Origin of the sequence: Bradyrhizobium sp. NBAIM08 (assembly GCF_020193935.1) — a bacterium.
In the GTDB taxonomy this organism is placed as follows: domain Bacteria; phylum Pseudomonadota; class Alphaproteobacteria; order Rhizobiales; family Xanthobacteraceae; genus Bradyrhizobium; species Bradyrhizobium yuanmingense.
Map to the genome: position 1 here is coordinate 111,545 of NZ_JADYVR010000001.1, position 115,343 is coordinate 226,887.

The window sequence follows — 115,343 nt, forward strand, 5'->3', positions numbered from 1 at the left end:
CCCCAGCATCTTGCTCACGACCATGCGGTTGACCGCATCGTCCTCCGCGACCAGCACCTTCAGCGGCCGGTCGAGACCGGAGATCCGGGCCTGGAGCTCGTCGGCTTCGTCGCGGCCGCCAGCCTGATCGGACGCCTGCGCCTGGCTCCAGGGCAGGACCAGCGTAAAGCGGAAGGTCGAGCCCTCTCCCGGCGTCGAGATGACGCCGATCGTGCCGCCCATCTGCTCGATGATCCGCCTGCTGATGGCAAGGCCGAGGCCAGTGCCGCCGAAGCGGCGGCTGATCGAGGCATCAGCCTGGGCGAAGTCGCTGAACAGCAGGTCGAGCTTGTCGGGCGCGATACCGATGCCGCTGTCGGTCACCGTCCATTCGACGGTCGCCAGCAGGTCGCGCCGCGCCTGGCAGGTCGCCGATATCGTCACCTCGCCTTCGTCGGTGAACTTCACAGCGTTGGAGGCGAGATTGAGCAGCACCTGGCGGATGCGCGCGACGTCGCCGCGGAGCGTCGGCGGCAGGTTCGGATCGAGCTCGACCTTGACCGTGAGCCCCTTGCTCTTGGCGCTGGCGCGCACCACGGTCGCAACCGTCTCGACCAGCGCCTGCGGCGCGAAGTCGATCGCCTCGAACTGGAAGCGGCCTGCTTCCAGCTTGGAGAGGTCGAGAATGTCGTTGAGGATGCGCTGGAGGTTGTCGCCGGACTCGCGGATCGTGGTGACGGCCTCGCGCTGCTCCGGATCGAGCCTGGTTTCGAGGAGCATGCTGGCAAGACCGAGCACGCCGTTCATGGGCGTGCGGATCTCGTGGCTCATCACCGCCAGGAAGTCGGACTTGGCGCGGCTTTCGGCCTCGGCCTTTTCCGCGCGCCAGCGCTCGGTGACGTCGCGTCCGAAGCCGCGATAGCCCAGGAAATGACCGTCACGATCGTGGGCCGGCTTCGCCGTCAGCGACCACAGCCGGGCCTCGCCGCCGGCGACGACCTTGAGATTCATCTCATGCAGCGGCTCGGCCTGCTCCATCAGGCCGACGATGTTGTAGGCCGCTGACTTGTCCTCGGGGCAGAGCATGTCGAGCACGTCGGCGAACTGCGCGCCTTTCAGCAGCGGAAGCGGCAGCTGCGCGACGTCCGCGAAGCGCTCGGGCACGTCGACGAGGCGTCCCTCGGCATCGGTCTGCCAGAGCCAGTCGCTGGCGTTCTCCTGAAAATCCTTCAGCAGCAGCGAGATGATCTCGGTCTGGCGCTCGAGCTCGAGCTGGGCCTTGAGATTGCCGAGGAAGAGGTTGCCCTGGGAGACGATGTTGCGCGCCATGAAGAATGCGAACAGCAGCAGGAACACGGCGGTCACCAGATATGGGCCGGTGCCGCACAGGAGCAGCGCACTGGCGCAGGCGATCGTCATGGTCGCGAGATAGACGAGGCCCGCGCGCGGGAAGGTCGAGAGCGTGAAAGCGCCGCCGGACATCATGCCGACCATCAGGCAGGCCAGGAGCAATTGACTGGTCGGCTCGATGCGGCTGAACAGAGCGAGCGGCAGCGCGCCCCAGATCGCGGCGAGAAAAAACGCCTGCCGCAGCATCTGCCGCGCCGCGCGGGGCGAAGCCTCCTGCGGCGGGTTCTGATGCGACTTGTGCCACGCGCGCACCGCGAGCGAAGCGGTGGCGGCGAGCGTCAGGCCCCAGATGGCGAGGAAGTCGTTCCAGCCCCTGCCCCAGAACAGGATCAGCACGATGGCGACGTTCAGCATCGTCACGGCCATCGTCACGGGGATCAGCTGGGTCACCGCGTCGATCTGCTTGGCGCGGATGCGGCGGATCTCGCGCTCGCTGAGATCGGCGGTCAGACCGTCCTCGATCTCGAAGCCGCCGAGCCAATACAGGAACGCGCCGATCAGGCCGTCACGCGGCTGAGTTCGATTCATCGCCTTGTCCGGCCATCCATCCGAGGAACCTCTTGACGATCAATGGCCTGCGGCCTGCTTAAGCCGGGTTAATTTTGTGGGAGATTTTGCGGCCGGCTTGACGGGTGCGTTTGCATTTTGTTCTAACCAAGACCCCCGCCCGGAGCCCTGCCAATGCCCATCAGAGTAGCCACCTGGAACGTGAACTCGGTCCGGCAGCGGATCGATCTGCTCCTGACCTGGCTGAAAGAGTGCCAGCCGGACATCGTCTGCCTGCAGGAGATCAAGTGCGTCGACGAGGCCTTTCCGCGGCTGGAGATCGAGGCACTCGGCTACAACGTGGTGACGCACGGGCAGAAGACGTTCAACGGCGTCGCCCTGCTCTCCAAGCTCAGGTTCGACGAGACCAAGTCGGGCCTCGCCGGCGACGACGAGGATAGCCATGCCCGCTTCCTCGAAGGCGTGGTGACGCTGAAGCGAGGGGTGCTGCGCATCGCCTGCCTCTATCTGCCCAATGGCAATCCGGTCGGGACCGATAAATATCCCTACAAGCTCAAATGGATGTCGCGGCTTCTTGATTATTCGAAGGAGCGACTCAAGGAGGAGGTCCCGCTGATCCTGGCCGGCGACTTCAACGTCATCCCGCATGCCCGCGACGTGCACAATCCGGCCGCCTGGACCGAGGACGCGCTGTTCAAGACCGAGACGCGCGAGAGCTTCCAGTCCCTGCTCGGCCTCGGCCTCAGCGACGCCTTGCGCGCCGTCACCGACGAGGGCGGGCTCTACACGTTCTGGGACTACCAGGCCGGGGCCTGGCAGAAGAACCAGGGGCTGCGGATCGACCACCTGCTGCTGTCGCCGCAGGCCAGCGACAAGCTCGCCAATGTCGGCATCGACAGCTATGTGCGCGGCTGGGAGAAGCCGTCGGATCACGTGCCGGTGTGGGCGGATCTGGATCTCGAGGCGGCTTAAGGCCGCCTCAGCCGATCACTCCCGACGCCCCTGCACCCATTGCTCCAGCATTTGCAGGGCCATGGCGCGGTCGTCGTCGGAGGCCTTGGCGAAGGCGCGGTTGTAGCTTTCCTTGATCCAGACCTCGTCGGCACCGGCGCTGTCGCGCGCCAGCGTCAGCCACATCAGGCCGCGTGCGGCCTGCCGCGGCAGGCGGTCGCCGTTGAACAGCATCTGACCGAGCAAGGCCTGGGCCTGATGCTGGCCCTTCTGCGCGGCGAGGCCAAGCCAGCGCGCGCCATAGCGGTAGTCCTCGCGCGAGGCGTCCGGGGTCTTCAGGTACAGACGGGCGAGGTCGTACTGCGCGTCCGCGTTGCCGAAATAGGATGCGGCATAGGAGAACATCTCGCGGGCGCGGTCCGGGTCGGCCTTGACCTTCGAATTCGGGATGCCGGCCAGATAGTAGCGGCCGAGGGCGACGAAGGCGTTGGCCACGATCTGCGCCTGCGGCGCCGACGGGCTGTCCTCGGCATGCGCGTTGGCGATCCGGCTGAAATATTCGAAGGCACGCAAATCGTCCTGGGCGACGCCGTCGCCGTTGGCGTACATGCGGCCGAGCTTCCATTGCGCGATGGGGTGGCCGCCCTCGGCGGCATATTGCAAGGCGGTGAGCGAGGTTTCCTGGGTCGCGACCTGCGGCGGAACCTTGGTGCGCACCGCACCCGCAGCGCCGGGCAAGGTCGTCACGACCGGGATGGTGGCATCCTTCGGGTTGACCGGCGCACCGTCGAAGGCGAACGCCGGCGCGGCCAGCGCAGCCGCCCCCAACACAAACGCAACTGTGGCACGCCTAAATGTCCGCATAGCACTGTTTCTCGTGCGCGCCGCCCGGATGGGTCACTGCCCCCCCGACCGCCGGTCCAACCTGCTGAGCATATTTCCAGAGCGCACCCGACGTGTGGTTAGTCGCGCGGGCGCTCCATTTGGTTCTGCGCTGGGCGAGCTCGGCGTCGCTCAATTTTACGTTAAGAGTACCGGCCACCGCGTCGATCTCGATGACGTCGCCGTCCTCGAGCAGCCCGATCGGGCCGCCGACCGCCGCCTCCGGCCCGACATGGCCGATGCAGAAGCCGCGGGTGGCGCCGGAGAAGCGGCCGTCCGTGATGAGCGCGATCTTGCCGCCCATGCCCTGGCCGGTCAGCGCTGCCGTGGTCTGGAGCATTTCCCGCATGCCGGGACCGCCCTTCGGCCCCTCGTAGCGGATCACGATGACTTCGCCTTCGCGGTAGGTGCGGTTCTGGACCGCCTCGAACGCGTCCTCCTCACGGTCGAAGCACCTGGCCGGACCGGTAAACCTGAGGTTGGACATTCCCGCGACTTTCACGATCGCACCTTCTGGCGCCAAATTGCCCTTCAGGCCGACCACACCGCCTGTCACGGTGATGGGCTTGTCTGCCGGGTGCACCACGTCCTGGTGCGGATTCCATTTCACGCTCTTGAGGTTTTCGGCGATCGTGCGGCCTGTGACGGTAAGGCAATCACCGTGCAGGAAGCCGTTGTCGAGCAGCGTCTTCATCAGAAGCGGTATGCCACCTACTTCAAACATGTCTTTGGCGACATAACGGCCACCCGGCTTCAAATCCGCGACATATGGTGTCTTTTTGAAGATTTCAGCGACGTCGAACAGGTCGAACTTGATGCCGACCTCGTGCGCGATCGCAGGCAGGTGCAGCGCAGCATTGGTGGAGCCACCGGACGCCGCGACCACGGCGGCCGCATTCTCCAGCGCCTTGCGGGTAACGATGTCGCGCGGCCGGATGTTCTGGGCGATCAGGTCCATCACCTTCTCGCCCGCGGTCATGCAGAAGGCGTCACGGATTTCATACGGTGCGGGGGCACCGGCCGAGTAAGGTAGCGCGAGGCCGATCGCCTCAGACACGGTCGCCATGGTGTTGGCGGTGAACTGCGCGCCGCAGGCGCCGGCCGAGGGACAGGCGACGCGCTCGATCTCGTCGAGGTCCTCGTCCGACATGGCGCCGACCGAATGCTTGCCGACCGCCTCGAACATGTCCTGCACGGTGACCTGCTGCCCGCGGAAATTGCCGGGCAGGATCGAGCCGCCATAGATGAAGATCGAGGGCACGTTGAGGCGGACCATCGCCATCATCATGCCCGGCAGCGACTTGTCGCAGCCGGCGAGCCCGACGAGCGCGTCATAGGCATGGCCGCGCACGGTCAGCTCGACCGAATCGGCGATGCATTCGCGCGACGGCAGCGAGGAGCGCATGCCGTCATGGCCCATGGCGATGCCGTCGGTCACGGTGATGGTGCAGAATTCGCGCGGCGTGCCGCCGGCGGACGCGACGCCCTTCTTCACCGCCTGCGCCTGACGCATCAGCGCGATGTTGCAGGGAGCAGCTTCGTTCCAGCACGAGGCGACGCCGACGAAGGGCTGGTGGATCTGCTCGGTGGTCAGACCCATGGCGTAGAAATAGGACCGGTGCGGCGCGCGCGCAGGGCCTTCCGTCACGTGACGGCTCGGCAGCCTTTGCTTGTTGATCTTCGCGCCCATCGCAACCAGCTTCTCCGGCCAACCCTTTCAGACCCGAAAAATCAGAGCCAAGATTTGAATCGACCTTGGGATTTTCTCGTCGCCTTCGAAGACCGCCACTGCCCTTAAAACATTAGAGCGATTTTATTCATGTTCGGGTGTGGCCAAAAAGCGGCGGCGATGCGAACCGCCGGTGATAAGGGTTAAATCCGATGTGGGTGTTGCACAGACAGCACAATCGTTACCGGGAAGACACGGGTTTGCTTACGTCGATACCTCGCTAAAGTGACGATCCACAACCTGAGATCTTTGGGAAGGCACAGAACATCCGCTCTGGACGACAGGCGGGCATTCCCGAAGTGAGTCGGCGGCAGCCCCACGCGAAGCGATGCGGTTCGCTCGTGTCCCGGACAAGTTGCAACGCGCGGGGGCGTTGCGGCGCAGAGCCGGGACCCAGGGGCGACATGGTACGGCGCAGATGGATGGGCCCCGGCTCGGCAGCGCATCGTCGAACCGGATGCTTCGCATCGCCGGGGGGACGCTGCGCTGCGTCCGGGGCACGAGAGAGTTTAGCGCTCGCACTCTCCTCCTCGTTGCGAGGAGCCCTTGCGACGAAGCAATCCAGATTCCCGCCGCGGAAAGATTCTGGATTGCTTCCGCCTTCGCCAAAGGCTTCGGCGGACAAGTTGCTGCGCTCGTAATGACGGAGTGTGAGGCGACGCTGCGTTCTCCAAGTAACACTGTCATTCCCCGCCTTGTACGCAATCGCGCACTGGAGCGGGGAATCCAGTACGCCGCGGCCTCTCGATTCAATCACTGGTGTCTCGGAGTACTGGATCGCCCTGTCAAGCCGGGCGATGACACCGAATGTGTGACGCAGACGTGCGTATTCAGCCCCGCAGCGCATTTTCGCCCGAGCTTTGCTTCGTCTCGCCGCCCTCAGATGCAAGAGGGCGCAGGGAAGGCCGGGTGCCGGCGGCACCCGCGGTCCGCTGCGCGAAAAGCACACGCAGGAAGAACCGCACAGCAGCATACAGGTGAAGCCCAACACACGGCCTTCCCTGCGCGATGGTCGGACGGCTTATGCCGCGCTCTCCCGGGAGCCGAGTTCCCTTTGGCCTCCCTCGCTCCCGCGAAAGTCGCCGGCACCGCGCCGGTTGACGCCAATGCCGCATTCGCCAGAGCTTGACCGTAGCAACGACGGCCAGGACCACACGGTTTTGCCGTACGCGCGGTCCGTTGGCGCCGCAGGGTTCGACGGCGTTGTGCACGTTGCCATCGAAATGCCGGCGCGACGAACCTGACAGCGCCGCTCGTCCGTACGAAGCCTCGGGGCTCACGGAGAGCAATCCGCCCTGCCCTCAGCTCTCGTACACGACGCTGCCGCGTCCACCGCAAGCCCGGCTCGCGACAATGACGACCGCATGGTCGCCCCTCGAGATTGAGCCGGGATGGGCGACACATACGTCATTTCCGAATTTCGGTAAAGCGGAATATTTTTATGCGGGCAGATTGACAGAGAAGCGAAACACCGACGAGACGGCGACGCCGAACATCAGGACCGCCCGCGCGAGCGTTGCGCCTGGGCCCAGGCGACAGCGACATCGCGTGGCGGGGCATCCACGCGCTTGATGGGGGTCAATTCGCCGGAGGCCGAGACGATCGCCGTTTCTTCGCGGCGGCAACGCGTGCAGACGAAGCGGACCTCGTGCGGCGACGCCGACCAGCTCGACCGTTTCACATTGGCCGCCATCGGCCAGGCATCGCAATGCGAGCACGACACCAGAAATCGACCGGGATCGAGCATACCCATTCCATTGGACTCCGCGTCCTGCCGCCTCCTTCAATGATTAATGCATGTGAATCGTTCCGGTGCTCCAGCACCGCCGGCATTGGCTCGAGGGCCCTACCGGTTCCGCGCATCCGCAAAGTGCTCAGCGGGCGCCCTTGAGGGTGCAGGAGGTCGTGCAGGTGACCGTCGTGCCGCGGTCGCACGTTTTGCAGGCGCTGACGCACTGGTTCATGTCGCGTGGATTGTAGCTGTAGTTGCGCAACGGACAGGCCGGCGTCGTCGAGCCGGTGATGTCCTGCTCCTGATCGCAGGCCGCCGTCATGAGCGCGAATATGATCACTGCAACGAGGCGCATGGGATTGCCCTGTCAGACATGGCAAATCACACTCACGAGGCGCGCTGCATTGCAGCGAACCCCGGCCTTCCCACCAACGAGTGTCACCGACCGGCGATGCTCGCTTGCTCCAAGGATGCGCGCCAAACGTTAAGAACGGATTTCAGCCGGCTCAGGCCGCAGCCGTCGTCGCGATCGCCTGCCGGATATCGACGGCCAGCTGACGGTACTGTTCCCCGAGGTTCAAATAGAACTCGCGCTTGCTGCTGTCGGTGGCGAGCTTGGCGATCAGCTCGCATTCGGCGGTGAGCGTCTCGAACCGTTCCAGCCTGTCTTCGAGATGTGTCATCGGCGTGTCCCCATCAGACGCCTCATGGACATCCAACCTAAGCCCGGGAAATAGGTCACGGCGAACATCGTTATGGAGTAGCATCTTTTTTTCCGGCGCGGCGTGCCCGACCGCAAAGGCACGGCTATTTCTGCTCCAGCCGCCAGACGCCGTCCCAATCGGGATCCGGCGGATTGGCCACAAATTGAGCGATGCGGCCGAGCATCGTGCGCGAGGGGCCATCGCCGGGGACTGCCTCGAGCGCCGCGTTGAAGGCGGCGCGGGCCTCGTCGAAGCGCCGCGCACGATAGGCGGCGAGACCATCGGCATAATGCTTGCGCAAGCTCACTTGCGCATTGCTGAGCGCGCCTGGTCTCGCCATCAGCTCGAAGATCGCCTGCGGTGCGCTTTGGCCCGCGACCGCCAGACGATCGATCTCGCGCAATTCCAGGCGCGATCCGATCCCGTCTGCGGTCGCCTGCGAGATCAGGATGCGGGTGCCGTACACCTTGTTGACGGCCTCCAGCCGCGAGGCGAGATTCACGGCATCGCCCATCACGGTGAAGCTCATCATCAGCTCGGAACCGATACTGCCGGTCAGGACCTCGCCCGTGGCGATGCCGACGCGAAGATCGCACGGCGCCGGCATGGCGCGGATGCCGAGCAGGTCCGGCAGCTGCTTCTGCAGCGCGGGCACCTGATCGGTCATCTCGACGGCGGCGAGCCCTGCGAGCAGACCCTGCTCCTCCTCCTCGATGAAGGGCGGCCCCCAATAGGACATGATGGCGTCGCCGATATATTTGTCGATGATCCCGCGATTGTTCCTGATGGGAGCAGACATCACGGTGAAGTAGTGGTTCATCACCTTGACGAGGCCGCGCGGCGTCATGCCCTCGCTCATCGAGGTGAAGCCGCTCATGTCGCAGAACAAGATGGTCATCACCCGGCGCTCACCGTCGATGGCGACCTCCGGCCGGTCGATCAGGCCCTGCACCACCTTCGGGTCGATGTAACGGCCGAAGGTCTCGCGAATGCGCTCGTTGTGCCTGAGCTGCTCGATCATGCGGTTGAAGGCGGCAGCGAGCTCGCCGATCTCGTCCTGTGTCGAGACGGTGATGGGCTTGTCGAACCGGCCCGCCTCGACCTCGCGGGCGCCGGCCAGCAGCAGGCGCACCGGTCGCGTAATGCCGCTACTCACCAGCAGCGCAAACACGAAGCCGACGATCGCCGCGAGCAGGGTTACGACCCCCGAGACGATGATGGTCTGGTGCTGGCGGCCGATCACCTGAGACGTCGAGAAATAGACCTGCGCCAGCATGTCGGCGCGGATCGCATCGACCTTCCGGTTGAACGCATCGCGCAGCGTGTCGAGGTGTTCCAGCGTGCCGCGGGCCGCGGCCATATCCTTGGCGTCGACCTGCTTGAGCAGTTTCGCATTGCCCTCGTCCAGATCGCGCCGCAGCTCGGTGACGGAGCTTTCGATCCGGACGTCGAGCCGTGCCAGCGCGGCGTTGTCGGAATACGTCCTGGGGTCGTCGATGATCGCGTTGATGAGCTTGCGAGCGGCCTCGGCCTCCCGCTCGAAATTGCGGTCCAAGGCCTCGAAGTCGCGAAGCCGCGCCGCGTAGGCCTCCTCGTCCGACGGCGCCTCCATCCTGGTCATCACCATCCGCCGCTGCGCCAGCGCCCGTTCCAGCGAGCGGATGTTCGCGCGCGCCAGATGGCTATAGGCCGGGATGTAGCGGTTGGTCAGCTCGTCGAGCAAAATGCCGACCTGGCTGGACATCACCATCGACAGGATCGAGGTGACCAGCATCAGGACGATCAATCCGAGCGCGATGCCGACGATCTTGCGCCGGATCGACTGGTTGAAAATCGGCATAGGTACAGGGCAAAGGTTGAAAGGATGAAGAGAAGGAACTCATACACCGGATTTCGCCGAGGGAACACGCGCAATCTGGCCGTTCCGGCGTCCTGTACCGTGCGCAATCGTCGCGCGAGTCCAGATCGTTAACAAAGGTTAAAGCCACTGCCTCTTCCGTCCTTTCGGAAGTTCCCCAGTTCCAATCCGTATTTTGCCGCATTGTTGCGACAGCCTGAGGATGCGACACGATGCCGACGCATCGTTCGGTACTTTGATTCGCAAGCCGCATGTCGCGGACCTTGGTTTGTAGTGGTTTTCGCAGGGGGGACCATCCAATGAACCAGTGCCTACGCTCGCTCGCGTGTGTCGTTGCCGTGGCCGCGATGGCCCTCCTTCCCACCGAGCTTGCGGCGAAGAGCAGTCAAAAATCATCCGCACCGAAGAAGACGCATGAGGCGAAAGCGGGCAAGCACCGCCACGCCTCCGCCGGCAAAGCGCGGCACGGCAAGCACGCCGAGGCCAAGCGCAAATCGAAGAAGGCGGTCGAGGAGCCCGCGGCCAAGCCGCCGCTGACCGGCGATCTTGCCGCGCTCAAGGACGCCATCGACCTGACGCGCAAGGGCAAGACCGAAGACGCGAGCGCTGCGCGCGACCGCATCACGGACCCTGCCGGACAGAAGCTCGCCGACTGGTTCATGCTGCGCCATCCCGACAGCACCGCGAATTTCAAGCGCTACGCCGCCTTCCTCGCCGCCAATCCCGGTTGGCCGAGCAGCGCCCTGCTCCGCCGCCGTGCCGAGGCACGGCTGTGGCAGGAGAAGGCCGACGCGGCCATCGTGCACAAGTTCACGATGGATCGCCCGACCAGCGCCAAGGGCAAGTTCGCACTCGCGCGCGTCCTGCTCGCCGAAGGTGAGACCGACAGGGCTGCGCGGCTGGTCCGGGAAACCTGGCGCGCGGAGGAACTGTCCGAGCGGAGCGAAGAGGACTCCTATGCGGCGTTCGGCGACCTTCTGTCCGCCGACGATCACCGCGCGCGCATGGACAAGCGCCTCGGCGCCAAGGATTATGCAGGTGCGCGGCGCGCGGCGAAGCGGCTCGGCGAGGACGCGCTCGCGATCGTGAAGGCCTGCGCCGCCGTCACCGGCAAGGCGAGCAAGGCCAAGGATCTGCTCGAGGACGTCGCGGCCGAGGAGCGACGCGATCTCGGTTACGTGCTGTGCCGCGCGCAGTGGCATCTTCAGAACGACCGCATCGACGACGCGGCCGAGGTGATCCTCGCTGCCAAGCCCGACATGATGGCCGCGCAGGACACCGATGCCTGGTGGCGCGAGCGCCGCATGCTGGCGCGCAAGCTGCTCGATCAGGGCAAGGCCAGGATCGCCTATGACGTGGTGCACACGGCCGCGGTGCCGGAAAAGGAGGTCTACCGCGTCGACTATCACTTCATGTGCGGCTGGATCGCGCTACGCTATCTCGACGATCCCAAGACGGCGATGGTGCATTTCGCCTCGATCGACGCTGGCTCGTCCAATCCGATCGCGCTGTCGCGGGCGCATTACTGGCGCGGCCGCGCGGCCGAAGCCATGGGCGCGGCGGCCGACGCGCGCATGAGCTACCGGGCGGCGGCGCGCTATCACACCGCCTATTACGGCCAGCTCGCCCGCGCCAGGCTCGGCCTCGACGGCATCGAACTGCGTCCGCCCTCGCCGGTGCTGGCCTCGGCCGATGCGCAGCTTGCGGACGAGCGCGTGCGCGCCGCCGACATGCTCTACGGCATCGGCGAGCGCGACATGGTGTTCTATTACGCCGAGGATTTCGCCAAAGAGAGCACCGACGTCGCCGCGCTGGAAGCGCTCGGCGAGCTTGCGGGCCGGCGCAACGATGCGCGCGTGATGCTGGAGGTCGGCAAGACCGCGCTGGCGCGCGGGCTCGCGCTCGACCATTACGCCTTCCCGACCATCGGCATCCCCGAGCACAAGCAGGTCGCACCGGCGATCGAGACCAGCGTGATCTATTCGGTGGCACGCACCGAGAGCTCGTTCGAGCAGCGCGACAAGTCGCATGCCAACGCGGTCGGGCTGATGCAGGTGACGCCGGAAGCGGGACGCGACACCGCGAAGCGCTTCGGCCTGACTTACGACTGGGACAGGATGGTCTCCGACCCCGTCTACAACACGCAGATGGGCGCCGCCGAGCTCAGCGCGCTGTTCTCGGAATATCGCGGTAACCAGATCATGACCTTCGCCGGATACAATGCCGGCCGCGGCCGCGTGCGTGAATGGGTGCAGAAGCGCGGTGATCCCCGGGACCCCAACATCGATCCGGTCGACTGGGTCGAGCGCATCCCGCTGTCCGAGACGCGCAACTACGTCCAGCGCGTGATGGAGAACGTGCTGGTCTACCGGGCAAGGTTCGAGGGCAGCAGCATGATCGCCGGCAAGAGCGACCAGCGCGTGGTGACGCACGAGGCCAGCGCAACGGAGCCAGCGGCGGCCGCAGCACCCATTCCCTGATCAACGCCGCCGGGGCTGGACGCGGCGCCTGCAAGAATACGGTGCTGCGGCTTCTACGCGCGTGCAGCCGCGCAGCTAAAGCGCGATGCGATTAGGATGAATCGTCATCGCGCTTTAGGTTATTGTTTGAGCATGATCGTTTCGGAAAACCGCTTCACACTTTTCCGGATCATGCTCTAGGTGTCACCTCCTTCCATCGTGATCGGGTCGCGACTGTCCAAATAGGCGCCGGTCAAAGCTCTCGCGAAGGTCCAGGCAGTGATCGTGCAGCCCCAGCACCAGACGGCACTCATCACCGTCAACGTCTGGATCATGCTGCCAGCGGCGAGCTCGACCTTGCCGGCAATTGGTTCCGTCCGCCCAGGCACCGGCCAGTGCATGAACAGCGTGGAGAATTCGCCGCGCCGGTAACAATCGTCGTCACAGTAACGGCGCTGCGTCCGCGCATGGCGGACATAGCCGGAGCGGAGCGACCGCGAGCATGTGCTGCACGCGGCCGCGTGCAACGGCGGCTCGTGATTGACCACCACGAATTTCATGAAGCCGCTCTCACGCCATCTTTGGCGAGCGTCTCGCAGAACAGCGCGTAGCACTGATGATCGCAGTAAGGCAGACGGGTCGCGATCTCGCGCAAATAACTGCCGCTGATCGGCTCGCAGCACTGCATGCACGAGGTCTGCCGGAACGGGGTCCGGCCGTTGACCAGCACGAACGCGAATCTCATGTGGCACCTCCCAAAGCGAAGCAGTAAACGCTGTCGAGCGGAGACAGTGCGGGCGGTGGAGCGCACAGATGGTTCCGGCCGTCCGGATTATCCCTGTTTCGCTCCACCTTTTGCGGTGGGATCAGAATGTATCTCCCGTCCTCCCGGCGCCGCGCATAGATCTGGCCGTCGATGTACTTGATGTCGGTCGGATAACAGTCGGCGCTGTTGCAACAACTGAGGCTCGGGTTATCAGGCATGTGCCAGGTGGAATAGAACTTTTCGTGCAGCGCCTGGTCCTGGGGTGGGTGCTTGCGATGAACGGCACCGTGTCCCGTCTCCTGTGCCTGGCCGGCCGCGATGGGGGCGATGAGAACGATCCAGCAGAAGAGCTTGCATGAGCGGTTCAACGCACGGCCTCCCGGATCAACTCTCCAATCCAGCCTTATGCGACCTGGGCCCGAAACAACCACCGGCGGTCGCGTTCGCTTCGCGTGCGGAAACGATCAACGCACTTCTTGGAGCAGAGCGCCGTGCGCCAGGAATAGTAGCGGATCAGGCCAAACTTGCCGCCGCACACCGCACAGCCCTTGACTGAGGAGCAACTTTCGGACGCCGATGGGCGACGCTCAGGAAGTACCGACATATCGCACATTGCTGTCTCCCTCTGTTGCTTGCGCTTTTCTCGGCTGTTCGCTTCGACACTCCCGATGGTCGAGAGGCTAGTCCGCCGGGCACGAAACGCTCAATTGTACGGAGGTAAAATGGCCGACATGACTAGGCATGGAGGAGCTATACCTAAGTTTGTCCCGTATTCGCCCGGGCCCACGCGGCCCGAATTCAACGAGACGGCGCACGACGCACCGGCTGCACGGTCACCGTGAACCTCGGCCGGCACGGTGTCCTTGAGGCGCCGCAATGGACCTGGCGGTGAGCGGACGGTCCAAAGGCGAACGTCATGACGGCCGACCCGACTTTGGCTGGAATTGCTCCTCTGGCCGCAACGTGCTCTACTCCTGTTCACGCAGAGAGTGCCGGGAGCGTCAGCGATGAAGCCTGGCCGGGCAGCGACGTTCGGAAAGTCAGCCGCGCAATTCCTCGTCGGCTGCTTGAGGCAAACTGTTCCTGCCAAGCAGCGCACCGATTCCAATGCCGCCGACTTGCTTGAAGCGGTCAAGCAGTGGCAGCAGGTCTTCGAGCACACGCCGGTCATGTACTTCATGGTCGATCCGGCCGGTACCGTGATCAACGTGAACACATTCGGCGCCGAGCAGCTGGGCTACACGCCGGCGGAGTTGATCGGCCGATCCGTGCTGGATGTCTTCCTCGCGGAAGATCGCGCCACTGTCCGCGCCTGTGTCGCGTTGTGCCTCAAGACCCTTGATCAGTCACACACCTGGGAAATCCGGAAGGTTCGCAAGGACGGCTCGAAGTTATGGGTGCGCGAGAACGCCAAGGCCATGCTGCGGGCCAATGGCGGGCCGATCGTGCTGGTCGCCTGCGAGAACATCACCGAACGGAAGGAGGCCGAGAACGCGCTGCGACAGAGCGAGGCTTATCTCGCCCAGGCGCAGGAATTGAGCCACACTGGTAGTTTTGGCTGGAAGGCCGCAACCCGCGAGATCACCTGGTCCAAGGAGACCTATCGCATCTTCGAATGCGAGGAAGGGACGAAGCCCGCGATCCCCTTCATGCTCCAGCGGATCCATCCGGAGGACCGGCTCGCCGTGCAGCAGACGACGGGCCGGGCGGCGCGCGAGGGCAAGGACTATGATCACGAATACCGGCTGGTGATGCCCGACGGTTCCATCAAATACGTCCGAGCGGTGGCACGGGCAACGCGAGATGCTAGCGGTCGCGTTGAGTTCGTCGGATCGGTCACCGACATCACGGCGACCAAGGAGGCAGAACGCAGGCTTCGTGACAGCGAGCAGCGCTTTCGCGATTATGCCGAAACTGCGTCTGACTGGTTCTGGGAAACCGGGCCGGACCACCGGGTCACCCAGATATCCGAGCACTCCGATACCAACACCGCCCCCGCCGGCCTGATCGGGCTCACGCGTTGGGACATTGCGCCCGACGCCGCTCTCGAGCCCGAAAAATGGCGACAACATCGAGCGGCGCTCGACGCCCACGTCCCGTTCCGCGACTTGGTGTACCGCAGCAAAGACCGTAGTGGGCAGCCGATCTACGTCCGGACCAGCGGCAAGCCCTTCTTCGACGCGGACGGCACTTTCCTGGGCTACCGTGGCGTTTGCACGGACGTAACCGCCGCCATCCGGGCCAACCAAGCCGAAGACGCGCTGCGCAAGGCCCAGGCCGAGCTCGCCCATGTGACACGTGTCACGACACTGGGTGAGCTGACCGCTTCGATTGCGCACGAAATCAATCAGCCGCTCGCTGCAGTGATCGCAAACGCCGACGCCTGCCTCGCCTGGCTGCAGCGCAGTCCGCCGGATCTCAAAGCGGCCCGCCGCTCGGTCGAGTGGATCATCGAGGACGGCAGGCGTGCCGGCGACGTGATCCGTCACGTTCGGGCGCTCGCCAAGCGTTCTGACATCGAGATGGTTCCGCTCGACGCCAATGCGGTCGTGCGGGAGGCCGTCGCGCTGGTTCAACGCGAGATGGCCAGCCACGCCGTGTCCGTCCGCATGGAGCTGTCGTCGGCACTGCCGAGGATCTTTGGCGATCGCATCCAATTGCAGCAGGTCCTGATCAACCTGATCATGAACGGGATCGAGGCCATGGCAGACGTCCACGATCGCCCGCGCGAGCTGGCGATTCGCTCACAGGCGAGCGGCGATAGCGCGATGCAGGTGAGCGTTTCCGACTGCGGAACCGGCATCAGCGAACAGGCGATAGACCGCCTGTTCACGCCGTTCTTCACCACGAAGTCCTCCGGCATGGGCATGGGCCTGTCGATCTGTCGATCGATCATCGAGGCCCATGGCGGGCGACTTTCCGCCATATCAAACCAGGAGCGCGGCGCGACTTTTCAGATCACCTTGCCCCTCCACCGAGAGGAAGCATCGTGACCGAGCGCGCGGACTCTTCGCCGCCGCAGAAGGACGGCGATCAGCCCCTTGTCCTCATCGTCGACGACGACGCGTCCATGCGCCGTGCGCTCACCAATCTGTTCGAGTCGGTCGGTCTCAAGGTCGAAGCATTCGGCTCGGCGCCGCAGCTCCTGCAGGCCAAGCCGCCAGACGTCCCGAGCTGCCTGGTGCTCGACATCCGCCTGCCCGGAACGAGCGGCCTCGAGCTGCAGGCCGATCTTGCCAAGGCAAATATCCACACGCCTATCATCTTCATTACCGGTCATGGCGATATTCCCATGACGGTTCGGGCCATGAAGAGCGGGGCGATCGATTTTTTGACCAAGCCGGTCCGCGATCAGGACATTCTCGACGCAGTTCAGGCCGCGATCGAGCGAGACCGCAAGCGCCGCGACCTCAACAGGATGGTCTCGACGGTCAGATCACGCTTCGAGTCACTGTCCTCGCGGGAGCGAGACGTATTGTCACTGGTGACGTCCGGCCTGATGAACAAGCAGGTCGCCGCCCAGCTCGGATTGGCCGAAATCACCGTCAAGATCTACCGCGGCCAGATCATGCGGAAGATGGGCGCGAAGTCGCTGGCCGATCTGGTGAGAATGAGCGAGGCGCTCGGGATCGGCCCGAACAAGCCCGATGCACAAACCTAAGTATGAGTTTCCAATCGTGACCGGCAGGTCCACCTTGCGCCTTTATGTTCTAGCCGTGGCGACGGCAAGCGTAATTCCCGGCGAGGAGCGGACGTCTTGTCAGTGGCTTCGGTCATCTCGGTGCTTGACGACGACCCCTACGTTCGGGCCGCGATCAACAATCTGCTGGAATCGCGCGGATACAACGTCCACACATTCGCCTCGGCGGAAGAGTTCCTGAGCTCGACCGATTCGAGCGACACCTCGTGCGTGATCGCCGACGTGCAGATGCCGCTGATGAGCGGAATCGATCTGTTGACGCAAATGCGGGCGCAGGGGTCGGCTACGCCGTTCATATTCATCACAGCTTTCCCGGATGAGGGCGTGCGTGTGCGGGCGCTCGATGCGGGCGCAATCTGTTTTCTCGGTAAGCCGTTCGCCGCCACGGACCTGATGCAATGCCTGGACCGTGCGCTGGCACCAGGTCACCAAACCACGTCGTGAGCGCCCCGCCGCCAGCAAACGCGGCGGTGACGCCGCGAGGAGTGCGCCGCCCGGTTCAATCCACCTTGATGTTCGCCGCCTTGATGATCGGCCACCATTTGGCGATCTCGGCCCTTTGCCGCGTGCCGAGCGCTTCGGGCGTGAGCTGATCCTTGGGTGTCATCTCGAGACCCTGGCTTTCGAGCTGCTTGCGCACCGCAGGATCGTTCAGCGCCTCCACGGCCGCGGCGTTGAGCTTTGCGACGATCTCCTTCGGTGTGCCCTTCGGCACCCACATGCCCGACCACAGCGTCATGTTGAAGCCTTTCAAGCCCGCCTCCTCCGCGGTCGGGATCTCGGGTGCGGAGGCGAGGCGTTTGTCGTCGGTGACGGCATAGGCGCGGATGGTGCCGGCGCGGACCTGGCTGATGGAATTGGAGGTCTGATCGACGATGATGTCGATCTGGCCGGCGATGAGATCGTTCAATGCCGGTGCAGTGCCGCGATACGGCACGTATTGCAACTTGATGCCGGAGACGCTCTCGAAATAGACGCCGGCGATGTGGCTGCCGGAGCCCGCGCCGGCCGTGCCGGCGGTCGGCGGCGACGGTCGCGACTTCAGCCAGTCGATCAGCTCCTTCAGCGAGGTCGCCGGCACCGCATTCTTGCTGACCACGATCATCGGGTTGCTCGGCAGCAGCACCACCGGCTCGAGGTCGGTGACGAGGTCGAATTTGAGCTTGTAGACGGCGCCATTGGCGACATGGGTGCCGAGATGGCCAAACGAGATGGTGTAGCCGTCGGGCGGCGATTGCACGGCGCGGCCGACACCGATCGAGCCGCCGGCTCCGGTCACGTTCTCGACCACGACCGGCTGGCCGAGCGGCACCCGCATGCGCTCGGCGAGCACCCGCGCCATTGCGTCCGAAGGGCCCCCGGCCGCGAACGGCACGATGATGGTAATGGGACGCGAGGGAAAATCGTCGGCGCGCGCGGCGCCTGCAACAGCGAGAACAGCAATCAGCGCAGCCCAGAAGGCCTCCTTCATTGTCTTCTCCCCAGTGATGTCTTTTTCTTCACCTCGCCCCGCTTGCGGGGAGAGGTCGAATTGCGAAGCAATTCGGGTGAGGGGGAGTCTCCGCGAACTCAACTGTCACTGTGTTTGCGGAAGCAGCCCCTCACCCCGACCCTCTCCCCGTAAGAACGGGGAGAGGGAGAAGCAAGTTAGAACTTCGAATAGTCAATCGGCTTGTGGCGATCGAGCGTGCGGGTGACCGGCGGCAGCGGATATTTCAGGCCGGTCGCGCAGTTGAACAGCATGACGCGATCGGTCTTGCTGACCCGGCCGTCGGCGAGACTTTCCTTGTAGGCGGCGTAGGTCGCGGCACCCTCGGGGCAGAGCAAGAGCCCCTCCTCGCGCGCGACCTCGTTCAGCGCCGCCGAGATCTTGTCGTCATCGACGGCAATGGCAAAACCTTTGCTCTCGCGCACGGCACGCAGGATGAGGAAATCGCCGATTGCCTGCGGCACGCGGATGCCCGAGGCGATGGTGTGTGCGTCCTCCCAGCGCGTCGCATGCTCGGTCCCGGCCTCATAGGCGCGCACCATCGGCGCGCAGCCGGAGGCCTGCACCGCGACCATGCGCGGGCGCTTTGAGCCGATGAAACCGATCTTCTCCAGCTCGTCGAACGCCTTCCACATCCCGATCAGGCCGGTGCCGCCGCCGGTCGGATAGAAGATCACGTCAGGCACGTCCCAGCCGAGCTGCTCGGCGAGCTCGAGGCCCATCGTCTTCTTGCCCTCGATGCGGTACGGCTCCTTCAAGGTCGAGGTGTCGAACCAGCCGACTTTCGCCTTGCCCTCGCCGACGATCTTGCCGCAATCGTCGATATAGCCGTTGACGCGGTAGACGGTCGCGCCCTGCAGCTCGATCTCGCTGACGTTCACTTCGGGCGTATCGGCCGGGCAGAAGATCGTGGTCTTGATGCCGCAGGACGTGGCGTAGGCCGCCAGCGCCGCGCCGGCATTGCCGTTGGTCGGCATCGCCATGTGCTTGATGCCGAGCGCCTTGCCCATCGACACCGCCATCACGAGGCCGCGCGCCTTGAATGAGCCGGTCGGCAGCCGTCCCTCGTCCTTGACGATGATCTCGCCGCCGCCGAGTTTTGCGCCGAGCTTCGGCAGCCGGATCAGGGGCGTCGTGACTTCGCCGAGCGAGACGATGTCCTTGCATTTGCGCACCGGCAGCAGCTCGCGATAGCGCCACATGTCGCCGGGGCGCTGGGCGAGCGCATCCTTGGTCAGCGCCTTCTTCACGCCCGCGAGGTCGTAGCGGACCAGAAGCGGCTTGCCGGCCTTGGAGAGGTTGTGAACCTCGTCGGCCGCGTAATGATCGCCCTCCATCGCGCATTCGAGATGGGTGACGAAGGTCGGGCGTTCGATGGTGAGATTGTCGTTGTCGTTCATGGGATGATTTCCTTCTTGTTCTGCAAACAGCTCTCTCTGCTCGTCATTGCGAGCGAAGCGAAGCAATCCAGAATCTTTCCGCAGCAGCAGTCTGGATTGCTTCGCTTCGCTCGCAATGACGGCGGCGGGCGACGCGCTCGCCCCTCAAATGTTCAACACCCGTCCATACGCATCCAGCACGGCTTCCTTCATCATCTCCGATAGGGTCGGATGCGGGAAGACCGTGTGCATCAGCTCTTCTTCCGTCGTCTCCAGATTCATGGCGACGACGTAGCCCTGGATCAGCTCGGTGACCTCCGCGCCGACCATGTGGGCCCCGAGCAGTTGGCCGGTCTTCTTGTCAAAGATGACTTTGACCAGGCCCTGATCCTCGCCGAGCGCGATCGCCTTGCCGTTGCCGACGAAGGGAAAGCGGCCGACGCGGATCTCGCGGCCGTTCTCCTTGGCCTTGGCTTCCGTCAAGCCGACCGATGCAACCTGCGGGTGGCAATAGGTGCAGCCCGGGATCATGTTCTTGTCGAGGGGATGCGGATTGAGGCCCTTGATCGCTTCGACGCAGATCACGCCCTCATGCTCGGCCTTGTGCGCCAGCATCGGGGGGCCGGCAACGTCGCCGATCGCGTAGATGCCGGGGACGTTGGTCTTGCCGTAGCCGTCGACCACGATGATGCCGCGGTCGGTCTTCACGCCGACTTTTTCCAGGCCGAGATTCTCGATGTTGCCGACGACGCCGACCGCCGAGATCACGCGCTCGAACTCTGATGTGACAGGCTTGCCCTTGCCGTCGTCGATGGTGGCGAGGACGCTGTCGGCCTTCTTCTCCAGCTTGGTGACCTTGGTCGAGGACATGATCTTGATGCCCTGCTTCTCCAGCCGCTTGCGGGCGAGGCCCGCGATCTCGGCGTCCTCGACGGGCAGAATCTGCGGCAGCACCTCGACCACGGTGACGTCGCTTCCCATGGTGTGGAAGAACGAGGCGAACTCGATGCCGATCGCGCCGGAGCCGACCACCAGCAGCGACTTCGGCATCCGCTCCGGCACCATCGCCTCGAAATAGGTCCAGACCAGCTTCTTGTCCGGCTCGAGGCCGGGCAGCACGCGCGGCCGCGCGCCGGTGGCGACGATGATGTGCTTGGCCTGGTAGGTCCCCTCGCCTAGCGCGCCCTTCGGGCCCTCGACGTCGGACTTCTTCACCGTGACCTTGCCGGGCGCATCGATCGAGGCCGCGCCCCAGATCACGCTGACCTTGTTCTTCTTCATCAGGAAGCCGACGCCGTCGTTGAGGCGCTTGGAGACGCCGCGCGAACGCTGCACCACCGCCTTCGGATCGAACGAGACCTTCTCGGCGGAGAGCCCGTAGTCCTTCGCGTGCTGCATGTAATGGTAGATCTCGGCCGAACGCAGCAGCGCCTTGGTCGGAATGCAGCCCCAGTTGAGGCAGATGCCGCCGAGATAGGATTTTTCGACGATCGCGGTCTTGAAGCCGAGCTGCGCGGCGCGGATGGCGGTGACATAGCCGCCGGGGCCGGAGCCGATGATGATGACGTCGAAGGATGTGTCGGCCATAGCGGCTCCCGTTCAACTCAAGAAGCGCCGCGGGCGCGGCGCTTGACCAGAAAAGACCTCACCAGCCATTCGAGCAGCACCACCAGGACTATGATGGCAAGCGCAGTGAGCACGATCGGCTGGGCGATGTTCCGTGCCAGCTGCTCGCCGGCAAAGAACGCAGAGTGAAGAAAATCGAGCCCGACGGGGTGGAGCGCGACGATGACTCCGAGCAATAGCGATATCCATGGCCAGCGGGTCCGGACATTCAAGGTCGCCCCCTCTGCCGCCGCTTCAGACCATCATCATCACGGGGTTTTCGATCAGCTGCTTGAACGCGCCGATCAGCTCGGCGCCGAGCGCGCCGTCGATGGCGCGGTGATCGCAGGACAAGGTCACGCTCATCATGTGCGCGATCTCGATCTTGCCGCCGCGCACCACGGGACGCTCCTCGCTGGTGCCAACCGCAAGGATCGTGGCATGAGGCGGATTGATCACCGCAGTGAAGTGGCTGATGCCGTACATGCCGAGGTTGGAAACGGCCGTGGTGCCGCCCTGGTATTCCTCCGGCTTGAGCTTGCGCGAGCGGGCGCGCGCGGCAAAATCCTTCATCTCGTTGGAGATGGTCGAGAGCGTCTTGGTCTCCGCTTTCCGGATGATCGGCGTGATCAGGCCGCCGGGCATCGCGACGGCGACGCCGACGTCGGAATGGTGGTGCTTGACCATGCCGCTTTCGGTCCAGCTGACGTTGCAGTTCGGGATCTTCTGCAGCGCCACCGCCATCGCCTTGATGACGAAATCGTTGACCGAGATCTTGTAGAGCGGCTTCTTCTCCTTGTCCTTCGGCGCGGCGGTGTTGATCTCCTCGCGGGCAGTGAGCAGCTTGCCGATGTCGCAGTCGATGGTGAGGTAGAAGTGCGGGACGTTCTGGATCGATGCGGTCAGGCGCTGGGCGATGGTGCGGCGCATGCCGTCATGCGGGACGATGTCGTAGGAGCCGGGCTCGAACAGCGACAGGATCTGCTTGTCCGACATGGTCGGCGCGATCGCAGGCGCGCCTGACGGTGCCGCGGCGGGCGCTTTCAGACCCTTGCCGGACTTGGCCTGCTCGACGTCGCGGGCGACCACGCGGCCGTGCGGACCGGTGCCGGCGACCAGGGCGACATCGATGCCGGCCTCCTTGGCGAGACGGCGCGCCAGCGGCGACGAGAATACACGGCCGCCATGACCATTGGCTTGCGCTGCCGGAGCTGCAGCCTGCTGCGCGGGTGCCTCGGCGGGCGCAGCAGCTTTCGGTGCGGCAGGCGCAGGCGCGGGAGCCGGCGAAGCAGGAGCCTCAGCAGCCTTCGGCGGCGCGGCCGAAGCGCTGGGCTTGGCGCTCCCTGCAGCCTTCACGTCCTCACCCTCGCCGGCGAGTACCGCGATCACGTCGTTCACCGGAACGTCCTGCGTGCCCTCGGGCACCAGGATCTTGGCGATCGTGCCCTCGTCGATCGCCTCGACCTCCATGGTCGCCTTGTCGGTCTCGATCTCGGCGATGACGTCGCCGGACTTGACCTTGTCGCCCTCCTTCTTCAGCCACTTGGCGAGGTTGCCCTTCTCCATCGTCGGCGAGAGAGCGGGCATCAGGATGTTGATGGGCATGCTGACCTCAAGAAGAACTTTGCAAAACGTCGTCATCCGACAGCGGCGACGAACAGACCAGGTTTAGTTGCCGATGTCGCCCTGCCACAGGCGCTCATTGGCAGGGATGGAACGCCAATTCTTCATCATGGTGATGGAGCGGTCGTCGGCAAGGTCGATCCACGGAATCCCGAACTTGTCGAGAATGTCCTTGGAGCCTTCGAAGGTGACGGATTCCCCGATCACCACCAGCTTGACCTTGAACAGCGCGAGCGCGCCGGCGCACATCGAGCAAGGCGACAGCGTGGTGTACATGACGGTGTCGTGGAACGAGATCGCGCCGGCCTCGCGCAGGCAGCTCATCTCGCCATGCAGGATCGGATTGTTCTCCTGCACGCGGTTGTTGTGGCCGCGGGCGATGATCTTGTTGTCGCGCGTCAGCACCGCGCCGATCGGCAAGCCGCCCTGCGCGATCGAGGCTTCCGCCTCGCGGATCGCCTCCAGCATCAAATCGTAATGATAGGCTTCGATCGCCATGGTCAGTGCCCCTTGCCGCGCGGCGTGGTGGTGCCCGTGTCGGTGGGGCGCTCGATCTCGGCCTGGAACATGTCGAGGATCCGGTTCAGCGCGTCCTCCTCGGTATATTCGCTCTCGCGCGCATAGGCGCGCGCGGCATGACGTGCGAGATCGACGAGCAGGAGGCCCCACATGTCCGGCTCCTCGAAGGCGCGCTGGAACGCCATCGACAGCCCACCGTCCAGGACGAACACGCGCAGGATCTCGACCGCGTCGTCGCGGGTCATGACGTCTGGCGGCAGTGGCTGCTCCTTGGGGCCTGCCATGGTCTACCTGTAGCAGACGGCTTTAGCGGCCTCGACGACGTCCGCCGCCGAGGGCAGCGCGAGCTTCTCCAGGTTCGCGGCATAGGGCATCGGCACGTCCTTGCCAGACACGCGCGTCACCGGCGCATCAAGATAGTCGAAGGCGTTCTCCATGATGCGCGCGGCGATCTCGGCGCCGACGCCGCTCTGGGCCCAGCCCTCTTCCACGGTGACGGCCCGGCCCGTTTTCTTGACCGAGTTGATGATGGTCTCGGTGTCCATCGGGCGCAGCGTGCGCAGGTCGATCACCTCGGCCTCGATGCCGTCCTTGGCGAGCTCGTCGGCGGCCTTCAGCGCATAGGTCATGCCGTTCGACCAGGAAATGATGGTGACGTGGCTGCCGGCGCGGACGATGCGCGCCTTGCCGATCGGGATGATGAAATCGTCGAGCTTGGGCACTTCGCCGGTGTGACCGTACAGCACCTCGTTCTCGAGGAAGATCACCGGGTTGGGATCGCGGATCGCAGCCTTGAGCAGGCCCTTGGCGTCCGCGGCCGAATACGGCGCCACCACCTTGAGGCCCGGGACGTGCGAATACCACGCCGAATAGTCCTGGCTGTGCTGGGCGGCGACGCGCGCGGCCGCACCGTTCGGACCGCGGAACACGATGGAGCAGCCCATCTGGCCGCCCGACATGTAGAGCGTCTTGGCCGCGGAGTTGATGATCTGGTCGATCGCCTGCATGGCGAAGTTGAAGGTCATGAACTCGACGATCGGCTTGAGACCGGTCATCGCGGCACCGACGCCGACGCCCGCGAAGCCGTGCTCGGTGATCGGCGTGTCGATCACGCGCTTGGCACCGAACTCCTGGAGCAGGCCCTGGGTCACCTTGTAGGCGCCCTGATATTCGGCAACTTCTTCGCCCATCACGAACACGTCCGCGTCGCGGCGCATCTCTTCGGCCATGGCATCGCGCAGCGCTTCGCGGATGGTCTGCGTCACCATTTCGGTGCCAGCGGGGACTTCCGGATCCGGCTCGGCGACGGCCTGCGGAGCAGGAGCGGCTTTCGGCGTGGGCGCCTCGGCCTTTGCTGCGGCCGGCGGCGCGGACTCCGCAGCCTTCGCCGCCGCTGCGGGTGCCTTGGCGAGATCAGCCGCGCTCTCGCCGTCTGCGAGGATGGTCGCGATCGGGGTGTTCACCGCGACGTCGGCGGTGCCCTCGGGGATCAGGATCTTGCCGAGCGTGCCCTCGTCGGTCGCCTCGACCTCCATGGTCGCCTTGTCGGTCTCGATCTCGGCGATGACGTCGCCGGACTTGATCGTCTCGCCCTCTTTCTTCAGCCATTTGGCGAGGTTGCCCTTCTCCATCGTGGGCGACAACGCGGGCATCAGCACTTGAATTGGCATATCTTCTCCAAAGAAAGCTTGCGCGCGCGTTCAGCGGTACACGTCGGTCCAGAGCTCGGCGGCATCCGGCTCGGGATCATGCTGGGCGAAATCGGCGGAGGCGTTGACGATGTCGCGCACTTCGGCGTCGATCGCCTTGAGATCGGCCTCGCTGACCTTGGCGGCGAGCAACCGATTGCGAACCTGCTCGATCGGATCCTGGTCGTGGCGAACCTTCTCGACCTCCTCGCGCGTACGATATTTTGCGGGATCGGACATCGAGTGGCCGCGATAGCGGTAGGTCTGCATCTCCAGGATGAAAGGACCCTTGCCGCCACGGCACCAGGCCGCCGCCTCCTCGCCCGCCGCCTTCACGGCGCGGACGTCCATGCCGTCGACCTGCTTGCCCGGGATGTTGAAGGACGCACCGCGCTTGGAAAAATCCTGCTGTGCCGAGGCGCGCGAGACCGAGGTGCCCATGGCGTAGCGGTTGTTCTCGATGACGTAGATCACCGGCAGCTTCCAGAGCTCCGCCATGTTGAAGCTCTCATAGACCTGGCCCTGATTGGCCGCGCCGTCGCCGAAATAGGTGACGCTGACATTGTCGTTGCCGCGATAGTGGTTGGCAAAGGCAAGGCCGGTGCCGAGCGAGACCTGGGCGCCGACGATGCCGTGACCGCCGTAGAAGTGCTTCTCCTTGCTGAACATGTGCATGGAGCCGCCCTTGCCCTTGGAATAGCCGCCGCGGCGTCCCGTCAGCTCGGCCATGACACCGTTGGCATCCATGCCGGTCGCAAGCATGTGACCGTGGTCGCGATAACCGGTGATGACCTGATCGCCCTCTTTGAGGGCCATCTGCATGCCGACCACCACGGCCTCCTGGCCGATATAGAGGTGGCAGAAGCCGCCGATGGCACCCATGCCGTAGAGCTGGCCTGCCTTTTCCTCGAAGCGCCGGATCAGGAGCATGTCGCGGAGCGCCTTGAGTTCCTGCTCCTTCGTGAATTCCGGGGGCGAACCGCCGTCGGTCTTGTCCTGTGGAGCGCTTGCGGCGGCTTTCTTGGGTGCGGCCATGGGAATTCCGGGTCAGAGAAAACTTTCGCCCTCTCTAACCCAAGTCAAACGCCCTTGGAAAGCACCGCGGCGGCATGGCACGACTTTCATTATGCCGCACTGCAACGTGATCGAAATATTGCAAAATCTTTGGCGCTGATCGGGCAACAAATCTATGAGCGCCATCGCGCGCGCAGATTCGTGACCGGATCAAGAACAGTGCACGACGCCAATCCCGACATGCGGAGCGGACGGCGCCGAAGCGGCGCCGCCCTCTCCGATCCGATCAGAAGAAGCCGAGCTTCTTCGGGCTGTAGCTGACCAGGAGGTTCTTGGTCTGCTGGTAATGATCGAGCATCATCTTGTGGGTCTCGCGCCCGACGCCCGACTGCTTGTAGCCGCCGAACGCCGCATGGGCGGGATAGGCATGGTAGCAATTGGTCCAGACCCGGCCGGCCTGGATCTCCCGGCCGAAGCGGTAGCAGCGATTGGCGTCGCGGCTCCAAACGCCGGCACCTAGGCCGTAGAGCGTGTCGTTGGCGATCGCGAGCGCCTCTTCGTCGGTCTTGAAGGTCGTGACCGAGACGACGGGGCCGAAAATCTCCTCCTGGAAGATTCGCATCTTGTTGTGGCCCTCGAACACGGTCGGCTGCACGTAGAAGCCGCCGGTGAGATCGCCGCCGAGATCGGCGCGTCCGCCGCCGGCCAGCACCTTGGCGCCCTCCTGCTTGCCGATGTCGATATAGGAGAGGATCTTGCTGAGCTGCTCGCTGGAGGCCTGCGCGCCGATCATGGTCGTGGCATCGCGCGGATCGCCCTGCTTGATCGCGGCGACGCGCTTGAGCGCCCGCTCCATGAAGCGGTCATAGATGTCGGCGTGGACCAGCGCCCGGCTCGGACAGGTGCAGACCTCGCCCTGGTTCAGCGCGAACATGACGAAGCCCTCGATCGCCTTGTCGAAGAAATCGTCGTCCTCGGCGGTGACGTCCTTGAAGAAGATGTTGGGCGACTTGCCGCCGAGCTCTAGCGTGACCGGAATCAGATTCTGGCTGGCATATTGCATGATCAGCCGGCCCGTCGTGGTCTCGCCGGTGAAGGCGATCTTGGCAATGCGCGGGCTCGACGCCAGCGGCTTGCCGGCCTCGAGGCCAAAGCCGTTGACGATGTTGAGCACGCCTGCCGGCAGCAGGTCGGCGATGACCTCGGCGAAGACCATGATCGAGGCCGGGGTCTGCTCGGCGGGCTTGAGCACCACGCAATTGCCGGCGGCCAGCGCCGGCGCGAGCTTCCAGCAGGCCATCAGAAGCGGGAAGTTCCAGGGAATGATCTGGCCGACCACGCCGAGCGGCTCGTGGAAATGATAGGCGATGGTGTCGTGGTCGATCTCGCCGATCGAGCCTTCCTGGGCGCGGACGACACCGGCGAAATAGCGGAAATGGTCGATCGCGAGCGGCAGGTCGGCGGCGCGCGTCTCGCGGATCGGCTTGCCGTTGTCCCAGGTCTCGGCAATCGCGAGGCGCTCGAGGTTCTCTTCCATGCGGTCGGCGATCCGGTTCAGGACCGCGGCGCGCTCGGCGACGCTGGTGCGGCCCCAGGCGGACTTGGCGGCATGCGCCGCGTCGAGCGCTGCCTCGATGTCCTGCGCGTCGGACCGCGCGATCTTGCAGACCACCCGGCCGGTCAGGGGGGAGGCATTGTCGAAATATTTCCCGGAGATCGGCGCGACGAACTTGCCGCCGATGAAATTGTCGTAGCGTTCGGCAAAGGGCACTTTGGTGACGCTGAGGAATTCCACCTTGTTCATTGATCACTCCCGATGTTGCTGTTTGCGCTTGTCGTCGCCTGTTCGCGACTTGCGCCGACGATGATGCGGGAGGTGTTTTCTGTCAGCCCGGGCGGAAGCGATGGTGGGGCGGACCTGTCGCAGAACTGCGACAGTCGTGGACGAGGTAAGCGTGAGATGGAGCGCTCACGGCCACCGTCATTGCGAGCGCAGCGAAGCAATCCAGAGTCCCTCCGCGGAAAGATTCTGGATTGCTTCGCTGCGCTCGCAATGACGGATGAGCTCAGTGGTTCAGCTCGAACCGCTTCAGCTTCCGATGGAGCGTGGCGCGGCTGACGCCGAGGGCCTTGGCGGCGGCGGAGACATTGCCGCCGGCGCGGAGCAGCGCCCGCTGCAGCACCGCGCGCTGGCCGCCGGCAAGATGATCGCGCGCGGCATCGCCGCCGAGAAGATCGGCCGCGGGCACCGGCCGCAACGCACCGCCGGGCGCGATGCCGAGCGCCAGCCGGGCGGAGCGCGTTGCGCCGATCACGAGATCGTCCGCATCGACCGCAACGAGGCCGCCGCAGCTTCCATCCGCCGCCTGTGTCAGCACGATGCGGGCATGGGCGAAGACCTTGCGAAACAGGTCGGCCTCGATCCGCCTGGCCGCCTCGCCTGCCGCGAGCGCGATCAGGCTGGCAAAGGCGTCGGTGCGGTCGGCGCGGCAGGAGGAGACGTCGAGCACGCCCGCGAGCGCCGCCTCGTGATCGTAGATCGGAACGGCGGTGCAGCTCAGAAGCGTGTTGCGCGCAAAGAAGTGCTGGTCGCGATCGATCGTCAGCGGACGCTGCTCGACGAGACAGGTGCCGATACCGTTGGTGCCCTCGTGCTCCTCGCTCCAGAGTGCACCGGTCCAAAGGCCCCAGGACTGAAACGTCGCATCGTCCGCCACCGTGCCGCGGCGATCGACCGGCACGCCCTCGCGATCGGCGAGCAGCACGCAGCAGCCCGCAGCGCCGACAGCCTGATAAAGCCGGTCCATGGCGCCCTGGGCGGCCGCCAGAAGCGGCGCGATGCGCTCGCGCGCCTGCTGCAGCTCGGCCTCGGTCAGCCGCATCGGCGCGGCGTGGCCGCCGGGATCGAGATGGTGCAATCGGGAGGAACGGCGCCACGAAGCCACGAGCGCGGATCGGGCCGCCTGGCCTGACGCGATGGCGGCCTCGACGCGGGCCGCGTGATGCCGGGGCATTGTCCCATTCATCACAGTTTCCTCCGGATATCGATTGTAGGACGCGCCGGTGCTCCCCGGTTGATCTGCGTCAACTTCAGCGCGCGCCAGCAAAGGCATGAGCCCGCCGCGGCGCCGCCGTCAAGGGAAGCGCCCGGTTCGGGGGTTACGACCTTCGCAGGAGGAGGCAAAGGTGCGGGGGTCGGATGTCAGCAGCGACTTTCGCTTTCCGCTTCGAAAGCTGCGGATGCCGCTAGTTCGCCGGGATCATTCGAACGAGATCGCGCGGATGGACATAGTCGAGCTGGAAGCGCGCCCGCTCGTCCAGCATGTCCGGGTCGATCTTCTCGGACCGCAGCAGCGACACCCGTTGTTCGCTTCTGGCGCGCTCGCGCTTGAGCTGAGCCAGCTCGCTGGTCAGCGCGATGATCTCCTGGTCGAGCTCCTGGCGGGCGTTGAGACCGTATTTGCCGGTGTAGGCGTTGACGCCGAAATAGCCAACGATCGCCGCCGCCATCGCATAGAGGGCAAGACCGGTCAGGATCGATTTCAGGCGCGCGCGGGAGACCATCTTCGGAAGATGGGACAGGTTGGTTAAGGGAGTGCTAATTGCCAGAACGAGGCACTATCCCCACGACGCGTCATGCCCGGGCTTGTCCCGGCCATCCACGTGCTTTGCCGGCGATAACGAAGAACGTGGATGCCCGGGACAAGCCCGGGCATGACGGAGCGTCGGCTTGGCCGGAAGCTCAGCCCTGATTCTTCGCCACATGCGCGGCGAAGGCGTCGATGTATTGCTGCAGCACCGTCTTGAGGGAGTCCTTGGTCAGGTTGCCGTCCGCATCGAAGGCATCGCCGACGCTACTGAGATAGATTTCCGGCTGCTGGAGGACCGGACCGGAAATGCCCGGCAGGATGTTCTGCAGATGCTTGGCCGCGCTGACGCCGCCGAGCAGCCCCGGCGAATTAGAGATGATGCCGACCGGTTTGCCGAGGAACGAGCTCTTGCCGTAGGGGCGCGAGGCGACGTCGATGGCGTTCTTCAGGACGCCCGGGATCGAGCGGTTGTATTCGGGCGTGACGAACAGGACGCCATTCGACGTCTTGAGCTTCTCGCGGAAGGCGAGCCAGTCCGCGGGCGGCGCGCCCTCTAGGTCCTGGTTGAAGAACGAGATGCCGGCCGGCGTGATCACCTCGAGCTTGAGCGAGGCAGGCGCAAGCTTGGCGAGCGCATTGGCGATCTTGAGCGAGAAGCTGTCCTTGCGCAGGCTGCCAGCGATCGTGACGATGTTGTAGGCCATTGGGTGTCCTTGAAGGCTCGAGCGGGAATGCCGGGACGGCACTTAAGCCATCCGGGCCAATAGATGCAAGTGCATGAACTGGTCCGATTTGGAAACGCTGCGTTTCTGGAAATGGGTCCGGTTGCGATCCGTCCAGGCCACGATCAAAAGCAATCAGGCCGCCAAGCGGCGGCCTGATGCGTGTCGATAACCGACCGAAGCGATCACTTGTTCGGGTTGATGAGGAATTTTTCGCCGGTGGCCCGCTTGGCGTAGACTGCGATATTGGCGGGATCGAGCGCCTCGGCGAGCGAGACAACCTTGGTGTAATGGCTGGCGAAGGTGGTTTTGAGCTCGGATGCCACGCGCTGGCGCAGGCGGCCGATCTCGGCCGGGCCGATGTTTTGAAGGAATGGCGTGAGCAGCCAGCCGCCGACGCCCCAGCTGAGCCCGAACGAGCGGTTCAGCTCCGTCGGCCGCGTGTCGAGGCTGCCATAGATGTAGACCTGCTTGTACACGTTGGAGCCGTAGCGGCTGTATTCCTTCGCGGTCTTGTTGGCTGCGATCTCCATCGCGGTCAGGATCTGGCTCGCCAGCTTGCCGCCGCCGATAGCGTCGAAGGCGATGGTGGCGCCGGTCTCGACCAGCGCGTTGGTCAGATCGTCCATGAAGCTGGGCGCGCTGGAATCCACGACGTACTTTGCGCCGATCTTGTGCAGGATGTCGGCCTGCTCCTTGTTCCTGACGATGTTGAGGAGGCCGATGCCGTCCTTGATGCAGATCTTGTTGAGCATCTGACCGAGATTGGAGGCGGCGGCCGTGTGCACGAGCGCCTTGTGGTTCTCCCGCCGCATCGTCTCGGTCATGCCGAGTGCGGTCAGCGGATTGACGAACCAGGAGGCGCCGTCCGCCGCCGTGGTGCCCGGCGGCAGCTCCATGACGTCGCGGACCTTCAGCACGCGGTACTGCGTGTACATCGCGCCGCCGATCATCGACACCGTCTTGCCCATCAGGGCCTTGGCCGCGTCCGACGATCCGGTCCTTACTACCGTGCCGGCGCCCTCGTTGCCGACCGGCAGCGACTGATCGAATCTCGCCGCCATCATCCGCATCGCCGCCTCCGGCATCGTGGCAGTGATGACCGGCATCTCCTTGGTGCCGGAAGCCTTGGCGGCCGACATGTCGGCGGGTCCGATCAGCAGCCCGAGATCGGACGGGTTGATCGGGGTGGCCTCGACGCGAACCACGACCTCATCGTCGGCCGGCTCCGCGATCGGGACCGTCACGAGAGACAATTCCAGCTCGCCGCTCTTCTTGAGCAGCGAACGCAATTCCAGTCCGGTCTTGCCGTCACTCATGTCGATCCTCCCCTGTCCTTCTGTTCGCGCGGATCGAGACGCCGGCTTACGCCAGCGCCTTCAGTGCCGCCCTGCCGCCATAGAGCGCCTGCTTGCCGAGCTGCTGCTCGATGCGCAAGAGCTGGTTGTATTTGGCGGTCCGGTCGGACCTTGCAAGGGAGCCGGTCTTGATCTGACCGCAATTGGTGGCGACCGCGAGGTCGGCGATGGTGGAATCCTCGGTCTCGCCGGAGCGGTGCGACATCACCGAGGTGTAGCCGGCCTTGTGCGCCATCTCGACCGCGGCGAGCGTCTCGGTCAGCGTGCCGATCTGGTTGACCTTGATCAGGATCGAGTTGGCGCGGCCGGTCTTGATGCCTTCGGCAAGGCGCTTGACGTTGGTGACGAAGAGGTCGTCGCCGACCAGCTGGCACTTCTTGCCGATCAGGTCGGTGAGCTCCTTCCAGCCGTCCATGTCGTCTTCCGACATGCCGTCCTCGATGGTCACGATCGGATAGCGCGCGACGAGGTCGGCAAGATACTTAGCCTGCTCGGAGATCGAGCGGGTCTTGCCCTCGCCTTCATAGACGTATTTGCCGTCCTTGAAGAACTCGGTCGAGGCGCAGTCGAGGCCGAGCATGATGTCGGTGCCCGCCTTGAAGCCGGCCTTGCCGATCGCGTTCATGACGAAGTCGAGCGCGGCGTCCGCCGACGGCAGGTTCGGAGCGAAACCGCCCTCGTCGCCGACATTGGTGTTGTGGCCGGCCTTCTTCAATTCGGACTTCAGCGTATGGAAGACTTCCGCGCCGTAGCGCAGGCCCTCGGCAAAGCTCGAGGCGCCGACCGGCAGGATCATGAATTCCTGGAAGTCGATCGGGTTGTCGGCGTGCACGCCGCCATTGATGATGTTCATCATCGGCACCGGCAGCAGGCGCGCGGAGGTGCCGCCGACGTAGCGATAGAGCGGCATGTCGAGCGAATTCGCGGCCGCCTTGGCGCAGGCCAGCGAGACGCCGAGGATGGCGTTGGCGCCGAGCCGGCTCTTGTTCGGCGTGCCGTCGAGGTCGATCATGATCTGGTCGATCTGGGCCTGCTGCTCGACATCGAGGCCGCTCAGGGCCTCGAAGATCTCGCCATTGACGGCGCCGACCGCCTTGGTCACGCCCTTGCCGAGATAGCGCGCCTTGTCGCCGTCGCGCAGTTCCACGGCCTCATGGGCGCCGGTGGAGGCGCCGGACGGAACCGCGGCGCGGCCGAGCGCCCCGTCCTCCAGCACGACATCGACCTCGACGGTGGGATTGCCCCGGCTATCGAGAATTTCGCGGCCGATGATGTCGATGATGGCGGTCATGATGTCCACTTCCGTTCGTTGGGGCTGATCGGTGCCGCGGTCTTACACGGGCCGCAAGCAAATGTGAACGCTTGGACGCACGGCTCCGACTGACGCGAAAGGCGCCTCAGAATATGCTCGACCACGTCTGGTCCGCGTGCCCAACCTCAATCTCAAACAGTCGGGGTAACGCCATGAATCGCCGCCAATTTCTTGCTTCGAGCGCCGCGCTGCTCGCCGCCCGTCCAGGTTTTGCGCAGGAAGGCCCGTTCCGGACGAGATACTACCCGATCAGTCCGGGTATCGGCCTGCACGATCTCACGCCCGCCCCTGACGGCACCATCTGGTTCACGGCGCAGGGCAAGGGTCTGCTCGGCAGTCTCGATCCACGCGATGGCCGTTTCAAGACGGTCAGCCTAGGCCAGGGCGCAGCCCCACACGGCGTAACCGTCGGGCCCGACGGTGCGCCCTGGATCACCGAAGGCGGCCAGAACGCGATTGCGCGGGTCGACCCTGCCGATCTCAAGGTGACGCTGTTCCGCCTGCCGGAAAAGTTAGCCTCCGCCAATCTCAACACCGGCGTGTTCGACAGGGATGGCACCTACTGGTTCACCGGCCAGTCCGGCTATTACGGCCGGCTGTCTCCGAAGACCGGCGAGATGAACGTGTTCAAGGCACCGAAGGGGGTCGGCCCCTACGGCATCACGGTCACGCCCAAGGGCGATATCTGGTACGCCTCCCTCGGCGGCAGCCATATCGCGAAGATCGACCGTGCGGGCGGCAATGCGACCGTGGTCGAGCCGCCGACCCCGAACCAGGGGTCGCGGCGCGTCTGGTCGGATTCGAGGGGCCGGATCTGGGTCAGCGAGTGGAACAGCGGCCACGTCTCGGTGCATGATCCCGCGGACGGCTCGTGGAAGACCTGGAAGCTGCCAGGCGAACGTCCCCGCGCCTATGCCGTTTATGTCGACGACAAGGACAAGGTCTGGCTGACCGATTTCTCCGCCAACGCCATCGTGCGCTTCGATCCCGCCACCGAGAAGTTCAACGTCTTCGCCAGCGACAAGGCCAACGCCAATGTCCGCCAGCTCGACGGGCGGCCGGGCGAGCTTTGGGGCTGCGAGTCCGGCAACGACCGCATCGTCATGATCCAGACAATCGCCGCCGGTTGACGACGAGCCCGTTTGCGTCCATCCCGGCATCCTCTGGAGCGCGATCTTATCGCGCTCCTATTGCTTAATTGAGCATGATCTTTCGGAAAACCGGTGCCCATTTTTCCGGATCATGCTCCACAGGATGTTGACGACGATGGCGAAAAAGTCCCTCCAGCTCGGCCGCGCGGTCGAATGGCCGCACACGCCGGAAGAGGCCCAACTCGACCGCGTGCCCAATCCGCAGAAAGGCACGGATTATCTGGTGCGCTTCACCGTGCCGGAATTCACCTCGCTCTGCCCTGTCACGGGCCAGCCGGATTTCGCGCATCTGATGATCGACTACGCGCCGGGGGCGTGGCTCCTGGAGTCGAAATCGCTCAAGCTCTACATCGCGAGCTTCCGCAATCACGGCGCCTTCCACGAGGACTGCACCGTGATGATCGGCAAGCGTATCGCGTCCGAGATCAAGCCGAAATTCCTGCGCATCGGCGGCTATTGGTATCCGCGCGGCGGCATCCCGATCGACGTGTTCTGGCAGACCGGCCGCGTGCCGAAGGGACTCTGGGTGCCGGAGCAAGGCGTGGCGCCCTATCGCGGGCGGGGCTAGGGCATGCTCGGTCACGTGTGACCATCAAGAGAAAACGGCCTCGGTCGACAGCGACGAGGCCGCTCTCGCAGCACGGTCCTAGCTTGCCAAGCGCTGCCTCAGGCTCTGGTAGAGCGCCGTCTCGAAGTTCATATAGCCGATGAATGATGTCGGATCACCGAAGGGCAGAATCTGGGTGGCCCAGAACCCGCCGACGTTGTTCTGCCGATCGATCCAATAGAACAAGTTGGCAAGCCCGGCCCAGCCCAGCGCGCCGGCGGGACGTCCTGTCGGGGCTTCCTCGTCGTTGACCATGAAGCTCAACGCCCAGGATTTGGATTGGCCCGGAAAGAATTCCGCGTCGTTGCACAGTGACGGGATGACACCCGTGATCGGCGTTACCTTCCTGTCGCCCAGGTGGTTCCTTTCCGCCAGCCGAACGGTTTCGGCTTTCAGCACGCGGCCGTGTTCGCCAACCCCATCATTCAGCCACATGCGGATGAAACGCATGTAGTCGCCGACCGTGCCGTACAGGCCGTGGCCGCCCATATGGACTTCGGGCTTTGCCGGAAGCTCAAAATCCATCGGCGTCAGCGACCCGTCGGCATTCCGCGCGTGGATGCCGGCCAGTTTCTGGCGCATGGCGTCGGTCAGCTCGAAGGTCATGTTCTTGATCCCGAGCGGTTCGAAGATGCGTGTCTTGAAGACTTCACCGAGTCGCTTGCCCGCGATGGCCTCGACGATCTGGCCGCACCAGTCGAGATTTGTTCCATAGTCCCAGCGCTCGCCGGGATCGAACAGCAGCGGGGTCATCAGGGAGGCCTTGGTCGCGGTGATCACGCTGGGCTGCCCCTTCTCCTGCGCCAGCCGGTTGTAGGTGTGGTTGATGAAATCGTAGCTCAGGCCCGCCGTGTGGGTCATCAGCATGCGCGTGGTAATATCGCGCTTCGGTGCACGCAGGATCGGCTCGCCCGCTGCATCAAAGCCCTCGATCACCTGCAGCTTTCCGATCTCGTTCGCGTAGTGCTTCGCGGGCGCATCGAGATCGAGCTTGCCCTCCTCGACGAGTTGCAGAACGGCCGTGCCGGTAATCGCCTTGGTGGTGGAGAAAAGGGCAAAGACGCTGTCGGTGGTCATGTCCGCCGGCCGATCGAGACGGCGTTTGCCGGCTGCGCCTTCATAGATGTTGCGCCGGCGGTCCGTCACCATCGCGACAACGCCGGGCACGCGCGGCGTGGATGTGACGACGCCGTCGAGAACGGCATCTGCCGTCGCGCCAAAATTCATGATCATGATCGTCCTCCCGTGCTGGATTGTTTGATGTGGTCGACGCTCGCGTCGCGAGCGCTCATTGCATCGCGAAGCCCTCGTAACCGTTCACCGCGACCTCGTCGCACTTCTGTCGATACGCGCCGACGCCGCCGCAGTACGACAGGACACGGCGCGGCTTGCCTTCGACGTTCGAGCCCAGGTACCAGGAATTGGTTTTCGCGATCAGCGTCGCGTTTGCGATCTCATCGTGATGGGCCACCCAGCTGTCCTGGGCGTCCTTTGTCGGCTCGACCACCTTCAGATCCTTGCTGCGCATGTACTTGATGCAGTCATCGATCCATTCGACCTGCTGCTGCAGGCACGTGGTCATGTTGCACAGCGCAGCCGATGGAGCGAGCGGAACGGCGGTCGTGAACAGGTTGGGATAGCCGTGAACCTGCAGGCCCATCGTGGTGCGGATGTCCCTGCCCCAGTCCTCCCTCAGCGATCGGCCGTCGCGGCCCCTGATATCGATGCGCGTCAAGGCACCGGTGCCGGCGTCGAAGCCGGTCGCTAGGATAATGACATCCAGCTCATGGACCGTACCGTCAGCGGTCTGAATACCAGTGGGCGTGACGCGATCGATCGGATTGCTCTTGACGCTGACGATCTCGACGTTGGGGCGATGGAAGGCCTCGAGGAAGTTCTGCTCGAGCGGCACACGGTGCGTTCCGAAGCCATAATCGGCAGGAATCAACGCATCGCACAGTTTCGGATCCTCGAGCCGCTCGCGCATCTTCCCGCGCACGAATTCGGAGATCTCGGCATTGACCTCCGGGTCGAAGAACAGCTCGGCGAACGAGGATATCCATAGCTTCAGAGAACCGTCATTCCAGCAGGCCTCGATCACCGCGCGGCGGCGCTCCGGCGTGAGGTCTGCCCAGGCGTGCTCGAAGTCGTATTCAAAGCCGGTGAATGTGCGCGGCAGGCGTTCGGTGAGTGACTTGAATCTCGACTTGTAGTCCTCGACCTCCGCGGCCCCAAATTTCGGATTCTTCATCGGGATGATGTATTGCGGCGTCCGGATGAACACCTTGAGATGGCCGACATCGCCGGCGATCGTCTGGATGACCTGGATGCCGGTCGCACCGTTGCCGATGACTCCGACGCGCTTGCCTGCGAGGTCGACAGGCTGCTCCGGCCAGCGCGCCGTATGGAACAACCGTCCCTTGAAAGTCTCCTGCCCCGGAAAGGATACGTAGGGAGCCGACAGCATGCCGCAGCAGGTGACCAGAAACTGGGTGTCGATCACGTCGCCCCGGTCGGTCGTGACCAGCCAGCGCTGCGTGGCCTCGTTGAAGTGCGCGCTCTTGACCGTCGTACTGAACTGGATGTCCTTGCGCAGATCGAGACGGTCGGCGACGTAGTTCATCCAGCGCTCGATTTCGGGCTGGCCCGGAAACTTCTCGCTCCAGCTCCAATCCTTGTAGAGCTCCTCGGAGAAAAGATACTGATAGATGTAGGCCTCGGAGTCGAAGCGCGCGCCGGGATATCGATTCCAATACCACGTGCCGCCTACGCCTGACGCGGCGTCGATCCCCCTGACGCTCAATCCCTGCTCGCGCAGACGATAGAGTTGATAGAGCCCGGCGACGCCGGCTCCGACAACCACGGCATCGAATCTCGCTGGTCCATGCGAACCGTTGCTTCCATTGGATTTGGTCAGGGCTTCCGCCATTTCTTCCTCCTCGGTGATTTTTGAGTGCGCACGACCTTCCCCATCCGTCATACGATCGGATGGTGGTGCAGCGCGTCATTGTTGATCCCATCAGTGCGGGACGGGGGAAGCTATGAGTATTCCGGCGGCTGGAGCTTGAACAAATCGGACAATTCTTTGAACGAAGCCGGACGTCCGTTGCCGGGCAGTTCGGCAACGCGGCTCGCTTGGCAAATGGCAAAACCGGCTTATGCTCGTCTCCGCCGTTCGGCCAATGAGAAGCAGAAGCGGTCAACCGCGCCTTAGAATCAGGGAAGGAGTCGCGCGCGATGGGCCAATTAATCACGGTTGAGGAGCTCCCCCGCTACGCTCCCGGCCAATTGATGCTGGACAGTTCCGCCGTGGGCAAGGCTGACTTTCGGTTGCGCGTCTTCCGCTATGCGCCGTCCGACATCTGGGTGCCGCCGTCCGAGAATTTCCTGATCGTCGTCTATCGCGAAGGCACCACGTCAATGAACCGCCGTGTGACCGGCGCGTGGAAGCAGGATCACGTCGGACGCGGTGTCACAACCCTGCTGACACGTGCGGAGCCTTCGAACTGGCGCTGGAGCAATGACCTCGAAGTCAGCCATTTCTACATCTCGCCGAGCCTGATGACGAAGACCGCGAGCGAGGCATTCGACCGCGAGTCAGACGGCGTCGAACTTCACGATCTGCTCAGGATCGAAGATCCGGTGCTGACCTGGATCGGTGACCGGATGGTGCAGGAAGTGTCCGAAGGCGGCCCGGGCGGCCGGCTCTGCTACGATGCGCTGGCACTTCAGGCGAGCGTGCACATCTTGCGAAAATACGCCTCGGTGGAATTCAAGCTGCCCTGTCCGCAGGGGCGCTTCAGGCCAGCGCATGCAAGGCTGATCGAGGACTATGTCGAACAGAACATCTCCAGGAACATCACGCTCGAGGAGCTAGCCAACATCTGCAACTGCTCGCCGGTGCAGTTCGCGCGCAAGTTCCAGGTGCACTATGGCATGCGGCCGCATGCCTATGTCCTGAGCCGCAAGGTGGAGCGCGCCCGCCAACATCTGCGCAAGGATCGGCTCGCCCTGAAGGAAATTGCGCTCTTGAGCGGATTTTCCGATCAAAGCCATCTCAATCGGATTTTCCGCAGACACATGAACGTCACGCCGGCTGAGTATCGCAAGAGCTGCGCGAGCTAGCCTCCTCCGCCCAGTGTGACGTGGACGAAGTGAGACAGCCCCCACCCGTGTTCCGCGCAAGGTGCAGCGCGAAACGCTGCGCCCCCGCACAGCCGGGACCGAGCGCCACGAATTCCGGACCCCGGATCAGCAACGCACCACGCCGCAAGTGCGGCGCGCTGCGTCGCATCAGGGGAACGAAAAACAATGTCTCGGTATAGTCAGTAGGCGCTCAGCAAATCCACCTTGGCATTCGCCAGCACCAGCCGCCGCGCCAGGATGGCGGCAAGATTGCGCATGATCTTCAACGACGTTTCCGGGTGCAGCCGGCGGTAATCGGCAAAGCTGTCGAGCGGCAGTTCGAGGCAGGTGACGGGCGTGTCGGCGAAGACGTCGGCGCTGCGGCTGTGCTCCAGGATCGCCATCTCGCCGAATTCCATGCCGGGACCATGCGAGGCGAGCCGCACGCCGCTCCGCAGCTCGCGCGGTGGGCGGGGACGTCCCGCCCACACGCTTTTTCATCCGCCTCAGGTGATCGCGATCGGGCAGCCATTGCTGCCGGTCGCGCCTTTGATCGGCGATGGCGTGAAGCAGTAGACGAACTGGTACTTCTTGTCGGCAATCAACTCGTCGAAGATCAGGTTCTCGTGGTTGAGAATGCCGTGCTTGGTCTGCAATTCGGAATGAACCGCGAAAGCGAGCGACTTGTCGGGATTGGGCACCACTTCGACCGCCCAGGTGTCGGCCGCAGTCAGCGCGAGATCCTTCTCGATGATCCACTTCGCGGCATCGAGGCCGATCCCAGGCTCGCCGCTATTGTAGCGATCATTGTTCTTCATCCACAGGGAGCCCCAGCCGGTGTGGAACATGATCGCATCGCCCGGCTTGATGTCGCTCTCCGCGATGCTTTGCTTCGCCAGCGCCGCCTTGATATCGGCCGAGGTGATCTCCTGGCCCGCATCCATCATGCCGCCCTTCAGCGCGACCATATCGATCAGGTGGGCGCGTGTGAACAGCGGCTTGAGCTTCTCGGTGCCAAGCTTCTTCAGGCCGTAGGCGTCGCCGATCTCAGCGGCAGTGAAGCCGTTGTAGAAGCGCATCTCGCTCTTGTCGCCGTCCTTGCCCAACTGGATACCGATATGGCCGAGCCCGTCGAATTGTGTGCCGGTCTGGCCGATTTCGGTGGCGAGAAACTCGTCGTGATAGACGAGCTTGTTGTCGCCGAACGGGCCGCCAGTCGGCCCGCCGGGAATGCGCAACGAAAATGCGCGGGCGCCGAACAACGGCATGCCTTGCTCGTAAACGCGGCCGATCTTGTAGATCTTGCCATCCTTGATCCACTTCACGGCATCGAGAACCTTCGCCGGCGTGATGTGGTTCGACGCGCCAGCCTCGTCGTCCTTGCCCCATTTCGAGGGCCACCAAGGCTTGTCCACGCCCTTTGGCATCGCCGGCGTTTGGGCCTGGGCCGCGGTGATCGGTGCGAGTGAGAACTTGCCGTGCATCGCACCTGCGAATGCCGCCCCAGCCGCACCAGCAAGGCCTGCCGTGCGCAGCAAGGTCCGCCGATCGGTCGCGGCACCGCCCCTCTCTTCATCGCCTTTGGCATCGTCCATCGTTTCCTCCCGGGTTGTGCCCGCTGAGATCGGGCTTAAGATCCTGTTTTCGGAATGCTCGTCCTCCATTAGGCTGTTGTCCAGCGACAAAAATAAGACCAGGGTTGAGGACGCCGATGAGCCTTTTCGAGAGCGACAAATCCGCCGAGCGGACTCCGGTGTCACTGATCACCGGCTTTCTTGGCAGCGGCAAGACCACACTGCTCAACCGCCTGCTGCGCCACGGCGCGATGAAGGACAGCGCCGTCATCATCAACGAATATGGCGAGGTCAGCCTCGACCACCTCCTCGTGGAACGCGTGGACGGCGAAGTCGCCGTGCTTGCGAGTGGTTGTATTTGCTGCACTATTCGCAGCGATCTGGAAGAGACCCTGCGCGCGCTGCTGGTGCGCCGCGATCGTGGCGAGGTCCCGCCGTTCCGCAGGATTCTGGTTGAGACAACGGGGTTGGCTGACCCCGCCCCCATCGCTCAGCTGCTGCTGAACAACCCTTTGGTCTCGCATTTCCTTCGGCTAGACACCGTGGTGACCACCGTCGACGCGGTCAATGCAGCGCGGCAGCTCGACCGCCAATACGAGGCGGTGAAGCAGGTCGCGCTCGCTGACCGGCTGCTGATCACCAAGCGCGATTTGGTCAATGATACTGACGCACTGGACTTGCGGCTTCGTCGGCTCAATCCCAGCGCCAGGATCGAGAACGTGGCGCATGGCGAGGTCGATCCGGCTCAACTGTTCGGCGCCGCCCTCATTGACCCCGAAAAGAAGACAGCCGATATCGAGCGCTGGCTCAACGAGCAGGCGTTCGCCGACGTCGCCAAGGCTGCACATGAGAGCGGCCACCATCACGATGGCGGTCATGCCCATCACGAGCATCATAGCCACGATGCATCGATCCTTAACTTCATGATCGCATTCGACGATCCCCTTGACTGGATGGCCGTATCGCGCTGGCTCGCGCATCTGCGCGCCACCCGGGGCGAGGACCTCTTGCGGGTCAAGGGCATCTTGAATCTTCGCGATGAAGAGACGCCGGTCGCGGTTCATGGCGTCCACCACGTCTTCCATCCGCCGGTGGCGCTTGCAAAATGGCCCCATGCTGCCGACCGCCGTTCGCGCATCGTGTTCATCACCCGTGGCATTACGCGTCACGAGGTGCTTGACCTCTGGCAGGAGGCCTACGCGAGCGCCTGAGCGCCACAAGGACTGCTTGCGAAGCTTTTTGAGAGGGCGCTTCGTCCGGACGCGCCCTCAGACGCGCGCATCTGACGGCGCCCGCTGCTTGAGCAGCCGCGCGCAGACGAGGCCGAGCAGCACCATGATCGCGGCGCTCGCCGACAGGGTCGCCATCTTGCCGGCATGCTGGAGCCCGAAGCCGTAGGCGAGCGGCCCCACCGTCTGCCCCATGAAGAAGAAGAACGAATGCAGCGACATTGCGGTGGCGCGCGCCTCGACCGAGAGCTCGCTGGCGAAGACCTGGAGACAGCCATGGGCGATGTAGAAGCCCCAGCCCATCACGACGAGATTCAGCGCCTGCACTTCCCAGCGTGGACCGAAGGCGACGGCGATGAGCTGTGACGCCACCAGCGTCATCCCTGCGATCATCATGCCCTTCACGCCGAGCCAAGGCAGCAGGCGCGACACCGTCAGCGTGTAGAACAGGCCGCCGACCGCAAAGCCGGCGATGACGATGCCGGCGATCGACAGCGAGGTCTGGCCGAGCTCGAACAGGAACGAAGCGATGTAGGGAAACAGCCCGAGCACGCAGCAGCCTTCGATGAACACAGCCGAATAGCAGACATAGGCATTCGGGTTGGTGAAGATGGTGCGATAGCCGGCCTTCAGCGCCGAGAGGCTCGTCTTCGGCGGATGCTTGACCTTGGCGCCGCGAAAGCCGGCCGCGACCGCGATCGATGCGATGATCACGAGGACACCGAGCACCGCCAGCACGCCGCGCCAGCCGAGGAAATCACCGATCAGGCCTGAGGCCGAGGCGCCGAGCAGATTGCCCGTCATGGCGCCGGCGAGCGTGCGGCTGATCGCAACCTGACGTTTCTCGGGACCGACGAGATCGCTGGTCAGGCTGAGCGCCACCGGAAATACGCCGCCGGAGCCGATGCCCGCGAGGATGCGGGTCGCAAACAGAACCGAGAACGACGTCGAGAATGCGCCCAGGATGTTGGCGAGGCCGAGCAGCGCGAGGCAGCCGATCATCAGCCGCGTCTTGCCGAACAGGTCGGCGGCGGCCCCGATGATCGGCTGGATGATCGAGAAGGTGAAGGCGAACACCGCGGCAAAGCCCGCGGCGGTCGCGATGCTGACGCCAAAATCGTCGGCGACGTGCGGCAGCACCGGATCGAGCGCGCGCGCCGACAAGGCGGCGGCAAAGCTTGCGCCTGAGATGACGTAGAGCGCCGCCGGCAAGCCGTGATCTTGCGGCCCCGCCTCGCTCTGCTGCATCAGCGCGGATTCTTTGCCAGTGCGTCGAACGCCATCAGCCGGGCGATGAGCCCTTCGAACTCGCGCAGCGGTACCATGTTGGGACCGTCGGACGGCGCGCGATCGGGATCGGGATGGGTCTCGATGAAGACGCCGGCAACGCCGACCGCGACAGCTGCACGCGCCAGCACCGGGACGAATTCGCGCTCGCCGCCCGAGGACGTCCCCTTCCCGCCCGGCTGCTGCACCGAATGGGTGGCGTCGAAGATCACGGGCGCGCCGGTGGTGCGCGCCAGGATCGGCAGCGCGCGCATGTCGGAGACGAGCGTGTTGTAGCCGAACGAGGCGCCACGCTCGGTGACGAGCACGTTGGGATTGCCAGCGCTCGTGATCTTGGTCACGACATTGGCCATGTCCCAGGGTGCCAGGAACTGACCTTTCTTGACGTTGACGACCTTGCCGGTCGCGGCCGCCGCTAGCAGCAGATCGGTCTGCCGGCACAGAAAGGCTGGAATCTGCAGGATGTCCACGGCCTGCGCCACCTCGGTGCATTGCGTGGCTTCGTGCACGTCGGTCAGAACAGGCAAGCCGAGCGAGGATCGGATTTCCGCGAAGATCGGCAGCGACGGCGCAAGACCCAGCCCGCGCGCCGCCGCCGCGCTGGTGCGATTGGCCTTGTCGAACGAGGTCTTGTAGATGAGGCCGATGTTCAGCCGCCCCGCGATCTCCTTCAGCGCGGAGGCGACCTCCAGCGCATGCTGGCGGCTCTCGAGCTGGCAGGGCCCAGCAATGACCGCGATCGGCAGATCATTGCCGAATTTGACCCTGCCGATGGTGATAACCGGCGCCGCTGAATTCGAAGAGCTCAAGGCACATCCCTCGTTTCGGCGCGACCATAGCCGGCATGAGGGTTGGATCAACCCTCTTCCGCCCGGACGGTCCGAATATCAGGGTTGCGCCAGGGTTCCCTGCCCGCCGCCTGCTACTTCACCGCCGAGAAGGCGGTCGGCGCCAGGATCTGGCTGACGATGTTGGCGACGATTTGGCCGTCGGCTTCGCTCTCGGCGCGCGCCTTCATCCAGTCCGGATCGGTCATGAACGCGCCCCACTTCTTCTCGCGCTCGGCAAGCGAGTCCCAGGCGAGGAAATAGGTCAGCTCCTGGTTGGATTCGCCGATCAGGGTGGTGAAGAACCCGGCCTGCTTGATGCCATGCTTCTCCCAAATCTTGAGCGTGGCGGTCTCGAACCGCTTGAGCAATGCCGGTAGGCGGCCGGGCACGCAACGATAGACGCGCATTTCGTAGATCATTCTTGCTCTCTCCCTGACAGGAGCGGCGGTTATACCTGCTGGCCACAACTCTGTCTTGAGCCTCGGCCGGGCGACCCTCATGGCGGTTCGCGCATAGCTCGATAGCGCGGGGCCGGCGCTCTTGATAATGTGCAGGCTCGGTCCGGCGGATCAGCCGGCGGCGGCCCGAGAGCAATCGGCAAAACGACGGAAGCGATCAAAGGGGGGCAGAGGCAATGACCTATTTTGATCTCGGACCCTACAGCCGCAAAATCAGCACGACTTCGCCCGATGCGCAGCTCTGGTTTGACCGAGGGCTCAACTGGGTGTTCGGATTCAACCACGGCGAGGCGATCAAATGCTTTCGCAAGGCGCTCGAGTTCGATAACAGCTGCGCCATGGCCCACTGGGGCATCGGCTACGCCGCGGGTCCCAACTACAACCTGCCCTGGGTCCGCTATGACGCACAAGGCCGTCAATTGGCGCTGGCGGGATCATACGATGCGACGCAGGACGCGCTCGCGCAGGCGGATAGGGCGAGCCCGGTCGAGCAAGCGCTGATCCGCGCCTTGTCGGTGCGCTATCCGCAGCGTGAAGCGATCGAGGATATGGCGCCGTGGGACAAGGCCTTCACGCGAGAGATGCGAAAGGTCTTCGCCACGTATCCCGACGATCTCGAGGTCCGAGCCATCTTTGCCGAATCGATCATGAACGAGACGCCGTGGCTGATGTGGGACCTTAAGTCTGGAGAACCCACCAAGGGCGCTGGCACCGAGGAATGCAGGGCCGTGCTCGAACAAGCTTTCGATCGATGGCCGGCTGCGTGGAATCATCCGGGGCTGCTCCATCTCTACGTCCACCTCATGGAGATGTCGCCCTTCCCGCAAAAGGCGATGCGGGCTGGGGACCGGCTGCGCGGGATCGCCCCCGATAGCGGCCATCTGATCCACATGCCGACGCATCTCGACGTGCTGTGCGGGCAGTACAACGACGTCCTGCTCTACAATCAGAAGGCGCTGGCGACCGACCGCAGATTCCTCGCTTATTCGGACGATCCGGGTGTCTACCTGGTCTATGTCATCCACAACTTCCACTTCGCCATCTACGGCGCGATGTTCCTGGGTCAATACGCCCCCGCTATCGCAGCGGCCGAGGAACTCATTGCCACCGTGCCCGAGCCAGTGCTGCGCATTCAATCGCCCCCCATGGCGGACTTCCTGGAAGGCTATTTGACGATGAAGCAGCACGTTCTCGTGCGTTTCGGCAAATGGCACGACATCATTGCCCAACAGCTGCCGGAGGATCGCGAGCTATACTGCTCTGTGACGGCGATGATCCACTACGCCAAGGCGGTGGCTCATTCGGCGCTTGGCCACGTCACTGAGGCCGAAACCGAGAAAGCGTTGTTCGCTCAGGCGAAGACGCGCGTGCCGGAGAGCCGGCTCGTGCACAACAACAAGGTCGTCGCCCTGCTCGGCGTGGCCGAAGCCATGTTGAATGGCGAACTGGAATATCGCAAAGCCAATTACGACTTCGCGTTCGCTGAGCTGCGCAGATCGGTCGCGCTCAGCGACGCCTTGCCCTATGACGAGCCGTGGGGATGGATGCAGCCACCGCGTCACGCACTCGGCGCGCTGCTGCTGGAGCAGGGACGGATCGAGGAAGCCGAGGCAGTGTACCGTTCCGATCTCGGCCTCGATGGAAAGCTGAGCCGGGCCTGCCAGCATCCCGACAATCTGTGGTCGCTTCACGGCTTGCACGAATGTCTCATGCGGCGTGGCGACAGCGCCGAGAGGCCGCTGATCAAGCAGCGACTTGACCTCGCCCAGTCGCGCGCGGAGGTGCCGATCAAGGCATCTTGCTTCTGCCGCAGGATGGACATCGCGGCCGCGTAGCCGGACGTGCGAGCAAGACTTTGTCAGGGCAGACCGAGCCGGCTATACCAGCCGGCTCTGCTTCGCCGCCGCCTCGATGAACGAAGCGAACAGCGGATGCGGCTCAAAGGGGCGCGACTTCAGCTCGGGGTGGAACTGGACGCCGATGAACCAGGGGTGATCCTCGTACTCGACGATTTCAGGCAGCACGCCGTCGGGCGAGAGGCCTGAGAACTTCAAGCCGTGCTGCTCGAGGCGGTCCTTGTAGGCGGTGTTGACCTCGTAGCGATGGCGGTGACGCTCGGAGATTTCGGTCGCGCCGCCATAGACCTGCGAGACGCGGCTGCCGCGATTGAGCGTTGCAGGATAGGCGCCAAGCCGCATCGTGCCGCCGAGGTCGCCTGCCTGCGAGCGCTTCTCGAGCTCGTTGCCGCGCAGCCATTCCGTCATCAGGCCGACCAGCGGCTCCTTGGTCGGGCCGAACTCGGTGGAGTTGGCGTCCTCGATGCCGACGAGGTTTCGCGCGGCCTCGATCACCGCCATCTGCATGCCGAAGCAGATGCCGAAATACGGCACGTCGCGCTCGCGCGCGAACTGCGCCGCCCTGATCTTGCCCTCTGCGCCGCGCTGGCCGAATCCGCCGGGCACCAGGATGCCGTTGACGTGCTCGAGGAACGGCGCCGGATCCTCCTTCTCGAAGATCTCGCTCTCGATCCAGTCGAGATTGACCTTCACCTTGTTGGCGATGCCGCCATGCGAGAGCGCCTCGATCAGCGACTTATACGCATCCTTCATGCCGGTGTACTTGCCGACGATGGCGATGGTGACGTTGCCCTCGGGATTGCGGATGCGCTCGTTGATCTCCTGCCAGCTGCGCAGCTCCGGCGGAATCCGCGAGCCGATGCCGAAGGCAGCGAGCACTTCGTCGTCGAGGCCCGCATTGTGGTAGGCCTCGGGGACCGCGTAGATGTTGTCGACGTCGCGCGCCTCGATCACGGCGCTTTCGCGCACGTTGCAGAACAGCCCGAGCTTGCGCCGCTCTTCCTTCGGGATCTCGCGGTCGGTGCGGCAGAGCAGGATGTCCGGCTGGATGCCGATCGAGCGCAGCTCCTTCACCGAGTGCTGCGTCGGCTTCGTCTTCAATTCGCCGGCGCTGGGAATATAGGGCAGCAGCGTCAGATGGATGTAGACGGCGTGATCGCGCGGCAGCTCGTTCTTGAGCTGGCGGATCGCCTCGAAGAACGGCAGGCCCTCGATGTCGCCGACGGTGCCGCCAATCTCGACTAGCACGAAGTCGTAATCGTCGTTGCCGTCGAGGACGAATTCCTTGATGGCATTGGTGACGTGCGGAACCACCTGGATGGTCGCGCCGAGATAATCGCCGCGGCGCTCCTTGGAGATGATGTCCTGGTAGATGCGTCCGGTCGTGATGTTGTCGGCCTTGGTCGCGGGACGGCCGGTGAAGCGCTCGTAGTGACCGAGATCGAGATCGGTCTCCGCGCCGTCATCGGTCACGAACACTTCGCCGTGCTGATACGGCGACATCGTTCCGGGATCGAGGTTGAGATAGGGGTCGAGCTTGCGGAGGCGGACCTTGTAGCCTCGGGCCTGCAGCAGGGCACCCAGTGCCGCCGAAGCCAGACCCTTGCCGAGCGAAGAAACCACGCCGCCGGTGATGAATATGTACCGCGCCATGGGACTTAACCTCTAATCCCCTAAATACGATTCGCCAAAGCGATTCGTATTCCGCCCCAAAGATTTTGCGGGCCTGTGGGTGAGCCGAAACGAAGAGTGATGACAGTGCCTTGATGGGGATTGTTGATGCAGGACGGTAGCCACCGCCCTGCATGGCCCCCCTGCTTTATTGCGAGCGCGGCACCTGAGGACCGGTCGGAGCCGGCGCCTGCTGCTGCTCGTCGGCCTTCTTCAGCGAATCCAGGATGCCGCCCGAGGTCGGCGGCGCGATGGGCGACCCGCCGGCCGGCTGGGTCTGCGAGGGCTGGCCGATGATCGACGACGGCTTGCGGTCGTAACCGGCATACCAGGACAGGAACAGGCTGGTGAGGAAGAAGCCGACGGCCAGGATCGCGGTGGTCCGCGTCAGAAGGTTCGCCGTGCCGCGGCTCGACATGAAGCCCGCGCCGCCGCCCATGCCGAGGCCGCCGCCTTCCGACTTCTGGAGCAGGACGGCACCGATCATGACGGCGACGATCATGAGGTGGATGACGATGACAACGGTCTGCATGATATCCTTCCGTCACAAGCGGGCGGCGCCTGACGGCGGCCGATCGCGCTTCGCGGGTTTTCCTGAAGTTGCGCGGTGTTACACGATCGGAGGTGGCATTGCCACCCCCGATCGGGCCCGGTCCCGCGGTTTGGACTTAGCTAGGGGCAGCCCTTAGCGATCGCAAGGAAATCGGTCGCCTTCAGGCTGGCACCGCCGACCAGAGCCCCGTTGACGTTCTTCACCGCCATCAGTTCGGCCGCGTTCGAGGGCTTGACCGAGCCGCCGTAGAGGATTCGCATCTTCGCGCCCTCAGCCTTGAACCTGATGGTCAGGAGTTCCCGGATAAACCCATGAATCTGCTCGACATCCTTGGCTGTGGGGGTCAGCCCGGTGCCGATCGCCCAGACCGGCTCATAGGCCACGACCAGATTGGCCGCCGTCGAGCCCTCTGGCAGCGAGCCGTCGAGCTGGCCGCGCAGGATGTCCAGGGTCTGGCCGGCGTCGCGCTGGCCCTGCGTTTCGCCGATGCAGACGACCGCAACGGCCCCGGCGCGCCAGGCCGCCTCGGCCTTCTGCCGGATCAGCGCGTCGCCCTCCCCGTGGTCGGCGCGGCGCTCGGAATGGCCGACGATGATGGTGGTCGCGCCTGCATCGGCGAGCATTTCGGCGGCGATATCGCCGGTGTGGGCGCCGGAGGCTTTGGGGTGGCAGTCCTGGGCCCCGACCGCGACCTTCTTGCCGCGCGCCTTCTCGGCGAACGCCGCAACCAGGGTCGCCGGCGGGCAGACCAGCAGGTCGGCCTTGCCAGCCACGTCTGCCGCGCCGTTGAGCATGGCGTCGAATTCAGCAGCCTGGGCTTTCAGGCCGTTCATTTTCCAATTGCCCGCGATCAGCGGTCGGATGGCGTCGGTCATGTCAATGTCCAGCAGAATGAGGTTTGTTCATGCGCTAGCAGAGGTGCTCCTGCAGTTCCAGAGACCAGAGGCCCTTTCGCCGCAGCTTCAAGCGGTCGCCCGGGGCGAGGTTGCGGGGGGAAAGCCGCCACTTTATGATGATCTATCAATTTGGTGACGCGCTTTTGCGGAATCTGCATTAAGACGCGCTCCCGTTCCCCTCCTGACCAAACAAGTTGGACCAAATGCTCCGAGGAATACGCAAGGCCTCATCGAACTGGCTCGGCAAGATCGTTATGGCCGTGGTGATGGGCGTGTTGATCATCAGTTTCGGCATTTGGGGCATTGCCGACATCTTCAAGGGCTTCGGCCAGTCCACGGTCGCCAAGATCGGCAGCACCGAGATCTCGCTCAACGAGTTCCGCCAGATCTACACGGACCGCCTGCAACAGATCAGCCGCCAGTTCGGCCGTCCGTTGACTCCCGATCAGGCGCGCGCGTTCGGCCTTGATCGCCAGGTGCTGCAGCAGACCATCGCCGAGGCCGCGCTCGACGAAGAGGCGCGCCGGCTCGGCCTCGGCCAGTCCGACGAGCAGATCCGCCAGCTCATCATGAACGACCCCAACTTCAAGGGTATCGGCGGCAATTTCGACCCCAATCGCTTCCAAGCCTTGATCCGCAATTTCGGCTACACCGAGCAGCGCTATGTCGCCGAGCAGCGCAAGGTATCGCTGCGCCGGCAGATCACCGGCACGGTCGGCGCCGGCCTCGAGCCCTCGAAGGCCATGGTCGACGTCCTGACGCGCTACCAGAACGAACAACGCGCGATTGAATTCGTCCGGCTCGACGCCGCGCAGGCCGGTCCGATCGACCCGCCATCGCCAGAGGCGCTTGCCGCCTATTTCGAGGATCACAAGGTCCAGTTCCGCGCGCCCGAATATCGCAAGATCTCCTTCGTCGTGGTCTCGCCGGAAGAGATCGGCAAATGGACCGAGGTCTCGGACGAGGATGCGCGGAAGATGTTCGAGCAGCGCAAGGATCGGCTGGGCACGCCGGAAAAGCGCCAGATCCAGCAGATCGTGTTTCCGAACGTTGCCGAAGCGCAGGGCGCTCGCGAGCGCCTCGTCGGCGGCACGTCGTTCGAGGACATCGGCAAGGAACGCGGGCTGAGCGCCTCCGACGTCGACCTGGGACTGGTGACCAAGTCTTCGCTCGCGCCCGCCGTCGGCGATGCCGCGTTCGCGCTGCCTACCGGCGAGATCAGCCAGCCGATCCAGAGCGGGCTCGGCGTTGCGATCGTCAGGGTCGACAAGATCGAGCCGGGCGCCGAGGCCGACTACGCCAAGCTTGCCGGCGACATCAAGCGCGAGATCGCGACTGAGCGTGCACGCGTCAAGGTCGCCGACCTCCGCGACAAGATGGAAGACGAGCGTGGCGGCGGCTCCAGCGTGATCGACGCGGCGCAGAAGCTCGGCCTCACCGCCGTGACCATCGAGGCCGTCGACCGCTCCGGCCGCGCCCCGAACGGCCAGCCGGTCGCCAACATCCCGCAGGGCCTCGACGTGGTTTCGCAGGCCTTCAACACCGACGTCGGCGTCGACAACGACGCGATATCGTTCAAGGGTGGCTATGTCTGGTACGACGTGCTCGCCATCACGCCCTCGCGGGACCGCAATCTCGACGAGGTCCGCGACCAGGTCGAGGCGCGCTGGCGCCAGGACCAGATCGCCGCCAAGCTGAAGGCCAAGGCGACCGAGATGGTGCAAAAGCTCGATGCGGGCGGCAAGCTCGCCGACGAGGCCACCGCCGTCGGCGCCAAGGTCGAGACCGCGACGGGCTTCAAGCGCGACGACTCGCCCGCCGGCGTGCCCGGCACCGTCGTGGCGGCGGCCTTCCGCACCGCCAAGGACGGCATCGGACAGACGGCCGTGAGCGGCGGCAGCGAGGTGATCGTGTTCCGCGTCACCGACATCGTCGATCCCGCGGTCGACTTTGCCTCCGACGCGGTCAAGAAGCTGAAGGAGAGCCTCGACCGCGCCCAAACCGAGGAGCAGGTCGCTTCCTACGTCAACAAGCTTGAAACCGACATCGGGACCACCATTAATCAGGCCGCCTTCGCGCAGGTGACCGGCGCGAACCAGTGAGTTGAAAGCACGCGATGGACGACCTGAAATCGATCATTGGAAAAGTGGCGACCGGCGCCAGCCTGTCGCGTGACGAAGCCGCTTCCGCCTTCGATGCCATGATGAGCGGCGAGGCCACGCCCTCGCAGATGGGCGGGCTCTTGATGGCGCTGCGGGTGCGCGGCGAGACCGTGGACGAGATCACCGGCGCGGTCGCGGCGATGCGCGCGAAGATGCTGACCGTGCAGGCGCCGCCGGAGGCAGTCGACATCGTCGGCACCGGCGGCGACGGCTCCGGCTCGGTCAACGTCTCGACTTGCGCGTCCTTCATCGTCGCGGGCGCCGGCGTGCCCGTGGCCAAGCACGGCAACCGCGCGCTGTCGTCGCGCTCGGGCGCTGCCGACGTGCTGGCCTCGCTCGGGGTGAAGATCGATCTCAAGCCGGAGCAGGTCGGCCGCTGCGTGCGCGAATGCGGCATCGGCTTCATGTTCGCCCCCGCCCACCATCCCGCCATGAAGAACGTCGGCCCGACCCGGGTCGAGCTCGCCACGCGCACGATCTTCAATCTGCTCGGGCCGCTGTCGAACCCGGCCGGCGTGAAGCGGCAGATGGTCGGCGTGTTCTCCAGGCAATGGGTGCAGCCGCTGGCGCAGGTGCTGAAGAATCTCGGCTCCGACTCCGCCTGGGTGGTGCACGGGTCCGATGGTCTCGACGAGATCACCCTCACCGGCCCGACCTTCGTCTCCGCGCTCCACAACGGCGAGATCCGGAACTTCGAGGTGACGCCGGAGGAAGCCGGCCTCCCGCGTTGCGAGGCCGGTGCGCTCAAAGGCGGTGACGCCGATGCCAACGCGATCGCGTTGCAGAGCGTGCTCGACGGCAAGCCGAGCCCCTATCGCGACGTGGCGCTGCTCAACGCAGCCGCCGCGCTGGTCGTGGCCGGCCGCGCCAAGGACCTCAAGGAGGGCGTCGCGATCGGCGTCCGCTCGATCGACAGCGGCGCAGCCAACGCGAAGCTGAAGCACCTGGTCACGGTCTCCAAGAGCTGAACTCCCGCATGTCCGACATCCTGACCAAGATCGAGAGCTACAAGCGCGAGGAGATCGCGGCGGCGAAGCGAGCGCGTCCGCTCTCCACCGTCGAGGCGCAGGCCAAGGCCGCCTCCGCGCCGCGCGGCTTCCTGCGCGCGATCAAGGCCAAGCACGCCAACGGCGGCTACGCGCTGATTGCCGAGATCAAGAAGGCCTCGCCCTCCAAGGGACTCATTCGCGCCGATTTCGACCCGCCGGCACTCGCAAAGGCCTATGAAACCGGCGGCGCTGCCTGCCTGTCGGTGCTGACCGATACGCCCTCGTTCCAGGGCCATCTCGACTTCATGGTAGTCGCGCGCGAAGCAACCTCGCTCCCCGTGCTGCGCAAGGATTTTCTGTTCGATCCCTATCAGGTGGTCGAGGCCCGCGCACACGGCGCCGACTGCATCCTGATCATCATGGCGGCGCTCGATGACGCCGCCGCAAGAGACCTCGAAGACGCCGCCCTCGCCTACGGCATGGACGTCTTGATCGAGATCCATGACCGCGCCGAGCTCGACCGGGCGCTGAAGCTGCGGTCGCCGATGATCGGCGTCAACAACCGTAATCTTCGGACCTTCGAAACCACGCTCGCGACCAGCGAGGCCTTGGCGCCGCTGATCCCTTCGGACCGGCTGATGGTCGGCGAGAGCGGCATCTTCACGCCCGCCGACCTCGCCCGGCTCGAGCGCGTCGGTATGTCGACGTTCCTGGTCGGCGAGAGCCTGATGCGGCAGGCCGACGTCACGGCGGCGACGCGCGCGCTGCTCGCGCGCGAGGCGACGGCGCGCGCGGCGGGCACGCGCTGACATGGCGCGCAAGCCGGCGAAGACCATTTCAGCCAAGACGAAGCAGGCCAAAGCAAAGGCCGGCCCCGCCCTCACCCATATCGGCGCCTCCGGCGAGGCGCGGATGGTCGACGTCTCGGACAAGCCAGCGACGGAGCGGCTGGCGGTCGCCGAGGGCCGCGTCGTCATGACCAAGACGACGCTCGATCTGATCGTGTCCGGCAACGCCAAGAAAGGCGACGTGCTCGGCACCGCGCGCATCGCCGGCATCATGGCCGCCAAGCGCACCTCGGAGCTGATCCCGCTCTGCCATCCGCTCGCCCTGTCGAAGGTCATTGTCGATATCGAGCCTGACGCCAAGCTGCCGGGCTGCGTGGTACGGGCCACCGTGAAGGTGACGGGACCGACCGGCGTCGAGATGGAGGCGCTCACGGCGGTGTCGGTCGCCTGCCTCACCATCTACGACATGATCAAGGCCGTCGAGCGCGGCGTGCGCATCGAGGGCATCCATCTGGTCGAGAAGCTCGGCGGCAAATCCGGTCATTACCGCGCCTGAAGCGGGCTTGCGTTAGCGCCCCACTTTCGCGCCGCGCGCATGGATTGCTTTTGCGCGCGGGTATTCACGTCTCGTTAACCGCGCTTCCTAACTTTGCTTCCACACCGTCACCGTAAACCAACGGATGTTCTCGGGGTCCTGAATTGATCCTGACGTGTGCGCGGCAACGAATCCAGCATGAAGATGAAACTCGGCAGTCGTCTCTTTGACCAGGTCTTCGTGCGCAGCGGCCCGATCCGCTGGCTTGTGGTTGGCGGCACGCTGCTGATCGCGGGCATCGCCATAGGCTCGGTCCTGATGGCGCAGAACTTCCGGGAGCGGGCGCTGCGCAATTCCGGTCGCGAGCTGGAAAACACCGTGCTGCTGCTTGCTCATCATTTCGATCAGCAATTGCAGGATTTCGCCGTCATCCAGAAGGGTTTCGTCGACTACGTCCGCACCACCGGAATTACCACCGGAGAGGAGTATCGCAAGCGCCTCTCGGGCGAGGACGTGCACCGGATGCTGCGGTCGAAGATCGAGGCGCTGCCCTATATGGGCGGTCTCAACATCATCGATGCCGAAGGCAATCTGATCAATTCGTCGACCGCATGGCCGACGCCCAAGGTGAATGTCGCCGATCGCGCCTACTTCCGCACTTTCAAGTACGATCCCAATGCACCTGATGTCCTGATCGAGCCGCTGCACAGCCGCGTCTCCGGTGCGTGGACCATTCTGGTGGCCCGGAGGGTCGTCGGGCCACGCGGCGAGTTCCTCGGCGTGGTCGGACGCGGGATCGAGCCCGCCAATTTCGAGAAATTCTTCGCCTCCGTGGTGCTCGGCGAAGGCGCGACGATCTCGATGCTGCATCGCGACGGCACACTGCTCGCCCGCTATCCGCAGTCCGGCGAATTGATGGGGCGAAACTTCAAGACCGGACCGTTCGAGCATCAAAGGGTGTTCGGGCTCGATCATTTCGCCGGCCGCTTCAACAGCCCCGTCGACGGCGAGGACCGGCTGATCTCCTCCCGTGCCCTGCCCCACTTCCCGATCCTGGTGATGGCCACCACGACGCGCGCAGCGGCCTTGGCTGACTGGCGCGAGCAGATCGGCATTCTGATCTCGATCGCAGCCTCTTCCGCGCTCGCGATCGCAGGCGTGCTGATTGCCGTCGTGCGCAAGCTGCTGGAGCAGCACCGCCTGTCGCGCGAACAGCTGACGCTGGAGAAGCAGCGGCTCGACCGCGCCGTCAACAACATGACGCAGGGCCTGTTGCTGTTCGATTCCGAGCAGCGGCTCGTGGTCTGCAATCAGCGCTACATCGAGATGTACGGCTTGTCGGCCGAGATCGTGAAGCCCGGCTGCAGCTTTCGCGACATCATCGCCCATCGCAAGACAACCGGCTCGTTCACCGGCGACGTCGATGCCTACGTCGCGCGTGTCCTGAAGGACATCCATCTCCGCAACTCCATGGTGGTCGATACCGCCGACGGCCGTTCGATCCACATCCTCAACGAGCCGCTCGCGGATGGCGGCTGGGTGGCGACCCACGAGGACATCACGGAGCGCCGGCGCATCGAGGAGCGCATCACCCACCTCGCCCATTACGACGCGCTGACGGATCTGCCCAACCGCGCCATGTTCCACGAGCATCTGCGGCAGGAGCTGGCCGCGGCGCGCGACGGCGAGCAAACCGCGGTGCACTACATCGACATCGACGAGTTCAAGGGCGTCAACGACGCGCTCGGCCATCTCATCGGCGACGAGCTGTTGAAATCGATCGCGACCAACCTCCGCCGCTGTGCGGGTCCCGCAGATTTCGTGGCGCGACTCGGCGGCGACGAATTCGCCATCGTGCAGGGCGCGGTAACGTCGTTGGATCAGGTCAACGAGCTCGTCGCGCGCGTCTTCGAAACCATCCGCACGCCGGTCGACTGCATGGGCCATCATCTCACCAGCGACGCCAGCATCGGTATCGCGCTCGCGCCGGAACACGGCACGGCGCTCGACCAGATCCTGAAGAATGCGGACATGGCAATGTACGCGGCCAAGTCCGCCGGACGCCACACTTACCGCTTCTTCGAGCCGGACATGGACGCCAAGGTCCGCGAACGCCGGCAGCTCGAGGGCGACCTGCGCCACGCCATTGCGCAAGGCGGCCGCGAAGGCGGGCTGGAGGTCTATTACCAGCCCTGCCTCGGCCTGAAGGACGACCGCATCACCGGCTGCGAGGCTTTGGTGCGCTGGCGCCATCCCGAGCGCGGCTGGGTCTCGCCGGCGGATTTCATCCCGATCGCCGAAGACACCGGCCTGATCAACGAGATCGGCGAATGGGTGCTGGCGACCGCGTGCCGGGACGCGGCAAGCTGGCCCGACGACATCCGTCTCGCCGTCAACGTCTCGCCGGTGCAGTTCAAGAGCGGCACGCTGGCGCTGAAGATCATGGCGGCGCTCGCAGCGTCGAATCTGCCGGCGAGCCGGCTCGAGCTCGAGATCACCGAGGCAGTCCTGATCCGCGACGACGATGCCGCGCTTGCCATCCTGCACCAGCTCCGCGCCATCGGCGTGCGCATCGCGCTCGACGATTTCGGCACCGGCTACTCGTCGCTGAGCTATCTGCACCGCTTCCCGTTCGACAAGATCAAGATCGACCGCTGCTTCGTCGAGGACATCGCCCGTCCCGACGGCTCCGCCAGCATCGTTCAAGCCGTCGTCAACCTGGCGGCCGCCCGCCGCATGACCACGACGGCCGAGGGTGTCGAGACCGAGGAGCAGCAGCGCCTGTTGCGTACGCTCGGCTGCTCCGAGATGCAGGGCTATTTGTTCAGCGCCGCCAAGCCCGCCGACAAGATGCTGGAGCTGTTCGCGCTGCACCGCAGCCGGCGCGCCCGGCGCGAAGGCAGCGAGAGCCGCCGCCGCGAGGTCGGTTAGGTCGAAACGGCGCTGGAAACGAAATCGCCCGGAAGCGGTCCTCCGCTCCCGGGCGAAACATGATCCGGAACGTCGTAAGATCTAGTTCGGCACTGCAGCCTTCGTCGCGCGCTTGGCAGCGACGGCATTTGCCGTAACGCCGTGGAGGAAGTCGTAGGCTGCGTGCAGAGCCTTATCGTCCTTCTCTTCCGGCGGAACGTAGGACTGCGATCCGGTCTGCTCGGTGCCGTCGGCCGACAGATGCCCGCGCATCTGGGATTCCGCCATGGTGTCCATCCGCCCCTTCAGCTCGGGCGGCACGTCCTGGAGGATCTCGATGTCGGGCGCGATGCCTTGGGCCTGGATCGAGCGGCCCGACGGCGTGTAGTAGCGCGCCGTGGTCAGCGCCAGCGCGCCATTGCCGGAGCCGAGCGGAATGATGGTCTGCACCGAGCCCTTACCAAACGATCGCGTGCCGATCAACGTCGCGCGCTTGTGGTCGTGCAGCGCACCGGCAACGATCTCCGAGGCCGAGGCCGAGCCGCCGTTGATCAGCACCACGATCGGCTTGCCTTTGGTGAGGTCGCCGCCATGAGCGGTGAAGCGCTGGGTTTCTTCCGGACTGCGGCCGCGGGTCGAAACGACCTCGCCGCGCTGCAAGAAGGCGCTCGACACCGACACGGCCTGGTCGAGCAGGCCGCCCGGATTGTTGCGCAGATCAACCACGTAGCCGGCGAGCTTCTCCGGCGGGACCTGCTTGGAGACCGAGGCGATCGCCTTCTTCAGGCCGTCGGCGGTCTGCTCGTTGAACGAGGTGATGCGGATATAGCCGATGTCGCCGTTCTCGACGCGGAAGCGCACCGGACGCACATGGATGATCTCGCGCGTGATCGCAACCTCGAGCGGCGCATCCGCACCCTTGCGGATGATGGTCAGCTTGGTCTTGGTGTCGACCGGTCCCTTCATCTTGTTGACCGCCTGCTCGAGCGTCATGCCCTGCACGGCCTCGCCGTCGATCTTGCCGATGAGGTCGCCGGACATGATGCCGGCCTTCGAAGCCGGCGTGTCGTCGATCGGCGAGACGACCTTGACGAGGCCATCCTCCATCGTGACCTCGATGCCGAGCCCGCCGAACTCGCCGGAGGTGGTCTCTTGCATCTCGGTCCAGGCCTTGGCGTTCATGTAGCGCGAATGCGGGTCGAGCGAGGTCACCATGCCGGTGATCGCCCCCTCGATCAGCTTGGCATTGTCCGGCTTCTCGACATAGCTGGCCTTGACCCGCTCGAACACCGCGCCGAACAGATTGAGCTGGGAATAAGCATCACCCGCACTCACTGCCGCCCGCGCTGCCCATACGCCGCCCTGCGGGCTGGCTACCAGAAGGGTCAGGCACGCTCCCGTGAGCGCGCCCAGGGGGAACAGCAGGGTTTTCCGCATGAAGGTGCCTTTTGTGCTTGGCGTTTCTCTTGAGGCTGGGAGACGCCATGCAAATGGCGATCCAGTCCATCTCTCACAATACCATTCTGGTTTCTTCAAGGCCGGGATGCCGCGCTGGCGGGTACACCGAAGAAATCCCTTCGCCTTGGCCTAAACTTTTGGCAACGTTCCGAAACTGTTTCGAAGCAACACGACACGGTCCGGGCCGCCTACGCCTCGCAGCTATGCGATTTTAGGATGGTTTTGGAGGACCGGACGCGATAGGCGATGGCGACAAGACTTCAAATTCTCGGGAGGACAACAATGAATGAAGCGCCCCGCATCCGGCCGGAACGGAACGTCGAGCTCGGCGCCAGCGACGAGCCGTTCCAGAACCTGCACGAGTTCATCCGGAAGGCGCGCGCCAACCTCAACCAGAATGCCTGGGACTACATCATCGGCGCCGCCGAGACCGAGACCACGATGCGGCGCAACCGCATGGCGCTCGACGAGATCGCCTTCCGCCCGCGCGTGCTGCGCGACGTGCGCAGGATCGATGGCAGCGTCGAGCAGTTCGGCCGCAAGCTGCGTCTGCCGGTGGTGCTGGCTCCCGTCGGCGCACTCGAGATCTTCGATCCGGATGGCGCGGCGAGCGTCGCGCGCGCTGCGGGCAGGTTCGGCGCGGCGCACATGCTGAGCTCGGTGTCCGAGCCCGGCCTCGAGACGACCGCCGAGGCTGCCCCCGATGCACTGCGTCTCTATCAACTCTATGTCCGCGGCGACGATGCCTTCGTCGCCGACGTGGTCGACCGGGCCGAGAAGAACGCCTATGCCGCCTTCTGCCTGACCGTCGACACCGCCCATTACAGCCGTCGTGAACGTGACATCGCCAAGCGCTACGTTCGCGAGAGCCGCCTGCGCGCCACCGGCGGCGATTTCCAGAAGGGCCTGGAGTGGCGGACCGTGAAGATGATCAAGGACACGTTCAAAATTCCGCTGATCCTCAAGGGTATCGCCACGGCCGAGGATGCGCAGATCGCGCTCGATCACGGCGTCGAGTGGATCTACGTCTCCAACCATGGCGGGCGCCAGCTCGACCACGGCCGCGGCGCCATGCACGTGCTGCCGGAGATCGTCGACGCCGTGAAGGGCCGCGCCAGGATCATGGTCGACGGCGGCTTTTGCCGCGGCACCGACATCGTCAAGGCGATCGCGGCGGGCGCCGACCTCGTCGGCATCGGCCGGCTGCAATGCTGGGCGCTGGCGGCAGCCGGCGAAGCCGGCGTCGCGCGGATGCTGGAGTTGCTCGAAGACGAGGTGCTGCGCTGCCTCGGCCTCCTGGGCGCCACCTCATTCGCCGAGCTCGACAAATCCTGCCTGCATCCGGCGGCCGCCACCAACGCGCCCAGCGTGTTCAGCGCGTTCCCGCTGTTCGACCACGAGCCCTATCGTTACTGACGCGCCATACCGAAGTGAAAAGGACGCAATGACATCGCTCTCTCCCGGCAGCGCGGATGCGCTGCTGTTCGACCTCGGGCGCGTTGTGCTCGACATCGACTTCTCCAAGGCGATCGCCTGCTGGGCGGGACATGCCGGCTGCCAGCCCGAGGCCATCATCGCGCGCTATGTGCGCGACGAGGCCTACCGGTTGCACGAGATGGGCAAGATCAGCGATGGGGACTATTTCGCCTCGCTGCGGTCCTCGCTCGGGATCGGCATCTCGGATGCGCAATTCCTGGAAGGCTGGAACGCGATTTTCGCCGGCGAGATGCCTGATATCGCCGAGCTGTTGCCGCGGGCGGCGAAGCAGATGCCGCTCTATGCCTTCTCCAACACCAATCGGCCGCACGTCGACTATTTCTCGAAGGAATATGCCGGTCTGCTCGGCCATTTCCGCGAGCTGTATCTGTCCTCCAGCATCGGCCTGCGCAAACCGGATGCCGAGGCCTTCGACCATGTCGTGGCGGCGATCGGCGTGCCGGCCGAGCGCATCGTGTTCTTCGACGACCTCGCCGAGAACATCGAGGGAGCGCGGGCGCGCGGGTTGACCGCCGTGCATGTCACCTCGCCGCGTGATGTCGGGAACGCATTGAAAGCACTGGGGATCTGAGCCGCGGGAAAGCCCGGAGCGCGCTCACTTGCCGGAACAAAAACTGCTGAAAATGTGGAACCTGATCACTTTGTGCATTTTTATACAGAGTTCCGGGAACGGAATACCACCCTTCGGACTCATGAGTCCGTTGGGACTTCTACATTGGACTGATCGACGTGCTGGGCAAGACCTATCTCACCAAGCAAGCCTCTCTCCTGCTCGAATTCGCCAGAACCACCTCGGATTCTGACCTCTCCGCCAAGCTGATCAGCAAGGCCGCCGACCTAAAATCCCAGGCGGACCCGCTGCCGGACAAGGATCAGGGTCCCAAGCCGCCCGACGTCGCGGACATCAGTCCGGGCGATCCGACGGGGCGTTGAACGATGTTGGCCGTGGCGCTCGTCATTCTCGTCCTTGCCATGGCAATCCTCGTTCCGGTCTGTCTCGCCTTCCGCATCATGCCGCGGCGGAGTTGAGCCGACCTCCTCCACCCCGCGATCACGCAGGATAAATCATCCCGCGTGCTGCTTTGCCTCACGCCTGCACTCGGCTAGAACTCTCGCCGCCCATTGACTGATGTGCTCAGCAGGAGTTCGCCCGTGGCCCTGATGCCGGTTTCTGACGCGCTTGCCGCGGTGCTGGCCGGCGTCGAGCCGCTGGCTGAACAGATGGTTTGCCTCGACGAGGCCTACCATCGTGTGCTCGCCCGCGATGTCGCGGCGCGGCGCACGCAGCCGCCGGAGGCGATGTCGGCGATGGACGGCTATGCCGTACGCACGGCCGACGCGGCAAACGATTCGAGGTTGACCGTCGTCGGCGAGGTCGCGGCGGGCCGGCCGTTCGCGGGAAGCGTCGGCCCCGGCGAAGCCGTGCGGATCTTCACCGGCGGCGTCGTTCCCGACGGCGCCGATGCCGTCGTGATCCAGGAGGACACGGCTGCCGACGGCAAACATGTGACGATCAAGGAAGCCGCCAGTTTCGGCCGGCACATCCGCCCTGCAGGCGTCGACTTCCGCGAAGGCGACGTGCTGCTGCGCAAGGGAATCCGCCTCACCGAGCGCGATCTCGCCCTTGCCGCCGGAATGAATCATCCGCATCTCGCCGTCATCCGCCGCCCGAGGGTTGCCGTTCTCGCCACCGGCGACGAGCTCGTGATGCCGGGCACCACGCCTGGTCGCGGCCAGATCGTCTATTCCAACGGCTATGCCCTGCATGCGCTCGCCCGCAGCGAGGGCGCCGAGACCATCGACCTCGGAATTGCCGCCGATACACTGGAGGCGACGTCCGCCGGCATCCGCCGCGCGCGCGAGAGCGGCGCCGACATCCTGATCACGACCGGCGGTGCCTCGGTCGGCGACCACGACCTGGTCCAGCAGGCGCTCAAGGGCGAAGGCATCGCGATGGCGTTCTGGAAGATCGCGATCCGGCCGGGCAAGCCGATGATGCACGGTCGGATAGGCGCGATGCGCGTGATTGGCCTGCCCGGCAATCCCGTGTCGTCCTACGTGTGCGCCTTCCTGTTCATGGTCCCCTTGATTCGCGCCCTGTCGGGCCGTTCAGCGATTCATCATCGGCGCGAGCGCGCCGTGCTGGGCCGCGATCTCGCCGCCAACGACCAGCGCGAGGACTATCTGCGTGCGCGGCTGGAGGAGCGCGACGACGGCACGCGCGTCGCCCTTCCGGTCAGCCATCAGGACTCCTCCCTTCTTGCGAATCTCGCTGCGGCACAGGTACTTCTGGTGCGCGCACCGTTCGCGCCGAAGGCCGAGGCAGGCACGCCTTGCGAGGTGCTCCGGCTGCCCGTCTGAGCCGCCCAGCCACACGCATTCCGCGAGCTTGGCCGCGTTCACCATAAATTAAGCAGTTGCGGAACACATATCGAACATATAGTGTCCGTTCATGATTTGTTTCGAGGATGTAGCGGCTTAGTGCCGGCTTCATCGTGTCGGAATCGAACGACATCAACCGGGGGACTTTGGTCGAGATGTTGACGCGCAAACAATACGAGCTTCTGCGGTTCATCAGCGAACGTCTGAAGGAAAGCGGCGTGCCGCCGTCCTTCGACGAGATGAAGGATGCGCTCGACCTGCGCTCGAAGTCAGGCATCCATCGCCTGATCACTGCGCTCGAGGAGCGCGGCTTCATTCGCCGCCTGCCCAACCGCGCCCGTGCCATCGAGGTGATCAAGCTGCCCGAGCTCCAGGCCGCCGCCGGCAATCGCCGTGGCTTCACCCCGAGCGTGATCGAGGGCAATCTCGGCAAGGTGCGCGCGAGCTCCAGCCCGCCCGCGGACGAGGGCGAGCGCCCCGTCGCGGTGCCCGTGATGGGCCGCATCGCCGCCGGCACGCCGATCGAGGCGCTGCAGACCCGCAGCCATACCATCAGCGTGCCGCCGGACATGCTCGGCTCGGGCGAGCACTACGCGCTCGAAGTGCGCGGCGATTCGATGGTCGAGGCCGGCATCCTCGACGGCGACATGGCGCTGATCCAGCGCAACGAGACCGCAAATACCGGCGACATCGTGGTGGCATTGATCGACGACGAGGAGGCCACGCTCAAGCGCTTCCGCCGCCGCGGCGCCTCGATCGCGCTTGAGCCCGCCAATGCCGCCTACGAGGTCCGCATTCTTCCGCCGAACCGCGTGAAGATCCAGGGCAAGCTGATCGGGCTTTACCGGAAGTACTGATACGGGAAACATCAAGCGCCGCGCGCGTTTCGATCGGCATCGGCGATCCAGGATCGGAGCGGATACTTGTCCGCTCCGGCTGGACGGTTTCTCTGGTTCTGCGCCGGCTGTCCGGTCCATCCTCCCGCGCGACATTCGCCCGCGCAGGCGCACAGCAATCTCGCTCTGCTTCACCGGTAGAGTTGTGCCGGCAGTGCTGATAGCTCCGGCCGAATGCAAGGACGCGAGGTTTGTTCCTATCGAATCCGGGAAAGATAATGTGATCGCGCGCTGCGGACGCGAGCCGCAGATTTGCCCATAACCGAGCAGAGCGTTGTATGCTTCCACTCTGATAGAGGCCTGCGCCTCGAAAGAGACGCGGGTCGCTATCCCAGCATGAGGAGCACCCGATGTGTGACTACAGCCTGCATGCCGTCGCGACGCGCCCCGCCGAAGTCGGCGAGACGATCGTCACGACAACCTTCCGCGGCACCTCGACGCGCGGTTTCGCTTCCGAAGCCGATCCCTCCGTCGCGGTCTGTCTGCTGCCGGGGACGGAGCTCGCTTTCGCCGACAATGTCCGCTACGACAACCGCTGGATCTGGACGCGCACCGTGAACTCTCGCGTCGGCAAGTTCGGCAAGATCGACCCGCACATTCCCGATCGCCATCATGACGCGATCGAATTCCCCGACGGCAAATACGTGCTGGTGACGCAGCTCGTCGAAGGCCAGCGCGCGACCGTGCTGCAATTGCCGGTGACGCAGCCGGTGCCCGAGCGCGAGCACAAGCCGCAGATCGTCGCCGAGACGCGGCCGCCCACGATCACGCGCTTGCCGATCGGCTGACGCCCTGCGCCCGACGGGGCGAGGCCCGGATTGAAATTACCGTCGCCGGCCGAGGCCGGCGAGCCCGGTGAGTTTGTGTTTCAGGACATTCGATCGGCGAGCCTCCGCGCCTCGTCGCCGCACGAAGTTTGAGCCGTCCTGCCTGAATTTTGAACGTCCGCTCCGCAGCCAGATGACCGATGCTGCAATGGCTTGAGGCGGCGGACAGGCTCCATGAAGACCTTCATTCGCGTCGTTGAACTCTGGGTACCCGACCGGGCGCGCATGCGGCTGGAATTCGGCGGCGGCCTCTACGACGAAGGGCTGTCCGCGTTCAAGGCCGTCAGCGAAGAGCTGCACTTCGGATATGACGAGGGACTTCCAGGCAAGGCCTGGGCCTGTGCCCACCCCGTCATCCTCACGAAATTCGCCAACTCCTATTTCAAGCGGACCGATCAGGCCGTTGCGGCCGGCCTCACCTGTGGCGTGGCGGTGCCGGTGTTCGCGGGCGAATTCCTGCAAGCCGTGCTGGTGCTGTTCTGCGGCGACGACGAGGCGCATGTCGGCGCGATCGAGCTCTGGCACAACGATCCTGATCTCTCGCATGAGATGGGGCTCGTCGATGGCTATTACGGCACGGCGGACATGTTCGAATTCAACTCCCGCCACACCAGATTTCCGCGCGGATTCGGCCTGCCCGGACGTACATGGAAGGCGGGCCTGCCGCTGATCATCAAGGACCTGCACGACGCCAAGAGCTTCCTGCGCTGGGAGGACGCCGCCAAGGTCGGGATCAATCTCGGCGTAGGCGTGCCCTATCGAACCGGCACCGACCAGACCTGGGTCATGACATTCCTCTCCGCGCAGGCAACGCCGATTGCGCGACGCTTCGAGATCTGGGTCCCGAACGAGGCCCGTTCGGCGCTGGTCTTTCGCGCCGGCGATTGCAGCGCGCAGATCGACCTTGCCGCACGCTATGCGGCGCAGTCCATCGCCAGGGGCGAAGGCAGCATCGGCGGCGCCTGGGCCGTCGGCATGCCCGCGCTCAACGACGAGCTCACCCGTGACGGCTCGATCGCCGGCTCCGAAGCCCGCGCAGCCGGGCTGAGCCGAATGGTGGCCCTGCCGGTCATCGGCGACGCAAGGCTTAGCGCCGTGCTGGCTTGGTATTTGTAATCGCCCGCGTCAATCGTCGGCCTGCAAGTCGGCCTCCGACGGCGTTGCGTCCCGGTTGCGGGGCACGGCCGTCTTCGGCACGAGGCTGCCGTCGAAATCTCCCTCGCCGGCGCCGGCCGGCAACCAGGGACGGCTTGCCCCTCGCGCCCTCACCGCCTGCACCGAAAAACCCTCTCCGCTTCGCGTCAAGGCCAGCGCGCCCTGGCTGGCAAGACGCGCCCGATCGACCACCATCGCCGCGCAATCGGACGGCGCGGGCCGCGCCGTCACCACCAGCGCGGCGCGGCTGCAATCATCGGCCAGCGCGTCGATGCGCGTCGCCAACGCGATCAGCCTTCCGTCCGCGAGCGGCGCCACGCAGCCGGTCTCGTCACACGACACCCCACTCGCCAACGAGGCGTTGCCGGCATCGCGCGGATCGGCATCGGCAGCCAACCACTCCTTCAGCAGGAAGCTGTCCTTGCTGGCGCGGATCACCTGCAAGCGCCCATCCCCGCCCCGGATCGCGACGCTCGCGCCATCCCCGGCAATCAGGATATCGGGCTGCCGCACCGACAGTCCCCAGAGGATCGCTGCCAGCAGCACCAGGGCGCCGGACCAGCGCAAGGGCGTGCGCAACAGGCCCATCACGATGAGCCCGAGGCTCGCTGCGATCAGCGGCGCGATCCCGAAGGCGGGAATGCGGCCGACGGCGCCCGGCAGGGCCGCCACCCAGCGCGCGACCAGGACCATCCACTCGATGCCGATCCCCATCACCCACCAGAACACGCCGTCGAGCCCGAAGGGCGCCGCGAGCAGCCCCAACAGCCCGGCCGGCATCACCAGCGCCGAGACCACCGGCATGGCGCCGAGATTGGCGAGCACGCCGTATGGGGTCACGCGATGGAAGTGGAAGGCGGCGTATGGCGTGGTCGCGAGCCCCGCGATCAGCGAGGCCAGGAACAGCATCGCGATCTCCCGGCCGCCCCACAACGCGATCCGCGCAGTCGCGGAATGATCGGGCGATGCGAGCAGGTTCGGCATGCCGATCTGCACCAGCGCCACCAGCCCGAGCGTTGCCGCAAACGACATCTGGAAGCTTGGATGCACCAACGCCTCCGGCGCGACCGCAAGCACGATCAGCGCGGCAACCGCCAGCGTGCGGAAGGTGATGGCGCGGCGGTCGACCATCACTGCGATCAGCACCACCGCCGTCATGAAGAACGATCTTTGCGTCGCAACCTCCGCGCCCGACAGCAACAGGTAGAACGCGGCCGCGACCAGCGCCGCGGCGGCCGACCATTTCTTGATGGCAGAGCCGGCCGCCAGCCCCGGGATCAAGGCCAGCAGCGCGCGCACCGCGAAGAAGACGACGCCGGCGACGACCGCCATGTGATAGCCGGAGATCGACAGCACATGGCCGAGTCCCGAGACGAACATGGCATCGTTCACGGGCGCGGTGATCGCATCGCGCCGCCCCGTGAGCAGCGCCGTCGCAATCGCGCGGTTGTCGCCTTCGAGCGTTGCGCGGATGCGCGCGTCGATCGCGTCGCGCAGGCCCTGCATGAAGGCGGCATAGCGCAGCCGCAGGCCGCCGCCATCCGGCGGTGTGGACGCCGTGATCGCGCCCATCACGAAGCCGGAGGCGCCGATGCCCTGGAAGAACATGTCGCGCGAGAAATCATAGCTGCCGGGGCGCACCGGCGAGATCGGCGGCATCAGCCGCGCCTTCAATTGCACGAAGCTGCCGACCTCCGGCGCCGTGCCCTTGCGCACCGAGAGGCGGACGCGCTCGAGCTTGACGTCGCTGCGCTGCGCCTCCATCGCGCTGACGCGCAGCACGAAACGGTCGGTGCGCTCGCGGATGTCGCGCGCTTCCACGAAGCCCGACAGCGACACCGAATAGAGCGGTTTTGCCAAAACGGTGTGCGCGATACGCGCGGTCTTCCAGGTCGCCACGGCAAAACCAGCCGCGACCGCCGCGAGCATGATGGCGGGCGCAAACAGCCGGCTCCGCCGGAGCAGCACCGCGCCGAGCATTAGCGCGATGGCTGTGGCGGCAACCACCCACAGCACCGGCTCATGATCGGCGGCGAAATAAAGCGCAATGCCGCCGCCGAAGGCGACCGGCACCCACGGCAACAGCCGGCCAGGCCCGGCCTCGCCCCGAGCCCATTGGCGCAGCGTCTCGATGATCGCCGGCCAGATGCCAAAGCCCACCGGCGCAAAACCGCCGGCCGCGCGGCCGACCGGCCACGTCCCGGCAACTCCCTGGGACCGTCCTGGCCGGCCCGGCTCCGCCATTCCCCTGCACCTTACGATACGCGACGGCTGCGGAGGCTACCGGACCGTGCGGCTGCACGAATAGCGGTACGGATCGGGAACAGGCGAAGAGCGCCCTACTTTTCTCCGGGCTGGCGCCCGTTGCTAGATCAGCGGCGCCTGCGAGGAGGCGTGGTGATTGACGATCTTCCACTCGCCGTCCTCGCGGATGATGACCCAGCTCATCTTGACGACGAGATCATCCCGCTCGCCCGCGAGATCGAACGTGATGGTCGCGGCCATGTTGATCAGATCAGGGCCGGCCTGCGCGGCGTGCACATCGGAGAACGCGGCGCTTGGCCTGCGCCAGCGCGGCAGGCCGTTGAAGTATTCGGCGACGCCGTCCCGGCCGCGATAGAGCTTCGGGTTGGAGCCGAAGAAGAATGCGTCCTTCGCATAGAGCGAGGACAGCGCGGCCGCATCGAGCGTCGCGAAGCCGGCGCACCATTTCGCGATGATGGCGGAAACGATGGCGTCGGCCTCGCTGCTCATGTCCTGCTCAGCCCTTCTCAACCCTTGGCGACTTCCTTCGCGAACGTGTCGCGCAGACCGATCGTGCGCGAGAACACCGGCTTGCCGGGCGTCGAGTCCTTGTCACGCACGAAATAGCCCTGGCGCTCGAACTGCATCGGCTCGGTCGAATTGCTCTCCGCAACGGACGCCTCGACCCGCGCATCGGCGAGGATCTCCAGCGAGTTCGGGTTGAGATCGGTCGCGAAGTTCGAGGCATCCGGGCTCGGATTGGCGAACAGCTGGTTGTAGATGCGGATCTCCGCCGGCTTGGAGGCCGCCGCCGGCAGCCAGTGCATGGTCGCCTTGACCTTGCGGCCGTCGGGCGCGTTGCCGCCCTTGGTCGCGGGATCATAGGTGCAGCGCAGCTCCACCACCTCACCCTTGTCGTTCTTGATCACGCCGGTACACTTGACGAAATAGGCATAGCGCAGCCGCACCTCGTTGCCAGGCGACAGGCGGAAGAACTTCTTCGGCGGGTTCTCCATGAAGTCGTCCTGCTCGATATAGAGCTCACGGCCGAACGTGATCTTCCGCGTGCCGGCCGAGGGATCGTCGGGATGATTGATCGCCTCGAGCTCCTCGGTCTGCCCTTCCGGATAATTCTCGATCACCACCTTGAGCGGCTTCAAGACCGCCATGCGCCGCTGCGCCGTGCGGTTCAGCTCCTCGCGGATGCAGAACTCCAGCATGCCGACATCGACCACGCTGTTGGCTTTGGCGACGCCGATGCGCTTGACGAACTCGCGAAGTGCAGCCGGCGGCACGCCGCGGCGACGCATGCCCGCCATGGTCGGCATGCGCGGATCGTCCCAGCCCGCGACATGGCCGTCGCGGACGAGCTGGGTCAGCACGCGCTTGGACAGCAGCGTATAGGTGAGATTCAGCCGCGCGAATTCGTACTGATGCGGCTGTGAGGGCACCGGCAGCTTCTCGATGAACCAGTCGTAGAGCGGTCGGTGGTCCTCGAACTCCAGCGTGCAGATCGAATGCGTGATGCCTTCGATGGCATCCGACTGGCCGTGGGCATAGTCGTAGCTCGGGTAGATGCACCATGCGTTGCCGGTGCGCGGATGGTGCGCATGCAGGATGCGGTACAGCACTGGGTCGCGCAGATTGATGTTGCCCGCGGCCATGTCGATCTTGGCCCGCAGCACGCGCGCGCCGTTGGGGAATTCGCCCGCCTTCATGCGGCGGAACAGGTCGAGGTTCTCCTCCACGGAGCGTTCGCGGAACGGCGAATTCTTGCCGGGCTCGGTCAACGTGCCGCGCGAGAGGCGGATCTCCTCCTGGGTCTGGTCGTCGACATAAGCGAGGCCGTCGCGGATCAGCTGCTCCGCCCATTCGTACAGGCGGTCGAAATAGTCCGAGGCGAAGAACAGGTTCTTGCCCCAGTCAAAGCCGAGCCAGCGCACGTCGGCCTGGATTGAATCGATATATTCCTGCTCTTCCTTGACCGGGTTGGTGTCGTCGAAGCGCAGGTGGCAGCGGCCCGGAAACTCCTGGGCGACGCCGAAGTTGAGTGCGATCGACTTGGCGTGGCCGATATGCAAGTAGCCGTTCGGCTCCGGCGGGAACCGGGTCACGATCTCCTTGTATTTGCCCTGATCGAGGTCGGCCTGGATGATGTCACGAATGAAATCGCGCCCAACCTCAGCTGCCACCGGTTCTGTCATTACGAAAATCCTGTAGGGAAATCAGCGGTCCTTCTGCCAAATTCGCGTGGCCGCGCCAAGAGCTTACAAGAGCTTAAGCAAGGCCTGCCGGGTCCGCCGTCGCCCTTTAGTTATGTCCCGTTCCTGCTATACACCACCGCCTCCAATGCATAGGCCCTGCCAAGAATGTCCGATTCCGTCGTCACGCGCTTCGCTCCCTCGCCGACCGGCTTCCTCCATATCGGGGGCGCCCGCACGGCGCTGTTCAACTGGCTCTATGCCAAGAAGCACGGCGGCAAGATGCTGCTGCGGATCGAGGATACCGATCGGGAACGCTCCACGGAGGCGGCGATCGGCGCCATCCTCGACGGGCTGAAGTGGCTCGAGCTCGGCTGGGACGGCGAGGTCATCTACCAGTTCGCCCGCGCCGCCCGGCACCGCGAGGTTGCCGAGCAGCTGCTCGCCGATGGCAAGGCCTACCGCTGCTACGCCACCGCCGAAGAGCTCGCCGCCATGCGCGAGAAGGCGCGCAGCGAGGGGCGCACCCGCCTCTATGACGGCATGTGGCGCGACCGCGACGCGGCGACGGCTCCGAGCGACGTCAAGCCCACCATCCGCCTGCGCGCGCCGCAGACCGGCGAGACCGTGATCGAGGACCAGGTCCAGGGCCGCGTGGTCTGGCAGAACGAGAACCTCGACGATCTCGTCCTGCTGCGCGGAGACGGCAACCCGACCTACATGCTCGCCGTGGTGGTCGACGACCACGACATGGGCGTCACCCATGTGATCCGCGGCGACGACCACCTGATCAACGCCGCGCGCCAGAAGCAGATCTACGATGCGATGGGCTGGGAGCTGCCCAGCATGTCCCATATTCCGCTGATCCACGGCCCGGACGGCTCGAAACTCTCCAAGCGGCACGGCGCGCTCGGCGTCGATGCCTACCGCGCGATGGGGTACCTGCCGGCTGCGCTGCGCAACTACCTGGTCCGGCTCGGCTGGAGCCACGGCGACCAGGAGATCTTCTCGACCGAGGAGATGATCGACGCGTTCGATCTCGGCAGCGTCGGCCGCGCCGCCGCCCGCTTCGATTTCGCCAAGCTGGAAAACCTCAACGGGCACTACATCCGCCACGCCGACGATCAATCGCTCGTGAAGATGTTCGAGGACGTGCTCGACCACGTCGTGCCGAGCCGCGACGAGATCAAGGCCAAGTTAAACGACACCACGCGCGCGCAGCTGCTCAAGGCCATGCCGGCGCTCAAGGAGCGCGCCAAGACATTGATCGAGCTGATCGACGGCGCCCATTTCATCTTCGCCGACCGGCCGCTGGCGCCGGATCCCAAGGCGCAGGCGCTGTTGACGCCCGAGAACCGCAAGCTGATCGGCCAGCTTCATTCCGCGCTGGAGAAAGTCGAGACGTGGAGCGGCGCCACCACGGAAGCGGCGCTACGCGCCTTTGCCGAGGAAAATAGTCTCAAGCTCGGCGCGGTCGCCCAGCCGCTTAGGGCGGCGCTCACCGGACGGACGACGTCCCCTGGTATATTTGAGGTTTTGGAGGTGCTTGGACGCCAGGAAAGCCTCGGCCGGCTTAGGGATCAGTCTACGACGTAAGTCGACCATGCGTGCGGCGATCTTGCAGCGCACATAGCAATAATATACCCATCTCCCCCACATTCTGGAACATCCGGCCTGCCCCCATGGTCGCCCTGGGGGTCTCCGGCTCCGGCCCGTCTCACCACACATCGGGGACCTCTGATGGACGCAAAAGAAAGCCCAAAGACCGCGACGCTGACGGTCGGAAACAAGAATTTCGATCTTCCGATCCTCAGCGGCAGCGTCGGGCCTGACGTCATCGATATCGGCAAGCTCTACGGCCAGTCCGGCCTGTTCACCTACGATCCGGGCTTTACCTCGACCGCGAGCTGCCAGTCCAAGATCACCTATATCGACGGCGACGCGGGCGTGCTGGAATACCGCGGCTACCCGATCGAGCAGCTCGCCGAGCATGGCGACTTCCTGGAGACCTGCTACCTCCTGCTCTACGGCAACCTGCCGACCGCCGCGCAGAAGAAGGATTTCGACTACCGCGTGACCCATCACACGATGGTGCACGAGCAGATGGCCCGCTTCTTCCAGGGCTTCCGCCGCGATGCCCATCCGATGGCGATCATGGTTGCCGCCGTCGGCGCCCTCGCCGCGTTCTATCACGATAGCACCGACATCAACGATCCGAAGCAGCGCATGATCGCCTCCATGCGCATGATCGCGAAGATCCCGACGCTGGCTGCGATGGCCTACAAATACACCGTCGGCCAGCCCTTCGTTTATCCGAAGAACTCGCTCGGCTTTGCCGAGAACTTCCTGAACATGTGCTTCGCGGTGCCTTGCGAAGACTACAAGGTCAGCCCGGTGCTCGCCGACGCGCTGGAGAAGATCTTCATCCTGCACGCCGACCACGAGCAGAACGCCTCGACCTCGACGGTGCGCATCGCCGGCTCCTCGGGCGCCAACCCGTTCGCCTGCATCGCGGCCGGCATCGCCTGCCTCTGGGGCCCGGCCCATGGCGGCGCCAACGAAGCCGCGCTGAACATGCTCTATCAGATCGGCACGGTCGACAAGATCCCCGAGTTCATCGCCAAGGTGAAGGACAAGAATTCCGAAGTCCGCCTGATGGGCTTCGGCCACCGGGTCTACAAGAACTACGATCCGCGCGCCAAGATCATGCAGAAGATGTGTCATGCCGTGCTCAAGGAGACCGGCCATGGCGACGATCCGATGCTGAAGGTGGCGATGGAGCTCGAGAAGATCGCGCTCAGCGACCAGTACTTCATCGACCGCAAGCTCTACCCGAACGTGGACTTCTATTCGGGCATCACGCTGAAGGCGATGGGCTTCCCGGTCTCGATGTTCACCGTGCTGTTCGCGGTCGCCCGCACCGTCGGCTGGATCAGCCAGTGGAGCGAGATGATCGAGGATCCCCAGCAGAAGATCGGCCGCCCGCGCCAGCTCTACACCGGCGTCGCCAAGCGCGATTACGTGCCGATCGACAAGCGCTAACGTCAGGCCATCACGCTTTCGCAGCGGCGCCATCGCAAGATGGCGCCGTTTTGTTTTGCGCCCGCACTTTCCTCGTGCTGCCGCGCACAACAACAAGTCCATGCTCACGGCGGCAAGCGCCTTGACAGCCGAAATGCTCCGCGCGCATTCTTACTCTAAGTAAGAATGACGACAGGGATGGAAATGCCGGAGCAGCCGAGAAGTCGGCGGCAGACGCGCGCTGCCATTTTGACTCATCTGCTTCAGTCGGGCGGCTCGTTTCGTCCGCCACTGGCCAAGGCCGTGCGTCTGTCGGAAGCGAGCCTGTCGCGCATCCTGCTTGACCTGAAGGCCGAAGGCCTGATCGAGGAGGTGCGGCGCCCTGCCCCTTACGTCGGCGGCCCGACCGGTCTCGTGTCGCTGGACCACGCGGTGGCGCTGGCAGCCTTCGAGCTGACGACGCAGCGGCTCAGCGTCGGGGTCGGCGGCCTGTCGGGTGAGCTGCACTACACCGAGCGTGTGCCGCTCCCGAAGACGCCTGACGTCGAGACCGTCGGCCGGGCATTTCGCGAAGCGATGACGTTGTTGCGCGACTGGACGCGGCGCCGCCGGATCACCCTCTCGCAGATCGGCGTCTCGATTCCCGGCCTCGGCCGTCTCAGCATATCGGCCAATCCGATCATTCCCTGCGACGTCGCTCGCATCAGCGACATGTTCGGCGAGATGTTCGCCGGCGTGCCGCTCGAATTCACCAATTCGGTCGTCGCGCATGCCACCTTTAACCGCTGCCGCACGGAAAACTACCCGTTCAACGACACGCATCTGTTCGTGCTCGTCAGCCACGGCGTCGCCGGCGCCTGGATGGATGATCCGGCCGAGACCGATGCTCTGCAGCCGATCGAGCTCGGCCACATGGTGTTCGGGCCTGACGGACCGCGCTGCCGCTGCGGACATCACGGCTGCGTCGAGGCCTATACGTCGATTCCCGCGCTGGCTGCGCTTCTCGGCGTTTCCGAGACCGAGCTGCTCCAGCTCGGCAACGAATGGGTCAACACGGTCCCGATCTCATCGCGCGTGCGGCAGGATTTGCGCCGTCGGCTGTTCCGGCTCGGCCTTGCGATCGGCAATACGCTGAACGTCAAGCCGTGCGGCGGCGTTGCAATCAGCGGCTGGCCGTCGCTTCTCGCTGAAGAGGATCGGCAAGCACTGGTCGATGGCATCGACGCCTGCCTGCTGGGCGGACGCAAACTGGCGCAGGTCTCCCTCGCCTTCGTGCCGCCGTCGACCGGCAACGATCCGCAGGCTGCGCTCGCCTTCGCCGCCTTTTGTCTCGCCAGCCGTGGCGGCATGCCCGCGGCATCGACGGAGGCGGCCTGACATGCGCTGAGCCCAAACGGCCTATAAAGCGCGAAAGATTTCACACCGGGAGGAACTGCCATGCCGATCACAACAACAAGGCGTCGTCTGCTCGCTGGCTCCGCTGCCGCGCTCGCATTTCCGCACCTTGCCCGCGCGCAAGGCGCGGCCAAGCCGCGACTGACCGCGATCTCGCAATGGTCGGCGGGCAGCGACGGGGCGGCCATTACGGCGCTCGGCAAGAAATTCGAGGAGAAGGGCGGCGTTTGGCAGCACTCGCCCGTCCCCGGCTTCACCACCGAGATGATGAACAAGCTGCGCGCGCAGATCATGGCCGGCGATCCGCCGGCTTGCTCGCAGCTCAAGGGGCCCGAGATTGCGGCCTGGTCGAAGATTGCGCCCACCGTAAATCTCGATGCCCTCGTCGCGGCCGCCGGCTACGAGAAGGTTGTCGCTCCGGACCTTGCAAAGCTGCACAAGCCCGGCGGCAAATGGATTGCGCTGCCGCTACAGATCTACAGCACCAACATGCTCTTCCTGTCCAAGCGCGCGATGGACAAGGCGAAGGCGGACAAGGTCCCCGTCACCTGGGCCGACTTCAACGACCTCGCCGAAAAGATGAAGGCGGGCGGAGTCGCTTCTCCCATCGCCAATGGCGGCACCCGCCCGGACGACGGACAGAAATTCGAGGCGGCTCTCGCGGGCATCAGTCCGCTCGCCTATCGCGCGGCCATCATGAATCTCGAGAAGAAGGCCCTCGAGGGTCCGGAGATCAAGGCCGCGTTCGCCCAGGTGCGCAAGATCGCCGACTGGATGGACCCCAACGTCGGCGCCCAGCATTTCTCGACCAACCTGAAGCGCTTCATCGACGGCGACATGGGCATGATGATCATGGGCGGATGGGCGCAGGGCGTGTTGCGCAATGCCGGATTCAAGCTCGAGGACTTCATGATTGCGCCAGGCCCGAGCGACAACGGCAAGCCGGTCTTCCTGTTGAATGCCGACGCCTTCATCTTCTGGCAGCGCAAGGAGGCGGACCTGCAAGCCGGCCAGACCCTGATGGCTCAGCTCGTCATGGATCCGGCGATCCAGACCATGTACTCGCAGATCACCGGCTCCATCCCCGTGCGCACTGACGTCGATCTATCAGGCGAAGGCTGGTCGGAGGGGCAACGAACAACCTCGAAGGCCTTGAAGGAGGCCATCGCCAGCAATCAGGCCGTCCTCAGCATGGCGCACAACATGGCGCAGGAAAACGGAATGACCGCGGCGATGATCGACGTAATCACGGAGTACGTGAAGAACAAGACGATCAAGCCGGAGCAGGCAGCCACCCGCCTCGCCGAGGCCGTCGAGGGCGCGCGTTGAGCAATGCCGCCACGATGAGGCCGGGCCGGCCGGCTCTTCCCGAATGGGTGCGCCGGCTGCCCGAATATCTGACGATCTGGGTGCCGCTGCTGCTGTCGGCGGCGCACCTCGTCTCGTTTTCGCTCTGGACGATCTGGATCTCGTTCACGCCGTCCACCCTCGTTCCCGTTGCGGGCTGGGTCGGCTTGCGCAACTACACGGCGGTCACGGCATCGCGCAACTGGCAAATCGCCTTCGACAATTTGCTGCTGTTCGGCAGCGCTTTCGTGCTGCTGAGCGCAGCGACCGGCCTCATCCTCGCGATCCTGCTCGATCAGCGCATTCGTGGCGAGAACGTGCTGCGCTCCATCTTCCTCTATCCCCTGGCGGTGTCCTTCGTGGTCACCGGCACGGTCTGGAGCTGGCTGCTCAATCCCGGTCTCGGGATCCAGAAGCTGGTGCACGACCTCGGCTGGACCTCCTTTAAGTTCGACTGGCTGATCGACCGCGACATGGCGATCTGGACCATTGTCATCGCCGCGATCTGGCAATCCTGCGGCTTTGCCATGGCGCTGTTCCTTGCCGGCCTTCGCTCGGTCGATCCCGACATCATCAAGGCCGCGCAGATCGACGGCGCGGGACCGGTCCGAACCTACCGGCGTATCATCCTGCCGTCGCTGTGGCCGATCACGGTCACCGTCGTGGTGATCCAGTTGCAGTTCGCGATCTCGACCTTCGACCTCGTGCGCGCGCTCACCAACGGCGGACCGGGAATCGCGACCCAGCTGCCGGCACTCGTCGTCTACGACCTGATGTTCCAGCGCAGCCTGCTCGGCCGCGGCGCGGCGGCGGCCGTGCTGATGTTGCTCATTCTTCTCGCGGTGCTGCTGCCCTATGCGGCGTGGCGATACATCCAGCGACGGCGAGGCGCCTATGCCTGACCGCAGCTTCGCACCGACCCGGATCCTGATCTATCTCGCCGTCTTCTTGATCGCCGCGGCCTGGCTCGCGCCGCTCGTGGTCGTGGTGCTGAACTCGCTGCGGACCAACGAGGAGATCGCGCAGGGATCGATGATCGGCTGGCCGCAGCATCTGGCCTGGAGCAACTACGCCGCAGCCTGGAGCGGCTTCTGTGTCGCCGAGACCTGCGCCGGCATCCGGCCCTACATGCTGAACTCCGCGCTGGTCACGATTCCCGCCACGATCTTCTCCACCCTGCTCGGCGCAATCGCCGGTTACGCCGTCTCGCTCTGGCGCTTCCGAGGCGACAACTGGATCTATGGCATCGTGACGCTTGGCCTGTTCCTCCCCCAGCAGATGCGCCTGCTGCCCTGGACCATCGTGCTGCGGGACGTCGGCCTCATCAACACCCTGACCGGCCTCGTGCTGATTCACACCATTCAGGGGCTCTCATTCACCACGCTGTTCTGCCGGAATTATTATGTCGCCATTCCCCATGAACTGATCAGGGCCGCCCGCATCGACGGCGCCGGCTTCTTCCGCATCTTCTGGCGCATCATCCTGCCGCTCTCAGGTCCCATCCTGATCGTCACGGTGATCTGGCAGTTCACCCATATCTGGAACGAGTTCCTCTATGGCGTGACGTTCACCACCGGCCAGCAGCAGCCCGTCACCGCAGCGCTTATCGCGCTGTCCGCCGCCGTCGCGGATATCCCGCAGCATGGCGTGCAGAGCGCAGCGGTGATCATCGCCGCGCTGCCCACGCTGTTGATCTACCTGCTCGGCGGCAAGTACTTCGTCCGCGGCCTGACTGCCGGGGCCGTGAAATGATGGAGTTGTCATGGCAGCACTGAGCATTCGCGCCCTGTCCAAGCGTTACGCCAATCTGGAGGTGCTGAAGGACATCGCGCTCGACATCGAGAGCGGCGAGTTCACCGTGCTGGTCGGCCCGTCCGGCTGCGGCAAGTCCACCCTGCTCAACATCGTCGCCGGGCTCGACCGCCCGAGCGCGGGAACGATCGAAATCGGCGGCCGCGTCGTCAATGACGTCGCGCCGAAGGACCGCGACATCGCCATGGTGTTCCAATCCTACGCGCTCTATCCCTCGATGACCGTGCGCCAGAACATCACCTTCGGCATGGAATGCCGTCACGTTCCCAAAGCCGAGCAGGACGCTGCGGTCGGCAACGTCGCAAAACTGCTCCAGATCGAGCCGCTGCTCGGCCGCAAGCCCTCGCAATTGTCCGGCGGCCAGCGCCAGCGAGTGGCGATGGGACGCGCGCTGGTGCGCAATCCCCTACTCTTCCTGTTCGACGAACCGCTCTCCAATCTCGATGCCAAGCTGCGCGTCGAGATGCGGATGGAGATCAAGCGCCTGCATCAGCGCATCGGCGCCACCATCGTCTATGTCACCCACGACCAGATCGAGGCGATGACGATGGCGACGCGGATCGCCGTGATGCATCAGGGCAGCGTGCAGCAATTCGCCGATCCCGACACCGTGTACCGCTATCCCGCCAATCTGTTCGTCGCACGCTTCATGGGCTCGCCGCCGATGAACACCATGCCGGCGCGGCTCGAGGCCGAAAATGACGGTCCGGTCGTCGTGATCGGCGCGGGACGGCCCGACGAGCTTCGTCTGCGCCTTACGGGGTACGACGCCGCAGCACGCTTTGTCGGGCGCAAGGTGGTGTTCGGAATCAGGCCGGAATGCATCGCTGAGGGGAGCCGCACGTTTTCCAGCGAAGCGCCTGTCCTCGTCGAGGCGCCGGTGGAGCTGGTCGAGCCCACCGGTGCCGAGACGATGGTGCTCCTGCGGCTCGGCGGCGAGCCCGCGATGGCACGAGTCTCGCCGGATATCCGCCCCGCGCCCGGCACGTCCGCCGCCTTCGCGCTCGACACCCGCCGCATTTGCCTGTTCGACCCCGAGACGGAGCGCCTGATCGCATGACGAAGACGACCTATTCCAGCCTAGCCGGCAGCGTGGTGCTGATCACCGGAGGCGCCAGCGGCATCGGCGCCGCCTTCGTCCGGGCCTTCGCGGGCCAAGGCGCCCGGGTCGCCTTCTTCGACATCGATAAGGACGCCGGCGAAGCCCTGGTGCGGGAAATAGCGGCCTCGTCCGGGCCTGGGCCGCTGTTCGTGCCCTGCGATCTCCTCGACATCGATGCCCTGCGCAGCGCGATGGCAGAAGCCCGCCGCTCGCTTGGCGACGCCGCCGTTCTCGTCAACAACGCCGCCAACGATCAGCGCCAGACTCTCGCCGAGGTCACGCCGTCCGAGTTCGACTGGATGATCGGCGTCAATCTCAAGCACGTCTTCTTCGCGGCACAAGCGGTGGTGCCACAGATGCAGGCGCGCGGCGGCGGCTCGATCATCAACATGTCCTCGATCGCCTGGATGCGCGGCGCGCCGGCGCTGCCGGTCTATGCCGCGGCGAAAGCGGCGATCGTCGGCTTCACCAACTCGCTGGCGCGCTCCGTCGGTCCCGACCGCATTCGCGTCAACGCGATCGCGCCGGGCATGGTCATCACCGAGCGCCAGCGCAGGCTGTGGTATCCGGACGATCGGGTCATCGCCGAGATACGCTCGCGCCAGGCGGTGCCCGATGCGGTAACGCCCGAAGACATTGCCAATATGGCACTGTTCCTCGCCTCCGACGAAAGCCAGCGCATCACCAGCCAGTGTTTCAGGGTTGATGGCGGACTCGCCTAGGCCGGTGCGCATAAGACCGTTCGAGTGCCCTTTGCTTAGCCCTACGTGACGTTCGACAATAGTGATTGGAACTAGGAAACCTTGGGAGGTTCGCGCGTTTAGGGGCCGGAGCAAGCCGTGGAGGAGAAGCATGCGAACAGCAATTCTCGCATTGATTGTAGTTGCCGGAAGCGCAATGAGCTTCCAAGCAACGGCCCAACAGCAAAAGGCCGCACCCAGTGAGCAAACCAAGGAGGAGATGAAGCGCGACGTGGACCGGGAGCTCAAGGCTGGCCAGCCCAACGAGCAGATGCAGCGCGATGCGGACAAAGGGATCAAGACCCGCAACTCCGGAGAGTCCGGATACGTGGCCGATCAAGACAAGCCGGCCGCTTCGGCGCATCCTCCGGGCCGACCGGGAAGTGAGCAGACCACGGGTTCGGGTAGCCAGACCGGCACTCCGAAATAGAACACTCGGCCTGCTCTGCGTCTACGGCGAGTTGCGCGGGCGCCGGAAGTGGCCAATTCACGGGTCGCATGCGGTCCCGGGTTAGCGTGTCGTCCGCCTGGTTGCCGCCCAAATGTCCTCCCGGGGTCAGTATGTCGCGCTCAGTGTACGCGTGGAGCGAGACCCCGCGGGCAAGTGGCGGGCCGTCATAGGGCGCACAAGCGCCAGTCGAGGCAAGGACGGCCTCCGCGTTCTGTCCACCGCCGATAGCCGACATCCAAGCTGCCTCAAATTATCCGGCTAAGGGCCACGGTGCGACCTGGAGCGGGATGTTACTCTATGAACAGCAGTCCCCTCTTCTTATCGCCGTCAAACGTATTTACAGCGTCGAACAGCCGCTTCCGTTCGACTAGCCACGGCTGGAAATCGAAATTGACATCGAGCACGAAAACGAGGTCTTCGGCTTCGAAATAGCCTCCAATTGGGGAATGGTGTCCACTACCAGCACCAAAAATATGAGCGCGATCGAAATTCACGATGTAACGTCGCCGCGGATCGTTGGAGCGACGGAGATGCTCCAGAAACTGGTTTTCGCTGAGATCGCGCAAGACAGTAACTTTCCGGCTGGTGTTGGACTGGGCGACGTTGGCCAGTTCGTCAAGCGTGAGCCCCATAATGCATACGCCTGTCCAGCAACTCCACGTCCCGGCCAGCACCTTGCCTTCCGTCCTTGCCGCCTCGCCAAGGGACCGATACGCATTTGCAACAGCGGCAGGTCCGCAGCGAGAGCCATTTGACTGCCAATCAACGTGTCCTTCAAATGTTGCTGCCACGGGCAGGTGCCACGCACGCTCAATAAGCTCCGGAGTACGTGTGACCGATGAGGCTATGGCTTCTGATGGCACGTGCGATTGATTGACCACCAGGGCCCCGGCACACACCAGACTCAGGGCAATCACCAAGCTGCTGATGCTTACGCGGTGCCATCGCTTCATGGATCGGAACCTTGGCGGCAATGACGACTTAGGCGCGCAAAATTATACTCGGAAGCCGGAGAGCGCGAAGAAGATACCTGTCCGCGTTCGTTCGGGCTGAAAATGCGAACATAATTTCCGACAGGACGACCCGAGTTCTTCTTTTGGATCGAACAGGAAAGTGACAGCCAATCGGACCCTTTCCGCGGCATCCCGAGATGTATCAGCGTCGAGATCCCAGTGCTAGACTTCCTGGTCCTAGCGATTGGGAGGACGAACATGCCCGATAGCGTCTACAAGGTCATTGAACTGGTCGGTACCAGCAGCGACTCATGGGAGAAGGCGGCCGCTAACGCAGTCGAGCAAGCTGCTAAATCTCTCCGAGATCTCCGCATTGCAGAGGTCGTCAAGCTCGATATGCAGCTGGATGACAAGGGAAAAGTTGAGGCCTATCGCGCCAAGCTCAACGTATCGTTCAAGTTCGAGGGCTCCTGAGCCTCAGCACCTCGCCGCTTCGGGCGAGGACGGCTCATTGGACAGGCGCGTTGCGGTCCGCCAGCCGGACGCTGTGGCCCATCCCGGAAGTTGGCACTAGTCCGAGCGGGACCGAAATGCTTTGATGCGAAGGAGCGTATGGCGCGTGGTGGCCCCATGTACATGGTCATTCGCAAGTACAGTAAGGTTCGTTCGGTCGCCGACGCCGCTCGTCGCGCCAAGAGCGGCGTCGGTGAGATCCTAAGACAATCGCGGGGATTCAAATCTTACCATGTGCTGGATGCGGGCGACGGTGTCGGTATCGCGGTGATGATATTTGACGACCGCGAAAGCGCCAACGCAGCGAACGCCAAGATACTGGCATTTGTTCAAGCCAGTCTACCCGACCTCGATCTTGGAGTTCCTGAAATCGCTGCCGGCGAGGTTTTGGTGAACTTAGAGCCCAATGGGTCCTCGGGCATCAAGTAGCCGAAAACGCTGCCTGTTGCATGGCCCGCCGCCCGCTGATCGTGCAGTCTACCCGACCTGCATCGCGTTTGCGGCGGTCGCGCCCCGGCACCGGCATATGCCGGCCAAGAATCTGGCGACTGCGCTAATTTTCGAGGAGCACAATGCCATGAAGCAACACACCTCCGAAGCATTTTCCACCACAGCCAGGAAACTGCTCATGCGGATGCGCATCGTGATGCCACCCAGGGATCCCGATGAAGACGAGGAGGATGAAGACGAGGAGGACGAAGACGAGGATGAGCAAGATGATGCCGACGAACCGGCGGTCGTGCGCGAGCCGGACGAAGACTAGACTAGCCGGTGTCTGGCAGTCGCCGTTATACTATCTCTCATGGGCTGGGATGCGAAAGACATAGCGCTTCTCAAAAGGCTCTGGTCCGCGGGGCAGAGCGCGGCGCAGATTGCGCGCCATCTCGGCTGCAGTCGTAACGCGGTATGCGGTATGCTGAACCGTCTGGGCCTGAAGCGCGGCCACAAGCCGCCCACAGCGCAGCCCCAGATAAGGCCGGCCCCGAAGCTGAGGCCGTCGTCGGCCGCCTGCGCCCGTCCCATCGCGCGGAGGGTGTCGCCGAGTACAGCAGAGAGGGAGCTGCCAAAGGAATTCAGCCGGCAGCAGCTTTACGCCATTCTGGCTGAGGCGGTCAGAAACACTGGTTAAGAGCTCACCACGAACGTCCTTGCTCTCCCGTCCATGTCGGCCGCGTCGTTACTTTGCAAATGAGCGTCGGCCACCCGCGAGACAAGAAGCAGGGCCCACCTCACACGCATGCGTTGATGAAACCGGGTTTTAGCTCGCGTTGTTTCGGCTCGGGGTCGTCACAGCCACGTCGCTATAGAGAAGCCCTGTATATGGAAGTATAGTCGCCAAAGGCATATTCCCGATCGATCTTGACCGGCTCCGGGAGACGCGATCCGGCATGAGAAATCTGTCGATTGATCCATCACGCGTGAGCAAGAGATGATCATGCAACATGCGATTGAAGTGCCGTCGGTCGCCCTCGATTCGAATGAGAGCAAGCGCCCCGAGGAGGCACTGCGCGAGAGCGAGGAGCGCTTTCGCACGCTGGTGCAATTCTCCTTCGATGTGTACTGGGAAACGGACGCGGAGCATCGCTTCATCCGCCAGGAGTTCGCCGAGACGCTTCCCGAGCCGCCGGTCTCCGAGATCGGCAGGACACGATGGGAGATCCCGTATCTCGAACCTGACGCAGATGGCTGGCGCAAACACCGCGAGATACTCGACGCTCACCTCCCGTTTCGCGATTTCGAGCTCGCGCGGCCGATGCCCGACGGCGGCAAGCGCTATATTTCCGTCTCTGGGCTGCCCATCTTTGACAAGACAGGGAACTTCGTGGGTTACCGAGGTGTGGGGCGCCACATCACGGAGCGCAAGCGCGCCGAACAGGCGCTGATCGAGAGCGAGGCCCGTTTCCGTACCTTCGTGGACCACGCGACCGATACGTTCATGCTGCACAGTGAAGATGGTCACGTTCTCGATGTGAATCGGAATGCCTGCGAAAGTCTCGGCTACAGCCGGACCGAACTGGTTGGGGCAACTGCGGCCTTGTTCGATCTGGAGATGGATGAAGCGACTTGGCGTCGCAACCGCGAGCGTCTCAAGGCCGGCGGCATCGCTACGCTCGAGAGGCGCTATTGCCGAAAGGATGGCACTGTGTTTCCCGTCGAAGTTCGTATGCGCGAGTTCTGCGAAGTCGGACAGTCACGAATCATTTGTCTGAGCCGCGACATCACCGAACGCAAGCGAACCGCCGAGACGTTCCGCGAGATGCAAGCTGAACTAACACACGCCAATCGCGCGGCGGCAATGGGCCAGGTCACGGCTTCGGTGACACACGAACTAAGCCAACCAATCACCGCGGTGCTCTGCAACGCAGAGGCCGCACTGAACTGGCTAGGAACACAATCTCCGAATTTCGAAAAGGCACAGCAGGCGCTCGTATCCATCGTCACAGAAGCCAAGCGAGGCGGCGAGATCATCAGTTGGATCCGTTCCTTGATCAAGAAAGCTCCGGCGCCGAAGGAGAGCGTCGATGTCAATGGTGCAATCCTGGACGTGATCACCATCGCCCGTAGCGAGCTGCTCAAACATGATGTCTCGATCCAGACCGACCTCGCTCCGGGCTTGCCGCTCGTGAAGGGCTATCGCGTTCAGCTGCAACAGGTGGTTCTCAATTTGATCCTCAACGCGATCGAGGCAATGAACTGTGTCGACGTTGGCGGACGAGAGCTGCGGATCAGCACGGCTGCAGATGCTTCAAATCTCGTTGTTGTCGCCGTACGGGATACCGGACCTGGACTTGACGTCGCAATCGTTGACCGCCTGTTCGAGCCCTTCTACACCACCAAGCCGGACGGAACCGGCATGGGCTTGTCGATTTGCCAATCGATCATCGAGGCGCACGGAGGACGACTTTGGACTGGTGCCAATGAACCACAGGGGGCGGCGTTTCACTTTAGTCTGCCTTCGCAACAGGAGTGATCCACGTCGCTTTAGCGTAACTCACGCCTTCGCTGTTGCGTTTCTTGGCGTCTGCTCTTTGGAGGGCAGCTCACGCTTTGGAGGGGGCGGCTCAAGCAGACTTCTATGAAACACCCTGGCTCGTTCGCCGACCCTGGCGCATCGTTGCGAGCACGATGTCGGCGGCGAGCACGCTCGGCGATGTGTTGCCGGTCGACATGATCTGATCGAGCCTGGCGAAGGCCTCGACCTGCTGCCGGCGCAGCGGAGACTCCGTCAGCACGTCCCGAAGCGCCGGCGCCAGCTTCTCCGGCGTGCATTCCTCCTGCAAATACTCGGGAATGACATCCTTGCCGATCACGAGATTGGCAAGGATCACCGAGGAGACACGGATCGCGCGTCGCAGGATGAACGCCTCGATCGCGCCGACGCGATAGGCCGTCACCATCGGAATGCCCGACAGCGCGAGCTCGAGCGTCACCGTGCCGGATTTCGCCAGCGCGGCGTGAGCGATGCGGAAGGCCGCACGCCTCTCGTTCTCGCCGATCACGATCTGAGGCTTGACCGGCCAGCTCGCGATGCCTTCGCGGATGGTGGCTTCGAGATGCGGCATGGTCGGCAGCATCAGTTCGAACGCACAGCCCTCACCCCTTAAGCGACCGAGCGTTGCGCCGAACACGTCGAGATGATGCCTGACCTCGCTGCGGCGGCTGCCGGGCAGCACCAGCAGCACCGGCGGCTCACTGTCGCGGCGCGCCTGCTCCTCCGCACTCGGCCGCAGCGAGCCCAATTGCTCAATCAGGGGATGGCCGACATAGCTGCAGGGCGGGCCGCCGAGCTTGCGGTATTCCTCGGGCTCGAACGGCAGCAGGCCGAGCACGTGGTCGACATAGCCGAGCATGGTCCGCGCCCGTCCTGGCCGCCATGCCCAGAGCTGCGGCGAGACGTAGTCGACGATCGGGATCGCGGGATTGCGCGCGCGCACGCGGCGGGCGACGCGATGGGTGAAGTCGGGGCTGTCGATGATGACGAGCACGTCGGGCGCGGCCTCGGTCACTGCGTCGGCGGTCTGCCGGATCAGCCGCAGGATCTTCGGCAATTGCTGCACCACCGCGGCAAACCCGACGATCGAGAGCTCCTCGATCGGAAACAGCGATTCCAGGCCCTCGCGCGCCATAGTGCGGCCGCCGACGCCGACGAACTGCACGCCGTCGCCGAGGCGCTGGCGCAGCACCTTCATCAAGGCGCTGCCGAGCCTGTCGCCGGACTCCTCCGTCGCGATCAGGAAGATCTTCCGCTTGGGATCACGCGACATCACGCGGGCAGGCCGATGACGAAGAGATATTTGGCATCGGCAAGCGCGATCATCGTCTGCGGCTCGGCGGCGATGGTGTTGCCCGCGATGACGGCGATGCCGGCAAGGCCGGCAGCCGCGACGCCCTCGATGGTGCGCGGACCGATCGTCGGCAGGTCGAAGCGCAGGTCCTGGCCGCTCTTCGGCGCCTTCACCAGCACACCGCGTCCGGTGGCGGCGCGGATGCGGCCCTCCTCGCGCAGCCTCGCGACGCGGGCGAGCAGCGCGTCGGTGCCCTCGATGTCCTCGACCGCCACCACGTGGCCATCGATCACGACCACGGCCTGGCCGATGTCGAACGGGCCGAGCGCGGTCAGCACCGCCCGGCCGCGTGCGATGTCGGCCTTGCTGGCATCGCTCGGCCAGGCGCGGCTGATGCAGCCCTCGGGCATCAGGAGATCCGGCGCGACGTCCTTGATGCCGACCATCCGGAAGCCGTCCTGCTCGAGGATGCGGCCCACACCCGACAGCAAATGATCGTCGCCGCCACGGAAGGCGCGGATGACGTTGCCGAGCAGGCGCAGCGTCGTGAAGTCGAACCGGATCTCGGACAGCGAAGGCCGCACCAACGTGCCGATGAAGATCAGGTCGCGGCAGCCCTCCTCGCGGAACAGCCGCATCGCGCGTCCGAGCTGGCCGACGGAGATCCAGCGATGCCGGTACTTCTCCACCCGCTGGGGATCGCAGGCCCCGCGTAGCGGAAACAGCACCGGCGTGATGCCGTGCGCGGCGAGCGACTCGGCGACCGCAAACGGCATGGCTCCGCCCCCGGCGACGATGCCGACCGGTGACGAAACCTGCAAAGCCGCCGATGTCGTGCCCGCGGCCATCCCAAGATCACTCCAAGATCATTTCAAGATCACTTCGCGATGGCGGGAAGACAGAGCGGGCGCTTGCCCTTGCCAATGAAGTCGAGGATTTCGGCGATCGCGGGGTCCTCGCCCGCGAGCGGCCGCGCCGCCTCCAGCCGCTCGGCGAAGGTGCCGGCGCCATGGAATAGCTTCTGGTAGAACGCACGCACGGTGGCAAGCCGCTGCTTGGTGAACTTGCGACGCTTCATGCCGATCAGATTGAGGCCTTCGAGCACGGCATATTGGCCGTTGACGAGACCGAACGGAATGATGTCGTCGCGCACGCCACACACGCCGCCGACCATGACCTGCGGTCCGATACGGGTGAACTGATGCACGGCGGACAGCCCGCCGATGAAGACGAAGTCGCCGATCTCGCAATGGCCGCCGAGCGTTGCCGAGGTCGCGAAGATCACGTCGTTGCCGAGATGGCAGTCGTGGCCGACGTGGCTGCAGTTCATGAAATAGCCGCGGTCGCCAACCGAGGTGACGCCCCCGCCAGCGACGGTACCCGCGTTCATGGTGACGGATTCGCGGATGGTACAGCCCGCGCCGATCCTGAGCTGCGTCAGCTCGCCACGATAGCTGAGCGATTGCGGCGGCGTGCCCAGCGAAGCGAACGGATAGATGGTGCAGTCGTCGCCGATCGTGGTTTGCGCCGTGATGTGCACATGCCCGATCAGCTTGCAGTTCGCGCCGATGACGACGTTCGGGCCGATGATGCAATAGGGTCCGATCTCGGTGCCCTCGCCGATCACGGCGCCGTCCGCGATCCGCGCGGTGGGATCAATCTTGCTCATCAAGCCAATCTTACTCGTCAAGAAGGTCGGGTTATGTATTGAAGTCGCTCGGTTTTCGGCTGGTTAGCGCGACTATGCCCGATCTGTCCAGTGACGTATCATCTCGCCGTGTTTCAAGTGCCGGATGAGGCGGCCTTCCCGTCCCGTCGTCAGGTTCATGCGGAGCTTCAACGATCGTGGTCAGGGCCCTGATCCTTCTGCTGGCGCAGCTCGCGGATACTCCGATCGTGTCGGAGGCGGTCGAGACCGGCGAACACCGCCTGGTCGATCTCCGGACATTCGAGTGCCGGGACATCACCCGCAGCACGGTGCTTCAGCGGGTCTGTTACGATCGCGCGCAGCAGGACCTGATCGTCGCGAGCAACGGCGCCTATCACCGCTATTGCGGTGTGACGGCCGATACGGTCGAACGCCTCCTCGTCGCGCCCTCCATGGGCCAGTTCTTCAACCGGACTATCAGGCGGGAGGCGGCCGGCGGCCGCTACGATTGCACCTGAGCCCAGTGCCGCTCAATCGGTCAACATGGCGCCGACGTCGGCTTCGGCAACGACCTGACCGTTGACCTTTGCATCGCCGTGAAACCACCACATGGTCTTGCGGCGGCCGAGCGAGCGCATGTGATACTCGATCGTATCGCCCGGCAGCACCGGCTTGCGAAACTTGCACTTGTCGATGGTGAGGAAATAGACCGCCCGCGGCTTCTCGGTGCCCTCGACCGACTTGATGCCGATCACGCCCGCGGTCTGCGCCATCGCCTCGATCATCATGACGCCGGGATAGACCGGACGCTCGGGGAAATGTCCCTGGAACGCCGGCTCGTTGAAGGTGACGTTCTTGATGCCGATGCCGCTGTAATCGGCGCGGATGTTGATCACGCGGTCGATCAGCAGCATCGGAAAGCGGTGCGGCAGTGTCTGGAGGATCGCGTTGATGTCCACCAGCTCGAACTTAACAGGTGATTCCGCCGTCATTCCCGTCCCTCGTCCTTCGGATCGGCCTTGCTGTCGCGTACCAGCCGCTCAACCGCGATGATCTCCTTGAACCATTGCTTGGTCGGCTTGGCGAAGTGCCCGCCCCAGCGGCCGCCCGGCGGGATGTCGTCCTTGACCGCGCTCATCGCCGTCACCTGCGCCCCGTCGCCGATCTTGAGGTGATTGTTGATGCCAACCTTCGCTCCGAGCGCCACGTTGTCGCCGATGGTCAGGCTGCCGGCGAGCCCGATCTGGGCCGCGAGCAGGCAGTGCCGGCCGATCGTCACATTGTGGCCGATCTGGACCTGATTGTCGATTTTGGTCCCCTCGCCGATCACGGTGTCACGCAAGGACCCGCGGTCGATCGTGGTGTTGGCCCCGACCTCGACGTCGTTCTGGATCAGCACGCGCCCGGTCTGCGGCACCTTCAGATGGCCCTCCGGGCCGAAGAAGATGAAGCCGTAGCCGTCCTGGCCGATCGAGCAGCCGGGATGGATCAGCACGTTGTTGCCGATCAGGGCGCACTGGATAGCGGTCCGGGCGCCGACATTGCAATCCCGGCCGATCTTGACGCCGGGGCCGATCACCGCCCCGACGCCGATCACGGTGCCGCTGCCGATCTCGACGTCCGGGCCGATCACGGCCAGGGGGTCGACGACCACGCCGTCCTCGAGCCGGGCCGTGGGATCGATGATGGCCGATGGCGCGATACCGTCGTTGCCGACCCAGGATTGCGGCCGCAGCGCGTCGGCGTGCCATTCCCGCGCGATCCGGACAAAGGCGCGGAATGGCTGCGCCACCCGCAGCACGGCCACATGTTCGGGCACCTCGGCCTCGAAGCGCGGACTGACCAGACAGGCCCCCGCCTTGGTCGCCCTGAGCTGATCGGCGTATTTGAGGTTGTCGAAGAACGCCAGATGCATCGGGCCAGCTTCGTCGAGCGAAGCAAGGCCTGTGATGACGTGGCCGCCCCTCGCGGGGTCGACCAGCTGCGCCTTTGTCAGCGTGGCAATGTCGGCCAACGCTGCGGCAGGCGGCTTTGTGAAGAAGATCGGCTGCGCCATTCCACCCCGTCGCGGTCCGGCTTCGGCATGAAGCGGTCAGGCCGCATCATGCCTCATGTCCTGGATCGGCACGATCCCTTTCCGAAACCGGTTCCGGTGATCCGGATCGTGCCGTGCTGATCGAATTAGAACGTGGTGCCGCCGCCGAACCGGAATTCCTGCGTGCGGTCGTACTTGCCCTTGCTGAGCGGCACGGCGTAGTCGAAGCGCAGCGGTCCGAACGGCGACTGCCAGATCACGCCGACACCGACCGACGAGCGAACGACCTTGCTGTCGTCATAGACGAGACCGGTGCAGGTCCCCGTGCTCGAGGGATTGATGCTCGACGGGATACATCCCGGCGCATTGACCTCGTTGGTGGTGGTCCAGCTCGTCGGTCCCTTGTAGTCGTAGAGGCCGCCGGCGTCGGCATAGACCGCGCCCTTCAGACCCACTTCCTTGGGCAGGAACCAGAACGGCATCTGCAATTCGAACGAAGCACCCCAATACTGGGTGCCGCCGAGCGCATCCTGCGTGCCGAACGGGTTCAAGTCGCGCGGACCGATGCCGTTCGGGGCGAAGCCGCGGACGAGGTTCGGGCCCATCTGGAAGTGGTCGAGCATGCGCAGATCGGTGCCGATCTTGTTCAGCATGCCGCCTTGCAAGCGGACGAGGCCGACGATGTCGGACACGAGCGGAGTGTAGTACTTCGCGTCGACGACCGACTTCAGATAGGAGACGTCGCCGCCGACGCCGGCGAAGTCCTGCCGGAAGTCGACGAGCAGACCGTCGGTCGGGTTCTTGTTGTTGTCCAGCGTGTTGTAGGTCAGCGTGTAGCCGAGCGCCGAAGTCAGCGTCTTGCCGTTGGCGAGCTCCTTGCGCACCGGCAGCGAGGCTTCGCCATCGTTGTAGCAGCCGAGGCCGTTGGTGGACGGATCCAGAGGTATACCGGTGGCAGCAGAGAAGGCCGGGCTGGGATTGAAGGCCGCCGAACCAACCACGTTGTTACAGTTCGCCAGGTAGCCCGGCAGGGTGATTTCCTGCCGATAGATCGAGTAGCGCACCTGGAGCGAGAGATCTTCACGCAAGGAGAAGCCGAGGCGCGGCGAGAAGCCGAGCGTCTTGGTGCCGTAGGAGATGTAGCTGTTGGACTTCTGCTCACGCTGATAGAGGTCGAGGCCGAGCGCGACGCGGTAGTCGAGCAGGTACGGCTCGACGAACGACAGCGAGTAGCCGCGCGCATACTGGCCATAGGTCACCGCAGCCTTGGCGAACAGGCCGCGACCGAGCAGGTTGCGCTCGGAGATCGAGACTTCGGCCAGCGCGCCGTCGGTGGTGGAGTAACCGCCCGAGACCGAGAAGTCGCCGGTCGACTTTTCTTCCATGTCGACGATCAGGATGACGCGGTCACTCGACGAGCCCGGCTCGGTCGTGATCTTCACGCTCTTGAAATAGTCGAGGTTCTTCAGGCGCCGCTCGGCACGGTCGACCAGCGCGCGGTTGTAGGCGTCGCCTTCCGAGATGTCGAACTCGCGGCGGATCACGTAGTCGCGCGTGCGGGTGTTGCCGCGCAGGTTGATGCGCTCGATATAGGTGCGCGGGCCCTCGTCGATGTTGAACACGACGGACACGGTGTGCGCTTCGAAGTTGCGATCGCCGCCGGGCCGGACCACGGCAAAGGCATAGCCGCGGCGGGAGGCTTCGATCTGCATCTCCTCGACCGACTTCTCGACCAATTCGACGTTGTAGAGCGAGCCGACATTGAGGCGCGAATAGGCGCGCATCGAGCTCGGATCGAAGTTCGGAATGCTGCTGCGGAAATCCACCGCGCCGACGCGGTATTGCTGACCTTCCTCGATCTTGAAGGTGACGTTGAAGCCCTTCTTCTCCGGATCGTATTCGGTCAGCGCCGCCACGACCTGCACGTCGGCGAAGCCGTTCTTGAGGTAGAATCGGCGGATCAGATCGCGATCGGCTTCGACGCGGTCGGGATCGTAGACGTCACCGCTGCCGAGGAAGCTCAGCAGATTCGTCTCGCGCGTCTTGATCACGTCGCGGAGGCGGTAGGACGAGAAGGCATTGTTGCCGACGAACTCGATCGACCGGACGCCGGTCTTGACGCCCTCCTCGACCGTGAAGATCAGGTCGACGCGGTTGTTCGGCTGCTCGATGATCTCGGGCGTGACGCGCACGTCGTAGCGGCCGGAGCGGCGATAGATTTCGGCGATACGGAGCGTGTCCGACTGCACCATGGCGCGGGAGAAGGTGCCGCGCGCCTTGGACTGGACTTCAGCAGTGAGCTGCTCGTCCTTGATCTTCTTGTTGCCCTCGAAGGCGATACGGCCGATCACCGGGTTTTCCACCACGGAGACGATGAGCTGGCCGCCGGAACCGCGGTTGATCCTGACGTCCTGGAACAGGCCGGTCTCGATCAACGCCTTGAGGCCGTCGTCGATGGCGGCCTGATCCAGCCGGCCGCCGGGACCCGGCTTGAAATAGGAGCGGATCGTCTCCACCTCGACGCGGCGATTCCCTTCGACGGAAATCGACTGCACGGTCTGGGCGAGCGCAGACGAAGACACGAAAACAGCCCCAACCGGGGCAACCACCGGCGCGCCGAACAAGATCAGGGTCGCGAGCAAGCCCCCCCGGAGTCGCAGTCCAAACTTCATCGCGCAACGCGCCCTTATCATTCCCTGCCAGACCCAACCCCAACGCCGGTCCGGAGATTCCCCAAGTTCAGGCCGCTTGTAGCCAATTTCGCCGACGCCGCAAACGGCCGAAAGCGCCGTAATTTCAATTTCATTCCAAGACGTTGCTCAACAGCAACGCCACAAAAAAGCCCCTATCAGGAAGCTGCCATCCGCAGGATGTCGTTGTAGGTCGCAAACACCATCAACATCAGCACCAGGCCAAGCCCGATTCGGAACCCCATTTCCTGGGTCCGCTCGGACAAAGGCCGGCCCCGGACCACCTCGGCCGCATAGAACATCAGGTGGCCGCCATCGAGCAGCGGGATCGGGAACAGGTTCAAAAGGCCGATCGACACCGACAGCACCGCGCAGAGATTGATCACGAACTGGAACCCGGCGCTGGCCGCCTGCCCCGACATTTTCGCGATTCCCAGGACGCCGCTGACCTCGTTCGGATTGCCCTGGCCGACGAACAGCGAGCCCAGGAACTTGAAAGTGCTGGTGATGATGAACCAGACCTGCTCGACGCCGATCTTGAGCGCTTCGCCGACGCCGACCGAGGTGGTCGAGGCCTCCCCGGCCTGCGACTTGTGCTCGATGCCGAGAACGCCGAGACGGTGGCTGTTGCCGAACGGGTCCTTGCGCTCCAGCAGCGCCGGGGTCGCGGTCAGCGAGACGACGGCGCCGTCGCGCTTCACCTGGAAGGTAAGAGCCGAACCGGCGTTCATCGCAACGATTCGCTGCATGTCGGCAAAGCTCTCGATCGGCTTGCCGTCGATCTGGATGACGACGTCGCCCACCTTGAAGCCGGCGGCAGCCGCCGCGCCGTTGGCGACGACACCGTCGACCCGGGCGATCGTGCTCGGCTTGCCGTAATAGAGCGCCATTCCGGCGAAGATCAGCGCGCCCAGGATGAAATTGGCGATTGGTCCGGCCGCGACGATCGCCGCCCGGGGACCGACCTTCTTGTGGTGGAAGCTGCCGGCGCGCTCCTCGGCCGACATAGCCGCCAGCGTCTGGGCCGACGGGGTCGAGGCCTCGCTCTCGTCGCCGAAGAACTTGACGTAGCCGCCGAGCGGGATCGCCGAGATCTTCCAGCGGGTGCCACGGCGGTCGTTGAAGCCGACCAGCTCGGGGCCGAAGCCGAGCGAAAAGGTTAACACGCGTACGCCCGCCCAGCGCGCGACCAGGAAATGGCCGAGCTCGTGGAAGAACACGACAATGGTCAGGACGAACAGGAAGGGAACCGCGTAGCCGAGGAGCCCATGGCTCAAAGTATTGAAACTATGGACGAAAAAGTCGATCATCGAATTCCCTCACCCAGCGCCGCAAGGCCCTGGTCCCGAACCAACTAGGATGCCTTTAAGGCAATTTGAGGCAATAGGGCGGCAGCCCTATTTCGCGCAACATGGTCAACAGAGATTGCATCGTCTGCGGAGGTCAGGGGCGCCTGGTTGCCGCCTTTGATCCAATCCTCAAGGGTCGCCTCGACCAGCCGGGCAATCGCACCGAACCGGATCTTGCCGCCGATGAAGGCGGCCACCGCGACCTCGTTGGCGGCATTGTAGACCGTGGTCGCGCCCTTCCCGGTCCGGAGCGATTCGTAGGCCAGCCGCAGTCCAGGGAAGCGCTCGAAGTCCGGCGCTTCGAAGGTCAGCTGGCCGATCTTGGCAAGGTCGAGCTTGGCCGCCGGGCCCTTGATGCGATCGGGCCAGCCGAGGCAATGGGCAATCGGCGTCCTCATGTCGGGCGCGCCGAGCTGGGCCACCACCGAGCGGTCGGAAAACTCGACCATGCCGTGAATGATCGACTGCGGATGAACCAGCACGTCGATCTCGTCCGGCGAGAGCGCGAACAGATAGGACGCCTCGATCACCTCGAGCCCCTTGTTCATCATGGAGGCCGAATCGATCGTGATCTTCTGGCCCATGCTCCAGTTCGGATGCTTCAGGGCCTGCTCGAGCGTCGCCTGCTCGATGTCTGAGGGCTTCCAGGTCCGGAACGGGCCGCCGGACGCGGTGATGATGACGCGGACGAGCTCGTCCCGATTGCCTGAGCTCAGCGCCTGGAACAGCGCGTTGTGCTCGGAATCGGCCGGCAGGATGCAGGCGCCGGCTTTTGCCGCGCGCTGCATGAAGAAGTCGCCGGCGCAGACCAGGCACTCCTTATTGGCGAGCGCGACATGCGCGCCGCGATCGACCGCGGCGAGCGCCGGCTTCAGCCCGGCAGCGCCGCTGACCGCCGCCATCACCCAGTCGGCCGGACGCGCGCCGGCCTCGATCACCGCGCTTTCGCCGGCGCCGCATTCGGTACTGGTGCCCGCGAGCGCAGCCTTGAGCTCGGCGAGCTTGGAGGTGTCGGCGATCGCGACATAGCGCGCGTTGAATTCCTTGGCGAGCTTGGCGAGCGCTGCGACATTGCCGTTCGCCGTCAGCGCCTCGACACGGTAGCGCTCGGGCGAGGCGCGCAAGAGATCCATCGTGCTGTCGCCGATCGAGCCGGTGGCACCGAGGACCGTGACGCTGCGAATGTCGGACGCAGCAAGCCTGTTGTTACGCAAGGGAACGGCGCTCATATCCTCACCAAACCATAAGACCGCTTCCGGCGCTATGCACACCATGGCGGAAAAAGCCGATAAACCAGGCCGCCAGGATGGCGGCGACAAATCCGTCCAGGCGGTCCATAAGGCCGCCATGGCCGGGAATTAAGTGACTGGAATCCTTGACACCGAAGCGCCGCTTCACGGCGGATTCGAAGAGATCGCCGAGCTGCGACACCATCGACAGGACGGCGCCGACGAGCAGCAGCGGAATCAGCTTTCCGATCCCGGAGGCGGCGAAGCCGGCCGCGACCGCAAGGCTCGCCGCAAAGCCGCCGAGCGCGCCGGCCCAAGTCTTTTTCGGGCTCACGCGCGGCCATAATTTCGGGCCGCCGATGCTGCGTCCGGCGAAATAGCCGCCGATGTCGGTCGCCCACACCACGAGCAGCACGAACATCAGCGCGGAGAAGCCGTTGACGAGATCCTTGCGCACCAGGATCGAGGCCAGCAGCGCCGCCGCCGCATAGGCAAACCCGCTCGCCGCCCACAAGAACTTGCCCCGGGCGATCAGCGTCACGATGGCACCGCCAATGAGGCCGGTGACGACGGAGGTCTTGAGCGCGCCGAAAGCGACGGAGGCTCCCATCATGGCGATCACGACCGTCCCTGCCCCGGTCAGCGCGGCCGATGCTGCGCCCACCACCATCAGCCATTCCGCGAACAGCCCGATCGAGACCAGGGTGACGAGAAGCGCCCACAACCAGCCACCGGCATAGGCGATCGCGATGGCCAGCGGCGCCAGCACCAGCGCTGCGAGGACCCGCATCACCAGATTGCTCGGGGCAGGCTTGGCGCCCGCCGATGCAGGATCGGGTTCGTTCACGAGGCGGTCTTCGCAACCAGGCCGCCGAAACGGCGCTCGCGCCTGGCAAATTCGGCGATCGCGCTTTCCAGCGCCGCCTTGTCGAAGTCGGGCCAATGGATCGGCACGAACACGAGCTCGCTATAGGCGGCCTGCCACATCAGAAAGTTCGACAGGCGCTGCTCGCCGCTGGTGCGGATGATGAGGTCGGGGTCGGGGATGTCGGGCGCGTCGAGATGCGCGCCAAGCGTCTCGGCGTCGATCGTGGCAGGATCCCGCCTGCCCTCCGCGACCTCGCGGGCCAGCTTCTGCGCCGCTTTCGCGATCTCCTGCCGCGAGCCGTAGTTGAAGGCGACGACGAGCGTCAGGCGCGTGTTGTCGCGCGTCAGCTCCTCGGCCTCGTTCAGCAAGGCGCAGATGTCGCTCTCGAGCCCCTCGCGCTCGCCGATGATGCGGACCTTGACGCCGTCGCGATGCAGGCTCGCCAGGTCGTTGCGGATGAAGCGCCGCAGCAGGCCGAACAGGTCGCCGATCTCGCTCGCCGGGCGCGACCAGTTCTCCGACGAGAACGAGAAGATGGTGAGATAGCGGATGCCGAGCTCGTGCGAGGCGCGCACCACGCGGCGCAGCGCGTCGACGCCGCGGCGATGCCCTTCCGCACGCGGCAGACCGCGCGCGGCCGCCCAACGCCCGTTGCCGTCCATGATGATGGCGACATGCGCAGGCGCCTCGGACCTGTCGGGTCCTTCGGTTGCGGGCGCGGCGGCGTTGGACATGAAGGCGATGCCTTAAAGCATGATCCGGAAAAGTGCGAAGCGGTTTTCCGACAAGATCATGCGCGAACAATAGCCTAAAGCGCGATGATGATACTCATCGCGCTTTAGACGGTGAGGATTTCTTTTTCCTTGGCGGCCAGCAACTGGTCGATCTCGGCGATGGTGCCGTCGGTCGCCTTCTGCACCTCGTCGGCGTGACGCTTCTGGTCGTCCTCCGACATCTCGTGATTCTTCTCGAGCTTCTTGAGCACGTCGAGACCGTCGCGGCGGACATGGCGCGCGGCGACCTTGGCGGCTTCGGCATATTTGTGCGCGACCTTCACCAGCTCCTTGCGGCGCTCCTCGTTGAGCTCGGGAATGCGCAGGCGCAGCACCTGGCCCTCGGTCGCGGGCGACAGGCCGAGATTGGAATCGACGATCGCCTTCTCGACGGCCTTGACCATCGACTTGTCCCAGACCTGCACCGAGATCAGCCGTGGCTCCGGCACGCTGACGGTGGCGAGCTGGTTGAGCGGCATGTGGCTGCCATAGGCCTCGACCTGCACCGGATCGAGCATCGAGGCGGAGGCGCGTCCCGTGCGCAGGCCGCCGAGCTCGTGCTTGAGCGAGGCGACGGCGCCCTGCATGCGACGCTTCACTTCGTTGAGATCGAAATTACCCGTGGCCATCACGTTTCTCCTTCAAAATCCCGGCGACCGCTCCGCACCGTCCGTTCGGCGCGCCAGATGAGCCGTCAGCCGGCGACGATGGTTCCGTGGCCGACGCCACGCAGAATCGCGCCGATCGAGCCCGGCTCCGCGATCGAGAATACGATGATAGGCAGCGATGTCTCGCGGGCAAGCGCGAAGGCGGTCGCATCCATCACCTTGTAACCGCCCTCGATCGCCTGCGAATGCGTCAGGCGGTCGAACCGCGTCGCGGTCGGATCCTGCTTCGGATCGGCCGAGTAGACCCCGTCGACATTCGTCGCCTTCAGGACCGCCTGCGCGCCGATCTCGGCGGCCCGCAGTACCGCGGTCGTGTCGGTGGTGAAGAACGGGTTGCCGGTCCCGCCGCCGAGCAGCACGATGCGGCCCTCGGCCAGGTATTTGTGTGCCGCAGTGCGGGTGAACAGCTCGGAAATCTCGGGCATGACGAAGGCCGACAGGGTCCGCGCCGGCGTTCCCTTGCGCTCGATCGCCGCTTCCAGCGCGAGGCAATTCATCATGGTGGCCAGCATGCCCATGGTGTCGCCGGTGGTGCGCGACACCCCGCGGGATGAGACCTCGACGCCGCGGACCATGTTGCCGCCACCGATCACGACCGCGACCTCAGTGCCGAGATGGCGGGCCGCGATCAGATCGTCCGCAACCCGGTCGACGGTCGGCTGATCGATGCCAAAGCCTTGCCGTCCCGCGAGATACTCGCCGGACAGCTTGATCACGACGCGACGATAGACCGGATCAGTCATGAGCACTTTCCTTGTCCGGGCGCCGCTTCCGGCGGCACGCCGGAAGGAACTTCCGGCGCTTACTTCTTGCCGCTGGCCGCGGCGACCTCGGCCGCGAAGTCGCTTTCCTGCTTCTCGATTCCCTCGCCGAGAGCATAGCGCACAAAGCCCGCGATTTTCACAGCCCCGCCGACCTTGCCCTCGGCCTCCTTCACCGCCTGCGCCACCGACTTGCCGGTGTCGTGGATGAAGGCCTGCTCGAGCAGGCAGACTTCCTTGTAGTAGGTCTTGAGGCCGGACTCGACGATCTTCTCGATCACGTTCTCGGGCTTGCCCTGCTGACGGTACTTGTCGGCCAGTACGTCCTTCTCGCGCTTGACCACGGCCGGATCGAGGCCGGACGGATCGAGCGCCAGCGGGTTGGCGGCCGCAATGTGCATCGCGATCTGACGGCCGAGCGCTGCGAGCTCATCGGCCTTGCCCGGCGATTCCAGCGCCACGATCACGCCCATCTTGCCGGCGCCGTCGATGACGGCACCATGGACGTAGTGCGAGACAACGCCCTGGCTCACCTCGAGCGCGGCGGCGCGGCGGAGCGTCATGTTCTCGCCGATGGTGGCGATCGCATCATTGATGGCGGTTTCGATCGTGACGTCGCCGACCTTGGCGGCCTTGATCTTCTCGACGTCCGCTCCGACGTCGAACGCGACCTGGGCGATCATCTTGACCAGGCCCTGGAACTGGCCGTTGCGCGCAACGAAGTCGGTCTCGGAGTTGACCTCGACCACGACGCCCTTGGTGCCCTTGGTGAGCGCGCCGATCAGGCCCTCGGCGGCGACGCGGCCCGACTTCTTGGCGGCCTTGGACAGGCCCTTCTTGCGCAGCCAGTCCTGCGCCGCTTCCATGTTGCCGTCGTTTTCGGTGAGCGCGGCCTTGCAGTCCATCATGCCCGCGCCGGTCGATTCGCGCAGGTCCTTGACCATCGCAGCTGTGATCGTTGCCATCGTTGAAAATCCTTTGTGCCTGCCGGTTTGCCGCGGCGCGGCATCGAATCGCCCCGCCGCGGTCCATCTCAGGAATTCGCGTCAACTGAAATGGTGGCCGGATCCTATCCGGCCAACCCATCGCTCTTTTTAACTATTCCGCTTCCGCGGTCAGCGCCTTGGCCTTGGCCACCCAGGCATCCGCACGGCTCGGCAGACCGACTTCTTCGCCGATCGTGTGCGCGGTGTCGTGGTCGAGCTCGGCGAGCTGCCAATAGTGGAAGATGCCGAGGTCGTTGAACTTCTTCTCGATCGCGCCCGACACGCCCGGGAGCTTCTTGAGGTCGTCGGCAGTGCCGCGGGGACCCGCAAGGCCCTGGAAGCCGCTCGAGGACGCCGCCGGCAGCTCTTCGGCGACCGGCTGGGCCGAGGCGCCGACGTCGATGCCCGAATCGCCCTGCGCGCGCGAGATGCCGTCGATCGCCGCACGCGCGACGAGATCGCAGTACAGCGAGATGGCGCGGCCGGCGTCGTCATTGCCCGGCACCACATAGGTGATGCCCTTCGGGTCCGAATTGGTGTCGACGATCGCGGCGACCGGGATGTTGAGCCGCTGGGCTTCCTGGATCGCGATGTCTTCCTTGTTGGTGTCGATCACGAAGATCAGGTCGGGCAGACCGCCCATGTCCTTGATGCCGCCGAGCGAGCGGTCGAGCTTGTCGCGCTCGCGCTGCAGCGTCAGGCGCTCCTTCTTCGTGTAGGAATTGGCTTCGCCGCCCGAGAGCACGTCGTCGAGGTGACGCAGGCGCTTGATGGAAGCCGAGATCGTCTTCCAGTTGGTCAGCGTGCCGCCGAGCCAGCGCGAATTGACGAAATACTGCGCGCAGCGCTTGGCCGCGTCGGCAACGCCGTCCTGCGCTTGGCGCTTGGTGCCGACGAACAGGATGCGGCCGCCCTTGGCCACCGTGTCGCTGACGGCCTGGAGGGCCTGGTGCAGCATCGGCACGGTCTGGGCGAGGTCGACGATGTGGATGTTGTTGCGGGTGCCGAAAATGAACGGAGCCATTTTCGGATTCCAGCGGTGAGACTGGTGACCAAAGTGCACGCCAGCTTCGAGCAGCTGACGCATAGTGAAATCGGGCAGTGCCATCGTTCTAATTCTCCGGTTGGTTCCTCCGGAAACGTGTGAGCAAAACGGAGCGTTCACGCCCCGGTTGCCACCGGACGGCCTTGTGAGCCATGTTTCCGTGTGAGATGGCGCGCTATATAGCGCCATTTCGGCCAGAAGCAAGGAAATAACGGCCTTTGGGGACGCCTCTAGGCTGCTGTCGCATCCCGGCATCCCCTGCCCCTCGCGCCTCCTAACACCTGGGCTGGCCCGGGGGGCAGCTCTTCGGTGGCGGTCCGGCCGGCCGCGGCGGCGCATGCGGCGCGGCGGCCATCGGCGGCGGCGCCGGTCGGGCGACCGGAGGTGGCGGCGGCGGCGGCGCTGGCCGCGCAACCGGCGGCGGAGGTGGTGCCGGCCGCGCCATTACTGGCGGAGGCGGAGGCGGCGCCGGCCGGGCAACAGGTGGCGGCGGCGCCGGCCGTGCCACGGCCACGGGCGGAGGCGCCGCTCGCGGCGGCGGAGGTGGCGCAACGCGCGGCGGAGGCGGCGGCGTCGGCCTTGCCAGAGCCTGAGGAGGCGGCGGCGGAGCGGCGGGCCTGGCGGCCTGCGGCGGCGGTGGCGCGGGCCGACGATCCTGAACTCCGGACGGTGTCCGCGCCGCTACGGGCGGCGGCGGCGGAGGTGTCGCGGGTTTGACCGCAGTCGGGGCCGCGGGCTTGCCGGTGGCCGCGCTCGGCTGCGGCAAAGCGCCCGGCTGGGGCCCGCCGGGCCTGCCGCGCAGGTCAGGCACAGGCGGGCTCGTCGTCCCCGGCCTGGGCAGGGCCGCGGACGGGCTCGCCGCGGTTCCGGAAGCCGGCGGGGGACTGGGCGTCGTTGCCGCGTTCGGCTGCGCCGGCGGAACGTTGCCGCTCGGCGCCGTGGCGGTCGCGGCGGGCTTGCCAGGGGGTGGGACGGTCCCGGGCACAGCCCCTGCCCTGGCCGGCGGCGGCCCGCCGGGGGTGCCGGGCACGGGCAGCGTATTGGCCGGCGGCAGCTTGGTCGGGGCCAGCGCTTGCGGGGTTGCCGCGGCGTTGCCGGCGGGAGCGTTCGCGCTCGGACTGGGCGTGCCGCCGGGCGTCCCCGTCGCGGGCGGCGCTCCGGCCGGCGGGCTGCCCGGAGATCCCGGCAGCGTATTGGCCGGCGGCGGCTTGGTCGGAGCCAGCGCTTGCGGGGTTGTAGCGGCACTGCCGGCGGGAGCGTTTGCGGTCGGACTTGGTGTGCCTCCCGGCGTCCCAGCTCCGGGCGCCGCTCCGGCTGGCGGGCTGCCAGGAGCTCCCGGCACCGGCACAGTATTAGCCTGCGGCAGCTTGGCGCCGGCGGGCGGCGGCGCTGTCGCGCCAGGCGCGACATTGGCCGGAGCCGGAGTCGCGAGACCCGGCCTTGCCGTCGGCTGGATGGTCGCGCTCGGCGGCATCGGCGCCTTGCCCTGCTGGATCAGGGCGGCGCGCTGAACGACCGCCTGCGGCACGGCCGGTCCTGCCGGCGTGGCGCGGCCGGCAACCGCCGGCGCCAGATTGCCAGGTCCGATCCCAGATCCGAGCGCCGGCCCCGCGGCCGGCGGCGGCGCCGGCGGGCGGTTAATCACGGTGTTGATGACCGTGGTGTTGTGGATGTTCTGGTAGATGATGTTGTTCGGCGGCGGCGCGACATAGACCGGCGGCCTCACGAACACCGGGATCGGCACGAACACCGGCTGCGGCAGCACGAACAGGCCGACCACGGGCAGCGGCGGCGGCAGCACGACGAAATCCGGCGGCGGCGGCGGCAGATAATAGACCGGCGGCGGCGGTGGCGGCGCGAAGCCGAAATCGGGATCGCTGAAATACAGCACCGGGCGATCGACATAGACCACCTCCTCCGGCGGCGGTGGCGGCACGTCGTAGTCGATCATCGCGAAGGTCGGCGGCGGCTCGGGCGGCGCGGTGAGGATCGCAAGGCGGCGCCGCGCATCCGCCGCATGCGGCCCGCGCGGATAGCGGCGCAGATACGACCAATAGGCCTCCGGCGTGTCGGTCCGGTAGGTCCGCCGCCAGGTGATGGCTTCGCGGCGCGCGGCAACGATCGCCATCACGCGCTTGGCGAGGGGATCGTTCGGATAGGCCGCGAGAAACTCTTCATAGGCCGCCAGCGTGTCGCGCTCGAGCGCGGCGGCATAGGCGTCCTGCACCCCGAGATCGCGGATCGGCTTGCCGCGGATCGCGGCGACCTGGTCGGGCGCAGCCTGCGGCGGCGGCGCATCGGGCGCGCGCTCGAAGAACGAGAATGGCGCCGAGATCTTCTGCTCGTTCCAGGGCACCTGCGCGCCCTTGGAGGCCTCGTTGACGCGCAGGCGGACGCGGTCGAACACCTCGGGCAGCGGCAGGCCGCCGGTGCGGATCATCTCGGCGAGCGACTGCGCATAGATGCCGTAGGGCCCCGGCTCCTCCGGCGCCACCGTGCCGGGCGCGGCATTGAAGGCGATCAGCATGTTCGCCTCGGGCTCGACCAGCGCCAGACCGCTCGCGATCGGCTGACCGCCCTCGATGAAGGGCTGCGCACGGGCTGCATCGAGCACGACGATATTGGCCTTGAGCGGAATCGATGCGAGCTGGCGCGCATAGTCGCTGATGCGCAGGGCCTCGGTCGGTATGTCGGTGTCGCGGCTGATGTTGGAATCGACCGGGATGAAATAGTTCTCGCCGGCGAGCTGCACGCCGTAGCCGGCAAGATAGATCATCGCGACGGTGCCCGGGCCCGACGCCTGGGCCTTCTGGATGAAATCGCGCAAGCTCTTGCGCAGCGTGTCGCCGTCGAGATCGCGCGCGCCGACCACGTCGAAGCCGGCCGCCTGTAGCGTCTGCGCGATCAGGCCGGCATCGTTCGCGGTGGTCGCCAGCGGCGATTTGGCGTAGGCGCCATTGCCGACCACGAGCGCGATACGCTTTTCCTGCTGCTGGGCACGCGCCTGATGCGGCGCGCCTGCGGCAAGGATCGCCATCGGCAGGAGAAGGCAGAGGAAGACTTTGAGCGTCCCACGCATGGCTTGTGCCTGCTTTTGTCGTTGAGGTAGCCACCGCATATACCGCATATCAGGCGCGCGGCCAGCTGAATGGCACTTGAACGAAAAGCGCGGATTGAGGCGGCGGCATGGCGCCGCCGCCCAACTCAAACCTCCACGCCAAACCTCACGTCAAACCTCGAACCTCCACGTGAGGCCTGCAAGCCTCGCGACCGCACTGCGGCACAAGGCTCCTCGGCCCGTTCAGCCCTGGGCGATCAGATCGACCGTGCCCGTGGTTAGCCGGTAGATGCCGCCGACAACCTTCAGCTTGCCCTGCTCCGCGGCCGCATTGAGGATCGGCGCAGCCGTCTTCAGCTTGGCGATGTTGTCGACCACGTTCTGCCGGATCGCCTTGTTGAGCACGTCCCCGCCCTGCTGCATCGCCGCCTTTGCGGCGGGCGCGATCGCATCGACCAACGAGGGAATGTGCCCCGGCGACGACGTATTGTCCTTGATCGCCTTCAGCGTCGCGTCGACCGCGCCGCAGGCATCATGGCCGAGCACGAGGATCAGCGGTGTGTTCAGCACCGCCACCGCATATTCCATGCTTGCGATGGTCTCGGTGCCGGCAAAATTTCCGGCGACGCGACAGACGAAGAGGTCGCCGCGCCCCGCATCGAACGCATATTCCGGTGCAATGCGCGAGTCGGCGCAGCTCAGCACGGCCGCGAACGGATTCTGTCCGCCGGCCAGCGCCTCGCGCTCGTGCTTGAAATCGTGACGTCGCGACACGCCGGCGACGTAGCGCCCATTGCCTTCCATCAGTCGCTTCAGCGACGCGTCGGGCGACAGCACGTTCTGCGGCTTCGGCGGCTGCTTGGCGTCCTTGGCCAAGGCGCCACTGGCGAAAGCTCCACCGGCGAAGGTCATGCCGAACGCGGCGGCGCCAAACAGCATCGCCGATCGCCGCGACGGCGCGATGTCTTGGCGCAGAGAGTCTTGGCGCAGAGAGTCTTGGCGCAGAGATTGGTGATGCAGAGTGTCAGAACACTTGTCGCACATGTGACGTCTCCTCGGGTCAGTGGACGAATGAAGCGTCGCGAAGATAGGTGCGCCGATATGAAGAAATAACAAATGTTAGTTGATGCAACCGATGATTGCTGCACCGCGCGCTATGCTGCAAGCCGAAAGGCCGGTCATTCCGCGCCCGACGATTGCACGAACATGCGTCCGCCTGCATGCATTCGAGATCAACCCGCCAAAGAGCCCCTGCGCCAGCGCGATCAGAGGCACGTCGTCGTACCGCGCGCCCTACTCGACGGCTTCCAGCTCCGCGAGCTTCGTCCGCGCGGTTGCCTCATCCAGCGCGACGAGCTCGCCCGGCCCGAGATTGGCCTCGCCCGCCGTCGCGACGGACACGACCGCAAGTCCGGCCAAACCGCCGAGCACGGCGCCGCCCATGGCCGCATCGTGCCGGGGGCTGCTCTTGATCAGGTAGAAATGCGTCCGGCCCGCCTCCATGACGATCTCGCGCTTGGTCTCGCCCGGAAACATCAGCTCGGTGAGCAGCACGTCGTGACGCCCGGCAGGCCGGTCGGCATAGGCATATTTCCCGGCCACGACTTTTCCGAGCGGCGCACCGTCGAGCTTCACCTCGCAGGCGCAAATGGCCATGCTCAGGCCGCTCCTCTTGTCCTGCAGGAACACCACACGCGCGTGCCCCGCGCGCGGAGGACCAACCTTTTTCGACACCGACGCAAAGTCCGTCCCAACCTGATTGCTGACGCACCCCGTCAGCATGGCACAAACGGCCAACAACAACGCAACCTGTCGCAGCATCACACGCCCCATTCCATTCCCCGGGGACATGCTAGTCGGAATCAGCGCAGGGTTGCAACCGATGCAGTATGACGACTTTGCAAAAACCGGAACGCGTGGCGGAGAAGCTAAAGCTGCTGCACGTCGACGACGCCTGCCACCGCCTTGATCGCGCCGGCGATCTGCGGCGAGACCTTGAAGCGGCCGGGCAGCTTCATCTCCACCTCGGTCTCGAGGTCGAGCATCAGCACCAGCGAGACCTCGCCGTCGCCGTTTCCGCGCGGTGCGATGCCCGGACTGCCGACCTTCGGCGCGCCGCCGTTGGAAGCCGCCATCTCGGGCCCGGCGAGACGCTTGGCAATCGAGTCCAGCGGCTTGGTGTCGCGCAGGAAGATGCGCAGCCCCTTCTGCGTCTTCGCCGCAGCATCATCGAGCGGCTCGGCATGCAGCACGCGGGCGCGGACGTCCTCGCCCTGAAGCTCGGCCCCGAGTTGCAGCAGCACGGCCGCGCCCGGCTCCAGCACGTCGCGATATTGCGCAAGGCCTTCCGAGAACAGCACCGCCTCGAAATGGCCGGTGGGATCGGACAGCCCCATGATGCCCATCTTGTTGCCGGTCTTGGTACGCCGCTCCATGCGCGAGACCACGGTCGCGGCAACCTTGCCGGCGGTGGCGCCGGTCTTCACGGCGCGCGAGAACTCGGCCCAGCTCTGCACCCGCAGCCGCTTCAGCACGGTCGCGTAATCGTCGAGCGGATGTCCCGAGAGGAAGAAGCCGATCGCGTCGTATTCGCGGCGCAGCCGCTCGGCCGGCAGCCATGGCTCGACCTGCGGCAGCATGATGGTCGGCGCATCCGCCGACATGCCGAACATGTCGTTCTGGCCGATGGTCGCAGCTTCATGCGCGCGCTGGCAGGCGGCGAGGATCGCATCCGCACCGGCAAAGACGCGCGCCCGGTTCGGCTCCAGCGTGTCGAAGGCGCCGGCGGCGGCGAGACTTTCGATGATGCGCTTGTTGATCGCGCGCGGCGAGACGCGCGCGGCGAAATCGGCGAGCGAGGTGAACAGGCCGCCCCGGGTGCGCTCCGCGATGATCTGCTCGATCGCCTGGATGCCGACGCCCTTGAGCGCGGCGAGCGCGTAGTAGATCGTGTTCTCGCCGACCTCGAAGGTCGCGCCCGACCGGTTGATGTTCGGCGGCTCGACCTTGATGCCGAGGCGCTGCGCCTCGGAGCGGAATTCGGAGAGCTTGTCGGTGTTGTTCAGATCGAGCGTCATGGACGCGGCGATGAACTCCACCGGATAATGCGCCTTCATGTATGCGGTGTGGTAGGACACCAGCGCATAGGCCGCCGCGTGGCTCTTGTTGAAGCCGTAGTCGGCGAATTTCGCGAGCAGCTCGAAGATGGTCTCGGCCTGCCCCTTCGGCACGCCGTTCTTAACCGCCCCCGCGACGAAGATGTCGCGCTGCTTGTCCATCTCGGCGCGGATCTTCTTGCCCATGGCGCGGCGCAACAGGTCGGCGTCGCCGAGCGAATAGCCCGACATCACCTGCGCGATCTGCATCACCTGCTCCTGGTAGATGATGACGCCGAAGGTCTCCTTCAGGATCGGCTCCAGCACGGGGTGCAGATATTCCGGCTCCTCGTCGCCGTGCTTGCGCGCGCAATAGGTCGGGATGTTCGCCATCGGGCCCGGCCGATAGAGCGCGACCAGCGCGATGATGTCCTCGAAACGGTCGGGGCGCATGTCGATCAGCGCCCGCCGCATGCCCTGGCTTTCAACCTGGAACACACCGACCACGTCGCCGCGCGCCAGCATCTGATAGCTCTCGGCATCGTCGATCGGCAGCGTGGCGAGATCGACATCGATGCCGCGCGGCTTGAGCAGCTTGCAGGCGACGTCGAGCACGGTGAGCGTCTTCAGGCCGAGGAAGTCAAACTTCACGAGGCCCGCCGGCTCGACCCATTTCATGTTGAACTGGGTCACCGGCATGTCGGATTTGGGATCGCGGTAGAGCGGCACGAGCTCGCTCAAGGGGCGATCGCCGATCACGATGCCGGCCGCGTGGGTCGAGGCGTGGCGGGTCAGGCCTTCGAGACGCTGGGCGATGTCGAAGGCGCGCGCCACCACGGGATCCTCGTCGCGGAACGCCTGCAGCTTCGGCTCGCTCTCGATCGCGGCGGCCAGCGTCACCGGCGCCGCCGGATTCTGCGGCACCAGCTTGGTCAGCTTGTCGACCTGGCCGTAGGGCATCTGCAGCACGCGGCCGACGTCGCGCAGCACGCCGCGCGCCTGCAGCGTACCGAAGGTGATGATCTGCGCGACCTGGTCGCGGCCGTAGCGCTGCTGCACGTAACTGATCACCTCGCCGCGGCGGTCCTGGCAGAAGTCGATGTCGAAGTCCGGCATCGAGACGCGTTCCGGATTGAGGAAGCGCTCGAACAGCAGGCCGAACTTGATCGGGTCGAGGTCGGTGATCGTGAGCGCCCACGCCACCAGCGAGCCTGCGCCGGAGCCGCGGCCCGGCCCGACCGGAATGCCGTGAGCCTTGGCCCATTTGATGAAGTCGGACACGATCAGGAAGTAGCCCGCGTACTTCATGCGCATGATGACGTCGAGCTCGAACGCCAGGCGCTTGTTATAGTCTTCTTCCGTCGTGCCCTGAGAGAGGCCGTGCACGCGCAGACGATTGGCGAGCCCCTCCTCCGCCTGCCGCTTCAGCTCGGCCGCCTCGACCGCGGCTGCGTCCGAGCTCGCCGCGGCGCCGACGGTGAAGAACGGCAGGATCGGCTTGCGCGTCATCGGCCGGAACGAGCAGCGCTCGGCGATCTCCACCGTCGAGGCCAGCGCCTCCGGAATGTCGGCGAACAGCACCGCCATCTCGGCGCGCGTCTTGAAGCGATGATCCGGCGTCAGCTGCACACGGTCGGTCTCGGCGATCAGCCGGCCGCCGGCGATGCAGAGCAGCGCATCATGCGCTTCGTAATCGTCGGTGGTCGCGAAATATGGCTCGTTGGTCGCAACCAGCGGCAGCCCCTTGGCGTAGGCGATGTCGATCAGGCCGCCTTCGACGCGCCGCTCCTTCTCGGCGTTGTGGCGCTGCAATTCGATGTAGAGACGGTCGCCGAACAGAGCAGCCAGACGCTCGCACCGCGCCCCGGCGAGCTCGGCCATGCCGCCGGCGAGCGCCAGTGAGATCGGCCCGTCCGGCCCGCCCGTCAGCGCGATCAGGCCCTCGGTCTCGCCCTCGAGCCAGTCGAGCTTGATGAACGGAGCATGGCTGTCGGGCGATTCCAGGAACGCACGCGAGTTCAGCCGCATCAGGCTGCGATAGCCGCGCTCCTGCGCGGCGAGCAGCACCACGCGCGAGGGTCCCATCGCGTTGCGCGCGTTGGGATCCTGGTCGCCGAAATCGATGGCGAGCTCGCAGCCGACGATCGGCTGGATGCCGGAGCCCGCCATCTTGTCGGAGAACTCCAGCGCGCCGAACAGATTGTCGGTGTCGGTCAGCGCCAGCGCCGGCTGGTGGTCCTTCTTGGCAAGCTCGGCGAGCTTGGCGATCTTGATCGAGCCCTTGAGCAGCGAATAGGCCGAGTGAACGTGAAGGTGGACAAATCCGGCGCTCGGCATGGTCGCGTGACGGCCTCTTGCAGATGAGATGGAGCGGTCGCCGGCGCCTCAAGGCATCATGCACTCGCGGCCGACTCGCCTCTCAATGGTGGGGTCTCACAGCTTGAGAGTCCACGCCGGAGCGGCCGCTTGGGCGCGTCGTCCCGCTTTTCCCCAAGAGGTCGGAGAAAGCCGGCCTACAGCTGCGGAATGACCTGGGCCCAAATCGCGATCATCCCGACGAACAGCGTGATGGACGCCAGTGCGGCGGCTTCTTCCACGAAAACCCTGAACATGGCCTGCTCCCCTGTTGGAACGTATGAAGAACATTGTTCTCATTTCGTTCTATGGAGTCAAGCGATCCGGAAGCCGCCGAAAGGAGATGGTTAACTCGCTGAAGACAAACAGCAAAAAAGCCCCGGCCGAGGCCGGGGCTTTCGTCAGCCGCTCACGTGGAGCGGTCAGTCTCAGTAACGGCCGATCATCGGGCCGCCGAACTTGTAGTTCAGGCGGACGAGACCCATGTCGATGTCCTGCCCGATGCGTTCGACAGCGCCACTGGCGAAGGTGACGTTGTGGTCGCCGAGGAAGATGTGGTTGTACTCGACGCCGACCGTCCAGTTCGGAGCAAAACCAAACTCCAGGCCCGCGCCAACCGTGGCACCCCAGCGGGTCTCGTCGGCCCGGTCGAGATTCGCACCCGTCACGACGCTGTAGACGTCGTACTTGTTGCTGACGACCGCCGCACCGCCCTTCGCGTAGAGCAGGACGTTGTTCCAGGCATAGCCAACCTGGCCTGTGATCAGACCGAACGCATCGACGCGCGTCCGGTTCCGCAAACCGGTGATTGCGCTGATGTTGTCACCCGAGAAGTCGGCCCAGTTGCCCTGGCCCTCGAGACCGAACACGAACTGGCCGGACTGAAAGCGGTAACCGATCTGGCCACCGACGGTGCCGCCGGTCGAGTTGTGGGAGCCTTCCGGACCGAAGCCGACCAGATCCCACGACGTGTCAGCCGAACCGCCGCCGCCGTTGATACCGATGTAAAAGCCGCTCCAGTCGTACACCGCAGCGATCGCCGCGGGCGGTGCTTTGGTGTAGGGCCGTGCCGCGAGATCTGCCGCAAGTGCCGGCGCAGCCGCGCTGAGCGCGACGAGGCTGACAGCTGCAAGCAACAAATTCTTCTTCATTTGATTCCCGTTCCAGTTTCTTCAGTGGGCCCCCCGGCCGTGGTGTCGTCATAACAGCGATCGACGGAATTGCTGTAACCACGAGGCAACAGGTGCGATCGAAAGGACCTTGCTCACTAACAAATGTTTATCGGCACGGGCGCGGAAACCCTTTGAAACAAGGGTCTTCAGCAATTTCAGTGTCGCCGAGGCGAGACAAACTGCATGCGCGCGCAACATCGTCGCGCGCACATTCGCGTGATGGGAGAATCAAAGACACGCTTGAGTTCCGCATCCAAATTGTCGCCATGTTTTCGCTCGCTTTCATCACATTCGCGCTCGCATCGATCGCACGCTCGCCCGCGCGCGTTCAGACGATCATCCCTTCTGCTCTAATCCGCGCTAACCGGCATGCGCGTCGCCGCCAGCGTCGGGCGATGGAGTTCGCTACCGCGAGGTGCGAACCGAGGCGCCGGAACGCTCTCGAATCGGGGTTGCGGGGGCCGGCCGCCTGTCCGCATGGGCGTGGGACTGCAAGTTGTGACCGCGCCGGTCATCGGATAGCGTCGGGCCTAGCCTTCCTTCGCGCAGTCGATCCTGCCATGCTCGCCCGTATCCTGCTCCTCCTGGCCTCGCTGCTCCCGGCCGCTTTGCGTGCCGAAGCAATGCCGGCCGAGAAAGCCGGCTTCGCCTCCAGGCTGACGATCTATCTCGCCAAGGGACCTGCCGACGCATGCGGGCCGGGCTGCGATCGCTGGATCGCCATCGAGGGCGAGATCGATCGGGAGGCTGCGCTGCGCATTCGCCGCTTCCTCGCCGCCGTCAAGGACCTGCAGCGTCCGATCTACGTTCATTCGCCCGGCGGCAACGTCGAGCAGTCCTACGCGATCGCGCGGTTGCTGCGCAGCCGCAAGGCGGTTGCCAGGGTTGGCCGGACGATCGCGACCGCCTGCGCCGCGGGCACGCAGGGAGACGCCGCTTGCTTGAAGCTCAAGAACGCGAGCGGCGAGGTCGAGGCCGAGCTCACCACGAACCGTGCCATGTGCAACTCGGCCTGCGCATACCTGTTTCTCGGGGCGGCATCGCGCGAGGTCGCCCCCGACGCCACAATAGCGGTCCATAATTCCAAGCTGGTGCTCGCCTTCGACGGACGGCCCGATCCGGCGGCGGTCGCGGAATACAGGCGCCGCCGGCTCTTGGCGGCCGATCGCGATCGCGCCGCGTTCATCGCCGCGATGGGAATTGGTCGCGAGCTCGATTCGCTGATCCGGACGGTGAAATTCGAAAGCCTGCACGTGCTGACGCGATCCGAGCTCCACGGTTTCGGCATCGACACGCGACCGCTCGCTGAGACAAACTGGTCGCTGGAGAAGGAGGCCCGGCCGTTCGTCCGCAAGATCGCGACCGCAAAGAAGGCGAACGGCTCCGCGTTCCGAACGATGGAGCTGCGCCTGTCTTGCGAAAGCAGCAAGGGCGCACCGCTGACGTTTGCGGCCGAGGTCGACGAAACGGCCACCGTCAAGAGCACGATCCTGATCACGGCGGATGCCGACAAGGAGAAGACGGCCGGAGGATCTCCGGTGCGGACCGGCAAGCACGAGGTCTGGCGCAGCAACATCGACCCCGACATGGTCAAGGCGATACTGGCCTCCCGCTCCCTGCATGTCCGCGAAACCACGCCGATCGCGGATGACAAGACGGACATCATGACATTCGAGCTCGACCTGGCGGGCCTGCCGTCACAATGGGCTCGGCTCAAGGCATCCTGCGGATTGCCGACGCCGGGCCCGACAAGCTCCTGGCCGACGACGCCTGGGAAAGCGGCTCCCTGGCAGGCAGTTCATTGGCCCGAGAGCCCTTGGACGCCCGCCCCCCAACTGACCGTCAGCACAAACCCTCGGCCCGCTCCGTCGCCTTGAAATGACGTCGGACATCGCCCCGGGCGGGCGATTCAACACGCAACATTCATTCAACCCTCATCGAGCAGGGAGCGGACCTTGGCGGCCAGGTCTTCGATCGCAAAGGGCTTGGACAGCAAATGCTTGCCGGCATCGAGCACGCCATTATGGACGATCGCGTTGCGCGTGTAGCCGGTGGTGAACAGCACTTTCAGATCCGGGTATCGTCTCGACAGCTCGGCCGCGAGTTCGGCACCGGTCATGTCGGGCATGACGACGTCGGTGAACAGCAGATCCGGAACGAAACCGCCTTCGATCTTGCCGATCGCCTCCCGGGCGCTGGCGGCCTCGACGACGGTATAACCAAGCTCGCGCAGGCTTTCGGACGAGATGCCGCGGACCCGCTCGTCGTCCTCGACGACGAGGATGGTCTCGCTCTGCGGACTTGCACCGGGATGTGGCACGCCGTGCGACGGGGTTGAGACAGGCTCCTCGCCCGCGAAGCGTGGAAGATAGATCTTCACGGTCGTGCCGACGTCCACCTCCGAATAGATTTTGACATGGCCGCCCGACTGCCGCACGAAGCCGTAGACTTGGCTGAGGCCAAGGCCAGTCCCCTTGCCGACGATCTTGGTCGTGAAGAACGGATCGAAGACCTTTCCCAGCACGTCCGCCGCAATGCCCGTGCCGTTGTCCGTCACCGCAATGAGCACGTACTGCCCCGGCTGCAGCGCGTATTCGCGGGCATATTTCCGATCTATCGAGGCGTTGGCGGTTTCGATCGTCAGCCTGCCACCCTTCGGCATGGCATCGCGTGCATTGACAGCAAGATTGACGAGAACGCTTTCGAGCTGGGCAGGGTCTGCCTTGACGCGCCAAAGGCCAGCCGCGAGGACCGTCTCGAGACGGACGAGCTCGCCGAGCGAGCGCTCGAGCAGCTCACTCATCTCACCGACCATCTTGTTGATGTCCACGACCTCGGGCGCAAGAGGCTGCTGCCGCGAGAACGCCAACAATCTTTGCGTCAACGTGGCGGCACGGTTCGCACCATCCGTTGCACTATCCAAGAAGCGGTCAATGTTGAGCTCGCCCTTGCCGAGCCGCCGCTTGGCGAGATTCAAGCTCCCGAGGATGACGGCCAGCATGTTGTTGAAGTCGTGGGCGATCCCCCCGGTCAATTGCCCGACGGCTTCCATCTTCTGCGATTGCCGCAATTGCTCCTCGGCCTTCATGCGCTCGGCGATCTCGTCGGCGACACGTTGTTCCAGCTCGGCATTGAGCGCTTCGAGCCTGGTCAGCAGTTGGGCATTGTCAATGGCCGTCGCGGCATGGCCGGCAATGCCGAGCAATGCGGATTCGTGCTCCTCGTGGAATCGACCGACCTCCGCATGACCGAAGAAAAGCCCACCGAGCACCTCGCCGCTGCGCGAGATCACGGGGACCGCAAGGTATGACCGGACCGGGAGATGGCCCTCGGGCATGCCTTTCCGCGGCGCATTCTTGCCATAGCGCGGGTCTTGCAGGATGTCGTCCGACCTCACCACGCCCGTGCCCTTGAAGGTCGGCTCGAACACGGCGGTGGCGCGCGGCATCGGGAAGTTTTCGAAAGCGGATCGCGGCACGCCGGACAGCGAATACAGCATGTAGCTGCCGCCGTCCGCGGCCAGGACGTTGTAGAAGAAGGCTCCGAACTGGGCGCCCGTCAGCTCGACGCCGGCATCCGTCACGATCTGCACGATCCTCTCGAGATCGCGTTCGCGGGCAACCGATGCTCCCGTGTCGTTGAGGATCCTCAGATGACGCTCGGTCTTCTTTTGCGCGGATATATCCAGCACGGTCCCGATGAATCGCGTGGCGTGGCCGTCAGAAAAGATCGCGTGACCCGTTGCGGCGATCCAGCGCTCGACACCATCCTCGATGCCGACGGTGCGGTATTCGATGTTGTAGCTTCCCGGAGAATTGGGCTGTAACGCGGTCGAGACGGCCTCATGGGCGCGCTGCCTGTCGTCGGGATGGATGCCCTTCAGGAATGAGCCCTCGTAGCTGACCTCGGCATCCGGTGAGAGACCGAACACCTCCTTGCAGCGGTTATCCCATCGAAGAATGTCGTTGACCGGATCGTAGTCCCAGGTGCCGATTCCGGCGGCCTTGTTGGCGAGGACGAGCCGCTCGGCAGCTTCGCGCGCCGCCTGCTCCGATCGGACGCGCTCGATGTGCGCCCATGATCGCTCCGTCACCTCGGTGAGCAAGGCAAGTTCGCGCGGCGTCCAAAGATGCGGGCCACGGTGATGAATGGCCATCAAGGCGGTCAGGCGCCCCTCCTTCACCAAGGGCATGCAGATCGTCGAACCGATGCCGATGCGCTGGAAGGTGGCGGCTTCCTCGGGGGCGATCTCCTTCAGATTGTCGTTGATGATGAGGGGGCGGCCGGCGCCCAGCTCTCGCACCGCCTTCTCGCCGAAGTCGGCAAGGCTGTAGTGCCCCACTATGTGCATCGCACCGGGGGCAGCCCAATCCCCGCGGATGGTGAAGCCGTCCTGATCAGGATCCATGTCGGCATAGGCGCAGTTGGAGACGCCGAGATACTCACCGACCATTCGCGTCGTCACTGCCATGACGCCGTCTGCATCGCGCGTCTTGGCCGTTTCCTTGTTGAGAGCGTCCAGGAAGAGGAGTCGCGCTTCGTTCTCGCGCACCGCGCTCTCGGCGCGGCGACGTTCAACGGCGGTGCGGGTGCGTTCGGCAACCTCGCGGATGAGCTCGAGCTCCGCCGGGGTCCATTCGCGCGGCGTGGCATTGTTGAGGTAGAGCAGCGCCACGACCCCATCGGGCTCGGAGATCGGCATGTTGACGAATGCGCGCGCCGAGATCGCCTCGAGAGCTCGGGCGCGGTCGCCGACGCGAGCGTCCTTTTCGGCATCGGCGCAGACGACCGTCTCGCCCCGCTTCAAGTCTTCGATATAGCTGCCATAGTCGCGAAAGCGCAGCACGCCGGCCAAGCTCAAGATCCCAGGCGCATTCCAGTCGCGCGCGATCGTGATGGTCTCGGCGGAGGTGTCGACGGTGCCGTAACCTGCCCGGCTGACATTGAGGCTGCGGCCAAGCAGCTCGGCCGCCGCATAGGCGAGATCGTCGGGGCTGCCGATCTCTCGAATATGATCGCCGAGGGTGGCCAAGACGGCGTTGCGGTCGGCCGAGGATCCCCCGGTCGCTGTCGTCATCGGTCAACCCCGAACACGTCCCTCGCTCCACCTGCACAATGATGAGACAGTAACTGTAGGTGGGGCCTTCGGTTCCCGGCGCGAGGGGCGGCTCAGCATCAAGACGCCTCTCGGGTCCTGCTCGGCCCAGCGCGCGATGCAGGTGGTCAAGTGTCTTCAACAACGGCGGGCTTAGACCGGCGTATAGATCACGAGCTTCAACGCGGGATCGTCATTGGCCTGGAAGCTGGTGTGCTCGAAGTGCAGCACGCCTTTGCTCGGATGGTTCATGGTCTTGCGGCCCGAGATGGTGCTGCGAACGTCGTGCGCCTCCCACCATTCGACGAATTCCGGACTGCTCTCGCGCAGCCGCGTCAGCAGCTCCGTGAAGGCGGGATCGCCGGCCCAGACGTCGTGATTGGCGCGAAACATCGCCACCATCGCCTTGGCTACGTCGGTCCAGCCGGCGCCGTAGGATTTTCGCGTCTGCTTGTTCGTCAACATAAGAAGCAGCGTGTTGCGATCCTGCTCCGGCAATCGCCCGAACCCGAACACCTCCTCGGCCGCATCGTTCCAGGCCAGCACGTCCCAGCGCCGGCCGGTGATGTAGGCCGGCTGATGCAGGCTCTCGATCATGCGACGAATGGGCGGAGGCACGATCTCGCGGGTGAAGGGGCTCCTTGCGGGCTCGCGCGCCAGCGCCTTGAGGTGGGCGTGCTCGGCCTTGCTGAGACGGAGGGCCCGGGCCAGCGCATCCACGGTGGTCACGGACGGGCTGACCGTGCGGCCCTGCTCGAGACGGATGTACCAGTCGACGCCGATGCCGGCGAGCTGCGCGACTTCTTCGCGGCGCAGCCCCGCGGTGCGCCGGCGCCGGCCCACCGGAAGCCCGACCGCCTTCGGCGACAGCTTTTCGCGGCGGGACCTCAGGAAGTCCCCGAATTCAACGCGGCGTGGATCGACCATGGCGGGTGTCCCGGCGATGGAGGGCCTATGAAATACTAGGATAATACCAGGCCTTCCTGACTTCCGCCAGGGCAGCGCATACGGACTTCACCCGACCTCGAGGTGAACATCATGAAAGCTGCCGTACTCAAATCCTTCGGCTCGCCGCTGGCGATCGAGACTGTCCCCGAACCGGTGCTCGGCACCGGCGAGGTCATCGTCGACGTCGTCGCGACGCGCGTGCTGTCCTACATGAACGAGGTCTTCGACGGGACGCGCAACTACGCGCTCGACCTGCCAATCATTCCAGGCCCAGGCGGCATCGGCCGCGTGCGCGCGATCGGTCCGGACGCGACCAGGCTTGCCGTCGGCAACTGGGTGTTCTGCGATCCGACAGTGCGCTCGCGCGATGACGCCGCGGCGCCGGATATCGCCCTGCAGGGCCTGACCGCCGCGGGACCCGGCGGCATGCGCCTGCAACAGCACTTTCGCCACGGCTCCTTCGCCGAGCAGATGCGGGTGCCGACCGAGAACGTCAAACCCCTCGGCCCGATCACGTCCGAGCAGGCGACACAATGGTGCGCGCTGGGCACGCTGCTGGTGCCCTATGGCGGCTTCCTTGCGGCAAACCTTCGCCCGGGCGAGACCGTGCTGGTGAGCGGCGCCACCGGCAATTTCGGCAGCGCCGCCGTCTCCGTCGCGCTGGCGATGGGCGCAGCCTGCGTGGTCGCGC

General features: G+C 64.9%; 100 protein-coding genes (2 of these 100 running past the window's edge). 39 read left to right on the forward strand and 61 right to left on the reverse strand.

The window, feature by feature from the left end:
* Positions 1-1,917, reverse strand: partial view of an ATP-binding protein gene (locus tag I6F37_RS00560; protein ID WP_225112490.1) — the 5' portion only. The gene continues 393 nt to the left of window position 1, outside the view; 1,917 of the gene's 2,310 nt are visible here — the first part of the coding sequence; it begins with the start codon at positions 1,915-1,917; its stop codon lies off the left edge, out of view.
* A gap of 153 nt (positions 1,918-2,070) precedes the next feature.
* Between I6F37_RS00560 and xth the strand changes: the two genes are divergently transcribed.
* On the forward strand, positions 2,071-2,868 hold the full coding sequence (gene xth, locus I6F37_RS00565) for an exodeoxyribonuclease III (RefSeq protein WP_036028256.1): 798 nt from the start codon (positions 2,071-2,073) through the stop codon (positions 2,866-2,868).
* 15 nt (positions 2,869-2,883) lie between these two features.
* Here the strand turns inward: xth and I6F37_RS00570 are convergent, their stop codons facing one another.
* The 6 genes from I6F37_RS00570 to I6F37_RS00595 all read right to left on the reverse strand — a co-directional run bounded on the left by I6F37_RS00570 (position 2,884) and on the right by I6F37_RS00595 (position 9,734).
* Positions 2,884-3,711 carry a tetratricopeptide repeat protein gene (locus I6F37_RS00570; RefSeq protein ID WP_225112491.1) on the reverse strand — a complete coding sequence of 276 codons (828 nt, stop codon included), beginning with the start codon at positions 3,709-3,711 and terminating at the stop codon, positions 2,884-2,886.
* The gene (ilvD, locus tag I6F37_RS00575) at positions 3,698-5,419 is read right to left on the reverse strand and encodes a dihydroxy-acid dehydratase (RefSeq protein ID WP_036012786.1); all 1,722 of its coding nucleotides are present in this window, start codon (positions 5,417-5,419) and stop codon (positions 3,698-3,700) included. The genes I6F37_RS00570 and ilvD overlap by 14 nt, the downstream gene beginning before the upstream one ends.
* Positions 5,420-6,953: 1,534 nt before the next feature.
* The gene (locus I6F37_RS00580; protein WP_036009816.1) at positions 6,954-7,211 is read right to left on the reverse strand and encodes a hypothetical protein; all 258 of its coding nucleotides are present in this window, start codon (positions 7,209-7,211) and stop codon (positions 6,954-6,956) included.
* A gap of 121 nt (positions 7,212-7,332) precedes the next feature.
* Positions 7,333-7,545: a hypothetical protein gene (locus I6F37_RS00585; protein WP_036044357.1), complete on the reverse strand. Its 213-nt coding sequence runs from the start codon at positions 7,543-7,545 to the stop codon at positions 7,333-7,335.
* Positions 7,546-7,696: 151 nt separating this feature from the next.
* Positions 7,697-7,873: a hypothetical protein gene (locus I6F37_RS00590; RefSeq protein WP_225112492.1), complete on the reverse strand. Its 177-nt coding sequence runs from the start codon at positions 7,871-7,873 to the stop codon at positions 7,697-7,699.
* A 124-nt stretch (positions 7,874-7,997) separates the two neighbouring features.
* On the reverse strand, positions 7,998-9,734 hold the full coding sequence (locus I6F37_RS00595; protein ID WP_225112493.1) for an adenylate/guanylate cyclase domain-containing protein: 1,737 nt from the start codon (positions 9,732-9,734) through the stop codon (positions 7,998-8,000).
* A gap of 317 nt (positions 9,735-10,051) precedes the next feature.
* Between I6F37_RS00595 and I6F37_RS00600 the strand changes: the two genes are divergently transcribed.
* The gene (locus I6F37_RS00600; protein ID WP_036009821.1) at positions 10,052-12,232 is read left to right on the forward strand and encodes a lytic transglycosylase domain-containing protein; all 2,181 of its coding nucleotides are present in this window, start codon (positions 10,052-10,054) and stop codon (positions 12,230-12,232) included.
* A 176-nt stretch (positions 12,233-12,408) separates the two neighbouring features.
* On the opposite strand, the gene I6F37_RS00605 is transcribed toward I6F37_RS00600, so the two are convergent.
* From I6F37_RS00605 to I6F37_RS00615, 3 genes are read right to left on the reverse strand one after another with little or no spacing between them, the layout of a single operon-like run.
* A complete protein-coding gene (locus I6F37_RS00605) occupies positions 12,409-12,771 on the reverse strand; it encodes a hypothetical protein (RefSeq protein ID WP_036031661.1) in 363 nt (120 codons plus the stop codon).
* A complete protein-coding gene (locus tag I6F37_RS00610) occupies positions 12,768-12,956 on the reverse strand; it encodes a hypothetical protein (protein WP_036009825.1) in 189 nt (62 codons plus the stop codon). The genes I6F37_RS00605 and I6F37_RS00610 overlap by 4 nt, the downstream gene beginning before the upstream one ends.
* Positions 12,953-13,345: a hypothetical protein gene (locus tag I6F37_RS00615; RefSeq protein WP_036031659.1), complete on the reverse strand. Its 393-nt coding sequence runs from the start codon at positions 13,343-13,345 to the stop codon at positions 12,953-12,955. The genes I6F37_RS00610 and I6F37_RS00615 overlap by 4 nt, the downstream gene beginning before the upstream one ends.
* A 639-nt stretch (positions 13,346-13,984) precedes the next feature.
* On the opposite strand from I6F37_RS00615, the gene I6F37_RS00620 reads away from it, so the two are divergent.
* From I6F37_RS00620 to I6F37_RS00630, 3 genes are all read left to right on the forward strand, one after another.
* On the forward strand, positions 13,985-15,970 hold the full coding sequence (locus I6F37_RS00620; protein WP_225112496.1) for a PAS domain S-box protein: 1,986 nt from the start codon (positions 13,985-13,987) through the stop codon (positions 15,968-15,970).
* Complete coding sequence (locus I6F37_RS00625; protein ID WP_225112497.1) at positions 15,967-16,638, forward strand: response regulator transcription factor; 672 nt, start codon at positions 15,967-15,969, stop codon at positions 16,636-16,638. Before I6F37_RS00620 ends, I6F37_RS00625 begins: the two co-directional genes overlap by 4 nt.
* A gap of 96 nt (positions 16,639-16,734) precedes the next feature.
* Positions 16,735-17,121, forward strand: coding sequence for a response regulator transcription factor (locus I6F37_RS00630; RefSeq protein ID WP_225112498.1), 387 nt, complete (start codon positions 16,735-16,737; stop codon positions 17,119-17,121).
* Between the two features lie 55 nt (positions 17,122-17,176).
* Here the strand turns inward: I6F37_RS00630 and I6F37_RS00635 are convergent, their stop codons facing one another.
* From I6F37_RS00635 to eno, 15 genes are all read right to left on the reverse strand, one after another.
* Positions 17,177-18,148, reverse strand: coding sequence for a tripartite tricarboxylate transporter substrate binding protein BugD (locus tag I6F37_RS00635; RefSeq protein WP_225150018.1), 972 nt, complete (start codon positions 18,146-18,148; stop codon positions 17,177-17,179).
* A gap of 176 nt (positions 18,149-18,324) precedes the next feature.
* Positions 18,325-19,566, reverse strand: coding sequence for a threonine synthase (locus I6F37_RS00640; RefSeq protein ID WP_036009840.1), 1,242 nt, complete (start codon positions 19,564-19,566; stop codon positions 18,325-18,327).
* Between the two features lie 144 nt (positions 19,567-19,710).
* On the reverse strand, positions 19,711-21,132 hold the full coding sequence (gene lpdA, locus I6F37_RS00645) for a dihydrolipoyl dehydrogenase (RefSeq protein ID WP_036009842.1): 1,422 nt from the start codon (positions 21,130-21,132) through the stop codon (positions 19,711-19,713).
* Positions 21,133-21,149: 17 nt separating this feature from the next.
* Positions 21,150-21,356, reverse strand: coding sequence for a hypothetical protein (locus I6F37_RS00650; protein WP_225150577.1), 207 nt, complete (start codon positions 21,354-21,356; stop codon positions 21,150-21,152).
* Between the two features lie 49 nt (positions 21,357-21,405).
* Positions 21,406-22,755 carry a pyruvate dehydrogenase complex dihydrolipoamide acetyltransferase gene (locus I6F37_RS00655; protein WP_225150020.1) on the reverse strand — a complete coding sequence of 450 codons (1,350 nt, stop codon included), beginning with the start codon at positions 22,753-22,755 and terminating at the stop codon, positions 21,406-21,408.
* A gap of 63 nt (positions 22,756-22,818) precedes the next feature.
* Positions 22,819-23,271 carry a nucleoside deaminase gene (locus tag I6F37_RS00660; protein WP_109143645.1) on the reverse strand — a complete coding sequence of 151 codons (453 nt, stop codon included), beginning with the start codon at positions 23,269-23,271 and terminating at the stop codon, positions 22,819-22,821.
* Between the two features lie 2 nt (positions 23,272-23,273).
* The gene (locus I6F37_RS00665; RefSeq protein WP_008547332.1) at positions 23,274-23,576 is read right to left on the reverse strand and encodes a DUF5076 domain-containing protein; all 303 of its coding nucleotides are present in this window, start codon (positions 23,574-23,576) and stop codon (positions 23,274-23,276) included.
* Positions 23,577-23,579: 3 nt separating this feature from the next.
* Complete coding sequence (locus I6F37_RS00670) at positions 23,580-24,962, reverse strand: pyruvate dehydrogenase complex E1 component subunit beta (protein ID WP_036009859.1); 1,383 nt, start codon at positions 24,960-24,962, stop codon at positions 23,580-23,582.
* Positions 24,963-24,992: 30 nt separating this feature from the next.
* On the reverse strand, positions 24,993-26,015 hold the full coding sequence (pdhA, locus tag I6F37_RS00675) for a pyruvate dehydrogenase (acetyl-transferring) E1 component subunit alpha (protein ID WP_036025165.1): 1,023 nt from the start codon (positions 26,013-26,015) through the stop codon (positions 24,993-24,995).
* A 265-nt stretch (positions 26,016-26,280) separates the two neighbouring features.
* Positions 26,281-27,798, reverse strand: coding sequence for an aldehyde dehydrogenase (adh, locus tag I6F37_RS00680; RefSeq protein ID WP_225150023.1), 1,518 nt, complete (start codon positions 27,796-27,798; stop codon positions 26,281-26,283).
* 262 nt (positions 27,799-28,060) lie between these two features.
* Positions 28,061-29,020 (reverse strand): GAF domain-containing protein, encoded by a 960-nt coding sequence (locus I6F37_RS00685; protein ID WP_036009867.1) that lies wholly within the window; start codon positions 29,018-29,020, stop codon positions 28,061-28,063.
* A 220-nt stretch (positions 29,021-29,240) separates the two neighbouring features.
* A complete protein-coding gene (locus tag I6F37_RS00690; protein ID WP_025036496.1) occupies positions 29,241-29,558 on the reverse strand; it encodes a septum formation initiator family protein in 318 nt (105 codons plus the stop codon).
* A 178-nt stretch (positions 29,559-29,736) separates the two neighbouring features.
* Positions 29,737-30,288 (reverse strand): NADPH-dependent FMN reductase, encoded by a 552-nt coding sequence (locus I6F37_RS00695; protein WP_036009870.1) that lies wholly within the window; start codon positions 30,286-30,288, stop codon positions 29,737-29,739.
* A gap of 203 nt (positions 30,289-30,491) precedes the next feature.
* Positions 30,492-31,625 carry a zinc-binding dehydrogenase gene (locus I6F37_RS00700; protein ID WP_225150025.1) on the reverse strand — a complete coding sequence of 378 codons (1,134 nt, stop codon included), beginning with the start codon at positions 31,623-31,625 and terminating at the stop codon, positions 30,492-30,494.
* A 46-nt stretch (positions 31,626-31,671) separates the two neighbouring features.
* Positions 31,672-32,955 carry a phosphopyruvate hydratase gene (gene eno / locus I6F37_RS00705; RefSeq protein ID WP_036009930.1) on the reverse strand — a complete coding sequence of 428 codons (1,284 nt, stop codon included), beginning with the start codon at positions 32,953-32,955 and terminating at the stop codon, positions 31,672-31,674.
* 173 nt (positions 32,956-33,128) lie between these two features.
* Here eno and I6F37_RS00710 point away from each other — a divergent pair, with 173 nt between their 5' ends.
* Positions 33,129-34,106 carry a lyase gene (locus tag I6F37_RS00710; RefSeq protein ID WP_036009875.1) on the forward strand — a complete coding sequence of 326 codons (978 nt, stop codon included), beginning with the start codon at positions 33,129-33,131 and terminating at the stop codon, positions 34,104-34,106.
* Positions 34,107-34,218: 112 nt separating this feature from the next.
* Complete coding sequence (queF, locus tag I6F37_RS00715) at positions 34,219-34,695, forward strand: preQ(1) synthase (RefSeq protein ID WP_192893427.1); 477 nt, start codon at positions 34,219-34,221, stop codon at positions 34,693-34,695.
* A 78-nt stretch (positions 34,696-34,773) separates the two neighbouring features.
* Here queF and I6F37_RS00720 read toward each other — a convergent pair whose 3' ends face one another.
* Positions 34,774-35,967, reverse strand: a complete 1,194-nt coding sequence (locus tag I6F37_RS00720) for a serine hydrolase (protein ID WP_036009881.1) — start codon at positions 35,965-35,967, stop codon at positions 34,774-34,776.
* Positions 35,968-36,022: 55 nt separating this feature from the next.
* Entirely contained in the window at positions 36,023-37,663 is a 1,641-nt protein-coding gene (locus tag I6F37_RS00725) for an NAD(P)/FAD-dependent oxidoreductase (RefSeq protein ID WP_036009884.1), read from the reverse strand.
* A gap of 308 nt (positions 37,664-37,971) precedes the next feature.
* Between I6F37_RS00725 and I6F37_RS00730 the strand changes: the two genes are divergently transcribed.
* Positions 37,972-38,859 (forward strand): helix-turn-helix domain-containing protein, encoded by an 888-nt coding sequence (locus tag I6F37_RS00730; protein WP_036009887.1) that lies wholly within the window; start codon positions 37,972-37,974, stop codon positions 38,857-38,859.
* 200 nt (positions 38,860-39,059) lie between these two features.
* Here the strand turns inward: I6F37_RS00730 and I6F37_RS00735 are convergent, their stop codons facing one another.
* Both I6F37_RS00735 and I6F37_RS00740 read right to left on the reverse strand, forming a co-directional pair.
* A complete protein-coding gene (locus tag I6F37_RS00735) occupies positions 39,060-39,350 on the reverse strand; it encodes a cyclic nucleotide-binding domain-containing protein (RefSeq protein ID WP_225143385.1) in 291 nt (96 codons plus the stop codon).
* A gap of 15 nt (positions 39,351-39,365) precedes the next feature.
* Positions 39,366-40,454, reverse strand: a complete 1,089-nt coding sequence (locus I6F37_RS00740) for a cyclase family protein (RefSeq protein ID WP_036009893.1) — start codon at positions 40,452-40,454, stop codon at positions 39,366-39,368.
* Between the two features lie 158 nt (positions 40,455-40,612).
* Here I6F37_RS00740 and I6F37_RS00745 point away from each other — a divergent pair, with 158 nt between their 5' ends.
* On the forward strand, positions 40,613-41,644 hold the full coding sequence (locus tag I6F37_RS00745) for a GTP-binding protein (protein WP_368736693.1): 1,032 nt from the start codon (positions 40,613-40,615) through the stop codon (positions 41,642-41,644).
* Positions 41,645-41,701: 57 nt separating this feature from the next.
* On the opposite strand, the gene I6F37_RS00750 is transcribed toward I6F37_RS00745, so the two are convergent.
* The 3 genes from I6F37_RS00750 to I6F37_RS00760 all read right to left on the reverse strand — a co-directional run bounded on the left by I6F37_RS00750 (position 41,702) and on the right by I6F37_RS00760 (position 44,198).
* Positions 41,702-42,910, reverse strand: a complete 1,209-nt coding sequence (locus I6F37_RS00750) for an MFS transporter (RefSeq protein WP_225112513.1) — start codon at positions 42,908-42,910, stop codon at positions 41,702-41,704.
* Entirely contained in the window at positions 42,910-43,758 is an 849-nt protein-coding gene (kdsA, locus tag I6F37_RS00755) for a 3-deoxy-8-phosphooctulonate synthase (protein ID WP_225112514.1), read from the reverse strand. The genes I6F37_RS00750 and kdsA overlap by 1 nt, the downstream gene beginning before the upstream one ends.
* A 113-nt stretch (positions 43,759-43,871) precedes the next feature.
* Entirely contained in the window at positions 43,872-44,198 is a 327-nt protein-coding gene (locus I6F37_RS00760; protein ID WP_057030503.1) for an NIPSNAP family protein, read from the reverse strand.
* 215 nt (positions 44,199-44,413) lie between these two features.
* Between I6F37_RS00760 and I6F37_RS00765 the strand changes: the two genes are divergently transcribed.
* Entirely contained in the window at positions 44,414-46,072 is a 1,659-nt protein-coding gene (locus tag I6F37_RS00765; RefSeq protein ID WP_225112515.1) for a hypothetical protein, read from the forward strand.
* A gap of 42 nt (positions 46,073-46,114) precedes the next feature.
* Here I6F37_RS00765 and I6F37_RS00770 read toward each other — a convergent pair whose 3' ends face one another.
* From I6F37_RS00770 to tpiA, 3 genes are all read right to left on the reverse strand, one after another.
* A complete protein-coding gene (locus I6F37_RS00770) occupies positions 46,115-47,746 on the reverse strand; it encodes a CTP synthase (RefSeq protein ID WP_036025189.1) in 1,632 nt (543 codons plus the stop codon).
* Between the two features lie 166 nt (positions 47,747-47,912).
* Entirely contained in the window at positions 47,913-48,296 is a 384-nt protein-coding gene (secG, locus tag I6F37_RS00775) for a preprotein translocase subunit SecG (protein ID WP_036009912.1), read from the reverse strand.
* Positions 48,297-48,436: 140 nt separating this feature from the next.
* Complete coding sequence (tpiA, locus tag I6F37_RS00780) at positions 48,437-49,192, reverse strand: triose-phosphate isomerase (RefSeq protein WP_225112516.1); 756 nt, start codon at positions 49,190-49,192, stop codon at positions 48,437-48,439.
* A 224-nt stretch (positions 49,193-49,416) separates the two neighbouring features.
* Between tpiA and I6F37_RS00785 the strand changes: the two genes are divergently transcribed.
* From I6F37_RS00785 to I6F37_RS00805, 5 genes are all read left to right on the forward strand, one after another.
* Positions 49,417-51,315 (forward strand): SurA N-terminal domain-containing protein, encoded by a 1,899-nt coding sequence (locus I6F37_RS00785; protein ID WP_225112517.1) that lies wholly within the window; start codon positions 49,417-49,419, stop codon positions 51,313-51,315.
* A gap of 14 nt (positions 51,316-51,329) precedes the next feature.
* Positions 51,330-52,343 carry an anthranilate phosphoribosyltransferase gene (gene trpD / locus I6F37_RS00790; protein ID WP_036025193.1) on the forward strand — a complete coding sequence of 338 codons (1,014 nt, stop codon included), beginning with the start codon at positions 51,330-51,332 and terminating at the stop codon, positions 52,341-52,343.
* An 8-nt stretch (positions 52,344-52,351) separates the two neighbouring features.
* Positions 52,352-53,173, forward strand: a complete 822-nt coding sequence (gene trpC / locus I6F37_RS00795; protein WP_225112518.1) for an indole-3-glycerol phosphate synthase TrpC — start codon at positions 52,352-52,354, stop codon at positions 53,171-53,173.
* A 1-nt stretch (position 53,174) separates the two neighbouring features.
* On the forward strand, positions 53,175-53,708 hold the full coding sequence (gene moaC / locus I6F37_RS00800) for a cyclic pyranopterin monophosphate synthase MoaC (protein ID WP_036025198.1): 534 nt from the start codon (positions 53,175-53,177) through the stop codon (positions 53,706-53,708).
* Positions 53,709-53,885: 177 nt separating this feature from the next.
* The gene (locus I6F37_RS00805; RefSeq protein ID WP_225112519.1) at positions 53,886-56,618 is read left to right on the forward strand and encodes an EAL domain-containing protein; all 2,733 of its coding nucleotides are present in this window, start codon (positions 53,886-53,888) and stop codon (positions 56,616-56,618) included.
* Between the two features lie 81 nt (positions 56,619-56,699).
* Here I6F37_RS00805 and I6F37_RS00810 read toward each other — a convergent pair whose 3' ends face one another.
* Positions 56,700-58,034 (reverse strand): S41 family peptidase, encoded by a 1,335-nt coding sequence (locus I6F37_RS00810; protein WP_036009952.1) that lies wholly within the window; start codon positions 58,032-58,034, stop codon positions 56,700-56,702.
* Between the two features lie 303 nt (positions 58,035-58,337).
* On the opposite strand from I6F37_RS00810, the gene I6F37_RS00815 reads away from it, so the two are divergent.
* The 7 genes from I6F37_RS00815 (at position 58,338) to I6F37_RS00845 (ending at position 64,773) form a co-directional block, all read left to right on the forward strand.
* Positions 58,338-59,471 (forward strand): alpha-hydroxy acid oxidase, encoded by a 1,134-nt coding sequence (locus tag I6F37_RS00815; RefSeq protein WP_074447974.1) that lies wholly within the window; start codon positions 58,338-58,340, stop codon positions 59,469-59,471.
* A gap of 28 nt (positions 59,472-59,499) precedes the next feature.
* Positions 59,500-60,123 (forward strand): HAD family phosphatase, encoded by a 624-nt coding sequence (locus tag I6F37_RS00820; RefSeq protein ID WP_225112522.1) that lies wholly within the window; start codon positions 59,500-59,502, stop codon positions 60,121-60,123.
* A gap of 158 nt (positions 60,124-60,281) precedes the next feature.
* Positions 60,282-60,485 carry a hypothetical protein gene (locus I6F37_RS00825; RefSeq protein ID WP_036009959.1) on the forward strand — a complete coding sequence of 68 codons (204 nt, stop codon included), beginning with the start codon at positions 60,282-60,284 and terminating at the stop codon, positions 60,483-60,485.
* Positions 60,486-60,704: 219 nt separating this feature from the next.
* Positions 60,705-61,913: a gephyrin-like molybdotransferase Glp gene (gene glp / locus I6F37_RS00830; protein ID WP_036009961.1), complete on the forward strand. Its 1,209-nt coding sequence runs from the start codon at positions 60,705-60,707 to the stop codon at positions 61,911-61,913.
* A gap of 176 nt (positions 61,914-62,089) precedes the next feature.
* Positions 62,090-62,791, forward strand: coding sequence for a transcriptional repressor LexA (gene lexA, locus I6F37_RS00835; protein ID WP_036009965.1), 702 nt, complete (start codon positions 62,090-62,092; stop codon positions 62,789-62,791).
* A 389-nt stretch (positions 62,792-63,180) separates the two neighbouring features.
* The gene (locus tag I6F37_RS00840; protein WP_225112524.1) at positions 63,181-63,618 is read left to right on the forward strand and encodes a hypothetical protein; all 438 of its coding nucleotides are present in this window, start codon (positions 63,181-63,183) and stop codon (positions 63,616-63,618) included.
* Positions 63,619-63,831: 213 nt separating this feature from the next.
* On the forward strand, positions 63,832-64,773 hold the full coding sequence (locus tag I6F37_RS00845; RefSeq protein ID WP_036009968.1) for a GAF domain-containing protein: 942 nt from the start codon (positions 63,832-63,834) through the stop codon (positions 64,771-64,773).
* 9 nt (positions 64,774-64,782) lie between these two features.
* Here I6F37_RS00845 and I6F37_RS00850 read toward each other — a convergent pair whose 3' ends face one another.
* The 3 genes from I6F37_RS00850 to I6F37_RS00860 form a co-directional block, all read right to left on the reverse strand.
* On the reverse strand, positions 64,783-67,056 hold the full coding sequence (locus I6F37_RS00850; protein WP_225150029.1) for a ComEC/Rec2 family competence protein: 2,274 nt from the start codon (positions 67,054-67,056) through the stop codon (positions 64,783-64,785).
* Between the two features lie 123 nt (positions 67,057-67,179).
* Complete coding sequence (locus I6F37_RS00855) at positions 67,180-67,566, reverse strand: SgcJ/EcaC family oxidoreductase (RefSeq protein WP_036009976.1); 387 nt, start codon at positions 67,564-67,566, stop codon at positions 67,180-67,182.
* A gap of 17 nt (positions 67,567-67,583) precedes the next feature.
* On the reverse strand, positions 67,584-69,260 hold the full coding sequence (locus I6F37_RS00860) for a glutamine--tRNA ligase/YqeY domain fusion protein (protein ID WP_036009979.1): 1,677 nt from the start codon (positions 69,258-69,260) through the stop codon (positions 67,584-67,586).
* Positions 69,261-69,425: 165 nt separating this feature from the next.
* Here I6F37_RS00860 and gltX point away from each other — a divergent pair, with 165 nt between their 5' ends.
* From gltX to I6F37_RS00905, 9 genes are all read left to right on the forward strand, one after another.
* Entirely contained in the window at positions 69,426-70,853 is a 1,428-nt protein-coding gene (gene gltX / locus I6F37_RS00865) for a glutamate--tRNA ligase (protein ID WP_109143623.1), read from the forward strand.
* Between the two features lie 144 nt (positions 70,854-70,997).
* Positions 70,998-72,299, forward strand: coding sequence for a citrate synthase (gene gltA / locus I6F37_RS00870; protein ID WP_036009984.1), 1,302 nt, complete (start codon positions 70,998-71,000; stop codon positions 72,297-72,299).
* A gap of 177 nt (positions 72,300-72,476) precedes the next feature.
* Entirely contained in the window at positions 72,477-73,655 is a 1,179-nt protein-coding gene (locus I6F37_RS00875; protein ID WP_225143515.1) for an ROK family transcriptional regulator, read from the forward strand.
* Positions 73,656-73,715: 60 nt separating this feature from the next.
* Positions 73,716-75,002 carry an ABC transporter substrate-binding protein gene (locus I6F37_RS00880; RefSeq protein ID WP_036025220.1) on the forward strand — a complete coding sequence of 429 codons (1,287 nt, stop codon included), beginning with the start codon at positions 73,716-73,718 and terminating at the stop codon, positions 75,000-75,002.
* Positions 74,999-75,922: a carbohydrate ABC transporter permease gene (locus I6F37_RS00885; protein ID WP_225150031.1), complete on the forward strand. Its 924-nt coding sequence runs from the start codon at positions 74,999-75,001 to the stop codon at positions 75,920-75,922. Before I6F37_RS00880 ends, I6F37_RS00885 begins: the two co-directional genes overlap by 4 nt.
* The gene (locus tag I6F37_RS00890; RefSeq protein WP_036010046.1) at positions 75,915-76,772 is read left to right on the forward strand and encodes a carbohydrate ABC transporter permease; all 858 of its coding nucleotides are present in this window, start codon (positions 75,915-75,917) and stop codon (positions 76,770-76,772) included. Before I6F37_RS00885 ends, I6F37_RS00890 begins: the two co-directional genes overlap by 8 nt.
* Positions 76,773-76,782: 10 nt before the next feature.
* Complete coding sequence (locus I6F37_RS00895) at positions 76,783-77,892, forward strand: ABC transporter ATP-binding protein (protein WP_225150033.1); 1,110 nt, start codon at positions 76,783-76,785, stop codon at positions 77,890-77,892.
* Positions 77,889-78,656: an SDR family NAD(P)-dependent oxidoreductase gene (locus I6F37_RS00900; RefSeq protein WP_225150034.1), complete on the forward strand. Its 768-nt coding sequence runs from the start codon at positions 77,889-77,891 to the stop codon at positions 78,654-78,656. The genes I6F37_RS00895 and I6F37_RS00900 overlap by 4 nt, the downstream gene beginning before the upstream one ends.
* A gap of 130 nt (positions 78,657-78,786) precedes the next feature.
* Positions 78,787-79,104 carry a hypothetical protein gene (locus I6F37_RS00905; RefSeq protein ID WP_141697647.1) on the forward strand — a complete coding sequence of 106 codons (318 nt, stop codon included), beginning with the start codon at positions 78,787-78,789 and terminating at the stop codon, positions 79,102-79,104.
* 311 nt (positions 79,105-79,415) lie between these two features.
* On the opposite strand, the gene I6F37_RS00910 is transcribed toward I6F37_RS00905, so the two are convergent.
* The gene (locus I6F37_RS00910; RefSeq protein WP_036009995.1) at positions 79,416-80,078 is read right to left on the reverse strand and encodes a phytochelatin synthase family protein; all 663 of its coding nucleotides are present in this window, start codon (positions 80,076-80,078) and stop codon (positions 79,416-79,418) included.
* 258 nt (positions 80,079-80,336) lie between these two features.
* Between I6F37_RS00910 and I6F37_RS00915 the strand changes: the two genes are divergently transcribed.
* The 5 genes from I6F37_RS00915 (at position 80,337) to I6F37_RS00935 (ending at position 83,562) form a co-directional block, all read left to right on the forward strand.
* Positions 80,337-80,552: a dodecin family protein gene (locus tag I6F37_RS00915; protein ID WP_035699963.1), complete on the forward strand. Its 216-nt coding sequence runs from the start codon at positions 80,337-80,339 to the stop codon at positions 80,550-80,552.
* Positions 80,553-80,708: 156 nt separating this feature from the next.
* Positions 80,709-81,020, forward strand: coding sequence for a hypothetical protein (locus I6F37_RS00920; RefSeq protein WP_057030484.1), 312 nt, complete (start codon positions 80,709-80,711; stop codon positions 81,018-81,020).
* 148 nt (positions 81,021-81,168) lie between these two features.
* Positions 81,169-81,354: a hypothetical protein gene (locus I6F37_RS00925; RefSeq protein WP_036025247.1), complete on the forward strand. Its 186-nt coding sequence runs from the start codon at positions 81,169-81,171 to the stop codon at positions 81,352-81,354.
* Between the two features lie 39 nt (positions 81,355-81,393).
* Entirely contained in the window at positions 81,394-81,720 is a 327-nt protein-coding gene (locus tag I6F37_RS00930; protein WP_036010004.1) for a GcrA family cell cycle regulator, read from the forward strand.
* 300 nt (positions 81,721-82,020) lie between these two features.
* Positions 82,021-83,562, forward strand: a complete 1,542-nt coding sequence (locus I6F37_RS00935; RefSeq protein ID WP_225150036.1) for a PAS domain-containing sensor histidine kinase — start codon at positions 82,021-82,023, stop codon at positions 83,560-83,562.
* 103 nt (positions 83,563-83,665) lie between these two features.
* Here the strand turns inward: I6F37_RS00935 and lpxB are convergent, their stop codons facing one another.
* The 3 genes from lpxB to lpxA are packed head-to-tail and all read right to left on the reverse strand — an operon-like array spanning position 83,666 to position 86,546.
* Complete coding sequence (lpxB, locus tag I6F37_RS00940) at positions 83,666-84,856, reverse strand: lipid-A-disaccharide synthase (protein ID WP_109143618.1); 1,191 nt, start codon at positions 84,854-84,856, stop codon at positions 83,666-83,668.
* On the reverse strand, positions 84,856-85,725 hold the full coding sequence (locus tag I6F37_RS00945; protein ID WP_036025237.1) for an LpxI family protein: 870 nt from the start codon (positions 85,723-85,725) through the stop codon (positions 84,856-84,858). Before I6F37_RS00945 ends, lpxB begins: the two co-directional genes overlap by 1 nt.
* A 29-nt stretch (positions 85,726-85,754) precedes the next feature.
* Positions 85,755-86,546 (reverse strand): acyl-ACP--UDP-N-acetylglucosamine O-acyltransferase, encoded by a 792-nt coding sequence (gene lpxA, locus I6F37_RS00950; protein WP_036025239.1) that lies wholly within the window; start codon positions 86,544-86,546, stop codon positions 85,755-85,757.
* Between the two features lie 176 nt (positions 86,547-86,722).
* Between lpxA and I6F37_RS00955 the strand changes: the two genes are divergently transcribed.
* The gene (locus I6F37_RS00955; protein ID WP_225140032.1) at positions 86,723-87,043 is read left to right on the forward strand and encodes a KTSC domain-containing protein; all 321 of its coding nucleotides are present in this window, start codon (positions 86,723-86,725) and stop codon (positions 87,041-87,043) included.
* Positions 87,044-87,055: 12 nt separating this feature from the next.
* On the opposite strand, the gene fabZ is transcribed toward I6F37_RS00955, so the two are convergent.
* The 16 genes from fabZ to I6F37_RS01035 form a co-directional block, all read right to left on the reverse strand.
* Entirely contained in the window at positions 87,056-87,517 is a 462-nt protein-coding gene (gene fabZ / locus I6F37_RS00960; RefSeq protein ID WP_036010015.1) for a 3-hydroxyacyl-ACP dehydratase FabZ, read from the reverse strand.
* Complete coding sequence (gene lpxD / locus I6F37_RS00965; protein WP_036010017.1) at positions 87,514-88,581, reverse strand: UDP-3-O-(3-hydroxymyristoyl)glucosamine N-acyltransferase; 1,068 nt, start codon at positions 88,579-88,581, stop codon at positions 87,514-87,516. Before lpxD ends, fabZ begins: the two co-directional genes overlap by 4 nt.
* 125 nt (positions 88,582-88,706) lie before the next feature.
* The gene (gene bamA, locus I6F37_RS00970; RefSeq protein ID WP_036010019.1) at positions 88,707-91,232 is read right to left on the reverse strand and encodes an outer membrane protein assembly factor BamA; all 2,526 of its coding nucleotides are present in this window, start codon (positions 91,230-91,232) and stop codon (positions 88,707-88,709) included.
* A 176-nt stretch (positions 91,233-91,408) separates the two neighbouring features.
* Positions 91,409-92,560: an RIP metalloprotease RseP gene (gene rseP / locus I6F37_RS00975; RefSeq protein WP_225150038.1), complete on the reverse strand. Its 1,152-nt coding sequence runs from the start codon at positions 92,558-92,560 to the stop codon at positions 91,409-91,411.
* A gap of 44 nt (positions 92,561-92,604) precedes the next feature.
* The gene (gene dxr / locus I6F37_RS00980; RefSeq protein ID WP_225125195.1) at positions 92,605-93,828 is read right to left on the reverse strand and encodes a 1-deoxy-D-xylulose-5-phosphate reductoisomerase; all 1,224 of its coding nucleotides are present in this window, start codon (positions 93,826-93,828) and stop codon (positions 92,605-92,607) included.
* A gap of 4 nt (positions 93,829-93,832) precedes the next feature.
* Positions 93,833-94,675, reverse strand: a complete 843-nt coding sequence (locus I6F37_RS00985; protein WP_036025246.1) for a phosphatidate cytidylyltransferase — start codon at positions 94,673-94,675, stop codon at positions 93,833-93,835.
* Entirely contained in the window at positions 94,672-95,430 is a 759-nt protein-coding gene (locus I6F37_RS00990) for an isoprenyl transferase (RefSeq protein WP_036010029.1), read from the reverse strand. Before I6F37_RS00990 ends, I6F37_RS00985 begins: the two co-directional genes overlap by 4 nt.
* Positions 95,431-95,534: 104 nt before the next feature.
* The gene (gene frr, locus I6F37_RS00995; protein ID WP_025036556.1) at positions 95,535-96,098 is read right to left on the reverse strand and encodes a ribosome recycling factor; all 564 of its coding nucleotides are present in this window, start codon (positions 96,096-96,098) and stop codon (positions 95,535-95,537) included.
* Between the two features lie 65 nt (positions 96,099-96,163).
* Positions 96,164-96,880, reverse strand: a complete 717-nt coding sequence (gene pyrH, locus I6F37_RS01000) for a UMP kinase (RefSeq protein WP_036010035.1) — start codon at positions 96,878-96,880, stop codon at positions 96,164-96,166.
* Positions 96,881-96,939: 59 nt separating this feature from the next.
* Entirely contained in the window at positions 96,940-97,863 is a 924-nt protein-coding gene (gene tsf / locus I6F37_RS01005) for a translation elongation factor Ts (RefSeq protein WP_225112543.1), read from the reverse strand.
* Positions 97,864-97,996: 133 nt separating this feature from the next.
* Positions 97,997-98,992 (reverse strand): 30S ribosomal protein S2, encoded by a 996-nt coding sequence (locus I6F37_RS01010; protein ID WP_036010040.1) that lies wholly within the window; start codon positions 98,990-98,992, stop codon positions 97,997-97,999.
* A gap of 211 nt (positions 98,993-99,203) precedes the next feature.
* The gene (locus I6F37_RS01015) at positions 99,204-102,008 is read right to left on the reverse strand and encodes a caspase domain-containing protein (protein ID WP_225150040.1); all 2,805 of its coding nucleotides are present in this window, start codon (positions 102,006-102,008) and stop codon (positions 99,204-99,206) included.
* Between the two features lie 222 nt (positions 102,009-102,230).
* Positions 102,231-102,926 (reverse strand): carbonic anhydrase, encoded by a 696-nt coding sequence (locus I6F37_RS01020; RefSeq protein WP_225150042.1) that lies wholly within the window; start codon positions 102,924-102,926, stop codon positions 102,231-102,233.
* Between the two features lie 354 nt (positions 102,927-103,280).
* Positions 103,281-103,721: a DUF2846 domain-containing protein gene (locus I6F37_RS01025; RefSeq protein WP_225150044.1), complete on the reverse strand. Its 441-nt coding sequence runs from the start codon at positions 103,719-103,721 to the stop codon at positions 103,281-103,283.
* 194 nt (positions 103,722-103,915) lie between these two features.
* Positions 103,916-107,419 carry a DNA polymerase III subunit alpha gene (gene dnaE / locus I6F37_RS01030; RefSeq protein ID WP_225147148.1) on the reverse strand — a complete coding sequence of 1,168 codons (3,504 nt, stop codon included), beginning with the start codon at positions 107,417-107,419 and terminating at the stop codon, positions 103,916-103,918.
* Between the two features lie 446 nt (positions 107,420-107,865).
* Entirely contained in the window at positions 107,866-108,588 is a 723-nt protein-coding gene (locus tag I6F37_RS01035; RefSeq protein ID WP_036025267.1) for an outer membrane protein, read from the reverse strand.
* A gap of 581 nt (positions 108,589-109,169) precedes the next feature.
* Here I6F37_RS01035 and I6F37_RS01040 point away from each other — a divergent pair.
* Positions 109,170-110,486 carry a hypothetical protein gene (locus I6F37_RS01040; RefSeq protein ID WP_225150046.1) on the forward strand — a complete coding sequence of 439 codons (1,317 nt, stop codon included), beginning with the start codon at positions 109,170-109,172 and terminating at the stop codon, positions 110,484-110,486.
* Positions 110,487-110,536: 50 nt separating this feature from the next.
* On the opposite strand, the gene I6F37_RS01045 is transcribed toward I6F37_RS01040, so the two are convergent.
* Together I6F37_RS01045 and I6F37_RS01050 are read right to left on the reverse strand one after the other, a co-directional pair.
* Positions 110,537-113,686: a GAF domain-containing protein gene (locus tag I6F37_RS01045; RefSeq protein WP_225150048.1), complete on the reverse strand. Its 3,150-nt coding sequence runs from the start codon at positions 113,684-113,686 to the stop codon at positions 110,537-110,539.
* Between the two features lie 171 nt (positions 113,687-113,857).
* The gene (locus I6F37_RS01050; protein ID WP_225150050.1) at positions 113,858-114,631 is read right to left on the reverse strand and encodes a helix-turn-helix transcriptional regulator; all 774 of its coding nucleotides are present in this window, start codon (positions 114,629-114,631) and stop codon (positions 113,858-113,860) included.
* 111 nt (positions 114,632-114,742) lie between these two features.
* On the opposite strand from I6F37_RS01050, the gene I6F37_RS01055 reads away from it, so the two are divergent.
* Positions 114,743-115,343, forward strand: the 5' portion of a protein-coding gene (locus I6F37_RS01055) for a zinc-binding alcohol dehydrogenase family protein (protein ID WP_192893193.1). Its footprint extends 479 nt past the window's final position; 601 of the gene's 1,080 nt are visible here — the first part of the coding sequence; the start codon lies at positions 114,743-114,745; its stop codon lies beyond the right edge, outside the window.

Coding starts and splice junctions, on each gene's coding strand:
- xth (WP_036028256.1), top strand. CDS start 2,071: ATGCCCATCAGAGTAGCCACCTGGAACGTGAACTCGGTCCGGCAGCGG.
- I6F37_RS00570 (WP_225112491.1), bottom strand. CDS start 3,711: ATGCGGACATTTAGGCGTGCCACAGTTGCGTTTGTGTTGGGGGCGGCT.
- ilvD (WP_036012786.1), bottom strand. CDS start 5,419: ATGGGCGCGAAGATCAACAAGCAAAGGCTGCCGAGCCGTCACGTGACG.
- I6F37_RS00580 (WP_036009816.1), bottom strand. CDS start 7,211: ATGGGTATGCTCGATCCCGGTCGATTTCTGGTGTCGTGCTCGCATTGC.
- I6F37_RS00585 (WP_036044357.1), bottom strand. CDS start 7,545: ATGCGCCTCGTTGCAGTGATCATATTCGCGCTCATGACGGCGGCCTGC.
- I6F37_RS00590 (WP_225112492.1), bottom strand. CDS start 7,873: ATGACACATCTCGAAGACAGGCTGGAACGGTTCGAGACGCTCACCGCC.
- I6F37_RS00595 (WP_225112493.1), bottom strand. CDS start 9,734: ATGCCGATTTTCAACCAGTCGATCCGGCGCAAGATCGTCGGCATCGCG.
- I6F37_RS00600 (WP_036009821.1), top strand. CDS start 10,052: ATGAACCAGTGCCTACGCTCGCTCGCGTGTGTCGTTGCCGTGGCCGCG.
- I6F37_RS00605 (WP_036031661.1), bottom strand. CDS start 12,771: ATGAAATTCGTGGTGGTCAATCACGAGCCGCCGTTGCACGCGGCCGCG.
- I6F37_RS00610 (WP_036009825.1), bottom strand. CDS start 12,956: ATGAGATTCGCGTTCGTGCTGGTCAACGGCCGGACCCCGTTCCGGCAG.
- I6F37_RS00620 (WP_225112496.1), top strand. CDS start 13,985: ATGAAGCCTGGCCGGGCAGCGACGTTCGGAAAGTCAGCCGCGCAATTC.
- I6F37_RS00635 (WP_225150018.1), bottom strand. CDS start 18,148: ATGAAGGAGGCCTTCTGGGCTGCGCTGATTGCTGTTCTCGCTGTTGCA.
- I6F37_RS00640 (WP_036009840.1), bottom strand. CDS start 19,566: ATGAACGACAACGACAATCTCACCATCGAACGCCCGACCTTCGTCACC.
- lpdA (WP_036009842.1), bottom strand. CDS start 21,132: ATGGCCGACACATCCTTCGACGTCATCATCATCGGCTCCGGCCCCGGC.
- I6F37_RS00655 (WP_225150020.1), bottom strand. CDS start 22,755: ATGCCCATCAACATCCTGATGCCCGCTCTCTCGCCGACGATGGAGAAG.
- I6F37_RS00660 (WP_109143645.1), bottom strand. CDS start 23,271: ATGGCGATCGAAGCCTATCATTACGATTTGATGCTGGAGGCGATCCGC.
- I6F37_RS00665 (WP_008547332.1), bottom strand. CDS start 23,576: ATGGCAGGCCCCAAGGAGCAGCCACTGCCGCCAGACGTCATGACCCGC.
- I6F37_RS00670 (WP_036009859.1), bottom strand. CDS start 24,962: ATGCCAATTCAAGTGCTGATGCCCGCGTTGTCGCCCACGATGGAGAAG.
- pdhA (WP_036025165.1), bottom strand. CDS start 26,015: ATGGCCGCACCCAAGAAAGCCGCCGCAAGCGCTCCACAGGACAAGACC.
- adh (WP_225150023.1), bottom strand. CDS start 27,798: ATGAACAAGGTGGAATTCCTCAGCGTCACCAAAGTGCCCTTTGCCGAA.
- I6F37_RS00685 (WP_036009867.1), bottom strand. CDS start 29,020: ATGAATGGGACAATGCCCCGGCATCACGCGGCCCGCGTCGAGGCCGCC.
- I6F37_RS00690 (WP_025036496.1), bottom strand. CDS start 29,558: ATGGTCTCCCGCGCGCGCCTGAAATCGATCCTGACCGGTCTTGCCCTC.
- I6F37_RS00695 (WP_036009870.1), bottom strand. CDS start 30,288: ATGGCCTACAACATCGTCACGATCGCTGGCAGCCTGCGCAAGGACAGC.
- I6F37_RS00700 (WP_225150025.1), bottom strand. CDS start 31,625: ATGAGTGACGGCAAGACCGGACTGGAATTGCGTTCGCTGCTCAAGAAG.
- eno (WP_036009930.1), bottom strand. CDS start 32,955: ATGACCGCCATCATCGACATCATCGGCCGCGAAATTCTCGATAGCCGG.
- I6F37_RS00710 (WP_036009875.1), top strand. CDS start 33,129: ATGAATCGCCGCCAATTTCTTGCTTCGAGCGCCGCGCTGCTCGCCGCC.
- queF (WP_192893427.1), top strand. CDS start 34,219: ATGCTCCACAGGATGTTGACGACGATGGCGAAAAAGTCCCTCCAGCTC.
- I6F37_RS00720 (WP_036009881.1), bottom strand. CDS start 35,967: ATGATCATGAATTTTGGCGCGACGGCAGATGCCGTTCTCGACGGCGTC.
- I6F37_RS00725 (WP_036009884.1), bottom strand. CDS start 37,663: ATGGCGGAAGCCCTGACCAAATCCAATGGAAGCAACGGTTCGCATGGA.
- I6F37_RS00730 (WP_036009887.1), top strand. CDS start 37,972: ATGGGCCAATTAATCACGGTTGAGGAGCTCCCCCGCTACGCTCCCGGC.
- I6F37_RS00740 (WP_036009893.1), bottom strand. CDS start 40,454: ATGGACGATGCCAAAGGCGATGAAGAGAGGGGCGGTGCCGCGACCGAT.
- I6F37_RS00750 (WP_225112513.1), bottom strand. CDS start 42,910: ATGCAGCAGAGCGAGGCGGGGCCGCAAGATCACGGCTTGCCGGCGGCG.
- I6F37_RS00760 (WP_057030503.1), bottom strand. CDS start 44,198: ATGATCTACGAAATGCGCGTCTATCGTTGCGTGCCCGGCCGCCTACCG.
- I6F37_RS00765 (WP_225112515.1), top strand. CDS start 44,414: ATGACCTATTTTGATCTCGGACCCTACAGCCGCAAAATCAGCACGACT.
- I6F37_RS00770 (WP_036025189.1), bottom strand. CDS start 47,746: ATGGCGCGGTACATATTCATCACCGGCGGCGTGGTTTCTTCGCTCGGC.
- secG (WP_036009912.1), bottom strand. CDS start 48,296: ATGCAGACCGTTGTCATCGTCATCCACCTCATGATCGTCGCCGTCATG.
- tpiA (WP_225112516.1), bottom strand. CDS start 49,192: ATGACCGACGCCATCCGACCGCTGATCGCGGGCAATTGGAAAATGAAC.
- I6F37_RS00785 (WP_225112517.1), top strand. CDS start 49,417: ATGCTCCGAGGAATACGCAAGGCCTCATCGAACTGGCTCGGCAAGATC.
- trpD (WP_036025193.1), top strand. CDS start 51,330: ATGGACGACCTGAAATCGATCATTGGAAAAGTGGCGACCGGCGCCAGC.
- trpC (WP_225112518.1), top strand. CDS start 52,352: ATGTCCGACATCCTGACCAAGATCGAGAGCTACAAGCGCGAGGAGATC.
- moaC (WP_036025198.1), top strand. CDS start 53,175: ATGGCGCGCAAGCCGGCGAAGACCATTTCAGCCAAGACGAAGCAGGCC.
- I6F37_RS00805 (WP_225112519.1), top strand. CDS start 53,886: ATGAAGATGAAACTCGGCAGTCGTCTCTTTGACCAGGTCTTCGTGCGC.
- I6F37_RS00810 (WP_036009952.1), bottom strand. CDS start 58,034: ATGCGGAAAACCCTGCTGTTCCCCCTGGGCGCGCTCACGGGAGCGTGC.
- I6F37_RS00815 (WP_074447974.1), top strand. CDS start 58,338: ATGAATGAAGCGCCCCGCATCCGGCCGGAACGGAACGTCGAGCTCGGC.
- I6F37_RS00820 (WP_225112522.1), top strand. CDS start 59,500: ATGACATCGCTCTCTCCCGGCAGCGCGGATGCGCTGCTGTTCGACCTC.
- lexA (WP_036009965.1), top strand. CDS start 62,090: ATGTTGACGCGCAAACAATACGAGCTTCTGCGGTTCATCAGCGAACGT.
- I6F37_RS00840 (WP_225112524.1), top strand. CDS start 63,181: ATGTGTGACTACAGCCTGCATGCCGTCGCGACGCGCCCCGCCGAAGTC.
- I6F37_RS00845 (WP_036009968.1), top strand. CDS start 63,832: ATGAAGACCTTCATTCGCGTCGTTGAACTCTGGGTACCCGACCGGGCG.
- I6F37_RS00850 (WP_225150029.1), bottom strand. CDS start 67,056: ATGGCGGAGCCGGGCCGGCCAGGACGGTCCCAGGGAGTTGCCGGGACG.
- I6F37_RS00855 (WP_036009976.1), bottom strand. CDS start 67,566: ATGAGCAGCGAGGCCGACGCCATCGTTTCCGCCATCATCGCGAAATGG.
- I6F37_RS00860 (WP_036009979.1), bottom strand. CDS start 69,260: ATGACAGAACCGGTGGCAGCTGAGGTTGGGCGCGATTTCATTCGTGAC.
- gltX (WP_109143623.1), top strand. CDS start 69,426: ATGTCCGATTCCGTCGTCACGCGCTTCGCTCCCTCGCCGACCGGCTTC.
- gltA (WP_036009984.1), top strand. CDS start 70,998: ATGGACGCAAAAGAAAGCCCAAAGACCGCGACGCTGACGGTCGGAAAC.
- I6F37_RS00875 (WP_225143515.1), top strand. CDS start 72,477: ATGGAAATGCCGGAGCAGCCGAGAAGTCGGCGGCAGACGCGCGCTGCC.
- I6F37_RS00880 (WP_036025220.1), top strand. CDS start 73,716: ATGCCGATCACAACAACAAGGCGTCGTCTGCTCGCTGGCTCCGCTGCC.
- I6F37_RS00890 (WP_036010046.1), top strand. CDS start 75,915: ATGCCTGACCGCAGCTTCGCACCGACCCGGATCCTGATCTATCTCGCC.
- I6F37_RS00895 (WP_225150033.1), top strand. CDS start 76,783: ATGGCAGCACTGAGCATTCGCGCCCTGTCCAAGCGTTACGCCAATCTG.
- I6F37_RS00900 (WP_225150034.1), top strand. CDS start 77,889: ATGACGAAGACGACCTATTCCAGCCTAGCCGGCAGCGTGGTGCTGATC.
- I6F37_RS00905 (WP_141697647.1), top strand. CDS start 78,787: ATGCGAACAGCAATTCTCGCATTGATTGTAGTTGCCGGAAGCGCAATG.
- I6F37_RS00910 (WP_036009995.1), bottom strand. CDS start 80,078: ATGAAGCGATGGCACCGCGTAAGCATCAGCAGCTTGGTGATTGCCCTG.
- I6F37_RS00915 (WP_035699963.1), top strand. CDS start 80,337: ATGCCCGATAGCGTCTACAAGGTCATTGAACTGGTCGGTACCAGCAGC.
- I6F37_RS00920 (WP_057030484.1), top strand. CDS start 80,709: ATGTACATGGTCATTCGCAAGTACAGTAAGGTTCGTTCGGTCGCCGAC.
- I6F37_RS00925 (WP_036025247.1), top strand. CDS start 81,169: ATGAAGCAACACACCTCCGAAGCATTTTCCACCACAGCCAGGAAACTG.
- I6F37_RS00930 (WP_036010004.1), top strand. CDS start 81,394: ATGGGCTGGGATGCGAAAGACATAGCGCTTCTCAAAAGGCTCTGGTCC.
- I6F37_RS00935 (WP_225150036.1), top strand. CDS start 82,021: ATGATCATGCAACATGCGATTGAAGTGCCGTCGGTCGCCCTCGATTCG.
- lpxB (WP_109143618.1), bottom strand. CDS start 84,856: ATGTCGCGTGATCCCAAGCGGAAGATCTTCCTGATCGCGACGGAGGAG.
- I6F37_RS00945 (WP_036025237.1), bottom strand. CDS start 85,725: ATGGCCGCGGGCACGACATCGGCGGCTTTGCAGGTTTCGTCACCGGTC.
- lpxA (WP_036025239.1), bottom strand. CDS start 86,546: ATGAGCAAGATTGATCCCACCGCGCGGATCGCGGACGGCGCCGTGATC.
- fabZ (WP_036010015.1), bottom strand. CDS start 87,517: ATGACGGCGGAATCACCTGTTAAGTTCGAGCTGGTGGACATCAACGCG.
- lpxD (WP_036010017.1), bottom strand. CDS start 88,581: ATGGCGCAGCCGATCTTCTTCACAAAGCCGCCTGCCGCAGCGTTGGCC.
- bamA (WP_036010019.1), bottom strand. CDS start 91,232: ATGAAGTTTGGACTGCGACTCCGGGGGGGCTTGCTCGCGACCCTGATC.
- rseP (WP_225150038.1), bottom strand. CDS start 92,560: ATGATCGACTTTTTCGTCCATAGTTTCAATACTTTGAGCCATGGGCTC.
- dxr (WP_225125195.1), bottom strand. CDS start 93,828: ATGAGCGCCGTTCCCTTGCGTAACAACAGGCTTGCTGCGTCCGACATT.
- I6F37_RS00990 (WP_036010029.1), bottom strand. CDS start 95,430: ATGTCCAACGCCGCCGCGCCCGCAACCGAAGGACCCGACAGGTCCGAG.
- frr (WP_025036556.1), bottom strand. CDS start 96,098: ATGGCCACGGGTAATTTCGATCTCAACGAAGTGAAGCGTCGCATGCAG.
- pyrH (WP_036010035.1), bottom strand. CDS start 96,880: ATGACTGATCCGGTCTATCGTCGCGTCGTGATCAAGCTGTCCGGCGAG.
- tsf (WP_225112543.1), bottom strand. CDS start 97,863: ATGGCAACGATCACAGCTGCGATGGTCAAGGACCTGCGCGAATCGACC.
- I6F37_RS01010 (WP_036010040.1), bottom strand. CDS start 98,992: ATGGCACTGCCCGATTTCACTATGCGTCAGCTGCTCGAAGCTGGCGTG.
- I6F37_RS01015 (WP_225150040.1), bottom strand. CDS start 102,008: ATGCGTGGGACGCTCAAAGTCTTCCTCTGCCTTCTCCTGCCGATGGCG.
- I6F37_RS01020 (WP_225150042.1), bottom strand. CDS start 102,926: ATGCTGTTTGGCGCCGCCGCGTTCGGCATGACCTTCGCCGGTGGAGCT.
- dnaE (WP_225147148.1), bottom strand. CDS start 107,419: ATGCCGAGCGCCGGATTTGTCCACCTTCACGTTCACTCGGCCTATTCG.
- I6F37_RS01035 (WP_036025267.1), bottom strand. CDS start 108,588: ATGAAGAAGAATTTGTTGCTTGCAGCTGTCAGCCTCGTCGCGCTCAGC.
- I6F37_RS01040 (WP_225150046.1), top strand. CDS start 109,170: ATGCTCGCCCGTATCCTGCTCCTCCTGGCCTCGCTGCTCCCGGCCGCT.
- I6F37_RS01045 (WP_225150048.1), bottom strand. CDS start 113,686: ATGACGACAGCGACCGGGGGATCCTCGGCCGACCGCAACGCCGTCTTG.
- I6F37_RS01050 (WP_225150050.1), bottom strand. CDS start 114,631: ATGGTCGATCCACGCCGCGTTGAATTCGGGGACTTCCTGAGGTCCCGC.